This is a genomic window from Cognataquiflexum rubidum (assembly GCF_022538115.1).
GTDB classification, from domain to species: Bacteria; Bacteroidota; Bacteroidia; order Cytophagales; family Cyclobacteriaceae; genus Cognataquiflexum; species Cognataquiflexum rubidum.
The window spans coordinates 1-115,343 of record NZ_JAKZAL010000001.1 but is presented as its reverse complement, the minus strand read 5'-3'; the positions used below and the strand labels follow the sequence as shown (position 1 = coordinate 115,343).

General features: G+C 41.9%; 92 protein-coding genes (1 of these 92 running past the window's edge). 58 read left to right on the top strand and 34 right to left on the bottom strand.

From position 1 onward, the window contains the following. Positions 1-485 carry the 5' end (the start) of a PVC-type heme-binding CxxCH protein gene (locus MMU05_RS00460; RefSeq protein WP_241139719.1) on the bottom strand. Its footprint begins 2,548 nt before the window's first position, so the window shows 485 of its 3,033 coding nt (coding positions 1-485); its start codon is at positions 483-485; the stop codon falls past the left edge of the window. Positions 486-755: 270 nt separating this feature from the next. On the opposite strand from MMU05_RS00460, the gene MMU05_RS00455 reads away from it, so the two are divergent. From MMU05_RS00455 to MMU05_RS00425, 7 genes are all read left to right on the top strand, one after another. After that, complete coding sequence (locus MMU05_RS00455; RefSeq protein ID WP_241139718.1) at positions 756-2,075, top strand: hypothetical protein; 1,320 nt, start codon at positions 756-758, stop codon at positions 2,073-2,075. 36 nt (positions 2,076-2,111) lie between these two features. After that, positions 2,112-3,554 (top strand): sulfatase family protein, encoded by a 1,443-nt coding sequence (locus tag MMU05_RS00450; protein ID WP_241139717.1) that lies wholly within the window; start codon positions 2,112-2,114, stop codon positions 3,552-3,554. Next, the gene (locus MMU05_RS00445; RefSeq protein WP_241139716.1) at positions 3,538-4,725 is read left to right on the top strand and encodes a sialidase family protein; all 1,188 of its coding nucleotides are present in this window, start codon (positions 3,538-3,540) and stop codon (positions 4,723-4,725) included. Before MMU05_RS00450 ends, MMU05_RS00445 begins: the two co-directional genes overlap by 17 nt. A 67-nt stretch (positions 4,726-4,792) precedes the next feature. Next, a complete protein-coding gene (locus MMU05_RS00440) occupies positions 4,793-5,266 on the top strand; it encodes a cupin domain-containing protein (RefSeq protein ID WP_241139715.1) in 474 nt (157 codons plus the stop codon). A 118-nt stretch (positions 5,267-5,384) separates the two neighbouring features. Then, complete coding sequence (locus MMU05_RS00435) at positions 5,385-6,260, top strand: sugar phosphate isomerase/epimerase family protein (RefSeq protein WP_241139714.1); 876 nt, start codon at positions 5,385-5,387, stop codon at positions 6,258-6,260. A 186-nt stretch (positions 6,261-6,446) separates the two neighbouring features. Then, complete coding sequence (locus tag MMU05_RS00430) at positions 6,447-7,913, top strand: Gfo/Idh/MocA family protein (RefSeq protein ID WP_241139713.1); 1,467 nt, start codon at positions 6,447-6,449, stop codon at positions 7,911-7,913. A gap of 54 nt (positions 7,914-7,967) precedes the next feature. Further along, on the top strand, positions 7,968-9,296 hold the full coding sequence (locus MMU05_RS00425) for a GntP family permease (RefSeq protein ID WP_241139712.1): 1,329 nt from the start codon (positions 7,968-7,970) through the stop codon (positions 9,294-9,296). 225 nt (positions 9,297-9,521) lie between these two features. Here MMU05_RS00425 and MMU05_RS00420 read toward each other — a convergent pair whose 3' ends face one another. The 6 genes from MMU05_RS00420 to MMU05_RS00395 all read right to left on the bottom strand — a co-directional run bounded on the left by MMU05_RS00420 (position 9,522) and on the right by MMU05_RS00395 (position 18,054). Then, complete coding sequence (locus MMU05_RS00420; protein WP_241139711.1) at positions 9,522-10,313, bottom strand: SDR family NAD(P)-dependent oxidoreductase; 792 nt, start codon at positions 10,311-10,313, stop codon at positions 9,522-9,524. Positions 10,314-10,355: 42 nt separating this feature from the next. Then, positions 10,356-11,459, bottom strand: coding sequence for a sugar phosphate isomerase/epimerase family protein (locus MMU05_RS00415; RefSeq protein WP_241139710.1), 1,104 nt, complete (start codon positions 11,457-11,459; stop codon positions 10,356-10,358). Positions 11,460-11,476: 17 nt separating this feature from the next. After that, complete coding sequence (locus MMU05_RS00410; RefSeq protein WP_241139709.1) at positions 11,477-14,026, bottom strand: DUF7133 domain-containing protein; 2,550 nt, start codon at positions 14,024-14,026, stop codon at positions 11,477-11,479. A 192-nt stretch (positions 14,027-14,218) separates the two neighbouring features. Next, positions 14,219-15,448: a radical SAM protein gene (locus MMU05_RS00405; protein WP_241139708.1), complete on the bottom strand. Its 1,230-nt coding sequence runs from the start codon at positions 15,446-15,448 to the stop codon at positions 14,219-14,221. Between the two features lie 7 nt (positions 15,449-15,455). Further along, positions 15,456-17,096: a hypothetical protein gene (locus MMU05_RS00400; RefSeq protein WP_241139707.1), complete on the bottom strand. Its 1,641-nt coding sequence runs from the start codon at positions 17,094-17,096 to the stop codon at positions 15,456-15,458. Positions 17,097-17,355: 259 nt separating this feature from the next. Next, positions 17,356-18,054 (bottom strand): 6-phosphogluconolactonase, encoded by a 699-nt coding sequence (locus MMU05_RS00395; RefSeq protein WP_241139706.1) that lies wholly within the window; start codon positions 18,052-18,054, stop codon positions 17,356-17,358. Between the two features lie 396 nt (positions 18,055-18,450). Between MMU05_RS00395 and MMU05_RS00390 the strand changes: the two genes are divergently transcribed. The 4 genes from MMU05_RS00390 to MMU05_RS00375 all read left to right on the top strand — a co-directional run bounded on the left by MMU05_RS00390 (position 18,451) and on the right by MMU05_RS00375 (position 24,664). Next, positions 18,451-20,421, top strand: a complete 1,971-nt coding sequence (locus MMU05_RS00390) for a glycoside hydrolase family 127 protein (RefSeq protein WP_336246813.1) — start codon at positions 18,451-18,453, stop codon at positions 20,419-20,421. Positions 20,422-20,624: 203 nt separating this feature from the next. Then, entirely contained in the window at positions 20,625-21,992 is a 1,368-nt protein-coding gene (locus MMU05_RS00385; RefSeq protein ID WP_241139705.1) for an FAD-binding protein, read from the top strand. A gap of 283 nt (positions 21,993-22,275) precedes the next feature. Further along, the gene (locus tag MMU05_RS00380; RefSeq protein ID WP_241139704.1) at positions 22,276-24,114 is read left to right on the top strand and encodes a M64 family metallopeptidase; all 1,839 of its coding nucleotides are present in this window, start codon (positions 22,276-22,278) and stop codon (positions 24,112-24,114) included. Positions 24,115-24,160: 46 nt separating this feature from the next. Next, a complete protein-coding gene (locus tag MMU05_RS00375) occupies positions 24,161-24,664 on the top strand; it encodes a hypothetical protein (RefSeq protein ID WP_241139703.1) in 504 nt (167 codons plus the stop codon). A gap of 87 nt (positions 24,665-24,751) precedes the next feature. Here MMU05_RS00375 and MMU05_RS00370 read toward each other — a convergent pair whose 3' ends face one another. From MMU05_RS00370 to MMU05_RS00350, 5 genes are all read right to left on the bottom strand, one after another. After that, positions 24,752-25,249, bottom strand: a complete 498-nt coding sequence (locus MMU05_RS00370) for an energy transducer TonB (RefSeq protein ID WP_241139702.1) — start codon at positions 25,247-25,249, stop codon at positions 24,752-24,754. A gap of 68 nt (positions 25,250-25,317) precedes the next feature. After that, complete coding sequence (locus MMU05_RS00365; protein ID WP_241139701.1) at positions 25,318-25,812, bottom strand: energy transducer TonB; 495 nt, start codon at positions 25,810-25,812, stop codon at positions 25,318-25,320. Between the two features lie 62 nt (positions 25,813-25,874). Continuing rightward, on the bottom strand, positions 25,875-27,149 hold the full coding sequence (locus tag MMU05_RS23125; protein ID WP_241139700.1) for a TonB family protein: 1,275 nt from the start codon (positions 27,147-27,149) through the stop codon (positions 25,875-25,877). Further along, entirely contained in the window at positions 27,146-27,520 is a 375-nt protein-coding gene (locus MMU05_RS00355; RefSeq protein ID WP_241139699.1) for a BlaI/MecI/CopY family transcriptional regulator, read from the bottom strand. The genes MMU05_RS23125 and MMU05_RS00355 overlap by 4 nt, the downstream gene beginning before the upstream one ends. A gap of 115 nt (positions 27,521-27,635) precedes the next feature. Then, entirely contained in the window at positions 27,636-28,142 is a 507-nt protein-coding gene (locus MMU05_RS00350; RefSeq protein ID WP_241139698.1) for a hypothetical protein, read from the bottom strand. A 340-nt stretch (positions 28,143-28,482) separates the two neighbouring features. On the opposite strand from MMU05_RS00350, the gene MMU05_RS00345 reads away from it, so the two are divergent. The 3 genes from MMU05_RS00345 to rhuM all read left to right on the top strand — a co-directional run bounded on the left by MMU05_RS00345 (position 28,483) and on the right by rhuM (position 31,520). Further along, positions 28,483-28,977: a DoxX family membrane protein gene (locus MMU05_RS00345; protein ID WP_241139697.1), complete on the top strand. Its 495-nt coding sequence runs from the start codon at positions 28,483-28,485 to the stop codon at positions 28,975-28,977. Positions 28,978-28,982: 5 nt separating this feature from the next. Next, positions 28,983-30,611: a Gfo/Idh/MocA family protein gene (locus MMU05_RS00340; protein ID WP_241139696.1), complete on the top strand. Its 1,629-nt coding sequence runs from the start codon at positions 28,983-28,985 to the stop codon at positions 30,609-30,611. A gap of 357 nt (positions 30,612-30,968) precedes the next feature. Next, positions 30,969-31,520 carry a RhuM family protein gene (rhuM, locus tag MMU05_RS00335; protein ID WP_241139695.1) on the top strand — a complete coding sequence of 184 codons (552 nt, stop codon included), beginning with the start codon at positions 30,969-30,971 and terminating at the stop codon, positions 31,518-31,520. Positions 31,521-31,603: 83 nt separating this feature from the next. Here rhuM and MMU05_RS00330 read toward each other — a convergent pair whose 3' ends face one another. Continuing rightward, positions 31,604-32,869 (bottom strand): M24 family metallopeptidase, encoded by a 1,266-nt coding sequence (locus tag MMU05_RS00330; RefSeq protein WP_241139694.1) that lies wholly within the window; start codon positions 32,867-32,869, stop codon positions 31,604-31,606. Between the two features lie 168 nt (positions 32,870-33,037). On the opposite strand from MMU05_RS00330, the gene MMU05_RS00325 reads away from it, so the two are divergent. The 7 genes from MMU05_RS00325 (at position 33,038) to MMU05_RS00295 (ending at position 42,458) form a co-directional block, all read left to right on the top strand. Further along, a complete protein-coding gene (locus MMU05_RS00325) occupies positions 33,038-34,513 on the top strand; it encodes an acyl-CoA synthetase (protein ID WP_241139693.1) in 1,476 nt (491 codons plus the stop codon). A 9-nt stretch (positions 34,514-34,522) separates the two neighbouring features. Further along, the gene (gene madL, locus MMU05_RS00320; protein ID WP_241139692.1) at positions 34,523-34,885 is read left to right on the top strand and encodes a malonate transporter subunit MadL; all 363 of its coding nucleotides are present in this window, start codon (positions 34,523-34,525) and stop codon (positions 34,883-34,885) included. Between the two features lies 1 nt (position 34,886). Further along, positions 34,887-35,645: a malonate transporter subunit MadM gene (madM, locus tag MMU05_RS00315; RefSeq protein WP_241139691.1), complete on the top strand. Its 759-nt coding sequence runs from the start codon at positions 34,887-34,889 to the stop codon at positions 35,643-35,645. Positions 35,646-35,660: 15 nt separating this feature from the next. Further along, a complete protein-coding gene (locus MMU05_RS00310; RefSeq protein WP_241139690.1) occupies positions 35,661-36,080 on the top strand; it encodes a GNAT family N-acetyltransferase in 420 nt (139 codons plus the stop codon). A gap of 277 nt (positions 36,081-36,357) precedes the next feature. Next, positions 36,358-37,839: an MFS transporter gene (locus MMU05_RS00305; protein ID WP_241139689.1), complete on the top strand. Its 1,482-nt coding sequence runs from the start codon at positions 36,358-36,360 to the stop codon at positions 37,837-37,839. Between the two features lie 51 nt (positions 37,840-37,890). Continuing rightward, a complete protein-coding gene (locus MMU05_RS00300; RefSeq protein ID WP_241139688.1) occupies positions 37,891-39,843 on the top strand; it encodes an amylosucrase in 1,953 nt (650 codons plus the stop codon). Positions 39,844-40,097: 254 nt separating this feature from the next. Next, a complete protein-coding gene (locus MMU05_RS00295) occupies positions 40,098-42,458 on the top strand; it encodes a TonB-dependent receptor (RefSeq protein ID WP_418884454.1) in 2,361 nt (786 codons plus the stop codon). A gap of 1 nt (position 42,459) precedes the next feature. Here the strand turns inward: MMU05_RS00295 and MMU05_RS00290 are convergent, their stop codons facing one another. Continuing rightward, positions 42,460-43,194, bottom strand: a complete 735-nt coding sequence (locus tag MMU05_RS00290) for a hypothetical protein (protein WP_241139687.1) — start codon at positions 43,192-43,194, stop codon at positions 42,460-42,462. A 522-nt stretch (positions 43,195-43,716) separates the two neighbouring features. Here MMU05_RS00290 and MMU05_RS00285 point away from each other — a divergent pair. The 4 genes from MMU05_RS00285 (at position 43,717) to MMU05_RS00270 (ending at position 52,449) form a co-directional block, all read left to right on the top strand. Next, the gene (locus tag MMU05_RS00285; protein ID WP_241139686.1) at positions 43,717-47,865 is read left to right on the top strand and encodes a DUF7507 domain-containing protein; all 4,149 of its coding nucleotides are present in this window, start codon (positions 43,717-43,719) and stop codon (positions 47,863-47,865) included. Between the two features lie 4 nt (positions 47,866-47,869). Continuing rightward, positions 47,870-48,832: a PorP/SprF family type IX secretion system membrane protein gene (locus tag MMU05_RS00280; RefSeq protein ID WP_241139685.1), complete on the top strand. Its 963-nt coding sequence runs from the start codon at positions 47,870-47,872 to the stop codon at positions 48,830-48,832. A gap of 11 nt (positions 48,833-48,843) precedes the next feature. Beyond that, positions 48,844-51,210 (top strand): OmpA family protein, encoded by a 2,367-nt coding sequence (locus MMU05_RS00275; protein WP_241139684.1) that lies wholly within the window; start codon positions 48,844-48,846, stop codon positions 51,208-51,210. Between the two features lie 444 nt (positions 51,211-51,654). After that, positions 51,655-52,449, top strand: a complete 795-nt coding sequence (locus tag MMU05_RS00270; RefSeq protein ID WP_241139683.1) for a hypothetical protein — start codon at positions 51,655-51,657, stop codon at positions 52,447-52,449. Positions 52,450-52,774: 325 nt separating this feature from the next. On the opposite strand, the gene MMU05_RS00265 is transcribed toward MMU05_RS00270, so the two are convergent. Both MMU05_RS00265 and MMU05_RS00260 read right to left on the bottom strand, forming a co-directional pair. Then, on the bottom strand, positions 52,775-54,073 hold the full coding sequence (locus tag MMU05_RS00265; RefSeq protein ID WP_241139682.1) for a serine hydrolase domain-containing protein: 1,299 nt from the start codon (positions 54,071-54,073) through the stop codon (positions 52,775-52,777). A 59-nt stretch (positions 54,074-54,132) separates the two neighbouring features. Then, positions 54,133-55,437 carry a serine hydrolase domain-containing protein gene (locus MMU05_RS00260; protein ID WP_241139681.1) on the bottom strand — a complete coding sequence of 435 codons (1,305 nt, stop codon included), beginning with the start codon at positions 55,435-55,437 and terminating at the stop codon, positions 54,133-54,135. Positions 55,438-55,900: 463 nt separating this feature from the next. On the opposite strand from MMU05_RS00260, the gene MMU05_RS00255 reads away from it, so the two are divergent. Continuing rightward, the gene (locus tag MMU05_RS00255; RefSeq protein ID WP_241139680.1) at positions 55,901-57,691 is read left to right on the top strand and encodes a glycoside hydrolase family 9 protein; all 1,791 of its coding nucleotides are present in this window, start codon (positions 55,901-55,903) and stop codon (positions 57,689-57,691) included. Between the two features lie 292 nt (positions 57,692-57,983). Here MMU05_RS00255 and hemN read toward each other — a convergent pair whose 3' ends face one another. Beyond that, a complete protein-coding gene (gene hemN / locus MMU05_RS00250) occupies positions 57,984-59,345 on the bottom strand; it encodes an oxygen-independent coproporphyrinogen III oxidase (RefSeq protein WP_241139679.1) in 1,362 nt (453 codons plus the stop codon). Positions 59,346-59,785: 440 nt separating this feature from the next. Between hemN and MMU05_RS00245 the strand changes: the two genes are divergently transcribed. Further along, positions 59,786-61,159 carry a Gfo/Idh/MocA family protein gene (locus MMU05_RS00245; RefSeq protein ID WP_241139678.1) on the top strand — a complete coding sequence of 458 codons (1,374 nt, stop codon included), beginning with the start codon at positions 59,786-59,788 and terminating at the stop codon, positions 61,157-61,159. Positions 61,160-61,330: 171 nt separating this feature from the next. Beyond that, positions 61,331-61,792, top strand: coding sequence for an IS200/IS605 family transposase (gene tnpA, locus MMU05_RS00240; protein ID WP_241139677.1), 462 nt, complete (start codon positions 61,331-61,333; stop codon positions 61,790-61,792). A 197-nt stretch (positions 61,793-61,989) separates the two neighbouring features. Here the strand turns inward: tnpA and MMU05_RS00235 are convergent, their stop codons facing one another. Both MMU05_RS00235 and MMU05_RS00230 read right to left on the bottom strand, forming a co-directional pair. Beyond that, positions 61,990-63,114 (bottom strand): Gfo/Idh/MocA family protein, encoded by a 1,125-nt coding sequence (locus tag MMU05_RS00235; RefSeq protein ID WP_241139676.1) that lies wholly within the window; start codon positions 63,112-63,114, stop codon positions 61,990-61,992. A gap of 10 nt (positions 63,115-63,124) precedes the next feature. Further along, positions 63,125-64,159: a galactitol-1-phosphate 5-dehydrogenase gene (locus MMU05_RS00230; RefSeq protein WP_241139675.1), complete on the bottom strand. Its 1,035-nt coding sequence runs from the start codon at positions 64,157-64,159 to the stop codon at positions 63,125-63,127. A 330-nt stretch (positions 64,160-64,489) separates the two neighbouring features. Here MMU05_RS00230 and MMU05_RS00225 point away from each other — a divergent pair, with 330 nt between their 5' ends. Continuing rightward, entirely contained in the window at positions 64,490-65,059 is a 570-nt protein-coding gene (locus tag MMU05_RS00225) for a pentapeptide repeat-containing protein (protein WP_241139674.1), read from the top strand. Between the two features lie 461 nt (positions 65,060-65,520). Here the strand turns inward: MMU05_RS00225 and MMU05_RS00220 are convergent, their stop codons facing one another. Then, positions 65,521-67,164 carry a putative ABC exporter domain-containing protein gene (locus tag MMU05_RS00220; RefSeq protein ID WP_241139673.1) on the bottom strand — a complete coding sequence of 548 codons (1,644 nt, stop codon included), beginning with the start codon at positions 67,162-67,164 and terminating at the stop codon, positions 65,521-65,523. Next, positions 67,157-67,873: an ABC transporter ATP-binding protein gene (locus MMU05_RS00215; protein ID WP_113926198.1), complete on the bottom strand. Its 717-nt coding sequence runs from the start codon at positions 67,871-67,873 to the stop codon at positions 67,157-67,159. The genes MMU05_RS00220 and MMU05_RS00215 overlap by 8 nt, the downstream gene beginning before the upstream one ends. Positions 67,874-68,379: 506 nt before the next feature. Between MMU05_RS00215 and MMU05_RS00210 the strand changes: the two genes are divergently transcribed. Continuing rightward, on the top strand, positions 68,380-68,988 hold the full coding sequence (locus MMU05_RS00210) for an outer membrane beta-barrel protein (protein WP_241139672.1): 609 nt from the start codon (positions 68,380-68,382) through the stop codon (positions 68,986-68,988). A gap of 57 nt (positions 68,989-69,045) precedes the next feature. Here the strand turns inward: MMU05_RS00210 and MMU05_RS00205 are convergent, their stop codons facing one another. The 4 genes from MMU05_RS00205 to MMU05_RS00190 form a co-directional block, all read right to left on the bottom strand. Further along, on the bottom strand, positions 69,046-69,657 hold the full coding sequence (locus tag MMU05_RS00205; RefSeq protein ID WP_241139671.1) for a hypothetical protein: 612 nt from the start codon (positions 69,655-69,657) through the stop codon (positions 69,046-69,048). Between the two features lie 77 nt (positions 69,658-69,734). Next, positions 69,735-71,012 (bottom strand): hypothetical protein, encoded by a 1,278-nt coding sequence (locus tag MMU05_RS00200; RefSeq protein ID WP_241139670.1) that lies wholly within the window; start codon positions 71,010-71,012, stop codon positions 69,735-69,737. 190 nt (positions 71,013-71,202) lie between these two features. Next, positions 71,203-71,619 (bottom strand): nucleotidyltransferase substrate binding protein, encoded by a 417-nt coding sequence (locus MMU05_RS00195; RefSeq protein WP_241139669.1) that lies wholly within the window; start codon positions 71,617-71,619, stop codon positions 71,203-71,205. A 71-nt stretch (positions 71,620-71,690) separates the two neighbouring features. Then, a complete protein-coding gene (locus MMU05_RS00190) occupies positions 71,691-73,136 on the bottom strand; it encodes a S1C family serine protease (protein WP_241140054.1) in 1,446 nt (481 codons plus the stop codon). 197 nt (positions 73,137-73,333) lie between these two features. Between MMU05_RS00190 and MMU05_RS00185 the strand changes: the two genes are divergently transcribed. The 7 genes from MMU05_RS00185 to MMU05_RS00155 all read left to right on the top strand — a co-directional run bounded on the left by MMU05_RS00185 (position 73,334) and on the right by MMU05_RS00155 (position 84,292). Then, complete coding sequence (locus tag MMU05_RS00185) at positions 73,334-74,500, top strand: 1-deoxy-D-xylulose-5-phosphate reductoisomerase (protein WP_241139668.1); 1,167 nt, start codon at positions 73,334-73,336, stop codon at positions 74,498-74,500. Next, a complete protein-coding gene (gene rseP, locus MMU05_RS00180) occupies positions 74,500-75,819 on the top strand; it encodes an RIP metalloprotease RseP (protein ID WP_241139667.1) in 1,320 nt (439 codons plus the stop codon). The genes MMU05_RS00185 and rseP overlap by 1 nt, the downstream gene beginning before the upstream one ends. Before the next feature lie 111 nt (positions 75,820-75,930). Further along, on the top strand, positions 75,931-77,151 hold the full coding sequence (locus MMU05_RS00175; protein ID WP_241139666.1) for a hypothetical protein: 1,221 nt from the start codon (positions 75,931-75,933) through the stop codon (positions 77,149-77,151). A gap of 387 nt (positions 77,152-77,538) precedes the next feature. Next, entirely contained in the window at positions 77,539-79,242 is a 1,704-nt protein-coding gene (locus MMU05_RS00170) for a Kelch repeat-containing protein (protein WP_241139665.1), read from the top strand. A 125-nt stretch (positions 79,243-79,367) separates the two neighbouring features. After that, the gene (gene lon, locus MMU05_RS00165) at positions 79,368-81,857 is read left to right on the top strand and encodes an endopeptidase La (RefSeq protein ID WP_241139664.1); all 2,490 of its coding nucleotides are present in this window, start codon (positions 79,368-79,370) and stop codon (positions 81,855-81,857) included. A 188-nt stretch (positions 81,858-82,045) separates the two neighbouring features. Then, entirely contained in the window at positions 82,046-83,449 is a 1,404-nt protein-coding gene (hslU, locus tag MMU05_RS00160) for an ATP-dependent protease ATPase subunit HslU (protein ID WP_241139663.1), read from the top strand. Positions 83,450-83,554: 105 nt separating this feature from the next. Further along, on the top strand, positions 83,555-84,292 hold the full coding sequence (locus MMU05_RS00155; RefSeq protein WP_241139662.1) for an SDR family NAD(P)-dependent oxidoreductase: 738 nt from the start codon (positions 83,555-83,557) through the stop codon (positions 84,290-84,292). Between the two features lie 28 nt (positions 84,293-84,320). Here MMU05_RS00155 and MMU05_RS00150 read toward each other — a convergent pair whose 3' ends face one another. Continuing rightward, positions 84,321-84,809 carry a SixA phosphatase family protein gene (locus MMU05_RS00150; protein ID WP_241139661.1) on the bottom strand — a complete coding sequence of 163 codons (489 nt, stop codon included), beginning with the start codon at positions 84,807-84,809 and terminating at the stop codon, positions 84,321-84,323. A gap of 89 nt (positions 84,810-84,898) precedes the next feature. Between MMU05_RS00150 and MMU05_RS00145 the strand changes: the two genes are divergently transcribed. Then, complete coding sequence (locus tag MMU05_RS00145) at positions 84,899-85,090, top strand: cold-shock protein (RefSeq protein WP_113926186.1); 192 nt, start codon at positions 84,899-84,901, stop codon at positions 85,088-85,090. A gap of 58 nt (positions 85,091-85,148) precedes the next feature. Here the strand turns inward: MMU05_RS00145 and cdaA are convergent, their stop codons facing one another. Together cdaA and folP are read right to left on the bottom strand one after the other, a co-directional pair. Beyond that, positions 85,149-86,018, bottom strand: a complete 870-nt coding sequence (gene cdaA, locus MMU05_RS00140; protein ID WP_113926185.1) for a diadenylate cyclase CdaA — start codon at positions 86,016-86,018, stop codon at positions 85,149-85,151. Further along, a complete protein-coding gene (gene folP, locus MMU05_RS00135; RefSeq protein WP_241139660.1) occupies positions 86,015-86,899 on the bottom strand; it encodes a dihydropteroate synthase in 885 nt (294 codons plus the stop codon). Before folP ends, cdaA begins: the two co-directional genes overlap by 4 nt. A gap of 16 nt (positions 86,900-86,915) precedes the next feature. Here folP and MMU05_RS00130 point away from each other — a divergent pair, with 16 nt between their 5' ends. Genes MMU05_RS00130 through MMU05_RS00120 form a run of 3 tightly spaced genes read left to right on the top strand, consistent with a single transcriptional unit; the run spans position 86,916 to position 89,081 of the window. Next, entirely contained in the window at positions 86,916-87,461 is a 546-nt protein-coding gene (locus MMU05_RS00130) for a DUF1599 domain-containing protein (RefSeq protein ID WP_241139659.1), read from the top strand. Continuing rightward, a complete protein-coding gene (locus MMU05_RS00125) occupies positions 87,454-88,554 on the top strand; it encodes a BT_3928 family protein (RefSeq protein ID WP_241139658.1) in 1,101 nt (366 codons plus the stop codon). The genes MMU05_RS00130 and MMU05_RS00125 overlap by 8 nt, the downstream gene beginning before the upstream one ends. Further along, positions 88,551-89,081, top strand: coding sequence for a shikimate kinase (locus MMU05_RS00120; RefSeq protein WP_241139657.1), 531 nt, complete (start codon positions 88,551-88,553; stop codon positions 89,079-89,081). Before MMU05_RS00125 ends, MMU05_RS00120 begins: the two co-directional genes overlap by 4 nt. Here MMU05_RS00120 and MMU05_RS00115 read toward each other — a convergent pair. Together MMU05_RS00115 and MMU05_RS00110 are read right to left on the bottom strand one after the other, a co-directional pair. After that, positions 89,071-90,591, bottom strand: a complete 1,521-nt coding sequence (locus tag MMU05_RS00115) for an OmpP1/FadL family transporter (protein WP_241139656.1) — start codon at positions 90,589-90,591, stop codon at positions 89,071-89,073. The two genes, MMU05_RS00120 and MMU05_RS00115, sit on opposite strands and share 11 nt — an antisense overlap. Before the next feature lie 83 nt (positions 90,592-90,674). Further along, positions 90,675-92,042 carry a hypothetical protein gene (locus MMU05_RS00110; protein WP_241139655.1) on the bottom strand — a complete coding sequence of 456 codons (1,368 nt, stop codon included), beginning with the start codon at positions 92,040-92,042 and terminating at the stop codon, positions 90,675-90,677. Between the two features lie 125 nt (positions 92,043-92,167). Between MMU05_RS00110 and proS the strand changes: the two genes are divergently transcribed. The 3 genes from proS to floA all read left to right on the top strand — a co-directional run bounded on the left by proS (position 92,168) and on the right by floA (position 95,249). Next, complete coding sequence (gene proS, locus MMU05_RS00105) at positions 92,168-93,649, top strand: proline--tRNA ligase (RefSeq protein ID WP_241139654.1); 1,482 nt, start codon at positions 92,168-92,170, stop codon at positions 93,647-93,649. A 118-nt stretch (positions 93,650-93,767) separates the two neighbouring features. Beyond that, positions 93,768-94,229 carry an NfeD family protein gene (locus MMU05_RS00100; protein WP_241139653.1) on the top strand — a complete coding sequence of 154 codons (462 nt, stop codon included), beginning with the start codon at positions 93,768-93,770 and terminating at the stop codon, positions 94,227-94,229. A 3-nt stretch (positions 94,230-94,232) separates the two neighbouring features. After that, complete coding sequence (floA, locus tag MMU05_RS00095) at positions 94,233-95,249, top strand: flotillin-like protein FloA (RefSeq protein ID WP_241139652.1); 1,017 nt, start codon at positions 94,233-94,235, stop codon at positions 95,247-95,249. Positions 95,250-95,322: 73 nt separating this feature from the next. Here floA and MMU05_RS00090 read toward each other — a convergent pair whose 3' ends face one another. Together MMU05_RS00090 and hemA are read right to left on the bottom strand one after the other, a co-directional pair. After that, positions 95,323-96,894, bottom strand: coding sequence for a WG repeat-containing protein (locus MMU05_RS00090; RefSeq protein WP_241139651.1), 1,572 nt, complete (start codon positions 96,892-96,894; stop codon positions 95,323-95,325). 68 nt (positions 96,895-96,962) lie between these two features. After that, positions 96,963-98,234, bottom strand: a complete 1,272-nt coding sequence (gene hemA, locus MMU05_RS00085) for a glutamyl-tRNA reductase (protein WP_241139650.1) — start codon at positions 98,232-98,234, stop codon at positions 96,963-96,965. 232 nt (positions 98,235-98,466) lie between these two features. Here hemA and MMU05_RS00080 point away from each other — a divergent pair, with 232 nt between their 5' ends. After that, complete coding sequence (locus MMU05_RS00080) at positions 98,467-99,159, top strand: ComEA family DNA-binding protein (protein ID WP_241139649.1); 693 nt, start codon at positions 98,467-98,469, stop codon at positions 99,157-99,159. A gap of 19 nt (positions 99,160-99,178) precedes the next feature. Here MMU05_RS00080 and MMU05_RS00075 read toward each other — a convergent pair whose 3' ends face one another. After that, on the bottom strand, positions 99,179-100,813 hold the full coding sequence (locus MMU05_RS00075) for an amidohydrolase (RefSeq protein WP_241139648.1): 1,635 nt from the start codon (positions 100,811-100,813) through the stop codon (positions 99,179-99,181). Between the two features lie 51 nt (positions 100,814-100,864). Here MMU05_RS00075 and MMU05_RS00070 point away from each other — a divergent pair, with 51 nt between their 5' ends. The 8 genes from MMU05_RS00070 to MMU05_RS00035 all read left to right on the top strand — a co-directional run bounded on the left by MMU05_RS00070 (position 100,865) and on the right by MMU05_RS00035 (position 109,497). Then, entirely contained in the window at positions 100,865-101,338 is a 474-nt protein-coding gene (locus MMU05_RS00070) for a type I restriction enzyme HsdR N-terminal domain-containing protein (RefSeq protein ID WP_241139647.1), read from the top strand. 72 nt (positions 101,339-101,410) lie between these two features. Then, on the top strand, positions 101,411-102,124 hold the full coding sequence (locus tag MMU05_RS00065; RefSeq protein ID WP_241139646.1) for a Crp/Fnr family transcriptional regulator: 714 nt from the start codon (positions 101,411-101,413) through the stop codon (positions 102,122-102,124). A gap of 132 nt (positions 102,125-102,256) precedes the next feature. Further along, the gene (locus MMU05_RS00060) at positions 102,257-102,772 is read left to right on the top strand and encodes a rhodanese-like domain-containing protein (RefSeq protein WP_336246810.1); all 516 of its coding nucleotides are present in this window, start codon (positions 102,257-102,259) and stop codon (positions 102,770-102,772) included. Positions 102,773-102,870: 98 nt separating this feature from the next. Continuing rightward, complete coding sequence (locus tag MMU05_RS00055) at positions 102,871-104,037, top strand: hypothetical protein (RefSeq protein WP_241139644.1); 1,167 nt, start codon at positions 102,871-102,873, stop codon at positions 104,035-104,037. A 66-nt stretch (positions 104,038-104,103) separates the two neighbouring features. Continuing rightward, a complete protein-coding gene (locus tag MMU05_RS00050; RefSeq protein WP_241139643.1) occupies positions 104,104-105,099 on the top strand; it encodes an adenosine kinase in 996 nt (331 codons plus the stop codon). A 207-nt stretch (positions 105,100-105,306) separates the two neighbouring features. Then, positions 105,307-106,635, top strand: a complete 1,329-nt coding sequence (locus tag MMU05_RS00045) for a M16 family metallopeptidase (RefSeq protein WP_241139642.1) — start codon at positions 105,307-105,309, stop codon at positions 106,633-106,635. Between the two features lie 23 nt (positions 106,636-106,658). Next, positions 106,659-108,701, top strand: a complete 2,043-nt coding sequence (locus tag MMU05_RS00040; RefSeq protein WP_241139641.1) for a M16 family metallopeptidase — start codon at positions 106,659-106,661, stop codon at positions 108,699-108,701. A 64-nt stretch (positions 108,702-108,765) separates the two neighbouring features. Beyond that, on the top strand, positions 108,766-109,497 hold the full coding sequence (locus MMU05_RS00035; RefSeq protein WP_241139640.1) for a LolA-like protein: 732 nt from the start codon (positions 108,766-108,768) through the stop codon (positions 109,495-109,497). Positions 109,498-109,661: 164 nt separating this feature from the next. Here MMU05_RS00035 and MMU05_RS00030 read toward each other — a convergent pair whose 3' ends face one another. After that, positions 109,662-111,317, bottom strand: coding sequence for a M61 family metallopeptidase (locus tag MMU05_RS00030; protein ID WP_241139639.1), 1,656 nt, complete (start codon positions 111,315-111,317; stop codon positions 109,662-109,664). A 139-nt stretch (positions 111,318-111,456) separates the two neighbouring features. Between MMU05_RS00030 and rpmH the strand changes: the two genes are divergently transcribed. From rpmH to MMU05_RS00005, 5 genes are read left to right on the top strand one after another with little or no spacing between them, the layout of a single operon-like run. Continuing rightward, positions 111,457-111,615, top strand: coding sequence for a 50S ribosomal protein L34 (gene rpmH, locus MMU05_RS00025; protein WP_113926163.1), 159 nt, complete (start codon positions 111,457-111,459; stop codon positions 111,613-111,615). 46 nt (positions 111,616-111,661) lie between these two features. Then, a complete protein-coding gene (gene rnpA, locus MMU05_RS00020) occupies positions 111,662-112,051 on the top strand; it encodes a ribonuclease P protein component (RefSeq protein WP_241139638.1) in 390 nt (129 codons plus the stop codon). Next, entirely contained in the window at positions 112,048-113,715 is a 1,668-nt protein-coding gene (locus tag MMU05_RS00015) for a S41 family peptidase (protein WP_241139637.1), read from the top strand. Before rnpA ends, MMU05_RS00015 begins: the two co-directional genes overlap by 4 nt. Positions 113,716-113,727: 12 nt before the next feature. Next, positions 113,728-114,417 carry a tRNA (adenosine(37)-N6)-threonylcarbamoyltransferase complex dimerization subunit type 1 TsaB gene (gene tsaB / locus MMU05_RS00010; protein WP_241139636.1) on the top strand — a complete coding sequence of 230 codons (690 nt, stop codon included), beginning with the start codon at positions 113,728-113,730 and terminating at the stop codon, positions 114,415-114,417. After that, positions 114,414-114,920 (top strand): DUF2480 family protein, encoded by a 507-nt coding sequence (locus MMU05_RS00005; RefSeq protein ID WP_241139635.1) that lies wholly within the window; start codon positions 114,414-114,416, stop codon positions 114,918-114,920. Before tsaB ends, MMU05_RS00005 begins: the two co-directional genes overlap by 4 nt. Positions 114,921-115,343 lie beyond the last annotated feature (423 nt).

Sequence of the window (115,343 nt, the reverse complement as noted above, 5' to 3'; positions counted from 1 at the left end):
TTGTGCTGGGGATTGGAAACCGCAAATCCTGTCAACATTATCTCTTTAATATCAGCTTTTCCATCACCATCGCTGTCCTCGAGATAATAGACATGGGGAGGATCGGTTACGATTACTCCGTTTTTCCATCTCATAATTCCAGTCGGCAGCATCAGACCTTCCGCAAAGACAATGCTTTGGTCCATCATGCCATCTCCGTCCGTGTCAGAAAGTAATTTGATCTTGCCGGTACCACTTTTATCCAAAGGGTAGCCATGCATTTCAACGACATAAAGCCTTCCAAATTCATCAATTTCCATGTCCACCGGATCCGAAATCAAAGGCTCACCGGCGATGAGCTCAATCTGAAATCCATCCTCCAATTCGAAAGTGGAGAGCGCATTTTCCAATGACCTTTCTGCTCCTTGATTTTTTTCGTTGCGACAGGAGGGAAAGGTGATTAGGAGAAGAAAACAAAGGAAAACCGGGAATCTTAATAGGTTCATTCTTGCTGATTTTTTGAGATCCTTACCGGATAGGCTGATCTAACCAATGTAGTAATTGTAATGGTTATTTCAAATGTGAATTACTTGCCCTTCACAAGGCTCTTTTGGGGGGAAGATTAGAGATAGAAATAATTCAAATCTTCAGCTTAAAAAGTTTGGTCCCAATAAATCAAGAGCAAGATTTCAGGCATTTTCTTTTGAAAAAATTTAATTTTTGTATCTTGATGGGGTATGGAAAATGCTTCGAAAATCTCTGCTATGGATCAAATTATGAAACAAATATTCTACTTTATACTGATGGGCGCCATGATATTTTTCATTGGCTGTAATCCCCGAAATCCAACTCAGGAAAGTCTTTCGGAAACACAAGACTTTCGGGTACCCACTTTCAAACTGATAGAAACAGACACTTTCTTCTTCAATAATTTTGTCGACTGCAATATGGCAGAGGTGTGGGTAGGGGACACACTCAGGATTTTTCCCGGCAAATATGGTGAGGACCCTGTTTGGGGATTTGCAGGAGACCTGAAGTTTGCAAGCGGATCCAATGCCGATGAGGTCTTCAGTACACCTGCATCCGAATACATCGCCCCCAAATTGCCTACCAACGCCCCTGTCGGAGAACCCGGACTTCATGGGGCAGTATGGTTTGAGACGGTTTATCAGGATGAAAAAGATCCGAGCGGAAGGACCTTGTACGCTATCTACCACAATGAAAATTATCCTGAAACCCTCCCTTACAATGAAGCAACCGGAGAAGGATATATCGACAAGGACTGGCCCTTGGGTCTGACTGAAAGAATCACGCCTGCTGCGGTATGTAGAATCGGCGTTATGAAATCTACGGACGGCGGATGGAGTTGGGAAAACAAAGGGCTTTTTCTCGAAGACAAGCAGCCCCGAATGATTTTGAAACCACACAATATTTCCAAGACCTTTGCCGGTGGAGTAGGGGATCCTTCTGCCGTGGCTGTTGGCGAATATCTTTACCTTTTTTATGGAGAATATGGCTATCCTGGAGCTTACGATGCTGCTTCCTATGATCCCATCAAAGAATGGAGTGGGCAATGCATCAGTATCGCCCGAATCCGGATCGACGAACTCGACGACCCGCAGGGGAAAGCTAAGAGATGGGATGGACAAGGATTCAATGCGGATTGGGACGGAATCGGCAAACCTGTGGCTTCCCTCCAAATGCCTGTCGAAAACGGTGGGGGTCCGGCCTCCTCTCCAACAGGTGGATTTCATTGGGGACCATCTGTCAGTTGGAATACTTACCTGGAATGTTGGGTAATGATGATGGGAAAAGTGGAGGGCCAATCATGGGTTGGTGATGAGCTGTATATTTCATTCAATCCCCACAAGGAATTGGGAGAGGGGAATAATTCCCAAGCTTGGACAAAACCTCAAAAACTCCTGGAAAAACCCGGACATGTGCTTTGGTACCCTTCGCTGCAACCCCTGAATACCCCTGATGACATTGCCAACAAATACACGAGTTTGCGGCTTGGGAAGCAGGCAAGGTTGTTTTTCAAATATTCTGATTTGGGAAAATACATGTCGGAATATATCGTCGAGTTTGAAAAATAAGCCAAAATGCCATATACCAAATCGAAGATATCTTTTGTGTTAATTTTATTATTAACCACATCAATTGTCGGATATCCTCAATCCAAAAAACCGAATATCCTTTTTTTATTTGCAGATGACCAGCGGGCGGATGCCCTTGGCATTAGTGGCAATTCCTATATCCATACTCCTAACATTGACCAATTGGCAAGGGAAGGAAGTCGATTTACGAACGCCTATGTAATGGGGGGACATCACGGTGCAATCTGCGCCCCAAGCCGGGCGATGCTCTTGAGTGGAAAAAGTCTTTTTCAAGTTTATGACCGGCTCAATGGGGTCAATACCATGCCGATGGATTTTTCAAAAGCAGGCTATTCAACTTTTGGTACAGGCAAATGGCACAATGAAAAAGAGGCCTTTGAGGCGACTTTTCAGCAAGCTAAAAATGTCTATCTAGGAGGCATGGCAGATCATTATGCCATTGCACTTAGGGACTTTGATGAAAATGGGAAACTGGGAGATCCTCAAATAAGAGGATTTTCCACAGAGGTTTTTACAGAGGGAGCCATTGATTTCATCCAAAACCATTCAAAAAACGACGCAGGGAAGCCTTTCTTTTGCTATGTAGCCTTCACAGTCCCGCACGATCCCTATTCGCCCGCCCCGAAATTCATCAACTATTATCCTGACGGAAGCCTGCCACTTCCGGGAAATTATATGGGGCTTCACCCTTTTCAGTTTGATCAATTGAACATTCGTGATGAAAACCTGACTGGCTGGCCAAGAAAGCCCGAAGTGATTCAGATGATTCTCTCTGACTATTATGGATTGATCACCCACTTGGATCAGCAGATCGGGAAAATTATTTCCGTTTTGAAAGAAAATGGGCAATACGATAACACAATCATCGTCTATGCTGCTGACAATGGTCTGGCTGCCGGAAGCCATGGCCTGCTTGGGAAGCAAAACCTGTACGAGCACAGTACCAAAGTTCCCTTGATCATCAAAGGACCCGGCGTGCCCGAAGGAAAGGAATTTGATGCGCTTACGTATCTGTTTGATTTGTATCCAACTTTGTCTCAATTGGCAGGATTACCAAATCCCAAGGAAGTCACAGGCAAAAGTTTGGTTCCGATTCTTCAGGGAAAGGAAACCCAAGTCAGAGGGTCACTTTTTACAGCTTACAGAAATACAGTTCGAGCCATTCGGGAAGGAGATTTGAAGCTGATCCGGTACCCTGAGCGCGATTATACCCAGTTATTTAATTTGAAAAGAGATCCTTTAGAGTTAAATAATTTAGCTTATGAGGATGATTATGTAGAAAAAAGAGAAGCGCTCTTGAAGCTGATGAAACTTTGGCAAAAGGAAACCAATGACACCACTGAGTTAACAGCCAAAGTCATCAAGCCCATGGAATACGATCCTAAATCAATCTTAAGGCAACCTGATCAATGGCAGCCTGATTATACTTTAAAGCGATATTTTGAAAAAAACTATTAAAACTAACCGAACAGGACTATTTGTATCCCTTCTATTTCTTGGGATTTGGAGTCAAGGATTCTCTCAAGAAACCATTGTTTTTGAGGGAGGAAAAGAAGGTCACAAAATCTATAGAATCCCTGCTATCATTGACTTATCCAACGGGGATTTTTTGGCTTTTGCCGAAGGCAGGGTCAATGGTTCTGATGATTTTGGTGATGTCAATTTGGTATTGAAAAGGAGTGAAGATGAAGGAAAGACCTGGTCAGCCATACAAATGCTGGTGGATTATGACAAGTTGCAGGCAGGAAATCCGGCGCCTGTGGTGGATTTGCATGATCCTGCTTATCCTGATGGAGTGGTTTATCTTTTTTACAACACCGGAAACAACCATGAATATGATATCCGCATGAACAGGGGAGTAAGGGAAGTGTGGATGATGAAATCTTTGGATTTGGGAAAAAGTTGGCAAGAACCGGTCAATATCACGCAGCAAGTTCACCGTCCAAACAACCCTGCATTCAATGCCGCCTATGATTCCAAAGAAGATTGGAGGCACTATGCAAATACTCCCGGGCATGCGTTTCAGTTTCAGCAAGGCAAATTCAAAGGAAGGATTTACGTCGCAGCCAACCATTCAGTAGGACCGCCGCAGGAGGATTTTATGGAATACCGGGCACATGGATTTTTCTCGGATGACCATGGCAAGACGTTCCAATTGTCTGAGTCCATAGAAATTCCCGGTTCGAATGAGGCTATTGCCGCGGAACTTTCAGGCGACAGGATGATCATGAGCGTCAGGAATCAACGGGGCGATATCAGAAGCAGAATTTTGGCCTATTCTTCCGATGGAGGCAAAACTTGGGATGAAGCTTATTTCGAAGCAGCGCTTCCCGATCCGGTCTGTCAAGGTTCCATCCTTCCGCTAGGTGAAAGAAATGGAAAAACCATTTTGGCCCATTCCAATGCTTCAGATACCAAAGACAGGAATAACCTTACGCTCAAGATTAGTTTTGACGAAGGGAAAACCTGGGAAAAATCAATAGTAATTGACCGAACCGATGATCCAAATAAGCAAGCTTGGACTGCTTACAGTGATTTGGTCAGAGTGAATGATCAGACTGTAGGAGTACTTTACGAGCAGGATAATTACACAAAGATTATTTTCAAAAAGATCAATTGGAAGGATTGAATTCAAAGTCCTTTTCGGTAAGATTTGGCCTAATTAATAATTGCTATAAATTTTAAAACCCTAAAACATGAATACCCGAATCCAAGAATTGGTAGAAAAGTTACACCTCAAGGCGCATCCTGAGGGAGGCTATTATTCCGAAACATACCGATCAGATTTAGAAGCTGCAGGTGCTGAGCGTTCTTTGGCAACCTGTACTTACTTTTTGATGACGTCGGACAATGTCTCTAAATTCCACAGCATTGCAGGGGATGAGATTTGGTTTTACCATGAAGGCAGTCCGCTAACTGTGCATATCCTTTCTGAAAAAGGCTATGAAAAACTCTTGGTCGGCCCACTAGACCATCAAGGCCACCGACCGCAGCAATTAGTTCCGCCGGGCGTGATTTTCGGATCGACAGTTGAGCAGCCGGATTCCTACTCCCTTGTTTCCTGCATGGTCGCTCCGGGCTTTGATTTTCGGGATTTTAGGTTGTACAGTGCCGACGAACTCCTAGCCAAATGGCCGGAAGCAAAGGAGATTATTGGGAGGTTGACTTGAAAGTTATGTTTCGCTAACATCTTCCTTTTACATAATTTCTTACCGTTTAATTGAAAATCCCCTTTTTTTCAGACAACTTATTATCGCTTTAATTTTTGAGCAGTAAAATAATGAACCTATGAACCAGAAAAACTCCTTCTTCGAATTGAAAGCTTTTTTTGTTGGTATACTGGCAATGGGTTTAAATTTACCTATATCAGGCGCTTTTTCTCAAACCGCCTCTTTTCCCAAAATAGGTGCCTGTGCCGGCTATAAGGATGGAGAAATTTTAGCCAATGCCGGGTTTTCCTTTATCGAAGAAAATGTGCAGTCTTTTCTTGTTCCAACCAAAAGTGAGGAAGAGTTTGACCAAATTTTAGAAGCCTCCAAATCATCTCCTTTGCCTATCGAGGCATTTATTATTTTCCTTCCCGGAAGCTTAAAAAGTGTAGGTCCAAATGCCCTTCATGCAGAAATTCTGAACTATGCGGAGGTTGTTTTTCGCAGGGCACAAAAAGCGGGAGGGAAGTTGGTGGTTTTTGGAAGCAGTGGGTCCAGGTCTGTTCCTGATGGGTTTTCGAAAGAAGAAGCTACCGCTCAAATGATTGCTTTGGGAAAACTCCTCGGACCAATCGCCGCCAAGTATGATATCACCGTGGTGTTGGAATCACTCAATACCAAAGAATGTAATTTTATCAACAGCCTCAGTGAAGCCGGGGAGATCGTCAAAGCTGTCAACCATCCCAATTACAGGTTGCTTGCAGATATTTACCATATGAAAATGGAGGGCGAAGGACCCGAAAGCATCCTGAATTACGGCCATCTCATCAAACATGTCCACGTGGCTGAGAAGGAAGGCAGGGCTGTTCCCGGAACCCACGGAGAGGATTTGAGCCTATATTACCAGGCTTTACAATTGTCAGGTTATGAAGGTTTGGTCTCTTTGGAAAGCCGATGGGAAAACATGGAAAATCAGGCGTCCAAAGCCATTGAAACGATAAAAAAGCAGTGGTAAATAATATAATGTCAAAATTTTAAATGGATTTGTTAGATTAATCATCCGTTTTGAATTTCAGCTTTATTTCCTGGCTTTAAGAAGAAAAACCTATTGCGTGGTTTTATTTCTTTTTGACAAAACTTACCCTATGAAAAAACGCCCATTTAAATTACAACTATACCCGATTCCAAACTTCCAATTAACATGAAAAAACCCAAAAAAGAATCTTCTGACCAATCACGGCGGAATTTTATAAAAAACGCAGCCATAGCTTCTTCCATCTTTATTGTTCCCCGTCACGTCTTGGGAGGCGTTGGATTTACAGCGCCCAGTGACCAATTGAACCTTGCTGCTATCGGTGCCGGTGGAAAAGGAACAAGCGACATTTTCAATGCCTCTGTGAATGGACGCGAAAGGGTCGTTGCTTTGTGTGATGTGGATTTTTCAGGTTCTGCAAAAAAATCTGTGGAGAATTTTCCCAAAGCAAAACTCTATGCGGATTACAGGGAAATGCTGGAAAAAGAAAAAGAAATCGATGCCGTGACCATTTCCACTCCTGACCATGTGCATGGCCCGGCAGCAGCTTTTGCCATGGCAAGGGGAAAACATGTCTATGTGCAAAAGCCAATGACACACAACATCCGGGAAGCAAGAATGCTGACTGAAATGGCAAGGACCAACAAAATTGTCACCCAAATGGGCAATCAGGGTGCCTCCAATCCCCTGCTTGACATGGTCAAAAAATGGGTTGATTCAGGGAAATTAGGAGAAATCTCCAAAGTGCAGATCTGGACCAACAGGCCGGTATGGCCTCAGGGAGGACCTTTTCCTGCCTCTGATCCAAGCTCAAAGCCTAGCGCCCTCAATTGGGATCTTTGGCTGGGTCCTGCACCAGAGATTCCATTCACTCCCAACTTACACCCCTTCAACTGGCGTGGATGGTGGGATTATGGAACTGGAGCTTTGGGAGATGTGGGATGCCATTTGATCGATATTCCGTTCAGAACCCTTGGGCTTCATTATCCAAAAGATGCGGAATGCAGTGTAGGGTCGGTTTTCTCCAAAATGTGGACACCGGATTACAATCCTGAGGGTTGTCCTGCATCCTCTTTTATCACTTTGCATTTTGCTGCTACTGCCAAAAGCCAATCTCCTATCGAAATGACCTGGAGTGACGGTGGCATCAGACCTTCGCACCCTGATATCATTCCTGCAGACCACGATATCGGCGGTGCAAACAGTGCCAACGGCGTCATGATCATCGGGGAGAAGGGAATCATCACCACCAACATCAACGACAGCTCTCCGCTGATGCCAAAGTTGTATATGAACGATGGCACCACAGAATTTGGGCCGGACAGGTTGGGAAATCAGGAACCTGAATATGGCCACCAACGCAAGTGGGTAGATGCGATCAAAGCGGGGTTTGGAAGTGCCGAACACAAGGGTTTGACTTCCTCTTTTGATTATGCAGGACCGATGACCGAGACGGTTCTGATGGGAAATCTTGCCATCCGAAGCTACATGCTGAGAAGGGAAAACAGCAAAGGGCAGATGGAATTTTTTGGCAGAAGGAAATTGCTTTGGGATGGGGAGAACATGAGAATCACCAATCTTGAAGAAGCCAATCAATTTGTAGGCAGAGAGCATAGGGCAGGTTTTGGGATGTAAATCCCAAAACTTTCCCATTCCTTTTTTTCAATCAACCCAACCCAAAACACCACTATGCTGACCCTTTTGACCATTCTATTTGCATTGGCGCTCATCCTGATAGCCATTGTCAAGTATGATATCCATCCGTTTTTAGCCCTGTTTGTAGGCGCAATCCTTTATGGACTATTATCCGGGATGCCTGTGGATCTGATTCTCAAATCCATAACAGATGGGTTTGGGGGAGTTTTGGGAAGTATCGGTTTGCTGATATTGTTGGGCGTGATAATGGGTACTTTCTTGGAAAAAACAGGAGGGGCCTTGGTCATAGCAGAAAAGATACTTTCTTGGATAGGTGAAAAATCCGTGACTGTTGCAATGTTACTAAGTGGATATATCCTTTCTATTCCTGTATTTGGAGACAGTACTTTCATCATGCTGAATCCCATCAGCAAATCCCTTTCGCTCAAAAGCAAAGTTCCCTATGCTGCGACAACCATTGCCGTAGCCTTGGGCGCGACTGCAAGTCATTCTCTTGTGCCGCCCACTCCGGGACCTATAGCAACAGCAGGGATCTTGGAGGCGGACTTGGGCATGATCATATTTTGGGGTTTGATCGTAAGTTTGATTACACTGGTCCCAAGTTACTTTTTTATAAGAAAAGTATGTTTGAAAATCCCCCTTGAACCAAAAGTTGCTGAGGTGGAAGTCGGAAAGACAATCCCAAAACCTCCTACAGCATTTTCTTCATTTTTGCCCGTAATTGTTCCTTTGATTCTGATTATTCTTGCCTCAATAGCCAAATATCCAACTTTGCCTTTTGGGGAAAATATGTTTACTACTGTAATCCTGTTTGTGGGTAGTCCGGTAATCGCTTTGCTGATAGGAGCATTTTTGTCTTTCACTTTACCGGCAAAGTTTGACAGGAAGTTATTATCCTCCTCGGGTTGGATCGGTGAGGCCATGTTGATTGCTGCACCTGTGATATTGATAACCGGTGCAGGAGGGGTTTTTGGCAAAATGCTTCAAAACTCAGGGATCGGGGATATGGTAAGCGCCAATATGAGCAGTGCCAATTGGGGGATTTTCTTACCTTTTTTAATTGCCTTTGCCCTGAAAACCGCTCAAGGTTCATCCACTGTGGCGATGATTACCACAGCATCTATCATTGCGCCGCTGTTGGTGAGTTTGGGTTTGGATTCGGAGACGATGCGTGTTTTTGCGGCTTTGTCCATCGGTGCAGGGGCCATAGCGATTTCCCATGCCAATGATAGTTTCTTTTGGGCAGTCACCCAATTGTCAGGGCTTTCGATCAAGCAGGGAAATCAGACCCACAGTTTGGGAACGCTGATCATGTCGGTGACGGCGATATCGGTGATTTATTTGATTACGCTTTTTGTGTAAAGGACGGAAGACGGAAGACGGATGACCGAAGACCGATGTAATTTCTAGCATCTTTTGTGGTTAATTTTTTTACCGCAAAGGACCCGAAGGTATTGCAAAGGGTCGCAAAGGGATACATTAATATCTCTGAGTTAAACGGATATGATAGGCTCCTCTCACCTTTCACCTCCTACCTCTCAATCCTTACTACATCCTCTCTTTCCATTATAAATTCTTCATTCCAAATTAACGTGCTGTCCAGCCACCGTCCACCGTCAGCATCGAACCAACCATATATGTTCCGGCGTCACTTGCCAACAATAAGGCTGCACCCTGAATTTCTTTCAGGTGGCCCCATCTTCCCAAAGCAGTTGCTCCTACCACAAATTTCTTTCCCTCTTCGGTATCTGCAATAGGTAAATTCATTTCTGTGAGAAATGGGCCGGGGCAGATGGCATTGACCGTGATATTGAAAGGTGCCAATTCCAATGCCAAAGCGCGGGTCATTTGAACGACTGCACCTTTGCTTGAGGCATAGGGTGTCCTGTTAGCAAGTCCTACCAATCCGAGCGTACTTGCCATGTTGATGATGCTGCCTTTGCCGGCCTTTTTCATAAATGGCGTCACAGCCCTGTTGCAAAGCCATGTTCCGGTGACGTTTACATCCATTACTTTTTTGAAATCCTCCTCACTCAATTCGTCAATTGCGCCACGTATATTGATCCCGGCGCTGTTGATCAGGATATCTATCCTGCCAAAAGCATCCATAGCGGCATTGGCCATTGCTTCTGTTTGCTCCTTGGAGGATACATCAGCCGAAAAAGAAATAGCTTTGATGCCATAGGCTTTTTCCAATTCAAAGGCGGACTCCGCTGCGACAGCCCCGTCCCGACTGACCAACATGACATTGGCACCTGCTGAAGCCAAACCTGCGGCCATGGCCAAACCGAGCCCTTTGGACCCTCCGGTGATGATGGCGGCTTTGCCACTCAGGTCAAAAAGCTTGATTCCGGGTAATTCACTGACTGAAGTATTCATATTTTTATCTTAAATGAATGATGATTTTATGTTTTTATTCAACTATAATCCGAGCCCCAATTCGCTCTTGCTGTACCGGAGACTTGCGAGGACATTGACTTCTTCATAATCAAGCCGCTGCTCTGGTTCGAGGTTACGTGTATAAGGCAATTCCCCGGAAAAGGATTTCTCCCTTACCATTTTGAGAATTCCGGCAAGTTCAGGACCCGATATGTTATCAAAGGTGGCCCAATATTCTTCTTCCAGACAGGGGATTTCCAAAGGGTCTCTTGTGATCATTTCCAAGTTGAAGGTAATGTTGGGGTTATATTTCCTGCAAAGTTCAACTCCTTTTTTGAGGTCGACTATCCCTTCTCCAAGCGGAACCTCAGACAGCAAAAAGCCTTTGGAATAGGATTTAACGCCCATATCCTTGATGTGGGTGGAAAATGAATAAGGAGCCAAAAGGCCGATGACATCTTCCGATTTTTCAAGAAGTGAATAATTGTTTCCAAAATCCAGAGTCACCCCGATCCATTCGCTGTCCATTCTTTTGATGATTTCCACCAATTCAGCCGCACGCCAGTCTTTGTGGTTTTCTACTGCCAATTTTATTTTATGCTTCCTTACCACAGGCTCCGCCAACTGAAGCGAAAGAATAGATTTGGCTTTGAAATCATGAAATTCATCCTCAGTTTTGAAATTTTCATACCTCCTACCACTCAGGCAAACAGTCCTCAGGATTGTTGCCCCTGCTTCTTTTGATGCCAAAACTTCTTTCTCAAAATTGTCAATATCATCTTTTGATTTTGGTAAGCCGATGCTTCCTTCCAAGTACATTCCAAGGTTTTCTCTTTGGTCCCTGACTTTTTTAGCAAAATCCGAGGTCCAGTTATTGACGCCAACTTGTACGCCCCCGGCTCCGATCTGATGGCAGTGTTTGATGAGTTGGAGGGCATTTTCGAAACCGGGATATTTTTCACTCGGGACTTTCGAATTCCACCTTGCGCCATAGGAATGGACTACGATACCCATCGAAACCCCTTCAAAATTCATGGAAAAAGAAGGCAATGGAAAAGCCATCGCCAAAGCTGCCAATCCTGTTTTTTGTATGAAATTCCTTCTTTCAGGGGAAAAGGGGGATGTGTAATTATCGGAGGATCTCATATTGGCGGAATGGGTTTTTAGTTAGGTTTGAGGACAGACAAGGAGTCGGTATGCTTGATTAGTTCCGGGGCGGTCCATGGATACACCCTTCCCTGCGAGGTATGCCGGGTAGAGGAAACCGTTCTGCCGCTAATGGCAGGAGCTTGGTTTCCCCATTCATTTCGGATATAGGTCAAGATTGCTGCAATGGAAGCGTCATCCATGGTCGAATGGGCGGGCATGACGGGAAGGATTTCCGGAGCGTCATATTTTTTACCTGATACTTCCAATGGACCTTCCATGCCATGGAGGAGGATGAGGGAAAGCCGGATTTCATCACCGATCACCCATTCCGAAGCAGCCAACGGCGGTCCCATCCTGTTGACTCCAGCGCCGTCCGAACCGTGACAACCGGCACAGGTTACCAGGTATTTTTGCCTGCCCAAAGCAAACTGTTGCATCCCTTTTTCATCAAGAGAATTGGCTGACATTTCTAACAATTTTGGCGTATACCCCGGCCAAGAAAACATGGATTTCAGCATCTCAACCCTTGCAGGTTCGATTTTAAGGTCAGTTCTTTTAAATAATGGAGGTTCTTTTTTCAAAGCCAAAGGCCCTTTTGTTCTACTATTTGCTGCTTGGATGGCCATTCCGGTAAGGACGACCTGATGTTTCCAATCCGAATCCTTAGGAGAATCATCCAATATTGTCAGCAGGCTTTCCAGTTCTTTTGGATCTCTTTTCTTGACAATGGAAACAGTCAGCATTTCCAAAAATATCTCTTTGGCTGGGTCGGAAGTTTTCCAGTTTTCAGATATCCATAACTTATCCAAGAAATCAAATTCTCGGTTACCCAAACTACTCATGACCGCATCCCTGACCAATGCATTTTCCCCAAAGCGGGAAATTATTTTTTCTAATATTATTGAGGCATCCTCTGTATTCAGGGCATAAGCACTCAAAGCCATTTGCAGAGAAACTTCAATGGGAGCATCCATTACTTTGGAGGTCAATAATTGTCCGAGTTTGGTCTGAATGGTTTTATCTTGGAGTGCAAAAATTTCCAAAAGCCTTATTGCGGTATTTTGTAGCAAAATGGATGGATCATCAAGTAAGTCGAAAAGCAAGTCTGTTGCTATCAAACCCATACCTTCCAAAGTCCAAAGTCCGTGGAACCTGCCCAATTCGGATTTTCCGTTTCGGACCAAGTCTTCCAAATCCGATTTTATGGATACATCCTCCCGCTCGACCAAGAGTCTTTGGGCCATGTCCCTGTGCCAGCCATCAGGATGAGAAAGGCGCTTGATTAGGTCCATGGAGCTTTCTTTGGAAAGTTTTGGATTTGGAGAAGGTTCCCAATCTTCCGGAACAATCCGCCAGATTCTGCCCAGATGAACAGGAAACACCAAGTCTCGCTTCAATGTCTGCTCTCTCAAATAGGGGGTCACATAAGATCCATGTTGCACCATTCCCCTATACATGTCAGCAATATACAGTGCGCCATCCGGTCCGATAGTTGAATTAACAGGCCGGAAGCGTTCATCCGTGGAGGCCAAAAATTCCTTTCCGGGATTTGGGTCAAAAGCCTCTAAGAAAATACCATTTTGTTTGACGACGTTCCTTTTTACAAGGTTTCCTGCATTTTCACATACAAAAGCATTACCATAATATTCCTCTGGAAATAATGTGCTCCTGAATACGAGTGGAGAGCATGCTGATGTAAATTCAAGAAGTTTTCCTTCTTCATCCAAAGTACCGGGGATATAACCCCTGTTCACAGCAAGATTTGGTCTTATCGGAAATATCCGTCGGTCTATTGTCAGTCCGTGATCAATGCCCGTGGAAGGGGAATGGTTTTTGTTTCGGGTAAGGTAATTGGCAGGAACGAGATCGGCATGCAATTGGGACCAATTGTAATTGTAAAACAACCTTCCCTGATCGTCATGGCTGACACCCCATTGTCCCCGGGCTTCGGTGCTGTCCCGGACCCATTCTCCGCCTAGGTTTTTGTACCGCAACTTTGACTTCACATTGTAATACCAGTTGTCAATATTCCTCAACAGTCCATTGTCGGAATGCTCGGGAATGCCATTTTGGGAATAAGTAGAGTCCAAAAGTACTTTTGAATCTGCCTTCAGGTCACCATCTATGTCTTTTGTGATCCAAAGGGAATTGTTCTCTGCGACTAGGGCACCACCTTTTATAAGTCCCAAAGCCCTCGGCATGATGAGACTGTCAAGGTAGATGGTGCTTTTGTCCATCACTCCGTCGCCATCTTCGTCCTCCAAAACAGAAATTCTACCGAGAGGTTGCTGCTCTTCAGTACCATCGATGTCGGTCATAAAACCCCTCATTTCGACAACCCAAAGCCTGCCATCTTCATCGAATGTCAGGGCTATCGGATCCTGAACCATGGGTTCAGCTGCTACCAACTGGATTTTGAATCCCTTTTCAATTTCAAAAGTCTCGAGTTCTTCTTGGGGTGATTTTGGCGGAGAGGTATCTGCCGGAATAGGAGCCTTCTTTTCTGAGCAACGGCCCAGAATCAAAAGTGAAAGAAGGAGTAAAAATTTCCGAATAATAGGCATGAAAGGGTTTGTTGCTAATCGGAGCAAAATCTGATTTTCAAGCAATCAAGTCCCTGAAAATCATAATGTAGCTCAAACCCAAATTGCAATTTATTCCCCTGATACACAAGCATCTTTTACAGAGGCGGAAAAAAATCCGATTGGCTGATAATATTCCACCTGAATTAATTTAAACTCGTTTGGATTACAAACCTAAAATGAAGTACAGGCTGTGATTTCCTTTCTTCCAATTTTTGGCATTTCCAACCAATCGGTGATTTTGAAATCATTAGAATGGCAAAAAGGACAAGAATGGACCATTCCCAAAGCATCTACATAAAAGCTAAATTTCCCTCCTGACATACAACCAACTCGTCTTTGATGGTATCCATGATACATGACAGGAGGAAATTGGTTGTTTTTCGGATCGTGATTGAATTCCACAAACAACTCTTCCATAACAGTGATTTGGTCCGGTTGAAGCAGCACTTCTTTGTCGCGGTAATGGCCCTCTGCCCTTGGTTCGAGCCACTGAATAAAGTGAGCCCCCAAACTTTCACACAAAGACGTGTGTTTCGTCAAGAATTCCCTATTTGCATTTTCACGGGTGACACATACAGAGATGGCCAAAGAAAGTCCTGCATTCACTGTTGCTTCTGCTGCTCTGACAGCGTGTCCAAAAGCATCTTTATGTCCCCTGAATTTGTTGTTTATTTCGGCATAATGGTGGTCCAGACTCACGACCACACCTGTTGCCCCGGCATCTTTCAGGCGTTTTGCTTTAGCTTCAGTCAGGTTAAATCCTGAAGTCAAAATCCACCATTCGGTACTTTTTTCTCCTGACCTGATCAGTTCCACCATATCCTCAAACCGCACCATAGGCTCTCCACCACTAAGGGAAATATGGCCTAGCCCATCCTGTTGGAGTTTTTTTGTAATTTCCTGAAGTTGGGCAAGGGTAAAAGCTTCTCGAAGGTTGAGGTTGTCCCATTCGAAGCAATGTTCACAACGCATGGGACATTTGGTCGTAATCGCAAAATTTACCTGTTGATAGGCATTGACAGGAGTGGAATGGGGAACGTAGCGGTTTAACTCTGTCAAGATAAACCTGTCAAAATTTTTGGATGGAAAAGGCGGTACATATAGCCCAAACCAATACTGCTTGTTTTTGACACTGAACTTTCTCCTGCCATTTTTTGCAAATGCTTTCTCTTTGAATTCCTGTAATCCACGCAGCGCGGTTCTTGTTTTCTTAATTGATTTGTAGGCACGGAAGGCGAGGAGGGCCATATGGAGATTGACCCAAATACCTACCCATATCGTAAGGAAGTATCCCGGCACATTCCGCTTTTGCAAGGGAGTGGCTTCGGAAGGGTTAACTTCTACCATGTCCGGAAAGATTAGCCTTTTGACACCCGGAGTTTTGATTACAGTTTCTTCCATTTCCGGATTATTTAGCATTCAAATAAGCTGACTGGGTGACTTCTTGGTATTTGTTTCTGCTAAAATCTGGGAAGGCTCCCGGTTCCAGAAATTTGGTCAAAAACTTTCGGTCTGCAGGTCCTTCATATTCCCGGATCGGTTCATAATATCCTTTGGTATAAAGGAAAGCTGAATATGCCTTTTCCTTAGAATATTCTCTGACGTCATAGGTAAGGTAAGCCCTGTTTCCGATTTGGTGTTGCTCTAGGTAAATCCCGTCTTTTTCGAGTATGGGAGTTAAAATGTCTCGGTCTTTTTCATCTATTGCCTGTGAGGGCTTGAGGATCTGGATGGAGTTATCCGCAACTGCACCCACCTCTGTTAAGGAAACTCTGTCTATTTCCCAAAACATAAAACCTGTAGTGAGAGAGATTTCGATAGGGGCATTTCCCAAGTCAAAATCCTCTAGAGAAATGGCAACTTCCCTGTTCATAAGAGGACCTATCGTTTTTACTTTTTCGACCAATTTCCACCCGTCTTTGGTTTTGACAGCAATAGTCAACGGCATATTCTGTTTTTCCTGCCAAGCAATTAATTCTTGGGCAGGTCGCTTTTTTTGCTCTTCTGTCCAGCTTACATACTTACTGCCAAATCGGCTTGTGAAATCCGCCATCAAAAAGTCCAGCCACATCGAATTTCTCATATCGACCTGCAGACTCAGCTTCTTCCCTTCCCCCGGATTGTCAAATTTGAGTACAAGTTCATTGACTGAAGATGGGTGTGAAAGATCATTGAAAGAACAGGGGATATTGTCTGTAACTCTGACTTGGTCAAGCATGTCAGTTCTGTCATTGAGAACTGCAGAGGTGGGAGCAATATTTTGTTTGACGAGGTGTAATTGACCATTTGGACTGACTGTAATTTGGTCACCGGGCTGATGCTCTACCAAAATCAGGTCAGCCATGTCTGTATATTGTCTTTCTTTCAGTTCATTGCTGATCTGGACTTTTACCTCATTGCCAATCGCCGCAGCAGGTAAAGGGACGAAATCCTCCCGTGCCAAAGAAGGATAAATAGCACCCCCAAAGGTTTCTCCCTGTAGTGCGTAATTTTGTCCATCATATACGCTTACAAAAGGACAAGAACTTTTCGTCAAAACATAAATCGCCGAAATTAAAGCGAGTGTCCCTATGGTGATTCCAATTACTGCCAAAACCGTATTGCCATCACTTCTTCCCTTGTCTCTTTCGATCAACTCAATTTTACTGATGTCAGAGAGAGGAATAACTACATTGGTTCCCACTTCGCCGATTTCGTCCATATCTGTATAGATATGGACTTCATGGAGCACAGCAGGTGCACTGGATTTATACCTGAATTTTCCATCAATATCATTGATGTATGTTTGGTGTTGTGGAGGAACTACATCTAAGGTTGCCTCCAATTCTTGTCTTTCCTTGTTGATCTGCATATTTCGCATCAAAAAAATACCTTGGCTGCTGTGCACGATAAAAGTCTTTTGGTTGAGTGAATCTATTTGACTTGCTTTGGTTTCCGGGGTGGCAGATGCCGATTTGGGGATAGGTTTATAGTAATTGCAGCCAACAGACATCAGAAATCCAAAAATTAAAATGAGGCCTGGGATCCGGTTCAATAGTTTCTCTTTCATAACTATTTATTTTGGGTTAGAATATATTTGGTAAGTCAGAAAAAAAATGGACAAACACGATACTATATTCTAAATCTAACCAAAGTATAGAGGACATTAAAGAGTTTTTTTTGGCAAAAAATGCAAATTCAAATAGGAATTGCTGCCAATTATTCTTTCAACTAAATATTATCAAAATCTATTTGGATACAAAAAAATACTCCCGATTATTCTTTTCAAAAGAAGGAAAAGGAATCCGATGAGGATTCCTGACTTTAACTTACAAGCTATTTTTATCTATCAAACACTCCACATTGGGATGCATCCAAAGGAAAGATGCGGGACATTGTGTTGATATTTTTCTTTCCAAAATCTGTTTGATGGCTTCCTGTTTGCCTTTGCCTGTGATGAGAAATATTATTTTTCTTGTCTCAAGAATATCCTTCATGCCCACACACAATCCATAAGCTGGTTCGGGACCTTGGGATAAGGCCGGGTCATGCTGTATCGTGGATGGAGCCAAAGTGGCTTTGTGAAAATCAGGCTGCAAAAAATCTGCAGGTTCATTGAAAGCAATGTGGGCGTTTTTCCCAAATCCCAAAATACAAATGTCAAAGGGCCCTTGTTCGCTGATAAAGTTTTGCATTCTCGTGCACTCGGCCGCTACCGATTCGGGTGCAGTATCAAATCCAACATACCTTTCAGTCGGGATTTCCATAGGTTCCAACACATGTTTTTTGATGTAGGATTCGCAGGAATCAGGATGGGAGAGCGGAATGATTCCCCACTCGTCCATTTTGACGACGCGCATCCGGTCAAAGAGGGATTTGTTTTTTGCCATTTCGGCGTACATTCCCGTAGGAGAATTTCCCGTAGCGGCACAAAACAACATGTCTCTTTTTAGCTGAACTTCATCCATGACAAGTTTTGCAGCATATTGGCTTAAGGAATCGTAATTTTCAAGATAGGTGATTTTCATAATCCAAATCTATCAAAACCATCAATGAAATCAGAAAATCCAGTCAGGTAATTGCCCATGATGGTTTCCTCTATTTTGATTTAATGAATGTACACAATTATGCCAGTAGATTGGATATCCATTTAAATTTTTGTCTGCAGACTGAAATATCCAGTACATCGGTCTTCCGACTTCCGTCTTCCGTCCCCATGAAGAAGAATATAGGGTTACTGGCAAAGAAGCGTATATCCATTTTTGATTTTCCCATTCAAGTATAAATTCTGGCAAAATTGCTTCAATTGGATATATTTGTATAGATGGTCAAAATCCATTGTCTGATTTGGATTCCTGTTTTTGATCCTCACAGAAATCCGTTCAAGGCCTTGCTTTCTGCTTCAAATCCAACCCCAAAAACCCATGAAAATCAAACTGTTCCTGCTTTCTCTCCTGATGCTTTCTGTTTCGGAAAAAGCCATAAGCCAAACCGGATTGGTCAGGTTGACACCTGTCAGTTACTCGGAAGTGACGATCACAGATGCTTTTTGGAAACCAAAACTGGAGAAAGTAGCTTCCACCGCCTTGCAGGTTTGTATTCAGCAAACTGAAATCGAGACTGGCCGCATTCGGAATTTTGAGAAAGCTGCGAGAAAAACAGGGGAGACCCATGAAGGGATTTATTATGATGACAGTGATGTCTACAAGGCCTTGGAGGCCATTGCCTATTCCCTCAAAAACCAATCTGATCCTGCACTCGAAGCCAAGGCGGACGAATGGATCGATAAGATCGCCGCAGCGCAAGAGGCCGATGGTTATATCAATACTTTTTACACCTTGACAGGCTTGGAAAACAGGTGGAAGGACATGGACAAACACGAAGCGTATTGCGCAGGCCATCTGATCGAGGCGGGTGTGGCTTATTACCAAACTACCGGAAAGAGAAAACTTTTGGATGTCGGTATCAAGATGGCTGACCATATTGATCAGACTTTCAGACAAGCCAACAGGCCTTGGGTAGTTGGCCATCAAGAGATCGAACTGGCTTTGGTCAAATTGTACAAGTTGACCGAAGAGGAAAGGTACCTCGAACTTTCGGATTGGTTTTTGGACCAAAGGGGCCGTGGCCATGGAGTAGGAGGGATCTGGGAAAACAAGCATTGGGGTCCCAAATATGCCCAAGATGACGTGCCTGTCAAGGAACAAAAAGAAATTACAGGACATGCCGTCAGGGCCATGTATCTCTACACCGGTGCTGCAGATGTCGCTGCAGCAAAAAATGACGATGGGTATATGAATGCCATGAAAACCGTGTGGGAAGATGTGGTCTACCGCAACATGTACATCACAGGGGGCATTGGTTCCTCGGGCAGCAATGAGGGTTTTTCTGTCGATTATGACCTACCTAACGAAAGGGCTTACAGTGAAACCTGCGCCTCAGTAGGAATGGTTTTCTGGAATCAGCGCATGAATTCTCTGGAAGGAGATTCCAAATATATCGATGTCCTGGAGAGGAGCCTATACAATGCAGCCTTGGACGGCTTGAGCCTTCAGGGCGACAGGTTTTTTTATGGAAACCCCCTTGCTTCCAATGGGCAACATTCCCGCAGGGCATGGTTCGGAACTGCCTGCTGTCCTTCCAATATTTCCCGCTTGGTGGCTTCGGTGGGGGATTATATCTATGCTACTTCGGAAGACGGTATCTGGGTCAACTTATTTATAGGAAGTCAGACCAATATCCAAATGGGAAAGGTAAATGTCTCGGTCGAAATCAAAACCAATTTCCCGATGGATGGGGTGGTGAACATCGCCATGAATCCTGAGAAAAAAACAACCTATAGCCTCAATTTAAGGTTGCCCGGATGGGCTAAGGAACAGCCGGTACCCGGGGATTTGTATCGATTCGAAGGTACAGCCAAAGAAAAATTCACCGTGACACTCAACGGCAAGCCTGTGGAATACACCCAGGAAAATGGATACATCACGATCTCAAGAAAATGGAGCAAAGGTGACATTGTCCAATATTCATTGCCGATGGAAATCAGGAAAATAAAATCAAGAAATGAGGTAGAAGCCAATCGGGACAGGATTGCTTTGCAAAGAGGACCTTTGGTTTATTGTGTGGAGGGTGCGGATAATGCCGGAAGGGCTTGGAACATTGTGGTTCCGGCGAATACCGAATTTCAGGAAGTGGAATATCAGGTTTTGAATGAAAGGGTGATGGCCATTCAGGCAAATGTGCCGGTGGTGACCGTTTCGGAGGATGGGTCCACTGTAAAAACTGAAACCAAGAGCATCACCGCCATTCCCTATTACACTTGGGCTAACCGTGGAGCAAGTGAAATGCAGGTTTGGCTACCGACCAAAGTGAAAGAACTGAAGGTGAATTATTGAAAAACATTTATTGGTTAGCCAATTTCCTGCCAATAGACAGATTTTTAGTAATGGACGGGACGGAAGACGGAAGACGGAAGTGTCCTGCTTTTTACTACTATTCATGGATTTAATTTTAATCAGCGATTAATGGCATAATTGAGTAGTTGCCTATTATATTCAATAATTTATGGAATCAGTTTTCTACCTCTCCTAAACCCAAAATGAAAAAAAGAACCTTCCTCAAAAACTCTTCTCTCCTCGTAGGAGGGGTTTTGATCCAACCGATACTATCCTGTTCCCCTCAAAAACCTGATGAAACGATGACCTCCGAAACCTTGAAAAACTGGGCTGAAAATTTTGAGTTCGGCACGACCAATGTTCATTATCCCAATACAGTGGAAGAAGTTCAGGCCTTGGTTAAAAAATGTGAGAAACTGAGGGTATTGGGTTCGAGACATTCCTTCAACAGGATTGCTGATAGCAACGATAACCTCATTTCTTTCCAAAACCTGAACAAAATCATTTCCTTGGACAGGGAACAAAATCAGGTTACGGTTGAAGGTGGCATCAAGTATGGGGAACTATGCGCCTACCTCCATCAAAACGGATATGCCCTCCACAACCTCGCTTCTTTGCCACATATCTCCGTTGCCGGAACAATAGCCACAGCAACCCATGGCTCGGGAGTCGAAAACGGCAACCTTTCCACGGGAGTTGCTGCCATCGAGTTTGTCAACGCCAAAGGTGAGTTGGTACAGCTTTCAAAGGAAACAGATCCGGATTTTTTTGGTGCTGTAGTTGGATTGGGAGGATTTGGGCCTGTGACCAAAGTGACTTTGGATCTGGTTCCCACTTTTGAGGTCGCTCAGGTCGTGTATATGGATATGCCGATGGCCACACTGAAAGACAATTTCCAAGCAATCATGGCATCGGGGTATAGTGTGAGTTTGTTTCTTGATTGGAAGAGTGACAATGTCAACGAAGTCTGGGTAAAGAGAAAAGTAGTGCTGGGCGGAGCGTTGGATTTTCCTGAAGAGTTCTTTGGGGCAAAACAGGCTAAAGTGCACATGCATCCGGTACAGGAGATGTCAGCCGAAAGTTGCTCTGAGCAGCTTGCGATTCCGGGTCCTTGGTATGAGCGCTTGCCACATTTCAAGATGGAGTTTCAGCCAAGTGCAGGCAAAGAACTCCAATCAGAATATTTTGTCCCAATGGCAAATGGATACGAAGCACTCATGGCAGTGAAGGAAATGGCAGATCAAATCTCTTCTCACCTTTTCATTTCCGAAATCAGAAGTATCAAAGCGGATGAATTGTGGATGAGCACCTGCTACCAAAGGGATTCCATTGCAGTCCATACCACTTGGAAACAGGAAATTCCAGAAGTCATGGCACTTTTACCTCAGATGGAAGCCAAGTTGGAACCGTTTAATCCAAGACCGCATTGGGCGAAGTTATTTACCATTTCTTCCGAAAAACTCCAAGAGCGGTACCCAAAAATGGGAGAATTCAAATCCCTTCTCGCCAAACACGACCCCGAAGGAAAATTCCGGAATGAATTTATTGATCAAAATATTTTTGGGAAATAGGCGAAGAAAAATAAATATTACGTGCTGTAATAGATTATTTTCGGTAAATTAAACCACCAATTATGATATTATCTCTTTGAAAATGGATTACTTTCTTTTCCTCAATCTGGATCACAGTTAAAATTTATCAAAAATCAAACTGTAGTTGGATTTGGCTCGCTTTTATTCGGGTTTATTTCTTTTCCAAGTTTTTTGAATAGATACTGTGTTGCTGTTTTAGGCTAATCACCTTGATCAGGTAGGGGGCGCAATTGTTTTACAGGATTTTTAAAAAAAGCACGCCATGGAAAAATTTTACATCAAGGATTTCAAAGCTTTTATAGCCCTTCTCTTATTTTTAATTTATAGTCAGTCTCAGGCGCAGTTGATGCCAATGGAGATTATTCATTACAGTGGTTCCCCAAATGAAGTAACCAACATCGTGATAGTGGGAGATGGGTATACAGCATCACAACAGGACAAATTTCTCAGTGATGCCAAAAATGCGACTGCCGGGATGCTTGCCCAACCTCCGTGGAGAAATTATCGAAATGGAATTAATGTATATGCTATCAAAGTAAATTCAAACGTGTCCGGTGCAGCACAGAATCCTAATAACTTGATTGATAACTATTTTGGCAGCTCTTACTGGTCTTTTAATATTGAGCGCTTGTTGGTAGCATGGCGTTCCCAAAAGCTATCATCTGTTTTATTTACCAATACTCCGTTCTTTGATATAGGAGTCCTTGTGGTCAACGATCCCAAATATGGAGGTTCAGGTGGAGCCTTTGCCATTTTCTCAACCCATTCATCTGCAACGGAGATCATGATTCATGAATTGGGTCATTCCTTTGGAGATCTGGCGGATGAATACTGGGCTGGCCCCCAATATGCACGGGAAAGGCATAATATGACCCAAAATACCAATCCACAAACAATTAGATGGAAAGACTTTTTGAATAGAAACGGTATTGGGATCTACCCTCATGCTGAATCGCCCACTTGGCAAAGACCTCATCAAAATTGTAAAATGAGGTTTCTTGGCAGAAGTTTTTGTGATGTTTGTTCCCATCAATTGGAAGGCAGATTGAAGTTTCTATCCACCCCCGATTCACCTTCAAGACCCACCGCTTTATTTGGGGCAAATAAGTTGGAAATCAAGCCGGCAGAGAAGGTTAAATTTATTGACTTGTCAACCAGCAATCCCACATCCTGGGAGTGGACTTTTGAAGGGGGAATACCTGAAGTAAGCAATGAAAAAAATCCTGAGGTTTCTTACCGAACTCAAGGAAAGTATAAGGTTACTTTAAAAGCACGTAATAATTTGGGCGAAAATGTTTTTTCCCGAGAAGAGTTTATCAAAGTTACGGCACCTTTTCCAGACCGTACCCCACCTGTTTTGGTAACAAAAAATATAACAATAGATCTTGATGAAAAGGGAGAGGCCACTGTTTGTGCAGAAGATGTTGACGAGGGTACCTATGATGATGTGGAGCTCGTAAAAATCAGCATTTCAAGGGAAAATTTCACATGTGCGGACATTGGGAAAAATAAGGTAATTTTTAAAGCGAAAGATGCAAGTGGTAATGAATCTCAAAGGGAAGTGATCGTTACGGTAGATGATAAAATCAAACCTACTATCAAAGCAAAGGATTTTGAAATCTTTGTCAATTATGAAGGAACTGCCGTTCTGATTCCTAAAGAGGTAGATAATGGTTCATTTGATAATTGTGAAATTAAAGAAATGACCCTGTCAAAAACCGAATTTACTAGAAATGACGCCGGTGAAAATAAAGTGGTATTTACCATTTATGATTCCTGTGATAATTCAGCCTCTGTCGAAATTACGGTTACTGTAAATATCATTCTCACAGAAGAAGAGGCCCTTTCAAACGGGCTTAAATTATATCCCAATCCTGCTGATGATATAGTCTATATCGAATACCTAAAATTGATTGATCATCAATTAGAATCAATTGAAATCTTGGATATCAACGGCAGAATTTTGAGAAGTATAAGTTCATTTGAAAAAAATGTAAATGTCATACCAATAGACGTCAAGGGATTCCATTTAGGACAATATTACATCATATTGAAATCTCAAAAAACCTTTAAAACCTTAAGGTTTAGCATTGTCAGGTAATGGAGCAGCTAAATTCAGGAAAATCTGAACATTTGATTTAAAATGTATGAAAAATAAGAAACTATTTGCTTTTGTAGTTTTCGGATTAATTTTCTTGGCAGGATGCAAAACGGCAAAAGAACAAGTGAATGATGAAGATGAATCAGAAATATTGACCGTGCAGAATACACCTGAAATCCTTATGGTGAATTTTTCAATGGATTCAAGAGATTCGGTAAAAATCGTCAATTTCTTAAGAAACCCAGGAAAACTGAGAGGGGCAATGGAAGAAATTGGTGAACCCAGAGAGGGAGATTTGATTATTTCGTTTTTGAGTGAGACCAACATGGTATGCTCCAAAACCATAGTAGAAAACCCTTTGAATAAAAGGGTGGAATACTCAGAAACCGATGACTTATCGACCCTAAAGGCCAAAACAATTTCCCTTGACAGTGCTGAGTTTTTTATCAGGGTTCAAATAGACGCCTGTTTTAAGCGCATTATGGTTGAAAAATATGAGAACGAAGTAGTCAAGCGTTTAGGTGTTTATGAAATTTCAGCATACTTTTAAAAATGTAAAGGTGATGAATCAAAATTGGCTTTCTCCATTGCTGAAAAAAAGAGGGATTCCCATCTGAGAATCCCTCTTTTTGATTGTTCAAGATTTATCCTTTTTGCCAAGAGCATATTGAACAGGTAGCCTCATTCGGGATCTGACTAATTTTCCGTCTTTTTTTCCGGGAGTCCAGTTTGGAGAAGCTTTGACTACTCTCAGGGCCTCTTCGTCACAGCCTCCCCCTATTCCTCTCAGAATCTCCGCATCACTCACCGAACCATCTTTATTGATTATAAAAGTGATGTACACCGTCCCTTCAATCCCTTTGTCTTTGGCCAAGGTTGGATACTTGAGATTGTCTTTCATGAAGTTGCCCCAAGCTTCAATCCCGCCCGGGAATTCGGGAACTTCATCCACCACATCAAAGACTTCATCGGATGAACTTTGTGGGGAATTCTCTCCCATCGGAATGTCCATGGTTTTTGAAAAAGCGGAATCTTTGGAGCTTTTGCAGGAGATGACAAATACCATCATGGACAATAGAATGATGACCAACAGAAAATTGTTTGTACTATTTGATTTTGATGCGCTGATGTTCATTTAGGGAAGGTGTTTGATTGCTGAAATTGATTTTACAAAAGGTGATTTATTGAAATGGTTTATGGACTTTAAGCAATTACTTCTTTGTCCCCAAGTTTGAACTTGATCGGAACCCTCATCCTGACATTGACGATATGTCCGTGCTGTTTGCCGGGAGTCCAGTTTGGCGATCTTTGGATGATGCGTAGTGCTTCCTCGTCACAACCGGCTCCGATACCTCTGAGCAACTCGGCATTTTTGATAGAACCATCTTTCCTGATTTCAAAGACGACATACACCGTGCCTTCGATTCCCATTTCTCTGGCTTGTTCAGGATATTTGAGGTTTTTTCCCAAGAATTCTACCCAAGCTTCCATGCCACCTGGAAATTCCGGGGAGTCTTCCACTACATCAAAAATTTCATTGGTTTCTATGGTCTTGCTTGTCACCTCGCCATTTTCCAGTACTACTTTCTCGTCATATCCCTGAAAGTCACAGGATAAAAATACGATCATCAGTCCCATAAGAGGGAGGGCAGTGAGAGGCCTGCTTTTGTAATTTGGGGTTGAATTGTTTGCTTTCATCTTGTGGTTAGTTTATATGGTTGATTTATTTTGAAAATCTGGTTTGTTTTCTTGATTAGGATTTAACCCAATTTGAACCTGATCGGTAACCTCATCCTGACATTGACAAGCCTTCCTTTTTGTTTTCCGGGAATCCATTTTGGAGAAGCTGCTATCACTCGCATCGCTTCCTCATCGCAGCCAGCCCCGATTCCTCTTAACAATTCAATATTGTGCACACTGCCATCGGTTCGGATTTCAAACACGGCGTAGACAGTTCCCTCAATTCCCATACTTCGGGCCTGCTTTGGATATTTGAGGTTCTTTCTCAAGAAATCATTCCATGCTTCCATTCCTCCGGGAAACTCCGGTGACTCTTCCACGACATCGAAAACTTCATCTGCACTTAAAATTTCGACTATTGGATCATCATTTTTTGGTGGGGCAAACTCCATTGTCATGGGGATATCCATGTTTTCGGAAAAGGAATTCTCGGAGGTCTTGTCACAGGCAAAAACAAAAACCATCAATCCCAAAAGCGGCAGTGCAAGCAAAAACCTTCCTTTATGTACCAACCCGGATTTGTTGGCATTCATCATCAGGATTCTTTTTTTGAGCTGAAACTGGTTGAAGTTGTTCACAAACTGCTGTTCTTTTTTGGTAACAGTTAGGTTAAAAAGCAACTGCGCATATTCCTTTTTGGGATGGACATTGGTCACTTTGGTGTCCGCCTGGAATTCATGGACTTCATGGATACTGGATTCAAAGGCTTTGATAAGCGGGTGAAACCAGAAAATCGCTTTGCTTACTTGCACAAAAATCAGATCCAAGGTATGGAGCTTGGAGGCATGTTCCGATTCGTGAAGAATGATCAGTTCTTGTGCTTTATTTCCTGCCTGATATGCCGGCAAAAGGATGTAGCTGAAGAATGAGGAAGGTGGAAATTTTGGGTTTACGACGATAGTCAATCCGTTGTGGCTGAATTTTTCTGAGGACCTGATCAAACTGAAAGTTTTGATAATCCCTGTTGCCAACCGTGCGGCAGTCCAAAGGAATCCGGTGCCATAAAGAAGGATTGCCGTATATATCAGAAGGGATTTTGCCGAAATCCCTTCCTCAGGAGTCAGGGCAAATTCTGGTAAATAAAAGGTAAATGCTTCCGGATTTAATCCTGAAACTGAACTTTGATTGAGTTCAAAAGAAAGTAGAGGAAGTACCAATGCCGATCCCAAGGAACCCAAAAGATATGCCCTGTTCCATCCAAAAAACGTAAGTTTGGAAAGAAACGCAATGTAGAAGGCGTATAGCAAAAGCAGGATAATGCTGCCTTCCAAAAGGTAATTGAATATTGTGGTCATGGCTGAGAGGAGTTACCCATGTTGTCAATCAATTTTTGAAGTTCTTCCATATCTTTTTCAGATAACCCTTTTTCTTTTACCATAAAGGACAAAACATTCTCTACTGAGCCATCAAAATAGTCTTCCACCAATTCATTGAAGGTGTTTTTGCGGTAATCAGATTGGGAAATAGTAGGAAAATACTCAAGTATTTTTCCGTAGGATTTGTGGTCGAGAAATCCTTTTTTTTCCAGCAGCTTGATGTTGGAGGCGAGTGTCGTGTAGGGGGGCTTTGGTTCGGGCAGTTCGTTCAGAACATCCCTTACCAGAGCACGCTTCAGCTTCCAAAATATCCGCATCAGAGTTTCTTCGTATTTTGTCAATGTTTCCATAAAATAAATATAAAAGAAAGATTTTAGACTTCCTACGAAAAATTCGTAATTCTACGAAAAAATTATAATTGGCTAAATCACAGACATTATAAAAAAGTATCCAATAAAGATTTCCTCAATTTTCTTTCTTCATCAGTTCCTTACCCAATCCTGATTCTGCCGACCAAGTTTGTATATGGGTGGGCTTTTCCTGATATCTGAGTATGTATGAATCTCTGTAATAAATCAGGTCAACCAATTCTATGTTGTTTTCAAAAAGCTTTGGCATGGTTTCCCCTTCCATGACAGATACAGCCTCCAATAGAATAGGTTTGTCTGTTCCTCCATAGAACACCTCTGCCTGTGACTTGTCATTGGAAAGAACCACATAAGCCACTTTGGTAGAATCCATGGCACCGGTAGCCGCATCATACGTGACAAAAGGAGTTCCTAATTCAAATATCCTGATGCATTCCTGTCTGGCTTGCGACCATGAATATCCGGCCGAACCAATACATCCATTTGGATCCTTGTCACTGCCCACCAAAGTTTCTTTGCTGGTTTGGTTTTCTTCCTTTGAGTTTTTCGAGCAAGAAAAAAGTGAAAAAAGCAGGATGGAATAATATAATAAGGAAGTCCTCATGTTTTTTGGATTTTGGAGGGTTTGAAATTACCCCGTCCATTATTCCAAAGATCGGAGAAAAAAGGAAATTGAACAATTGGTTATTCTATCTGCCGGGAGAATTACTATTCCTCATTTTCAAAGTCTTTTTCGATAGATGGCTTTTATCGGACATTTATTTTTTAGGCTTCCATACCAAATTTTGATTACTATGTAATAGGTGTGTAGGATTTAAAAAACTACGGGATACTGTTGAATCCCCTGCTAGACAGTGGGATATACATCATGTTTCGGATTGATTTATGTCATGTTTTTTTGGTGTTTGATGTGGTAATATCGTGCATCAATAAACAAAAAACCTATGGATCAAACTTCCAGATTTACCTCATTGCAAACAGGCAGCCTGGTGCTGCTTCGATTGCTGATCGGTTGGCACTTTTTGTACGAAGGTGTCATTAAATTATACAGTCCCTCCTGGACAGCAAAAGGATACTTGCTCAGTGCGAGTTTTATGGAGTCTTTTTTCAGGTGGATGGCAAGTGATGCCATCATTCCTGTTATCGATACGCTCAATATCGGCGCTCTACTCCTCGTAGGATTTAGCCTGATAATCGGTTTCAAGACCAATTGGGCCAGTATCATCGGAATTGGGTTGTTGTTGCTGTACTATTTGGCACATCCACCATTTCCCGGATATCCTCAGGGACCAAGCGAGGGAAGCTATTGGCTGGTCAACAAAAACCTCATTGAAGCCGCGGCGCTCTTTGTGATCTATTTATTCCCTACCCAATATGCCTTCGGTTTGGCTAAGCTTTTTGCCAAGCAGAAGACAGTATCCACTAACCCAATAAACTGAAGCACATGGCAACTGACAAGAATTTATTCAAAGGCTTTTCCCGAAGGGAATGGCTCAAAATACTCGGAGGTATTCCGATTTTTGGTGCAGTATGGACAGCAGGTTTCAGGTCTAATGAAAAGGCATTGAGCGAGCGCAATCTCTTGCTCGAAACCCTTAACATCAAAGCTTCAGCACCACCTGCCTCAGGCCCTATGACCGGGGAACCGCTACGTGTTGGCCTGATTGGGTTTGGGATAAGAGGCGAGCAACTGATGCGGTCTTTGGGTTTTGCCACCACAGAATGGATCGATGACATGGTCAAATCGGCTGCAGAAAATCCTGATGACAAAAGATTGGCTGAATTTCAGGCACAAGAAAGCCTCAACGTCAAACTGACTGCAATCTGCGATATTTTTGACGTGAGGGCAGAAAAAGCGTTGAAATCATTCGATACCAAAGAGAACCCTTGCAAGCGCTACAAGACACATTTGGAATTATTCAACAGCGGTGAGGTGGATGCAGTCATCATTGCGACACCGGACCATTGGCATGCACCTATGGCCATTGCTGCCATTGAAGCAGGCCTGCATGTATACGTTGAAAAACCCATGACCCATACCATTCAGGAGACTTACGACCTGAGGGAGGCATGCCGTAAAAATCCGGATATCAAATTTGCTGTCGGACACCAGCACCGTCAAACCCAGAGTTTTTTGACAGCACAGGATGCCATAGCAAAAAATACCTTAGGGCATGTGTCTTTGGTCGTGACGGCTACCAACAGAAATGACGACAACGGTGCCTGGCAATATGACATCCATCCGGATGCTTCTACCGAGACTATTGATTGGAACGCCTTCTTAGGCACCGCTCCCCAAATCCCATTCAATGCCGAACATTTTTTCCGATGGAGAAAATGGTGGGCTTATGGTTCAGGTTTGTCAGGGGATTTATTGACACATGACTATGATAGGATCAATTGTGTTTTGAAAATGGGAATTCCCAAATACATCACAGGTTCCGGAGGAGTTTACACCCACAGGGACGGAAGAAATGTTCCTGATGTGATGCAGATCAATATGGATTTTCCGGAATTCAGTACCGGTACGAGTCAGACGCCCGGCAAAGAAAAAGGGATGACCTTGGTCTACAGTGCTACTTTGGGTAATCAGTTTGATAGGGGCACGGTATTGATGGGACACGATGCTTCCATGGAGTTGGGTAATATGGTCACGATCTATGCCGATCCAAGGTCCACCAAGTACAAAGACCTGATCAAGGAAAACAGGGTTGATCCATCCGTACCGATATACCAATATGACCCAAGTGCCAATGGCGTAGATGCGGTCACTTCCGCCACAGCCAAATACTTTGCCAACAAGGGTTTGCTTTGGACTTATAGGGATGGCAAAAGAGTGGACTCAACTTTCCTTCACCTCAGAGAGTGGATGAGCTGTATCCGTAACGGCGGCAATCCAAGCTGTGGGATCACTGAGGGATTTGAAGAAGCCATCACAGCGCATATGGGTGGCCTTTCTTACAAAATCGGCAGACGAATAGAATGGGATGCCGAGAATGAACAAATCATCGCTCTTCCCGGAGAAAATCTTGATGAGATCCTTCTCAACAATGACGATGTTTTTATTTCTTGAAAAACGGGATTTTAAAAATTTCCTTTAGAAAAAAGGGGTTGTCCGTAAATGGCAACCCTTTTTTTATGAGCTACCCTTTGATCCAAATAGTATAAAAATTTTAGTTTAAGAAAAATTAGTTTTACTTTAAGCTGGTCTATTCAAATTTTGAATTTTTTTGAATCTTCATTGGATATACTGGAAGTTATAAAGTTTGGTTTTAATGAAGCTTGGGATAAAGTAGGAAATGAGAGTATTCATTGGGATGAAATAGAAGAATTCCCAATAAAATTAGATATCTGAAATTTATAGGATTCGATATGTTTAAAAGGAAGATTCTAGAGGTTTTGAAAAGTTGATAATGATGAAATTAAAATAATGAAAGCTAGAGACTTACTTCTATACCATACAGAAGATCAGAAAGTTAACGTATCTGTTTATTTTCAAAACGGGAGTTTTTGGTTGACGCAAAAGGCCATGGCAGAGTTGTTTGGCGTAAATGTACCTGCCGTGAGCAAGCACCTTAAAAATATATTTGATACAAAAGAATTAGATGTTGATTCAGTTGTTTCCATTTTGGAAATAACTGCCTCAGATAGTAAAACATATTCCACCAAATTTTATCGGCTTGAGGCAATCTTGGCAGTAGGATATCGTGTGAATTCAGTCCAAGCTACCGATTTTCGGAAATGGGCCAACAAACTCTTCCTTCATTTAAGGGTATGGATGAATTGTATCCGGAATGGAGGCAATCCAAGCTGTGGGATCATTGAGGGATTTGAAGAAGCCATCACAGCGCATATGGGCGGCCTATCTTACAAAATCGGCAGACGAATTGAATGGGATGCCGAGAATGAACAAATCATCGCCCTTCCCGGAGAAAACCTCGATGAGATCCTTCTCAACAATGACGATGTTTTCATTTCTTGAAAAACGGGAAAATTTGGATTAAACAAAAAAAGGGTTTCCGTTAGCGGAAACCCTTTTTTTTCTTAAATATTTTAAAATTCAACCTAAGCAAAAGGCTTATCAATCGCCGGACTCGGAGCGCTGAAGAACTTGGGGCCTGAGGCAGACATGTAAAAACAATCTTCCACCCTGACGCCAAACTCACCCACGATATAGATCCCGGGCTCATTACTGAAACACATTCCTTCCTGAAGTGGGGTATTGTTGCCACGCACCAGATTGGTCCATTCGTGGACATCAAGGCCGATCCCGTGCCCAAGCCGGTGGCTGAAATATTTGTAATCAGGTCCAAATCCACCTTTGCTGACAATTCCCCTTGCCACAGCATCCATTTGCTCACAGGTAGTCCCCTGTTGTGCTGCAAGTTCTATCGCTTTTTGCTGAGCCTCTCTTGCGATGTTCCATACCTCCGTGTGTCGGGCTGTTGGTTTGCCAAAAACAATGGTTCGGCTGATGTCTGAGGTATATCCTTCTATTTTGCAGCCGCCGTCGGCCAAGATAAGATCGCCTTCTTTGAGTTTCTGCGGGGTGCTGCTTCCATGTGGGAATGCAGACCATTCCCCAAAATTAGCACCTATGGAGCCTTTTGCTCCCAAAGCCAGATGTGCCTCAGTGGCAACCCTGCTGAAATCCGCTTGGGTCATGCCTTCATAAAGCGAATCAAAAAGTACTTTGTAGGCAGCAATCGTGATGTCATTGGCTTTTTGCATCAGCGCAATTTCAGCTGGGGATTTATACATCCTGCATCCCGCGGTGATAGGATCTGCAAGGACAAAATTCAGCCTTCCACTTTCTTTTTTGATACCGTCATAAAGGAAAAATCTGGAGCGCTCTTCAATTCCGACGGTCTGATTGGGAGTGCCTTTGTCCTTCAAGATTTCCGCAACCACCTGATAGGGGCTTTCATGCTCTTCCCAAGTGCGTATGTCTGAACCGAATTTTACCAATTCTGTTACTTTGTCTTCTTCAAACTTTGGGCAGACATAAGCAATTTCTCCTTTGGCAGGAATCACGGCTGCCACCATCCTCTCGGAGAGAAAAAAGTCGAAATCCAGAAAATACGCCATGCTCGTCCCCGGTTCGAGAAACAGCGCATCTACTTTGTTTGCTATCATCAGGCTTTGTGCTTTGGCTATCCTGCCCAACCTTTCTTCACGACTGATGGGAACAATGTCCGCGGTCATGGGCTTTAACCCTTTCAAAGCCTTTGGAAGGTCTTTTTCCTGACTGTTTGCAAAACTTAAAGAAGGGATAGCCAGGCCGGGGGCCAATGAGGCGAGTTTGAGGAAATTACGTCTGTTGAATGTCATATGGATGAGGCTAATAAATTCTTACTAAAATAGGCTTTGATTGTTGAATATTGCAATCAAGTTGGATCAAATAAATGATCGCCTTTTGGAACTCGGACCATTTTTTAGCTTCGACACCAACAATCGATTGAATTTCGGTTTAATTTAAGCCTTCCAAAAAAACCTATTATGCTTCGACTTATTGAAAATGCCAAAAGGTTTGCAACCAAGTGCGCCATTGTGGACCAATCTGATTCATATTCTTTTCAGGACCTTTTGGACAGGAGTGAAGTGATTGCCTTGCATCTCCTTCAGGGAAAAGAGGACCTTGGCCAAATGCGGATTGCCTTTATGATAGCGCCGGGGTTTGATTATGTGGCGGTGCAATGGGGCATTTGGCGGGCAGGAGGCATAGCGGTACCGCTTTGTGTCACTTATCCTTTGCCTTCCCTCCAATATGTGGTGGAAGACACGGTTTCGGAAATGATCATTTGCGGACCGGAATATGAAGATATCCTGTCTCCTTTTTCTATGATGCCCAACATCCGATTTATCAGGATGTCAGGTTTATCTAAAAATGAATCCGGGAATTTACCTGAAATAGAAAACCAAAGAGGCGCGATGATTCTTTATACCAGCGGGACGACAAGTCTTCCAAAGGGAGTCCTGACCACCCATGCGAATATCGAAGCGCAGGTCAGTACCTTGGTAGATGCCTGGCATTGGAGTTCTTCGGATTACACCCTTTCGATCCTGCCCCTGCACCATGTTCACGGTATTATCAACGTCAATTCCTGTGCGCTATGGTCTGGGGCAACGGTGCAATTTTTACCAAATTTTGATGCCAAAAAGGTTTTTGAAATTTTCATGGAAGGCAAGGTCATTGTTTTTATGGCGGTTCCCACCATCTATTTCAAGTTGATCGCTTACTATGAAAACCTCTCTCAGACTGAGCAAATGAAGGTTACGGAAAAGTTGAAGGAATTCAGGCTGATGGTGTCGGGTTCGGCGGCGTTGCCGGTATCAGTGATGGAGAAGTGGCACGGGATCTCGGGACATTACCTGCTCGAAAGGTACGGCATGACCGAAATCGGCATGGCCATCAGCAATCCCTACGAGGATACACGGCGTGCGGGTTATATCGGAATGCCACTCAAGGGAGTGGAGATCAGATTATGTGATGAGGCCGACAGGGTAATTCCATTAGACCAACCCGGTGAAATCCAGGTCAGGGGCGGCAATGTATTCAAAGAATATTGGGGAAAACCAGAAGCAACAACAAAAGCATTCACATCAGACGGTTGGTTCAAAACAGGAGATATCGCCGTCGTGGATGATGGGTATTTCAAGATCCTCGGAAGGGATTCGGTGGACATCATCAAATCCGGAGGATACAAAATCTCCGCTTTGGAAATCGAGGAAGTCCTTCGGAAATATCCGGGTGTCAAGGATTGTGGGGTCATAGGAATTCTGGATGAGGAATGGGGGGAATTGGTAGCCGCGGCTTTGGTAACAGAAAAGAATATAGATGTCAATGTCCTGAATGCTTGGATAAGAGAAAGGATGCCTGCCTACAAAACTCCAAGAAAGTACCTTTTGGTGGAAGATTTACCACGCAATGCTATGGGGAAAGTCACCAAAAATGAATTGAAAAAGCTGTTTTAATCTGAAATCATGAAAATAATTTACGGAGTCGCCCTTTTGGCACTTTCCTACCTGATCGGGCAGTGGTTGGGTGAGTTTTTTGGAAACCTGCTCGGAATTAATGCCAATGTCGGGGGAGTAGGATTTGCCATGATCATCTTAATGATCCTGAAGGAATGGTTTATCAAAAACAATTGGATGAGTCCGGATATAGATTCCGGCATAGACTTTTGGAACAAAATGTATATCCCTGTGGTCATCGTAATGGCGGCAAGCCTCAATGTTAAATCCGCAGTTTCGACAGGTACTTTGGCCATTGTTGCCGGAGCGGTTCCTGTGGTGGTTTCTTTTTTTGTTTTTCCCATGATTCTCAAAAACTTTCACAAAAACTGAGATGGACATATTCCTGAATTTAGTGGAAAAAAACGGCCTGATTTTTGGCTTTTTGGTGATTGGGATCATTGTGGCCTTTTCTGAGCTTTTTTCCAAAAAAGTATTGAACTCCAAAATTCCGGGATCGGCAATTGCCATTTTCTTAGGCTTGGTTCTCGGGTATGTGGGAGGAGTATTTACGGGGGGAGAAAAAGGGTTGTCAGACATTGCCATTTTCAAGGGAGTCGGGATCTTGGGCGGCGCCATGTTCCGTGACTTTGCGATCGTCGCCACTGCGATCGGAGCTAGTTTTTATTTGGTGCGCAAAGCGGGTTTGTTGGGCATGATTTCGTTGTTTTTTGGTATTGGGCTTTTCTTCTTCATGGGGGTTTTGCTCGCCTATGCATGGGGATACCGGGATGCTGCGAGTCTGTGTACAATTGGGGCGGGAGCTTGTACTTATATCGTGGGCCCGGTGACGGGTGCCGCTGTGGGTGCGAGTTCGGAGGTGATTGCGCTGAGCATTGCTGCAGGCGTGGTCAAGACCATCGCGGTAACCATCATTACGCCAATTGCTGCCAATAAAATAGGCCTGAACAGCCCGGAATCAGCTATGGCATTTGGAGGATTGATGGGAACATCAAGTGGAGTGGCGGCCGGATTAGCGGCAACAGATCCCAAATTGGTGCCCTACGGCGCGGTGACTGCGACTTTCTATACGGGATTGGGTTGCCTGATTTGTCCTTCGCTGTTTTATATTTTGTTGGAAATGATTTTTTGAAAAGAGAATTAAAAGATGATAATCAAAGAAGTTTCTATAGACCAAATCCTCCCCATCCGCCAACAGGTCATGTGGCCTGATAAGCCCATTGATTTTGTACGGGTTCCGGAAGATGAAAACGGGATCCACTTTGGGTTGTTTGTGGAGGAGAATCTGATTTCGGTAGTTTCGGTTTTTATCCACGGGCAGGAAGCCCAATTCAGGAAGTTTGCCACGGTGAAGCAGTTTCAGGGAAAAGGATATGGATCAAAACTCCTTCAGTACATTTTTGATTTTTTGGAAGAAAAAAACATCAGCCGAATCTGGTGCAATGCAAGGATTTCAAAAGCAGGTTTTTATCAAAAATTCGGAATGACCACCACCGATGCCACTTTTGAAAAAGAAGGGATGGAATATGTGGTGATGGAAATGATTTCCGAAAGGCAAGATTTTTGATTTTATCCAAAAAAATTTTCACTGATTTTTGATTTTTTTTACCAAAAAACAGTGGATGTCCATTCATTTTCCGCAACCGTTATAGATCGGTTAAAAAGCGGGATTTGGGTTTGGTACTTCCTCAAAAAACGCTGTCTAAGTGCTGTTTAGCCATTTCATTGCTTTTCATAGGATGAATTTTTAGAAGATTATTTTTCTATTTTAGAATTCCCAAAATGGGGTTTCCCCATTTAAGGATAAAAACTCAAAGTTACCTGACCCAATTAACCTCCCTTGTATGAGTAAACCACGGCTTTCCTTTCAACAGATCATCAATATGAATGTCGGCTTTTTTGGCATTCAATATAGCTTTGGATTGCAGCAGAGTGCAGTCAACCCGATCTATGACATGCTTGGCGCACAACCGCATGAAATTCCCATCCTGAACCTTGCAGGACCGATGACAGGATTGCTCATACAGCCGATCATCGGAGCCTTGAGTGACAGGACATGGAGTCCAAGATTTGGCCGAAGGAAGCCTTTCTTCTTCATAGGCGCAGTTTTTTGCAGCATCTGTCTCTTTCTTTATCCGTTCAGCAGTTCGCTTTGGATGGCAGCAGGCTTGCTTTGGGTCTTGGATGCAGCCAACAATACCGCGATGGAACCTTACCGTGCCTTGATTGCTGACAAACTTCCCGAAGAACAGTATGCCACAGGTTTTCTTTCCCAAAGTTTCTTCACCGGATTGGGGATAACCCTCGCCAATATTTCGCTATTTATCTTTCAGATGTACATTCCGGGAACTGCCGGTTCTCTCCCGGTTTGGGTGTATGCCTCCTTCTTTTTAGGTTCAATCTGTTCGATTACCTCTGTGGGATGGAGTATTTACAAAACCCCCGAGATTCCACCAACAGAGCAGGAATTGCTGGTTTTGAACGAGAAAAACAAAGGACTTCCTCATCCTGCCATCCAGTTTTTCCTCTCCTTGATTACCTCCTTATTGGTGTATATTCTCTTTGCCCTGCTTTTGATTCCTTCGATTTTTGACAGGACTTTGATTCCTCGGTTGATTACTTCGATGGAGAAAAACAAATATTCCCGCATCCTTTTTGGCGAAAACCTGGAAATCATCCACTCCGTCGTCGACATGCCTTCGGTGATGTGGAAACTGGCATTGGTGTACCTTTTCCAATGGTATGCGCTCTTTGTCTATTGGCAGAATGCCGCCAAAAGTATCGCCCAATCAGTATGGAAAACTTCTCCCGCTGAGGATATGAAACTTTTTGAAGAAGCAGTAGGATGGACCGGTCTGGTCAATGGCTGGTATAATGTCGTCACTTTTATGTCTGCTTTCGCCTTGGTTGGCGTAGCCAAAAAATTTGGTCCCCGCAAAGTCCATTTCATCTGTCTGATTCTGGCGGGACTTGGCTTGCTGGCTTTTCCCCATATAGAAAACAAATATGCTTTGCTCGTTCCCATGACCGGATTTGGGATAGCTTGGGCGAGCATGATGGGAATTCCTTACCTGCTTGTGGTCAATGAAATCCCCAAAGAAAGATACGGAGTCTACATGGGCATCATCAACATGATGATTGTAATTCCGATGATCCTGCAGACCTTGAGTTTTGGTTTTATATCCAAATATATCCTCAGCAACAATCCTGGGTTTGCCATCACTTTTGCCGGGGCATTGTTGCTGTTGGCAGCTTTGGCCACCTTGCGGATCAAAGAAACCCATGATATCGATACCGCATCAGCCCCGATGGGAGGCGGACATTGATACAGATACCGTTTTCAATTACTTAATCAAAAAGAAAAAATACCCTTTTCCATGGCCACAGACCATTCCTTGACAGACTTCATCCGTAATATTCTTTCCGCCAACGAGCTTAAATTATCCCTCAAAGACAAAGCTTTTATTGCGCGGCTGAATGCCGGAATGGCTTCCATCACCCACTTATACTATCAGATTTACAGTACCCATCCCAAAAAGGATGAACTCTTTGAGCAATTGATTGCGACGCTAGTGCGTGCCTATCAATCCCGGGAAAAAGACCTTCGCAAAAGGGATGAAGAAAAAGCCAAGAAAGGACATTGGTTTTTGAGCAATGAACTTGTCGGTATGAGTCTCTATGTGGACCGTTTTGCGGGGAATTTGCCGCAGCTTAAAACCAAACTTCCTTACTTGGAAGAATTAGGCGTTAACTTCCTCCACCTGATGCCGCTATTTGAAAGCCCTGAAGGCGAAAGTGATGGTGGATATGCTGTTTCGGATTTCCGAAAGGTGGATAAGAAGTTTGGTACATTGGAAGATTTGATTGGGTTAAGAAAAGAAATGCAGCAAAAGGGGATGTACATGATGCTGGACATTGTCCTCAACCATACTTCCCACAGGCATGAATGGGCCGAAAAAGCCAAATCCGGAGATCCTTATTTTCAGGATTTCTTTTACATGTTTGACAACAGGTGGATTCCTAATCAATATGAGGAGAAGATGCCTGAGATTTTCCCCGAAGCCGCTCCCGGTAATTTTACCTATGTCGAGGAATGTCAAAAATGGGTCATGACGGTCTTCCACAATTACCAATGGGATCTCAATTACATGAATCCTCTGGTCTTTAGGGAAATGTTGGACAACGTCCTGTTTTATGCCAATCTCGGCGTGGATGTGCTACGGGTGGATGCACCGGCATTTATCTGGAAAGAAACAGGAACCACTTCTCAAAATCTCCCTCAGGTACATACACTCCTACAGTTGATCAAGGAATGCGTCCTCGTGGCCGCTCCCGGAATGGCGATATTGGGAGAAGCCATTGTCGCACCAAAGGAAATCATCAAATACTTTGGGACAGGGGATTACACTGCAAAGGAATGTGATTTTGCCTACAACGCCACCCATATGGCGTTGCAATGGGACATGCTTGCCACCGGCGAAACCGATGTGATGCTTGCCGCCCAACATGCGATTTTGGAAAAACCCTTTGGAACCTCCTGGATTTCTTACACCCGATGCCACGATGATATTGGGATGGGTTATGAAGATTATATGATTGAAATGACCGGAAAATCACCCTTCAGGCACCGCAGGTATTTGATGGATTATTATTCCGGAAACCTTTCCGGCACCCCGGCTAGAGGAGCACTATTTTCTTCCAATCCCAAAACCGGCGATGCCAGGATTAGCGGCACCTTGGCTTCTTTGTGTGGGCTTGAAAAATCACTGTATGAAAATGATTCCTACGGGCAAGACATTTCCATCCAAAAAATCATCCTGATGCAGGCGCATTCCCTATTTCTTGGCGGCATGCCGATGCTGTACTACGGAGATGAAATAGGGTATACCAATGATTACAGTTTCAGTGATGATCCCGGAAAAAGCTACGACAACAGGTGGCTGCATCGGCCATTGATCGATTGGGAAAAAGCAAACAAAAGAAAAGAAGAAGGAACTGTCGAAAACAGGATTTTCTCGCAAATGCAGGCCCTGATCAAAATCCGAAAGAACCTGCCTTTGATCGGAGATTACAAAAACCTCACTTGGATATCGCCGCACAACATCCACATCGCGGCTTTTTTAAGGTCTTTTGAAGGAAAGTCATTTTATGGGGTTTTCAATTTCAGCGACAAATACCAAAACCTGACTTGGTATGCATTTAGGGAAAAGGGAGAGTCACCCGAATCACTCTTCGATCATTGGTCTCAAAAAGAAATTCAGGTAGGTCCTGACCATGAATACCTTTGGCTCGAACCGTATCAGTTTTGTTTGTTGGAGCCAAGACAGTAGGCGTAGGATTTTGTGATTTAGGTTTTTGCAATTGTATTTGTTTAAAAGTAGTGAAACAGTGTAAGGGAGTCTGAAAAATTCCACTGATCAAAAATCAATACTTTCGGGTTTTTTAAAATAATATATTGCTTACAAATGATAGGAGAGAATATCTTTCTTATTCATTTCAAGCCTATTTGATAAACCTAATTCCAGACCTTACTTTGAATCCGCACCTGAAGCAACCAAAAACCCGATCCAAGGTTTTGGTTTTCATCATTACCTCGATTTTCCTTTTATTCTTTTCTTCCCTTGAAGCACAGCAGGGAGGCAAGGGGAAAGTGACAGGGAAAATCGCAGATGCCAATTCAGGAAACCCCCTTTCTTTTGCCACAGTAGCCATTTACAAAAGTCCCGAGCAGCTTGTCGAAGGGAATATCACGGATGACAAAGGCGAATTCACCATTGACATTCCTTTTGGGACGTATTATGCTTTGATAGAATTTATGGGTTTTGAGCCTTTCAAAAGTCCTGAATTCCAGGTTTCAAAAGAGCAGCCGGTATACCGTTTTGAGTCTCTGAAGCTCAATCCGACCATGAGCAACTTGTCAGAGGTGGTGGTGGAAGGTGAGAAGGCTTTTATGGAGCTTGCTCTGGACAAAAGGGTATTCAACGTCGGACAGGACCTTGCCAATGCCGGTCGGACGACAGCTGATATTCTGATGAACCTGCCTTCGGTGTCGGTAGATACGGAAGGAAACGTCAGCCTGAGAGGATCCGGAAATGTGCGGATACTGATCGATGGGAAGCCTTCAGGTTTGGTCAGTTTCAAAGGCAGCCGTGGCCTGCAGCAACTTCCTGCGAGTATGGTCGAAAGTGTCGAGGTCATTACCAATCCCTCAGCAAAGTATGAGGCCGAAGGGATGGCGGGCGTGATCAATATCATTCTGAAAAAAGACAACAACCAAGGCTTCAACGGTTCTTTTGAAGCAACTGTGGGCGATCCGCTCAATCTTGGATTGGCTGCCAACCTGAATTACAGGCACAAGAAAATCAATTGGTTTGTCAATTATGGCTTGGCCAAAAGACGACAGCCGCGCAACGGCACCTTATTTCAGGAAGCTTTTGGAGGAGATACCCTTTTCATTTCTGACCAATCCACCACGGGCGTAGTCAATAGCCTCAACAACAATATCCGGGCGGGATTGGATTATTATTTCAATGAAAAAAGCATCCTGACAGGTTCGTATCTGTGGAGGAGAAGTGATGCGCACAGGATCACCGATATCAGGTATGACGATTACATTTTCTCCAAAGACAACCTGCAGAGCTTCAGCAAAAGAAGGCAGGACGAGACCGAAATGGAACCCAATTCGGAGATAATCGTGAGCTACAAGCGCTCCTTTGAGCAGAAAGGTCATGAGTTCGTGGCAGCCTTTACTTATTTGGACTATTGGGAAAATTCCGATCAGTTGTTTACCGAGGACACTTTTTCTCCCGAGGGAGTGATGGACCCAAGCCAATCTTTGGTACAGACTTCCATCAATGATGAGTTTGAAAAGCAATACCTCATACAGATCGATTATACCAAACCTATTGGCACCGGCGGCGGAAAATTTGAAACTGGATTGAGAAGCAGTTTCAGGAATATGGAGAATGATTTTGTTGTGGAAGAGAAAAATGAAAATGGTGATTTTTTCCCGCTTCCGGGTTTGGATAACATTTTTCTCTATGAAGAAAACATCCATGCCATCTACGGCATTCTTGGAAATAAGTCCAACAAATTCAGCTACCAAGGAGGTTTGCGTGCGGAACTGACAGATGTGACGACAATTTTGGTCAAAACCAATGAAGTCAACCCTAGGAATTATGTCAACCTATTCCCAAGTGCACACCTCACTTATAATATTAGCAAAGAGGATGCCATGCAGCTAAGCTACAGCAGGAGGGTTAGAAGGCCGGTTTACAATGATCTGAGTCCGTTTGTGACTTTTTCAGATGCAAGGAATTTCTTCAGTGGAAATCCAGACCTTGAACCCGAATTTACCGATGCTTTTGAATTGGGCCATATCAAGTATTTTGAGAAAGGATCACTCTTCTCGACCGTGTATTATCGTGATACCAAAGATAAAATCGACAGGATCAGGACAGCCGATAACCAAGGAAATGCCATTACCATCACAGAAAACCTCAATTCCGAAAGGGCTTATGGGATTGAATTCACGACCGATTATGCCATTTTCCCTTGGTGGAAGGCAGATATCAATTTCAACTTTTTCCATGCCAAAGTAGACGGGAGCAACATTCAGGACGATTTTGTGGCAACGACATACTCATGGTATGCACGGCAAAATTCCCGGTTTATTTTTGGGAAAGGATATGATATCCAGTTGCGGGCAAATTATCAGGCAAGACAAAAAACAGCACAAGGTGTAAGGAAATCGATCTTTTTTATGGACTTGTCAGGAAGCAAGGATGTGTTGAAAGGGAGGGGAAAACTGATTTTGACCGTTGCAGATATTTTGAATACACGCAGGGACAGGTATATCGTGGAAGGGACGGGTTTTGTTACCACGGGTGATTTCCAGAATGTGGTCAGACAAGTCAATCTTACTTTAAATTACAGAATCAAATAGGTCAAATCTTTCTTGTCCTTTTTTCCAGTTTTCCGATTTTTTCCTGAAACTGAAGCTCCAACTCATTGATAAAAGTCAATGGATTGTCGTAGGTTTTGAGGACGTGGTATAGGTAATTTGCTTCCAGAGATTTAAGCTTCCTAGCCAAACTCTCCTTTTTGGTCTTCAATGCCTCTAACCTGATTTTGGGATTTACCGTAACTGTTTCTGCCAAATTGCTTGTTTCGCCGGAATATCCCTGAATATTGATTTGGTAAAAGTTGAGCAGCTGTTCCAGGTCCCCATTTTTATAAATATTATTGAGTTGGGCGGTAAGGTCAGTGGCTGTTTTGACTGCATCTTCTTCATCGCTTGGTCCAAGTTTGTCGGGGTGTACCTGTACGATAGCTTCTTTGTAGAGGCGCCTCAATTCCTGCTTTTCATCTTCGCTTGATTCGGGAGTAAATTTCTTGGTAGGTTTTGGTGAAAGTACTTGGACAGGTTCCTTATAATTTTTCCCCCGCTTCTTTTGCTCCAGCCTTTTGGCTTTTTTCAATTGCTGCTTTTCCTTCATTTTTTCATTGAGGGACACCAGCCTGGAAATCAGTAAACCAAGCTTTTGGCGGAGGGTATTTTCGAAGGTGGAGATTTCCCCTCCGATGATGCTGATGTTCTCTTCCAGAACGGAAATTTCCGCCAACAATTTTTGGATGGAATCCTTATTTGGAACAGAGTTTTTTTTGGCTAATTCACCCATGCTTTTTTGGAGAGAAATTGTAAAAGTAGCATTTCGTCTTTCGGGAATTTGGTTAATTTTTTAGTAAAAAAATCTGAAACGACTTTAGGTTGAAAAAAAAATTATTTTTTTTCAAAAATTTTTTTTGACCGAAATCTTCAGAAATCAAGAATTTGGAAAAAAGTCCAAAAACTGGTTTTAGCACTTTTTTGGAATTCGTCACAAGTACTTTGTACTTTATGCTCCTACTGCTCAAAAAGGGCATTTTGCCTAAAAATAATTTGAACGATTTCCTTTTTTCGTAGTCCTTTTTTGATAAAATTTCCATAAATAAGATTCTTGTAAAAATATTATTATTTCCAAACTATATATGTACTTTAGCCCAACAAATGATAATCTTGTCATTAATTGGCAAATCACCCGAAGCGCCGATAGTGGGAAATTAGCCTAAAGCCCCTAGTAAAAACTCGACCTAACTCTATCTAAATCGCCTAAAGCGAAGTTTGTTTTTCTTAATTAATTTCTATCTAAAATAGATTGTTCATGAAGCAATTTTGCAAACAATCTGTATTGCTTGTCATCCTGTTTATTTCATGGTTTCAACTGCAAGCATCAGCAGATTTTTTTCATTCTTCCGCAGGGACTTCCGATTTTTCAACAAAATCCGGATCAGGAACCGATGTGCTTTCCGGCACCACAGTACGCAGTGCGGAAAGTAAAGGGAATTTCGATGCAGTAGCAGGACTTGAAGTATTCAAGGTTTCCAATGTTATCATTGTACAGGCTGGTGGAGAAATCTTATACACCGTAAGTGTTTTCAACGGTGGCCCTGATGCGGCTACCAATGTGACCGTGACAGACGTGCTTCCGGTAGGAACTTCTTTTGTGTCTGCTACCAATGGAGGTGTTTTCCAAACAGGGACCGTGACCTGGCAATTCCCAACCATCGCTGCCGGACAGACAGAAGTGCTGACAGTTAGGGTTCTGGTAAATCTTGGAGTGGTAGAAGGAACAAAACTCACCAACGTAGCACAGGCATCAAGCCCTGATGACCCGGCTTCACCAAAGACTTCCAACAATGCTGATGTAACTGTCCTTAAAGGAATTTTACCGATTTTGGGCATCAACAAGATAGCTGATAAATCCCGAGTGAGATTGGGAGATAATATCACTTATACGATTTCGGTTTCTAACACGGGAAATGCCTTTGCTACCGGAGTCAACATTTCGGATGTACTGCCGACGGGAACAACCTTTGTCTCTACCGACAGGGGAGGAACCCATTCCAATGGCACAGTCAATTGGTCCATAGGGCTTCTTTCGCCTGGTCAAACCTTGGTTATTCAGCTTGTAGTCCGGGTGACCGGAAGTTTCGTAGGTGGCGAAGTTATTACCAATACAGCAACTGTTGTCAGTCCTTCTGATCCGGCTACACCAAAAATTTCAACTCCAAGTCAGGTCATTGTCGAAGAAGTCAAACCTGAAATGGCAATCACAAAGAAGGCTAATGCCCCCACCGTGTTTGCTGGAGAATTAATCTCCTATACCATTCAAGTCACCAACTCCGGAACAGCACCTGCCACCAACGTGACCGTGACAGACCAATTGCCGACCGGCACATTTTTTATCTCCGCAGATAATTCTGTAACCCATAATGCCGGCCTTGTGACCTGGACATTGGGAACTATCGATCCGGGGATAACCCGTACATTGAATCTTGTGGTTCAGGTTGGGTTGACCGTACCAAACGGAACAGTCATCATCAATGGTGTGTCGGTACAAAGTCCGAGTATTGCTGCACCGGTGCTAAACGCTCCTGATCCAGATAATGAGGTAACAGTAGTTTCATTGCCGGAACTGACGGTTTCCAAATTGGCGGCGGCTCCCAAAGTCAATCCAGGAAACGATATTACTTATACAATTACTGTTTCTAACCTTGGCACTGCCAATGCCACGAATGTAACCGTGACAGATGTCCTGCCAACGGGGACTACTTTTGTGAGTGCCAGTAATGGAGGTGCCCATGCCAATGGTACAGTAACCTGGACAATTGCCAGTCTACCCATTGGGGAACAGGAAGAATTGTCACTTGTCGTTACTGCTGCCACAAACCTTACCGACGGTACTCAGCTTTCTAATATTGCTTCTGCGGTTAGTACCCAGGATCCAACAAATATTGTCAATTCCCCTCCAAGTATTGTCACGGTAGAAGTCATTGCTCCGGTTCTTGGCATCACCAAACTCCCGGGAGCCTTTACCGCAAATGCAGGGGAAAACATCACCTACACCATCACGATCAATAATACAGGAAATGCTCCGGCAAACAACCTGATCGTTACAGATCCCCTTCCTGCAAATACGACTTTCGTATCAGCGGACAATGGAGGAACATTTGCCTCAAATCTGGTTACATGGAATTTGGGTGCATTGCAGGCAGGAAATTCGATTAACCTTGTATTGGTAGTAAAAGTAGATCCAAGTACACCTGCAGGCACTAGGATTAGAAACATAGCGACAGCCAATAGCCCCGAAAACCTTGCAGGGCCGGTCTTAAGCAGCAATGATCCAACTCTCGAGGTGGTTATTCAGAATTTATCCAATTTAGTAATTTCCAAAGCCGCAGATAGGCCTACTATCCGTTCAGGACAAAACATCATATATACCATTAATGTAACCAACAATGGCCCAAGTGATGCGCTTGCTGTGGTGGTAAACGATGCCCTTCCGGCTGAGACCACTTTTGTCAGTGCTACAAACAGTGGAGTCTTTGCCAATGGAAATGTCAGTTGGTTGATTGGTATCATTAAATCCGGAGAGCAGGTTAGCCTTCAGGTGACCGTCACTTCATCAGCAGCTTTGGTTGATGGGAATGTGATCACCAATGTGGCGACAGTGGTCAGTCCATCTGATCCGGCAAGCCCAAAAACATCGCCACCAAGTTTGGTCACAATAGACAACAGCTCTCCTATCCTTGAAATCAATAAAACACCGAATACTACGGCGGTCAATGCAGGGGAAGAAATAGTATATACCATCAATGTCAGCAATACCGGAAATGCTCCTGCTACCAATGTGGTCGTCACTGACCAATTACCGGCGGGGACTACTTTTGTCGCAACAGGGAATGGGGGTACACATGCGGCAGGAACAGTGACTTGGCCATTGGGGACAATTGCGCCGGGTGACTCCATCACATTGGTATTGGCAGTGAAGGTCGGGGAGGATGTCTTGGCGGGAACTAAAATCAAAAACATCGCCATCGCAGACAGCCCGGATGATTTTAATGATCCGGTAGAAAGCAGTCCAGATCCGAATCTAGAGGTTAACATTTCCACTTTGGCAAATTTAACCATCACCAAGTCGTCTTCTGCCCCCGAAGTATTGGCAGGCGGAGAAATCGTCTATACCATTTCAGTGACCAATAATGGTCCAAGTACCGCCAGAAATGTGGCGGTCACCGATGTGCTGCCTGTTGAAACGACATTCGTCAGTGCTGATAATGGAGGCACCCATGCAGCAGGAACAGTTTCTTGGACTATTCCTACCATTAACTCCGGTCAAAAAACTGATTTAACATTGACAGTAAAAGCGCTTGAAAGTTTGCTTGATGGTCAGGTTATCAGCAATGTCGCTACGGCGACTTCCCCTACAGACCCGGCAGGGCCTAAGGTTTCTGCTCCGAGTCTGGTCACGATAAACAATTCTTTGGAAGATACCGAGGTGGCTGTTACCAAAAGTGCTTCAGTGCCTTCTGCTTCACCGGGAGAAATTATTGAATACTCTATCGTAATTACCAATAATGGTGAATTCGATGCAAAAAATATAGTAGTTACCGATACCTTGCCTGATGGGCTGATCCCGATGGAAGCCTCCAATCTTGGGGTGATTGTAGACAATATCGTTACTTGGAATATTCCGATTATTACTCCGGATCAATCACTCACTTTGACCATCTCCGTGATGGTGACTTTGGAAGAAGGTTCGGTTGTCAATGAAGTATTGGTGTCAGGTACCAACTTTGATGACGTAGAAGCTGCTTCCCCTGCACTCTCAGTGAATCAGGTAGACCTGAAGCTGATCAAAGAAGTTTCATCCAACATTGTCGCCAAGGGAAGTACTTTCAAATACAAACTTACTGTTGAAAACCTGAGTGACACCAAGGCCACTGTGGTCATTCTCAGCGATACTTTGCCTGTAGGAGTCAAATACAAAAGTGCAACAGCCTCGATCGGAGAGGTAAGCTTCGATATTGCAGAAAATGCCGTCATCCTTGAAATCGATGAAATCCTTCCGGGTGAAATCGTCACTTTGGAGATAGAAGTCACTGCGGAGTCCATCGCTGATATCACCAATATCGCCCAGGTCGTTTCCAATGAGAAAGACTCCAATCCTGTGGACAATACCGCCACGGTTTCACACCGACAGATGGAGTTTTCGATTCCAAATGCTTTCTCTCCAAATGGCGATGGCATCAATGAGGAATGGATAGTCAAAGGTCTTTTGGATATATATCCAAACAACAGACTTGTCATCGTCAACCGTTGGGGTGTTGAAATTTTCAGAGCAAGCAATTACCAGAATGATTGGAATGGGCAAGGTGTGGGTGAGGGGACTTACTTCTACCAACTGACCCTAACCACACAAGATGGCAAAGAGGAAGTGTTCACCGGTTATCTGACCGTAATCAAGTAGAATTATGAAAAAATTATCCATTCTATTTTTCTTTGGGCTGCTGCTTTCCCAAGATCTTTTTGGTCAGCAGGTACCTCAGTTTAGCCAATACATGTTCAATCCACTGTTTATCAATCCTGCTTACACAGGATATAAGGAGCAGCTTTACCTTCAGACTTATTATCGAAAGCAATGGACAGGCGTCGAAGGAAGCCCGGAGACATTTGCTATCGGTGCAGATGGTTATCTGCCTGAGTCCAGGATCGGAGTGGGGATTGTCGGTGTTTCGGACAAAATCGGTGCACAGCGTACCAATGCTGTCTATGGTAACATTGCTTACCACCTCCATATTGCACAGTCAAGTTACCTGAGTTTTGGGATGGGAATAGGGTTGATCAATTCAATGATTGACGGATTGGCACTCTCAACAAGCAACCCCAATGACCCCAGCATCCCCGCGGTAAAAAACCAGGTTTCCTATCCGGATCTCAAATTGGGAATGTTCTATTACGATGACAGCAAGTTTTTTGGGATGGCGGTAGACAACATGATTTCTCCTATGAATCAATCTGAAAACACGGATATCTTCATGGATCCAAGAACGCATTTTTACCTTACAGGTGGTGGATTAGTAGAATTATCTCCTGATATTGCGTTCCGCCCAACTTTCATGATGATTGAGGATTTCAATGCACCCGCAAGGCTTGACTTGACTGCATCCATGGTTTACAAGGAAAAGTTGTGGTTCGGTACCACTTACAGGACTGCTTTGGATTACGCCAACAGGGCAACTTCTGACAATTTGAAAAAAGGAACAGCTGTAGTTTTATTATTTGAGTTTTTTGTAAAAAACGGACTCAGGGTAGGCTACGCATATGATCATAATATTTCAGGCTTTGATGTCCGAAACTTCTCCACCCATGATATTTCTATAGGGTACATGCTAGCACCAAACCGTGTCAGGGTGGTCTCTCCCAGACATTTTTAAATACCAATACAATGAATAAACGATACATACACCTCCTATTTTTAGTCCCGATTATGGTTGGGACCTCCTGCTCTTCATACAACAGTAGTATCAAAAGGGCTAACCAACAGCTGGAATTATTCAATTTCAAGGATGCTTCTTATGAATTTGGAGAAGCTTGGGAAAAAAAGGAAGACAGTGAAACCGCCCGCGGTCTTGCCTATTCCAATTACAAAATGAGGGACTTTGGCAAAGCAGCGGCCTGGTACAGGTTTTTGGAAGACAAGGACGAACTGACTACAGAGGATTCCTACCAATATGCCGAATCACTGATCGCCAATTCCAAATTTGACGAGTCTGCCAAGATCCTCGACAAGATGATCCTCAAAGACGGTGAAGTAAGCAAACAACCAAAATGGATGATGCTGCGCAAATCCGCAGGTGAGGCAAAAGAGATTTTGAACACCCCAACAAAATACCAGATCAAACCCCTAAAATCCCTGAATACAACCTATTCGGAATTTGGTCTTACAATAGACGAAGGAGTGATTTTCTTCAGTTCAGATAGGCTGTCTGACAAAAAAGGGGCAGTTGGACTGACTGATAACCAAAGGTATGGCTGGACCGGCAATGGCTTCCTAACAGTATATGAAGCCAATTTGAATAAAACCAATGATGACTTGGAAAATATAGTTTCTTCCAAAGTTTTCCAAAATGAAAACCATATCGGCCCGATCCATAAGTCGGGTAGCATGATGTTTTATACCGTGACCGAAGCGGGAAACGAAACCAACAAGCGGGAAGGAAGGAAGTTTGGATTGACCCTATACCCTGAAATACTATACAAGGAAAAGAAGGCAGACGGAACATTTGGTGAAGCCAAGTCGCTTAGCATTAATTCCAATTTGAAATATGGTGTCGCTGATCCTTTTTGGGATGAAAGCAAAAAGAGATTGTACTTCTCCTCCAATATGCCCGGCGGTTTTGGAGGAAGTGATATTTATTATCAGGATTATTTGGGAAATGACAAATGGACCAACGCCGTCAACCTTGGAAAAGACATCAACACCTTTGGCAATGACAGGTCACCGTTTATTTATGATGACATCTTTTACTTTTCTTCCGAAGGATTGGGAGGATTGGGAGGATTGGATATTTATAAGTCCAATATGGTGGGGACCTCATTTTCTACTCCCGAAAACCTCGGTGTCCCATTCAATTCCAATAAAGATGATTTCTTCTTTTTCAAGGACAAATCCAACAATGGGCAGGTTTTCCTTACCTCCGATAGGAATGGAAGTGTAGGTTTGGATGATATTTATTTTGTAGAACAATTGGAAGATGAGTTCTTTACCGTAACCGGAGTTGTCAAAGACAAAGAAACGGGGACCCCAATCCAAAATACGGTTGTGACCCTTACAGATACTGCCTCAGGTGTGAATACCTCAGTCGTGAGTGATGACGAAGGAAGGTTTACTTTCTTTTTACCACTCAACAATACTTACACCATTGAAACCGTAACTTCAGGCTATTTCAATCAGGTGAAAGAAGGATTTTCGACCAAGCCAAACCAAAACAACAAACTGGATCTGAATGTATTTTCCGAGAAAGTATCCTTCGACAAAGGCATCAGGATTTTTGATATCTATTATGACTACAACAGTGCAGCCATCAGGTCAGATGCTTCCGTAGAGCTGAGGAAAATCATTGAAGTGATGCGTGACAATCCGCAGTTTAGACTTCAGATGTATTCCCACACAGATTCCAGAGGTAAGGCAGAATACAATGTCAAGCTATCAGAAACAAGAGGTCTTTCAGTAATAAATTACCTGAATACTGAAGGGATTGCTTCCCGTAGGGTAAGGTCTGAGGGAATGGGAGAATCAAGGTTGGTCAATGACTGTGTGGATGTAGTGGAATGCGACGAAGAGGAACACCAAAGAAACAGAAGGACGGAATTTGTCATCATGAACCTCGCTTCTTTTGAAAAGAACCTTCCTTATGAATCTTTCAAATTTGAAGATCCGGACCAAAAAGAAAGGATTGAGACCCTGGCCGTTCCTGAACTTCAAGCTGTACCGGTCAATGTAGAAGTGGTCGTTTCTGAAGTGGAAGATGAGGAAATTGATCCTACCATCGAAGGGGCTTATACTGTCGCGCCATCAGGAAGTTATAACCATTATATCATCATCGAAAGCTGGCAGACAGAGTATATGGCAAGTTTGAGAGCCAAGGAACTTTCCGGCACCTACAAAGTCAACGTGGTACCGCCAACAGACGGAACTTCCAATTACAGACTTTCAGTGGCAGTGTATCCAAGCATGGAAGAAGCCGCAAGGAATGTAAACAGGTTCAGAAAAGAATTCAATGACGAGACAATCTGGATTTTGGCTTATTGATGTGAAAATAATTCCATCCTAAGCACCATCTAAAAACACAATTTCCCGCAGTTCCCGGATCTAAAAATTGGATTCGGGAACTGCGGGAATTTTTATTTGAATCACTTTAAGTGAATGCGGAAAAAGCATGATCGTTAACTGATGCTTACTTTTTTAGTAATGTCATAGAAGATAGGTGTTGAATTTTTTGTCCTTAGCAATGATACTTATTACATTCTATTCAATGAAGATTTTAGGGCTAAGTCATTAATGGACAGATGTTTTTATCATGAAGATTGTATTTTGAAATTTTCACCACTATTTTCATTAATAAAAGTATGATCAATGTCATTAAAATACTGAAAAATTCATATTTAAACATTTAATATTTGTTAAATAAAATTTTTTACATTATATTATTTTGAAATTTTTCATTTAACCAAAATAATCTTAAACCAAAATTTTATGAAACAGATTTTGTTAACACTGATTGTAGTAATTATTGTCGGGGTGACTGTCCATGCACAGTCAACGGCTACAGCCACACCTGACCCTGGAATTACGGTTTACATGTATCGCAAGGTACCTGATGACAAACGTGAAGAGTTTATCAAAAGAGAGACTACGTATTGGGCTGAAATGTTGCGCAAAGAAATACCGAAAGGTAATATCACATTCTGGGCACTCCTAGAAAAAGTGGGTGGTTATGATATGGAAAATTCTTCGAATTTTCTTTTTATAAATACGTACAGGAACATAGACGCGATGAACGAAATCTGGGCTAATATCACAACAGCATTTCCGAATGTAACTATGGATAAGATGGAGACCAATTCCATTAGCACTACTACGAGCGTTTTATTTCTTCGGGATGCCGGTTGGCAGGAAGCGACCGGTGTAGTAGCAGACGAAGAGTACAGATTTATTAATATGATCTATCACAATTCGTCGGATCCTAATGCGTTCGTTGATCTGGAAAATAAACATTGGGCACCGTTCATTAAAACAGTCATGGACAAAAAGCAAACCAGCATGCGAGGATGGGGAAATGCTGTTGTTCTTTCTCCTCATTCCAATAAAATGAATTTTAATTCAGTCTCCTATGATCTTTATCCAACATTGAAAGAAGCACTGATACCTACATGGGATTCCCAAGTCGTTGTTCCCGAAAGTCTTAATGAAGGTATGTCTGAAATCAATAAATTGGAAACAGCTCCAAGAAGTCAGGTAATATATCGGATCGTCAAAGTGGTTAATTAATTTTATTTCTCCTGACAGGAAGACTACATTTCCACTGAAGTAGTCTTTGTTATTTAAGAAAGCCCATAAAAAATGGGCTTTCTTTTTTCAGTCAATTTGAATGTTAGAGTTTCACATGCCCTTCAAGTCGGCCTCAGTTCAATTTGTATGAGAGATCAAGAGCCTTTGAAGAATAATCACAGATTTTGACAAAATAAAAAAGCCAGGTTCTCACCTGACTTTCTATTCTTCTTTTTAGAATTTTCAATTTAAACCTCACCAAACAAACTCTGAAATTCAATAGAAACCACAGTGGACAGTCGTCTGTGGACTGTCAAACTATCCCTCAATCATCCACCAAAGTGAATACCATCTGACGGAATTTCCAGCCTGTTTCCTCGCTGATTTGTTGGGTTTGTTTCATGAGGATGCCGATGATTTTTTCCTCCGGATCGGCAAAGTATTGGGTATTGAAATAGCCTCCCCAATCGAATGTTCCCACACTTCCTTCACCTCCTTCTGCGATTCCTTTCTCATTGACCACCCCAAATGCCAACCCGTAATGCTTTCTGCCGCCCCAAAAATTTTCTATTTGGATTTGCATCATTGTTTCGATGGTTGTTCGGCTGAGGATCCTGACACCGTTAAGTTCGCCGCCATTGAGGTACATCTGAAGGAAAGTAGCGTAATCTTTTGCCGTGCTCGAAAGTCCTGCCCCTCCCGAGAAGAATTTTTTTGCACCTGTGATTGGGTAATTGGGGTCATAGAAAGTGGTCGGAAAACCTTCCCATTTGCCATTGGCTTTGCGGTGGATGGTAACCAATCTTGACGATTTTGCCTCAGGTAAGTAAAACCAGGTATCCTGCATGCCCAAAGGCTCAAACAATCGCTCTCTCAAAAACTGATCGAATGGCTTGCCTGACACGATTTCTACCAAATATCCCAATACATCCAATCCTTCGGAATAAGTGAATTTTTCTCCCGGATTGTGGTGGAGTGGCAGTTTGGCCAATTTTTTCACATTGTCCCCGATGCTGATATTTTGGGTGGTGTAGAGGTCAATGATTCCGGCTTTGTTGTAAATCATCCGCACCCTTTCGTCTCCATCAATCACGCCATAACCCAAACCTGAAGTATGGGTCAGCAGGTGGCGGATGGTGATTTCCTTGTTGGCGGCAACAGCCGTGTAGGAAGTGTCGCCATAGCGGAAATTCTGCAAAACCTGCGGATTTTTGAATTCAGGGATAAACTTCGAAATCGGATCGTCCAACCTGAATTTTCCTTCTTCCCACAGCATCATGACCGCGGTGGAGGTGATGGCTTTTGTCTGGGACGCGATCCTGAAAATCGCATCTTTCTGCATGGCTTTGCCGGATTCCACATCTGCAAAACCTTTGGCAGAGTGGTAGACGATTTTACCGTTGCGGACTATGAGCGCTACCAAACCTGGCAATTCTTCATTTTTGACGGACTCTTCCAACATGCCATCCAATTTCTTTAAGCGCTCGGGGGAAATCCCCGCACTTTGGGCTGCTGCCTCAGATAGAGGAGGGGATTTTTTGATGGAAGTGGTTTGGGCGATGCCATGCATGCAGACAAGCGGGAATACAAGAACCAATATGAATTTTTTGAATATCGATGTCATGTTAATTTTGTTTTTAGTGATTGGAAGATTAGCAAGAACCTTGAAACTTAAAATTGAAATTAATCATCAATCAGAGAATAAACCATTTGTTTGAATTTCCATCCTGTGGGTTCATTTCCGCCTAATGTTTGCTTGAGAATGATGCCAATGACATTTTCTTTCGGATCAGCGAAATATTGCGTATTGAAAGCACCGCCCCATTCAAATGTCCCGACACTTCCCATTCCTCCCTTTGCAATGCTCTTCTGTGAACTGACTGCGAATCCCAATCCATGATATTTCCCTTCGTTGCCATCCAAATCAACCATTTGGTACGCCATCATGGTCTCTATCGTATTCCTGCTCAGAATCCGGACTCCATTGTATTCTCCACCATTAAGGTACATCTGCAAAAACTTAGCATAATCCATGGCCGTACTGCTGAGTCCTCCCCCTCCCGAGAAATGGGTTTTTGATCCTGATATCGGAAAGTATGGGTCCCCGCCCATGTTTGGACCAGCTTTGACCCATTTTTCATCGTGGGGGACATGAATTTCCACCAAACGAGGGATTAGGTTTTCAGGTAAATAGTACCAAGTGTCCTTCATCCCCAAGGGTGAAAAAATCCGGTCCTTGAAAAATCTGTCCAATGGCATCCCTGAAACAACTTCCACCAAATACCCCAAAACGTCAATGCTCATAGAATAAATAAATTTCTCGCCCGGATTCTGATGAAGAGGTAGTTTTGCTAATTTCTTAATGTTTACCTCATTCGTCATTCCCTTGGTATCAAAAGCCTCAACGATTCCTGCTTTTTGATAAATCATCCTCATCCGCTCGTCTCCATCGATCATGCCATATCCCAAACCTGAAGTATGGGTCAACAGGTGGCGGATAGTTATTTCCTTATTGGCGGCAACAGTAGTGTAAGAGGTATCGCCGTAGCGGAAATTCTGCAAAACCTGTGGATTTTTGAATTCAGGGATAAACTTCGAAATCGGATCGTCTAACCTGAATTTCCCTTCTTCCCAAAGCATCATGACCGCAGTGGAGGTGATGGCTTTTGTCTGGGACGCGATCCTAAAAATGGCATCTTTCTGCATGGCTTTGCCAGATTCTACATCTGCAAAGCCTTTGGCAGAGTGGTACACGATTTTACCGTTACGGACGATAAGCGCTACCAAACCCGGCAATTCTTCATTTTTGATGGACTCCTCCAACATGGCATCCAATTTCTTTAACCTTTCTGGAGAAATTCCCACACTTTGTGGAGTAGCTTCAGATAAGGGAAGGGATTTTTTAATCGAGGGGGTTTGGGCCAATAAGCTTGAACTGACCAAAAAGCAGAGCAAGAATGGTAAGATTGATCTTGGGTTGATTCTCATAGGGACGGGATTGGAAATGAAGTTTTAAGATAATCAAAAAGTCTATTTTATGCTGTCATTGATATTTGTACGGTGGTTTATTTTGGTTTTTTGTTCTCAATTGCTTTTTTGATAATGGGGACACATTGGAAATCAAAAAAAATGAAAGTAAAAAATGGTTTTTAGAAAGTTTTGTTATCCGCTTTTGTATCATTAGCCAAATATCATTTTTCTTCACCTCGGCAAGCTCGGTGAACGGATATCTAGACCATAGGGGGTAGGGGAAATGCGGCTTTGCCGCATTTCCCCTACCCCCTTAAACATCTGTAATTCCTAGTGGTCGAGCCTGCCGAGACCATTCTGTATGTAATCTGATACTGGTAAGAAGGGATATACATATTAGATGTTCTCTCATTTATACAATCGGTAAAATCCATAGGGTTCGTTTTCTTATTTTTAGATTCAAGAAATCCAAAGCAGGCCTATGTATTTGATCCAATTTATTTTCTTCTTAACCTTCATTTTTAGCGGAAACGAGACTGTCGAACATTCCCAAAACGAAATCCACATCCGCATCAACCAACTCGGTTACCTGCCTTCCGATACAAAAGTTGCGGTTGTTTTCAGTAAGATTCCAGTCAAAGAAAACTTCCAACTTGTCAACCAATCCACCGGAAAAGTAGCTTTGGAAATCAAACCCGAAAGACTCCAAACCAACGAATGGGGAGGCTTCCTGTATTGGGAAGCGGATTTTTCTCAAGTCATCGAACCCGGTGCCTATTTTCTCCAAGGGAAAAAAAGCAAAACCCAATCTTCGGTTTTCCCAATCGGGGAGGGAACCTACACCGGACAACAGGAATCTCTCTTGGAATTTATGCGGCAACAGCGCTGTGGTTACAACCCAACTTTGGACATGGTCTGCCATGCAAAAGACGGACGGACTTTCTTTGGTCCGATGGCAGACAGTACCTATGTGGACCTGAGTGGCGGCTGGCACGATGCCGGCGACCAACTCAAATACCTCATCACTTCCAGCTATGCGACTGCACACATGCTGATGGCGTATGAATTGTATCCCGACAGGTTTGAGGACATGGTAAATGCCTTGGGTCAATCCGGCCCAAACGGAATCGCGGATGTATTGGATGAAGCCAAGTGGGGCCTTGATTGGATTCTCAAAATGCACCCTGCGCCAGACCAACTTTTCCATCAGGTAGCTGACGACAGGGACCACAGGGGTTTTAAGATTCCAAACAAAGACAATGCGGATTATGGTTGGGGTGCCAATTCCTACCGGGCAGCATACTTTGCTACAGGAAAGCCACAGGGCCTAATGAAGTACCAAAGTGAAGCAACCGGAGTGGCAAACCTTGCCGGAAGAAGTGCTGCGGCTTTGGCTTTGGCGGCAAGGATCTGGGAAAAGGATTTGAAAGACCCGGAATTTGCGGGGACATGTCGGAAAGCTGCAATTTCACTCTACCAAATGGGCAGGAAGCAGGAAGGCTACCAACAGGGGAACTCCTACGGTGCGCCTTACCGCTACAATGAAGAAACATGGGCGGATGACATGGAGTGGGCGGCTGCCGAATTGTACAAAACCACCAAGGACAAAACCTACCTGGAACAAGCCAAAAATTATGCTGTGCTGAGCAATACGGCTGACAGTTGGACGGTCAAAGATTCTGCTTCCCATTACCAGTTGTATCCCTTTATCAACATGGGACATTTTGCACTTCATGGCGTGGTGGATGCTGATTTTCAAAAAACCTTGGAGGGATATTACCTTGACGGAATCAAATATACCCTGAAGCGGGCGCAGCAAAACCCTTTTCATGTAGGTGTGCCTTTCATTTGGTGCAGCAATAACCTTTTGACAAGCTTGGCGACTCAGGTGATTTTGTATGAAAAAATGAGCGGGGACAAGCAGTTTGAACCCTTTTTGAAAGCGCAGCGGGATTGGCTTTTTGGTAGAAATCCATGGGGAACATCGATGTTTACCAAAATGCCGGAAGGAGGAGAATATCCTGTGGAAGTGCATACAGCGCCTTATGTGTTGTTGGATATGCAGGTTCCCGGAGGTTTGGTGGATGGACCGGTCTATACTTCGATTTACAATAACCTACTTGGTTTGAGGCTTTTGAAACCGGATGTTTTTGCTCAATTTCAAAATGAACATGTCGTCTACCATGATGATGTGGGCGATTACAGCACCAACGAACCTACGATGGACGGCACCGCCGGATCTATTTTGATGATGACGCATTTTAGTAGGTGAAAAAATGGTTGAAAGTCCATGGTCCACAGTCCATAGTCCACCAACATCAATTCTTTAGAAATCTTGTTTCTAAAGATTAAGCATAAAAAAATGTTTCCCTAGGGTAAAAATTGAAGAAAGAGTAAGAAATAGAAAAAGCCCCAAATCGGGGCTTTTTATATAGTTATACGGGTTTACAAAACGACTAAAGCAATTAAATGATATTAGTGGATATTTGGATAAAATTTGAAATTACTTTGATCAAGCGTGAATATCCAACAATATCAATTTTTGAATATCCATTAATATCTTTTTAAATTGATTTACTGAATCCAAATTTCCTTTCCTCCTTTTCCTGCATCCTGAGGTCAAAAACCATGCATACGTTGCGGATAAATGGAAGCCCTGTAGGCAGGATTTTGATTCCCTTGGCGTCAAATTCGATGATTCCCTCTTCGGCAAATGATTTGAGTTTGTCCCAATTCCTCTTTCCCAAAACGGAATAGTAGCAGAAGTTCCAATCCGCTTCATGGTTGCAGATCAGTTTCAAAATCAGGTTTCTGGTTTCGATATCTTCCTTGGACATCATGTGTCCTTTGCTGATCGCAAAATGTCCCAAGCTGATTTGTTCTTTGTAAAGGTCAATTTCCTTGGTGTTTTGGGCGTAGGCATAATACACATCGGAAATGGAACTGTTGCCCAAGCCAAGCAAAATTTTGGAAGGAGATGTAGTATAACCCATGAAATTACGGTGGAGCGTTTTGTTTTTCTTGGCGAAATAAAGCGGGTCATTTACCAGTGCAAAATGGTCCATCCCAACCTCAAGGTATCCCATCTCTGTGAGGATCTGTTTTCCTTTTTCGTAGAGATTCCTTTTTTCTGATTCCTTGGGGAGAAATTGCTCAAAACTTTTTTGGGCAGGAAATGCCGATGGCAGGTGTGCGTAGCTATAAAAGGCAATGCGGTCCGGTTTGAGTTCGGCGACTTTCTCAAAAGTAGCGCTGATCGTCTCGGCTGTCTGATGCGGCAAGCCATAGATCAAGTCAAAATTCACTGAAGTATAACCGATTTCCCGTGCCACGTCGGTGGCTTCCTTGACCCTTTCAAAAGGTTGGATCCGGTGGATGGCTTTTTGGACTTCTTCATTGAAATCCTGAATGCCGTAACTCACCCTGCGGAAACCCAAATCAAACAAAGTCTGCAAATGTCCACGTGTGGTATTGTTGGGATGTCCCTCAAAACTGAATTCGGCATCGGGCATGACTTCCGAGCTTCCGATGATTATTCCCAACATTTCTTCCAATGACTCAGGGGAAAAAAATGTGGGTGTTCCCCCTCCAAGATGGATTCCGGCAAGTTTGGGTTTTGTGTCCAATATTTTCAAATAAGCATCCCACTCATTCATGATTGAAGTGATGTAGGGCGTTTCTACAGCGTGGTTTTTGGTGATCCGCTTGTTGCAGCCGCAGTAGGTACAGAGGCTTTCGCAGTAAGGAAGATGGATATAAAGGGTGATTCCTTCCGATTCGCCAAAGTCCTCATAGGCCTTTTTGACCAAACTGATCCAACCCCGTTCATTGAGGTCGTCGGCCCAAAGAGGTACTGTCGGATAGGAGGTATAGCGTGGTGCCGGGACGTTATATTTTTGAAGAAGTCGTGGTGAGATTGCTGTCATTGTTCCAAATATTTCCTACAAATTTCACTTTTTAGGTTGCGGATTTTCATGACCAATACTGCAGTAGAAGATGATAAATGTCATGGTTTTATTTTGCAAATGGTTCTTGGAAATTATCCTTCGAATTTGTGTAAAAAGGGACTGACATATTTCACTTTGATATTCTTTAAAAATATGGGAGACATATTTTCACACCAATCCCGAATGGGATTAAATACCATCAGGTTATTTACCCCGGATAAAATCCGGCGGCGGCCCAAATCCTGAAAATGGCCGACAACCCTGATAGGGGTTGAATAAACAGCAATTACAAATTTTAAACCTTACTGAATCTTCCTTTACAATTCTTTTTTTAAAAAAGTAAAAATCCTACCCGAAAGAAAAGGATGGACATTAAAACTTAATTTGATATTTTTAAGATCAACCAACAGTCCAAACCCATGAAAACCCATTCCACTGATTCTTCACGAAGGAAATTTTTAGCAAAATCCGCGACACTCGCAGCAGGTTCTGTTTTTCTCAATGGCATAGCAGAAGCACTCACGCTCCATGACAACCCTGCTGCAAAAATGAAAATTGCACTTGTCGGTTTGGGTGTACGTGGTGCCAATATGTTTGGGAGAGACGTCCAAAATGTCTACAAGGATCAGATCGAGTTTGTGGGTCTTTGCGATATCAATCCCGGTCGCTTGGAATTTGGGAAGAAGTACCTTGGGGTGGATTGTCAGCTGTTTACCGATTTTGACCAAATGCTTGTTGAGCGCAAACCTGACGTAGCCATCGTCACCACAATGGATTCGACCCACCACATCTTTATCATCAAGGCTTTGGAAGCAGGGATCAATGTCATCACTGAAAAACCAATGACTACCGATGAGGACAAGTGTCAGGCTATCCTTGACGCCGAGCGCAAATCCGGCAAGAAAGTAATCGTCACGTTCAATTACCGCTATTCACCCCACCGTCAACGGATCTATGAAATTCTCCGCAATGGTGAAATCGGAGACATCACCTCTGTGGATTTTCATTGGTACCTGAATACTTCCCACGGAGCAGATTATTTCCGCAGGTGGCACGGGTACAAAGCCAAAGGAGGTACACTGCTCGTCCACAAATCCACCCACCACTTTGACCTGCTCAATTGGTGGTTGGACTCGGATCCGGAGGAGGTTTTTGCTTATGGCGCTTTGGAGTTTTATGGAAAGAACGGGCCTTTCCGAAGTACGAATTGCCGACCATGTCCGCACAAGGCCAAATGCGATTTTTATTGGGACATCACAAAAAGCAAGCACATGGTGGATCTCTATGTCAACAATGAACACCATGACGGTTACCTGAGAGACGGCTGTGTATTCAGGGAGGATATTGATATTTATGATAAAATGGCGGTTCAGATCCGGTATATGAATGGGGTGCAAGTCAGTTACTCGCTGACGACATATTCACCCTATGAAGGTTACCGGATTGCCTTTAATGGGACCAAAGGCCGCGTGGAGGCTTGGATCAAAGAAAGCCAACCTTGGGAGGAAAAGGAGGAGGACGAAATCCGCCTGACCAAAAACTTTGGAGAAACAGAATTGATCGTAATTCCACATGGAGGTGGAGGTCATGGAGGCGGAGATACCCGGCTCAAGGACAAACTTTTCCTAGATCCCAACATGGCCGATCCTTACCGACAATCCGCCGGAACCCGTGACGGGGCCATGTCTATCCTAGTCGGCATCGCCGCCCGCAATTCCATCGAATCCGGCAAACCCATCAAAGTCGCCGATCTGACAGATATTGAATTGAAGAAGAGTGGGAGGGGGAGATAGAGGAAAGGGACGGAAGTCAGAAGACGGAAGTAGAGTGGTGTGTAGAATTGGACCGAGAATTCAATTGAGGATTCAATAATTGATTGTCCATTTTGAACCCCGAAGGGGTGATAGTATTATAGATAAAAATTATTGTTTTACCACCAAAACCCCGAAGGGGTGATATGCTATATGCCTGGAACATTTTCCCAAATCTATATCCAATATGTTTTTGCCGTTAAAGGGAGAGAAAACCTCTTGCTAAATCCTTGGAGAGAGGAAGTGTTTAAATACATGGCAGGAATAATTAAAGGCAAAAACCATAAACCTATAATTGTAAATGGTGTAACTGATCACGTACATGTTTTTGTTGGACTCAAACCTGCGATGTCAATATCCGATCTTATTAGAGATGTTAAAAATAATTCTTCCAACTTCATCAATGAAAATAAATTTGTAAAAGGGAAGTTCGAATGGCAGGAAGGATATGGTGCGTTTTCTTATTCCCATTCCCAATTGGATAATGTTTATCAATATATTTTAAACCAAGAAGAGCATCACAGGAAAACATCCTTTAAACAGGAATACATTTCATTTTTGAATAAGTTTGAAATTGAATATGAAGAAAAATATTTGTTCGATTGGATTCATTGAAACATGTCACCCCTTCGGGGTTTTGCGAATTATGATCTTTCTTTTCTATAATCATTTCACCCCTTCGGGGTTTTTGGAAATGTGATATTGGTTTATCCTATAAAAATGACACCCCTTCGGAGTTGATCAAATATTGATTTTTTTCCAAATCCTTCAATATTCTTACACGGTAAAATAAATCTATATCTAATCGGAATTCATTTCACCCCCTTCACCCTCCCATCCATATCCTCCCTATCTTTTTCTGGGAAAAGGGGGAATTTGACAGGTTTGTTGTCGCGGGTAGAGCGGTAGATGGCGGTGAAAAGCTCCACAGTTTTGCGTCCTTCTTCGCCTGTGATCAGGGGTTCTCGTCCTGCTGTCAAGGCATCCAAAAATTCTTCAATCTGCTTTTCGATATAATGGACCGTGGGATCGATGCTGTTGAATATCTCTGTGTCTTCTTTGGTCCATTGCTCGATCAGGTGTTCCTCTCCCGGAACAGTCCATAGGTCATTTACCGGAGGCCCTGCAATGCCGGATACACCTGCGATAAACATGGCGCCGGCTTCAGGGGTGACGCCCACTGAAGCGCCGTTGCTGCCGTGAATCTGTACCTTGGTATGGATTCCCGGTTTTTGGCAATTGCTGAGGAAGATGCTTCCGAGACCGCCGTTCTTGAATTTGACTATCGCTAAAGCTGTGTCTTCCACTTCGATATAAGGATGGGTCATATTGGCCCAAGTGCCATATACTTCATCAATGTCTCCCATCAGCCATACAAGCAAGTCAAGTTGATGCGGTGCCTGATTAACCATCACGCCGCCGCCTTCATGTTCCCATGAACCTCTCCAAGGGTCGGATTTGTAGTATTTCTCATCCCTCCAACTCAGCATATTGATGGTGCCGAGGATGGGTCTGCCGATTTTCCCATCGTCAATCGCTTTTTTTAACCTTATGACCGGTTCATAGAATCTCCTTTGGCTGATCGTCCCAAGTTTCCTGTTGTACTTTTTTCCCGCAGCAATCATCACATCACAGTCCTCCAAGGTTGAAGCCAAGGGTTTTTCGACGATCACATGTGCGCCTGCCGCCATGGCTTCGAGGGTGGGGTCAAGGTGATTTGGATGTGGCGTGCAGACCATGACAAGGTCGAGTTTTTCCTTTTCCACCATCTCCGTGATATTGTCATAGGCATTGACGCCATATTCCGAAGCAAAAGATTTTGCTTTGTCCAAAGTCCTGCTGTAGACTGCCGCAAAATCCGAGGTGGGAAGGTGCTTCAAAGCTTTGGCGTGAAGGTGGGCTACTTTGCCGCAGCCGATGATTCCGGTTCTATACATGTTGGTTAGGTTAGGGTTGAAGGATTACTTTGTTCAGTCCTGGTTCTTTGGCATACAGTCTTCTGAACCAATCTGCACCATCTTCCAATGGGGCTATAGCACTCAGTAAGGAGTCCACATCGACAAGTCCTTTTTCGATCAATTCGAGTACGATGCCATATTCTCCCGCGATGGCACAACTGCCTTGCAGACGGACTTCCCGTGTGACAACAGCCTGAAGCGGGATTTCTACTTTTGGAGAAATATTGCCCACCAAAGTCACCGTCGCTGCTTTTCTTACATTTTCAATGGCCATTTTGATGGTCGCACTGACACCGACAGCTTCGAAAGCTACATTAGCGCCTCGGTTGTGGGTGAGTGCCAAAATGGATTCATGGATATTGGAATCGGTTGCTGAATTGAAAGTATGGTCTGCGCCGAATTTTTTGGCAAGGGCCAATTTTTGGTCATCGATGTCAATGGCGATGATAGTACCTGCATTGGAAAGTTTGAGCAACTGTACCAAAAATAGTCCGATCATGCCTGTGCCCACTACCAAAGCCGTGTCACGGAGATTGATGGGGGTGAGGTCGATCGCATGGGCCGCGACAGCTACTGACTCCACCATGGCCGCCTGTTCAAAAGTCACCGAATCCGGCAAGTGGTAAAGGATGTGCTCAGGGACAACGACATATTCCGCAAAAGCGCCATGCCTTTTATATTCTTTGGGAGAAACGCCAAGCACCATCCTGCTATCACTGAGGTTGTATTTTCCTTTGAGTGTGTACCAATCGTCAAGATCGTAAACCGTGGAGTCGAAGGTGACCCGGTCGCCGACTTTATAGTTTTTGACAGCGGACCCCGCTTCCACGATAACCCCGGATGCCTCGTGTCCCATGATCAGGGGTGGATTTCTCCTCCCCGAGCTCCCGTCAAAACCGTGGATATCACTTCCGCAGATTCCGCAGGCCTTGACCCTGACCAATACCTCATTGGCTTTGTATTCCGGTTCGGGCATGTCTTTATACACCAGATTATTGTAGGATTCCAGTACCAGCGCTTTCATATTCAAGGGTAAAGAGTTTGAAATTAAAAATAAGGGAAATTTTGAAGAAAAGTGAAAGCATATGGTCGAATGGAACAATTAGATGCGGAAAGGATTCCGTTCCATTTCATTTTTCATCTTTGGCTGATCTTCTCAGACCAAATAGCTATGGTCTTACCCGCAATATTTGCATTACCTGATCAATGAAAAATGAACGTTAATAGCTGGAGCAATATCAATAAGTATCCATCCCGATAATTATCGGGATCAATTTGTATCTGATAGTTTTTGTTTTGCCAAGACATTGTACCCAAATTGCAGATAAACCTCAATAACATAGAATTTCAAAATATGCCCTCCTATTTCCAATCCCAAACTTTCACCAGTACTGATTTCGAATCTAAATTTTTCATCAAAGGAGAATATGAGTCATGTACATTCAAGGGTGCCGATCTGGCAAATGCAGACTTATCGGGGTCGGTTTTTATAGAATGTGAATTTTTGGGTTGTAACCTGAGCATGGCAAACCTTTTCAAAACAGCTTTCAGAGAAGTCAAATTCAAAGATTGCAAGTTATTGGGTTTGCGTTTTGACAAATGTGAAATTATAGGTCTGGTCTTGGGATTTGAGAATTGTGTTTTGGACCATTCTTCTTTTTTCAAGACAAAATTGCAGAAGACGGTATTCAAAAATTGCAGGTTGAAGGAAGCTGACTTTTCAGAAGCGGATTTTAGTGCATCCGTTTTTGACGGTTCTGATCTTTCGGGGGTTGTTTTTGACAATACCCTTTTGGAAAAAGCTGATTTCCGGCTTGCTTCCAATTTTAATATTGATCCCGAGAGAAACCGGATCAAAAAAGCAAAGTTTGCCCTTGACGGACTTCCTGGATTATTGGGAAAATATGGGATTGAAATTGGCTAGTTCAAGCATAGTTCAAGTCTTCAGACTTGGACTGATATAATAAAGTCTCCAGACTTTGATTTTCTAACCCAATAGTTCAAGTCTCCAGACTTGGATTCCCAATCTTAAATTTTTTTCGAAATAGCAGTCCGAAGACTGCATTGTTATGGTCCAAGACTAAGTCTTGAACCACGCAGACACACTAGTTCAAGTCTTCAGACTTGGACAACCAATTTCTGATTTTTTTACCGCAATGGACACGAAGGTTTCGCAATGGTCGCAAAAGGGGATTGAAGATAATTTACCACAAAGTGACCAGAGAACTCAGAGATAAGGGGGCATCATTCATAATTCTGAATTCATCATTTATTTTTCTCTCCGTCTTTGCGTGAGCAATAAAAATCACATCAAGTCTTGTTTTTTCGAAATAGCAGTCCGAAGACTGCATTGAGAGGGTCCAAGACCAAGTCTTGAACCAAAAATCACATTTCCTTAAACTCCACTTTGCTGATGATATCCAAGGTCACGTGCAGCATCACTGCCGCCACGATAAATATCCCCATACTGACTCCAACCATGGCATAGATAAATTGACTGGAAATGATGAATCCAAAAAGTCCTGCTGCAAGTGAAGGCAAAATCCCAAATAAAAACACCCCGCCGATAATAACCGGTTTGATGAGTTTGCGGTCCCAACCTTCTTCAAATCCTACCTGCGTTGTGAGCGTAATGGCAAAGCCCGTTAGATAAAACGCCACCATGCAATAAGGAAACAGCAACATCAATCCCCAATTCAGGTCTGCTATCAGCACCGTGGGTATTATCATAATTACTGCAAAAATCAAAGTCTGATAAATGTCCAACTTGATCATGTTCCAAAACTTGGATGACCATGAAGCCGGAATCAAGATAAAAAAGGGTTTTTTCAAATCCCCAATACTCGTCCTGCCCATTCCTGCCATAAAATAGAATCCCACCATCATGATCAAATAGCCATAAATGATCTTGTGCGAAAACCAATCAAAATTGGACAAGATGGCCATAATGATGGCAATGGCTGTAAATCCCAAACCATACAATCCAAAAAGTGGATGGAAATCCTGTCTCGAACTGTGGACGTAATTCCTCCAATACAAAGCCGTAGCGCCGGTTCCAAAGTCTTTCAGTTCCAATTTTTTGTTGACATTGAGGCTTCCGGTAGACTCTGAAGCATTCTGTTTGCCCTTTGCTTTTTCTTTTACCTCCTCATTGGATTGGGTCGAATCGAGGACATCTTCATAATAATACCCGGCATGGGTCAGCACCAACTGCACAATGATCAAAAATGAAAGAAGATAAACGCCGATGAAGCCCATTGAAATCCAAACATTCTCATGGCTTACAAAAGTGATAATCCCTCGGCTCCAACCCACAAGAGGAAAGAAATCAAACCAGGAGGAACCGATCCATCCAAACATTCCCTGCCAAAATTTCTCAGCCATCATACCCGGAATCAAAATCATCAAAAAGAGGATAATGCCAAGTGCAAAAACCCCACTTTTTATATATCCTAAGATATTGTACTTGGTGTTGAGGGTATAGATCAGAAATTTGATTGGGGAAAGAATAAAAAAGAACAGGGTCACGCCGATGGACATTAAAGCCAAATTCCAGAAGTTGAGGTCAAAGACATCATTGAGCTGAGCGGTACTGTAGATGACAAACAGGAATGAACCTCCCAATGAAGGGATAATGGATCGAATCATGTAATACATCAATAATTTCTGGGGTGAAACGGGCGAGGTAAAAAGGAGATTTACATCAGCCATACTGAAAAAACTGATGTTTTTCTTGGTAGCCCGATAAAGCTGAAACATCAGGAATGCCAAAGCCAATAGGGTTATTCCCCCGGCAATATTCTGAACCGCAAAGTCCACCTCTTCAATTTGACCGGCAGCATCCTGAAGGTTTCCGATTTCATCTGTGTTGATTTCTGTCTTTTTACCGGTTCTCCGGAAATAAAAGAAACTGAAATAGCCCAATACAAATACATAAGGCAACAGCCTCAGGGGATTTCTGAGGATCAGCTTGATATTGTTGACCAGAATAAAAAGGTCTTTACGGATTAGAAGTTTGAACTCATTCATCTTTGGTCAATTCTAAAAAGAGGTCTTCTAAACTTGAATCGCCGGCACTGCTAAAGGCTGTCTTGAGATTGGATATGGTATCATTGCCGATGATGTTGCCATCTTTCATGATCATGATCCGATCTGCGATGGTTTCCACACTATCGATGAGGTGTGTACTGACTAAAATAGTTTTTCCCTGGTCTTTGAGTTCCTTGAATATTTTTTTGGTGTTTTTGATGGCTTTTGGATCAAGTCCGATCATAGGTTCATCAAAAAACAGCAACTGTGGATCAGGCAGTAAAGCACAACAGATGGAAACTTTTTGGCGCATACCTTTTGACAAATCGCGGCCAAGCTTGTCCGCTTTGTCAGTCAGGTCATAGATTTCCATCAGTTCGGCTGCTTTGTCTTTCCAATCCTTGATGCCATAAGCCTGGGCGATAAACTGCAGGTGTTCTTTGACAGTAAGAAGGTCATAGACATGGGGTGTTTCGGGGATATAGGAGAAATATTTTTTTGCCGCTACAGAAAGATGGTCATGGCCGGCGATCTGAATTTCACCTGCGGTTTTGCGAAGGAGACCCACGATACATTTCATCGTGGTACTTTTGCCGGCGCCGTTTGGACCTAAAAGCCCTACGACTTCCCCGCCCTGTAATGAAAAGCTGATGTTGTTGACGGCATTTTGTTTGCCGTATTTTTTGATTAATCCCGAAACTTCAAGCATGTTGAGATATATAAAAGAATTAGACTTTCGGCAAATGTAACGCCTTAGATGGATTTTGGTTTAAGACTTGAAGATAAACGTGGATTTTCTTACATTAACCAACATAATTCAAGATCCATGTATTAATCATGCTTCGATTTTGCAAGCTATTTTTCAATATCTTGGAAATGGGCCATTGATCAGACTATACTTTTGTACTAAAATCCGATCTTTAAAAATTCTCTAGGAATTCTTAATCGCTGAATCACCCTCGCATACATGGAGATTGAAATACGATTTGAGTAGGTGTTTTCCTTAATTCCTTCATGTTCCGGTTGGTTTTTGGATATCATTTTTGTAAAGCCTTTTTTTTCGCTTTTTTTCACAAAATATTTACATATAAATTTTTAAGATGATATTAATTCACATTTTTAAGCGAACCTTCCACATTTTTTTTACGTAGGTAACACCTAAAAATCATAAAAATTTTCTTAATTCTTTTCTAAATTATTATTTTAATAAACACTATGAAAAAAGCAATGTTTGTTTTATTCTTACTGGTTTTTTGTTTTATAGGATTGGCGAATGCCCAGGAAAAAGGGAAATTCAGGGTAGGCCTGGATTTAGGATACACCGTTCCAAGTGCAGGTGGGGGCGGGATTTTATATTATTTGGAACCCAAGTACAATATTCAAGAAAATATGAATATTGGGTTGAGGATTGGCGGTGCCACCATGGCAAGAGATGTAGTTTATATCCAATCTACAGATGATGCCACAGGAAAACTTTCTGCCAACGGCATTATTGCCTTGACCTATGATTATTATTTCAAGAAGCCTGGGAGCAATTTTGCACCATTTATTGGAGCTGGGCTTGGTTGGGCACGTTTTGGCAGTTTTGAGGTAGATACAACAATAGATCCAGACGATTATGGGACTTTGTCTACAAATTCAGCTATTGCACCCATGATTAGGGCAGGATTTGAAGCAAGGAAGTTTAGGCTAGGACTAGATTATAATTTTATACCAAAATCTGATTTGGTGAATTTACAGGGGGATGTAATTGGGACAAGTGCCAACAGCTATCTGGGTATCGCCATTGGATTCTATGTGGGTGGTGGTAAATGGAGGAATTAAACAGAAAACAATTAAAATCAGAAAAGGTATTTCCATTTATGAATACCTTTTTTGATTTTAAAATATTAGTCCCCATTTGAAAACCAAGCTATTGAAGACATATTCTTCTTTGCGTATCGAAATGAATCCCGGCGGGATGGAGGCATCTCTGAATGAGGAAAAACCGATTTCTTTTGATCCCTCATAAAAGTTTGCTTCCTGCCTTTTGTATCCAATACTCAAGACAGATGCATGTTTCCCTTTTTTTGATTGGCGTCGGATTCCTATGCTCGGGTTCAAAAACAATCCTCCTTCATACCAGGATTCTGTCCACTCTGTTTCTACTCTTTTTTCCAACATGGCTGAGGCAGCCCCCAAATCCATTCCTGCAAATAAGGTATGTCTTTTCCCTTTGTCCATGAAACCTCTCCAGCCTAAGCCCAATGGCATCAGGGTGAGATTAGGATAGGTATCCACTCCTACCAAAAATCCCGTTGCATGGTATTTATTGATTCTTACTCCGTTCAATGTTTGGAATGAAAAATTGACCCTTGTCGTGTATTCTTCAAAAAGGGTCTTCGCCTGCCCGAACGAAGTGCCAAAATCAGTTTGGCTGAAAAAGGTTTTTTCTTGGGAATAGGTTTTTTCCAAAAATGAAAAAAGGATAAGCATAAGGAAGAGTTTTTTCATTTTCTAAATTTGATGGAGAATAGGTAAGATGGGAATTAAACTCTCCAAGGGTTTTGAACCCTTGGAGAGTTGCTTTATTAAACAATTACAGGATTTTTGACCTGAATGCAGCTTAGCGGTTTGAGTACGGTGGGAGTGGAATAATCAAACTGACATACGCCATCAGGCCCGATGACGATCAGAGATTTTGGACCGGGAATGATGTCCACGGATTTCATGGATTTCAAAAATTCAAGCTGATTTTTATCGATGTTCATCACATCAGCCACATTGAAGCTTTTGAGTCCGTGTTGTCCTTCAGCGATATAGAGGTAATCACCTGCAAGTCCCAACCCATGCGGATTCAGCATGGCATAGGATTTCAGCAGCTTTGGATTGTAAGGGTCTTTGATGTCCAAAACCTGCAATTCATTCACCCCCTGACGGCAAAATTCGCCATTGCGGAGCGTCACAAAGGCATAATTCTCATTGACGACAACAGGATCGCAGGCTGTGAAATGGGAATATTCAGCCATTTTTTTCGGATCGGAAGGCGTACTCGCATCATAGATATGCATGCCGGTGGTTGAACCGATGAAGAGTTTTTCCTGAAAAGGAAAAATGGTTTCGATTCCCCATCCTAACTCAATGTTTTTGATAAATGTGGGCTCGTCTTCTTTGGTGACATCAAATACCCTCAAGCTGTATTGGTCTACTGCGTATAAGTGCGCACTCATCAGGGTGAATCTCGCCATGGAACCACCCTGACCATAACTTTGGCCCCCTCCTTTGCTGCCGGAATCATTGGCAAATGACGAGAACTCCGGTCTTCCCCACCATCCTCCCCAACCCCACATCCTATCGGATTCGCTCGTTAGGACAGTATCTTTCCAAGTGATGATTTGTCCAGTGTCAAAATTGGAATACATGCTTTTGAATACATCTTCTTCCCTTCCTACCATTTTGATGCTCCTCACATCACTGATATCAAAAGACAAGAGGTCCACATAATTGTCGGCATAAAGAATATTGCTGTTGATGGCCAGGTCTACATTGCCCGGGATATTGATAAAATTGAGGTTCTTAGGAGCAGCCGGATCGGAATTGTCCAGTATATGGATTCCCTTTTGGGGTTCATTGATGAATAGGTAATCCTCATAGATGTAGATTTTGCCGGGATTATCCAATTCTTTACCGGGTTCTATGATGATGTCTGCCTCCCTTACAGTACTCATTTGGAGATAGACAGGAATAGTGGTTTTATAAGTGTAGGTGTTGGTGACCTCGTCATGACAGGAAGGCAACACCAAAAACATCATAAAGGCCAATACTAGATGGAGACTTTTACCAATAGTGGGATTAGTGTTATTTTTCATAGCGGTAAAATATTTGGTGTAGGAGAAAAACAGTTTGTCAAAAGTTTGTACCCCCTTGACGGTCCATAGTATAATAGTGCTACAATGGGTATTAAAAAAATTGCAGAAATATTCATTTTCAAAAATAAAGTTCGTGTTCGGACCAATAAACAGATTGATATTTTGCAGCTCACCCTGTCATTTTCCAATCCTAATCCAGCTTTTTACTCAATTTACGCTCAAAATTTTCAAGGAGCTTGATGAACTTTTTGGCAATTTCTTCGGCAAACTCGCTTTGGAAATCTTCTGTATAAAGAGGGTTAAATTTGATTCTTTCGATGATCATATCGAGCCAACCCTTGCCATCGTCGATCAGTTCTTCATTAAAAGCCTCTACGGTAGCGTCTCTTGAACCTGAAAAAGGATGTTGCCGGCCTTGTTTTTTGAAGAATTCCGCAATGGTTTTCAAGGCTAGTTCGTGCGTCAGTTCAAAAGTGCGGATGACCTTTTTTTGCATTTTCGCATCCAAAGGGGCTGTTTTATACAGCCTTACAACTTCTTGCAATTCATCAAGAGCATCCTTGTAGTCGTCAAAGCATTTTTCGCAGGAGGGAGGAGCTATTTTCATAAGTAGTGGTGTCTATTTTGGAGTACAATTCATCTTGTAGATGTGGATTGCAAAACCTTAATTTAGGAAAATTATCTCACATTATAGGACTGCATAAAGGGTTGTCCGCTTGGAGTAATTCCCTCGAGTCTTAACCTTCCGCTGAATTTTTCTAGATAAAGGCCAACTTGCTCCGGATTTTTGGCGGGTTCTCCATTGATCATTGTAATTACAAAACCATTGTTCAAACCAAGATCTCTCAAATATCCACGCGAAATCCCGGTGATTTTTATTCCATAATTGATCCCGAACTTGTCTTTTTCAATGGTATTGACGGACTCTAACCTTGCACCAAGCAAATTGGAAGTGTAATATTCCCTTTTGATGACTCCGGTAGTCCCTTCCAGATTTTGAAGGGTGAGAGTCGCAGTCTTGAGTTCATTTCCCCGCTTGAACTGTACACGCACTTTGTCTCCGGGTTTGTAATAGGAAAGCACTTCCTCAAAGCTTCCTTTTCCTGTAATGTCAATATTTTCAATCCAGGTTACCACATCATTTTTTTGCATGCCGGCTTTTTCTGCGGCACCTTCCCTGACCACATGTGTCACGATGACTCCATCCAAGGATGGTAATTTCATGTCCTCTGCGAGTTCGGGAGTGATTTCAACTACTTCCAATCCGGGGATAGCTTTCTGTACTTCACCGTACTTGATTAGGTCATTGGCGATTTTCATCGCAATATCCACCGGCACTGCAAATCCATAACCTGTGTAAGAACCCGTCCTAGAAAGAATCGCAGTATTGATGCCTACTAATTCACCATTGATATTGACCAAAGCACCGCCTGAATTTCCCGGGTTGATAGGTGCATCTGTTTGGATAAAAGATTCCAAAGGAAATTCACCCCCCAAAATATTGATCTGCCTTTCTTTGGCTGAGACAATACCGGCTGTGACGGTGGAGGTCAGATTGAATGGATTCCCTACAGCAATCACCCATTCTCCGATTTTGAGGGAGCGGCTGCTGCCCATAGATATTGCAGGCAGACTCACCCCTTCGACTTTCAGAACAGCAATGTCTGTGTTCTTATCTGTTCCGATCAATTTGGCAGGATAGGTTCGTTTTTGGTGGACGATTTCGATGGTTTCTGCCCGGTCAATGACATGGTTGTTGGTAATGATATATCCGTCAGCGCTGATGATTACTCCTGAACCTGTACTGACTCGTTGTGTTGGTTCTGTCCCAAAAAAATAGTCGAACATGCTGTAGCGCCTTTGGTCCGTACCGGAAAAGTTTTTGATAAATACCACTGAAGGAGTGCTTTTTTCTGAAGCTTCGACAAAAGAGACAGGTGCATTTGCATATGCAGCCGCCTCGCCCGAATTATTGACTTGATAGGAAGTGCTCTTCGGTATTTCCAAGGCAGTATTTTTGGGAAATTCCTCCCTTGGGCTGAATTCATGAAAAGCCCATGCGCCCATCAGACCTGCTGAAAAGGCCAAAAGAATTGTCTTTGCATTTTTGATCATATTCCCCATAACGGTGTGCTCGGAATTTGGGTTGGTCATGTTTTTCTTCAATTAAAGTTGCTACCGATTTGCATGCCAAATTTAGCCCTTTTCAAAAAGACTGAAAAATTTGGAGGAAAAGTCCATTAACCTTGTAATTTTGTCATGTGTATAAGGGGATTTATCAGACAGATAGACTTTGTCCCTTGCTAATGCAAAATGAATTGATGTCAGGAAAGAAGAATGTAGCCATCCTTGGCTCTACAGGAAGTATAGGAACCCAGACCCTAGAGGTCATCAGATCACACCCCGAAAAATTTCAAGTAGAAGTCCTGACTGCCCAAAACAACGCAGATTTATTGATCCGTCAGGCTATTGATTTTCAGCCCAATTGTGTTGTGATAGCCAATGAGAGTCTCTATGAGAAGGTGCGGGATGTTTTGGTTCCTTTGGGTATCAAAGTTTTTGCGGGAGAAAAAGCATTGTCCGATGTGGTCACTATGGAGACCATCGATATAGTGCTGACTGCTTTAGTCGGATACTCGGGGTTGATCCCCACCATGAAGGCCATCGAGTCAGGAAAAGCCATTGCCCTTGCCAACAAAGAGACCCTGGTGGTCGCAGGTGAGTTGGTAACGAAATTGGCAAGTGAAAAAGGAGTGAACATTTATCCTGTCGATTCCGAACATTCGGCGATTTTTCAGTGTTTGGTTGGTGAATTTCATAATCCAATCGAGAAAATTATCCTCACTGCGTCGGGAGGACCATTTAGAGGAAAAGACAGGTTGTTTTTGGAATCTGTGACCAAAGCCCAAGCTTTAAAACATCCCAATTGGGATATGGGAGCAAAGATCACCATTGATTCTGCTTCTTTGATGAACAAAGGACTTGAGGTAATCGAAGCCAAATGGTTGTTTGGACTTTCCAAAGAGCAGATTGAAGTGGTGGTACACCCACAATCGATCATCCATTCTTTGATACAGTTTGAGGATGGAAGTATCAAAGCACAACTTGGGCTACCGGATATGCGTATCCCTATTCAGTTTGCCTTATCCTACCCTGACAGGTTAAAGGCAGATTTTCCAAGGTTTGATTTTGCCAAATATCCAAACCTGACTTTCGAGCAACCGGATATGGAAACTTTCCGCAATTTAGGTTTGGCTTACGAGGCACTTGCAAAAGGAGGAAACTCACCTTGTATTTTAAATGCTGCCAATGAAATCGTTGTGGCTGCATTTTTGAGGGAGGAAATAGGATTTCTAGAAATGTCAGACATTATCGCCGAAGCAATGGCCAAGGCAGATTTCGTCAGGAACCCGACACTGGAAGATTACATTAATACGGACAAAATGTCCCGTATCATCACTCAAGAATTAATAAAGAGTAAAGTATAATGGATACACTGATCATGGTAGCCCAATTGATATTGGGGTTGTCAATTTTAGTAGGCCTGCATGAGTTGGGCCACTTGCTTACCGCCAAAATGTTTGGCATGAGGGTGGAGAAATTCTCCATTGGATTCCCTCCAAAGATCATCGGATTCAAATGGGGTGAAACGGAATATTCAATAGGGGCAATTCCTTTGGGAGGATTTGTCAAAATCTCCGGGATGGTCGATGAATCTATGGATACAGAGCAGCTTTCCACCGAACCTCAGCCTTGGGAGTTCCGCTCCAAACCTGCTTGGCAGCGTCTTATCGTCATGCTTGGCGGTATCATCGTGAATGTCTTTACAGGAGTTTTGATTTTCGTAGTATTAGTATACCAAAGAGGCGAGACTTATTATTCAAGAGACCAAGTCATACAAAATGGGATTGTTGCTCTGGAGATCGGTCAGCAAATTGGATTTAAGGATGGCGACAAAATATTGGATATCAATGGATTGCCATATGAAAGCATCAATGAATTAAGTGGCGGAGAAGCGTTATTGAGCAGTGGGGGTTTTTATACTGTTGACCGTGGTGGAGAAATCATCAAAATTGAAATCCCAAGAGGTTTTATCAATTCTTTCAACAGTGAGCAGGCTATGTCCAGCTTCATCAATATCAGGGTTCCTTTTGATGTAAGAGAGGTCTCTCCTAACAGCACCGCGGAAAAGATAGGATTGAAAGCAGGTGACAAAATCGTAGGAGTCAATGGCTCACAGATCGCCTATTTCAATGATTTGCAAAGTTCCCTTGCTGATTTGAAAGGAAAAGAGGCTATTTTGTTGGTGGAAAGAAATGGTGAAACATTAGAAAAATCTGCCCAGATTTCTGAGGAAGGAACGATTGGAATTGCTGTAAATCCATTGCTTGAACCTGTTGTCAAAAGATATGGTGTAGGTGAATCCATCACCAAAGGTACACAGCGTGCATTTGGAGTGGTTATTGTCAATGCCAAAGCTTTGGGAAAAATGTTTACCGGAGAAGTTTCTGCCAAAAACGTAAGCGGTCCGATAGGGATGGCAAAAATTTATGGCAACAATTGGGATTGGGTAAAATTCTGGAGTATTACAGGTTTGATATCTATGATCTTGGCATTTATGAACCTTCTTCCCATTCCGGCACTAGATGGTGGACATGTGGTATTTTTGTTATATGAAATGGTGTCAGGTCAGGCCCCTTCCGATAAGTTCTTGGAAAATGCACAGAAAGTAGGGATGGTTCTGCTTCTTGCCCTGATGGTATTTGCCATTGGAAATGATATTCTAAAGCTGTTTACAGGACCATAATTTGGTTTTGTGTATAAATTTTAAAGGGGAAGGAAATTATTTTCTTCCCCTTATTTTTTAATATTACTTTTTTGGGTATCATTGTTCGGTTAATCACCCTAAAGCCCAATTATGAGAATTAATGCTACCCTGATTTTGCATCTGGCACTCTGTCTGATTTCATTTTCCCAAGATTCTTTTGCCCAGTCTGGAGATTTCATCCTTACTCTGGATGGCACCAAAGTATATGGGAAAATTGAGAAAAAATTTGATTATGAATCCTATGATAAAATCCGATTTTCAAAACCCGGGGAAAAGTCTAAAACACTTTTCCCGAGTGATATAGCAGGATTTGGTCTGGATAACGGCTGGCTTTATGTGGTCAAGAAACTGACCGGTGAAAGAGAAGCGGAATTTGTGCAGGTGTTGGTTTCCGGCAAACTTACTTTGATCAGAAGCCGGAATATCTTTTACATTGACAATGGTACCGAACTTTTAGAACTGGTGGCACGCTACGAGCAGGAGGAGATTAAAGGAAGAGAATTTACCGAACTCAAAAAACCCTATATCGGCACCCTGAATATGCTGATGGCGGGAGATTGTACAAATGAATTGTATCAGGACATCTTCAATTTAAAATATGAGGAATACGATTTCATTTCCGTATTGTCCAAATACCATCTTTGTGAAAACCTACCTTACGAACTGCATTTCAAAAAAGAACCATTTACTAGGGTTTCTCCTGTAGTCTCGGCAGGGATTTCCTCAATAGTCCTGACTCCTTCAATCATTACAGGCAATAGAAAGGATGCTTTTGAAACCAGTATTTTTCCCATTTTTCAGATTGGAGTCAAAGCCCATCAGTTTAGAAAATGGCCCCGTTTGTCCATAGATGTTGCAATTGCTTACATGAATCAGGACAATACGGTGAAATCGGAATATGTTTCAACGGAACAATACATGACTGCAACAGAAACATATACTGCCAGAGCAATCATGGTTCCTGTTACCCTCAACTATACTTGGATCAGGGTCGGGAAGGTGGATTCCTATATTGGACTGGGTGTCGTGTCCAATTATAATAAGATCGAAAGCGAATTTTCGATCATTGATCAAACATTGAATTCCAATGGCATTACAACACTCTATGAGGAGCCTTTGACAGATATCAAAAGGAGGTTTGTCAGTCCTGTCGCAAAGCTCGGCAGTGTCATCAATCTGAGTAAAAGCATAGGGTTGGTAGCGGAATTTCAAGTCACCCAAAACGCAGAGGTGATGAGCGTAAGTCTTCCCTTCAATGTGGTTATTTATGACAGATTGGTCAGTTCATTTCTTATCGGATTACGTTTTTAATTTTGCAATAATATGAAAGCAAGAATTTTAGCATTGTTGGTTTTGACGGTTTCATTGATGTATTCCTGTCAAAAGGACGAAGATGTCAAGCCTGCCACTAATCCGAGATTCAGTGTGGCTTTTATCCAGGAATTGGACGGTGATGGAGTTCAGTTCGCCGCCAATGTGTATGATTTCGGTTCCGACGAAATTCTGGAATATGGCTTCGTATATAGTCCGACTCCGGTTCCGAAAGTTGAAAAAGATGATATCGTAAGCCAAACAGGAAAACCTTCTGCTTCTTTTGAGCTTAGGGGGACACACTCAATGAAACTTGGCGAAAAGTATTGGGTCGCTGCATTTATAAAAACCTCCAAAGGAATTGTTTATTCCAAAGTGATTGATTTTGTGAGTAAAGGATCTTTGGGATTTTTGTTTTCGGAAATAGTAGGCCCGGAAACAGTTTTTTTCGGGGATACTCTTGAAGTCAGAGGCAGTAGCTTCAGTAAAATACCCGGGAACTATAGAGTTACAGTTCAAGGAGTGCCCGCAAAAGTTCTTGAGGTGTCGGGATTGGGTTTCAAGTTTGTTTTACCGGATCTGTTTCCAATTGGTGAAAAACAAGTTACACAAGGTTTGTATGCCTTCGAAATATCAGTTGCCGGAAAAGTTTTGGAATTAGAATATCCCTTGGATTTTCGTCAAGCAAATTTTGAAATTGATCCAAACCAAGTTGTCAATTATGAGGATACACTGATAATTGAAGGATCTTACCTTTCTTCAGAATCAATTGAGGTAAAGTATTTTGCGGAAAATGGGAATGAATATAAGCTCCCCGTAGTGGATTTTTCAGCATCTAAAATCAGATTTATGCCCATAGCAAAATTTCAGGAGTCCAATCCAAAAATTCAGATAACTCTTAGAGGAAAAAAATATATTGTATCTAATTCCTTTAAATTGAAAGCGCCTGAAGTTGATTCAGGTCAGGCTTTTTTGAGAAAAACCTTTGAATGGACTACATTAAAAGGGAAAAATTTTAACATTCATTATCCAGAAATGAATAGTTTGAGCTTTGGAGGTTTAGATTTGAATTATGAAATCCAAAATGTAAGCTCGACAAATTTGACCTTCAGGATATGGGCGGGAAATGATCAATTTATCCCTAGAAATATTGAAGTTTATCCCAATAATTCAGGACAGAATTCTATTAATTCTGTCAAGCTAACTTTCACAGACCCTGTTCTTCCTTTTTTTAAAGCCGAAGGAGTCTTCAGAGAAGATTACGGCATTGGTGGAGGAGTTTCTATGGGAGATTATGGCTACTTTTTCAGAGTAAATTCAATATACAAGTTTACTCCATCAGCAAGGAAAATGGAATTGGTGGCAGAAAATAAAAACTCTGACTCATTTTTAGCGAATATATTTACCCTAAAATCTCCAAACGGTAAGATTTATTCTGGCGGACATTCCGAAAATGTTTTTTCAGTCCAGTCTAGTCCTCAAATTTTTGAATTTGACCCAAGCAATAACACCTTGATTAAACTTCCTAAAATACCCTCAGATGTAATTCAACCGCTAAGCGTTTATTCAACTGACAAATATTTGTACTATGAAGGAGGTTTTAAAATCACTCCAGCTGTTGGTTATGTTGAGGTGAATGAAAGATGGAGGTATGAGTTCGCAACAAGGACTTGGAAAAAATTAGCAGGTCAAACTGAGATAAAGGATTATTCATTAAGACTCAAATCTTTTTGGTATAAGGGAAAGCTCTATCAAATCGGAGTGGAAAATAGAGAGGATAATGTTGTCGCGTTACAAAAGTTTGATCAGCTTGAGGAAACTTGGATTACCGTGGCCAGTTTTTCTTTTGGTGATGTGGTTGAATCTGAAGTAATCCCGATAATAGCGAATGAGGCTTTTATATTTACCCCAACTCAAATAGTTAAAATTAATCTTGACACTTATTCTGAGTCAATTGTCCAAAATATAGGTGAAGAAAGTTCAATGTTATGGTTTAGCGCTATGCAAGTAATGGGAATCAATGGGAAGATATATTCGACACTTTATGGATCTGAGGTGGTGGAGCTAGATCCTGATTACTTCACTTATTAACCTGCCAATTTGTACAGAAAATATCCTTGGCATATTCATTGATTTTAATAGAAGAACCTTCTTAATTTGAAGGTTCTTCTTTATTTTATTATTTACTTGACAGCTTGTCTGTCATATTGTCCTTTATGAAGAATTTTGAAAACCAATTATATCAATCGATGATAACAGGTGACTATGCCGGCGAAGGCGACTTGATACAACTGATCGCTGACGATGAAGATGAAAGTCTACAGCAGCCGGAGAATTTTTCCACTGATATCCCGATTCTTTCAGTCCGTAATACAGTCCTTTTCCCCGGGGTTGTCATACCGATTACTGTCGGAAGGCAACGTTCCATAAAGCTCGTCAAAAAAGCCCAAAAAGGGGACAAACTCATTGGGGTCTGTGCCCAGGTCAATGCCCAAAATGATGATCCTTCTTGGGAAGACATTTACCATGTGGGAACTTTAGCCAAGATCATCAAAATGATCATTCTTCCTGATGGAAATACCACTATTATCATCCAAGGCAAAAAGAGATTCCGCATCACGGAAACCGTTACCGAGGATCCATATTTCATGGCCAAAGTGGAATACCTAGAGGAGAATTTTCCTAAAAACAGCAAAAAAATCAAAGCTTTGGAAGAATCCCTGAAGGATTCTGCAGCCAAAATCTTGCACCTCAATCCTGAGATCCCAAGAGAAGCCCAAGTGGCTTTGGACAATATAGACAATACCGCTTTCCTTACCCATTTCCTTTCTTCCAACATCAATGCACCCGTGGAAGCCAAGCAGAAGCTGCTTGAAATCAACGATGGCGTCGAAAGGGCAACGATTTTGTTGGAGTTTATGATGAAAGACATTCAGATGCTCGAACTCAAAAGCGAGATCCAAAAGAAAGTCCATACCGATATCGACCAACAGCAGCGGGATTATTTTCTTCGCCAGCAGATGAAAGTTCTTCAAACCGAATTGGGCGAAGAAGGGCCTGAAAAAGAAGTTGAAGAGCTCCGTGCCAAAGGAATGTTGAAAAAATGGCCAAAAGAAGTTGCCAGACATTTTGAAAAGGAATTGGATAAAATCTTAAGAATCAATCCCTCCGCTGCTGAATACCCTATTGCATTGAATTACGCCGAAACTTTGGTTGAACTCCCTTGGAATGAAACTACAGAAGATAACTTTGACCTCAAAAGAGCCAAAGCCATTCTGGACAAAGACCACCACGGCATTGAAAAAGTCAAGGACAGGATCATCGAATACCTTGCAGTATTAAAACTTAAAAAAGACCTCAAAGGACCGATTCTTTGCTTGTACGGACCTCCCGGAGTAGGAAAAACCTCTTTGGGTAAGTCCATTGCTACAGCTTTGGGAAGAAAATATATCCGGATGTCTCTTGGAGGACTTCATGATGAAGCCGAAATCCGGGGACACAGGAAAACATATGTGGGCGCCATGCCCGGCAAGATTATCCAGAACATGAAGAAAGTCAAATTCTCCAATCCTGTTTATGTATTGGATGAGATTGACAAGCTGAGTTCTGATTTTAGGGGAGATCCTTCTTCTGCGTTTTTGGAAGTTTTAGATCCCGAGCAGAATAGCACTTTCGTTGACAATTATTTGGAAGTCGAGTATGACCTTTCCAAGGTTCTGTTTATTGCCACCGCTAACTCATTGGATACCATACAGCCTGCACTCAGGGACAGAATGGAGATTATTGAAGTGACAGGTTATACCTTGGAAGAAAAAATTGAGATAGCCAAAAAGCACCTCATTCCCAAGCAAAGACAGGAACATGGTCTAAAAGCGAAGGATATTTCGTTTGACCGGGCCGCAATTGCCAAAATCATCGAGGACTATACAAGAGAATCCGGCGTAAGGAATCTTGAACGAGCAATCGGGAAAGTGGTCAGAAATCTTGCGAAATCCATCGCGATGGAAGAAGAATATGATAAAAAAATCACTATCGATATGGTGAGAAAAATTTTGGGAGGAGAGGTTTTTGATAAGGAAATGTACCAAGACAACAGCACGGCAGGTGTGGTGACTGGCTTGGCTTGGACTTCTGTGGGAGGTGAAATTCTCTTTGTTGAGACTTCTTTGAGTAAAGGAAAAGGCAAATTGACGCTTTCAGGCCAATTGGGTGAAGTGATGAAAGAATCTGCCATCACTGCGCTTTCCTACCTTAAATCCAAATCAGATAAATTGGGAATTGACGACAGGCTTTTCGATTATTACGACCTGCATATCCACGTGCCTGCCGGGGCAGTTCCGAAAGACGGCCCTTCAGCCGGAATCACGATGCTGACTGCGATCGCTTCGATATTTACCCAAAGGAAAGTAAAGGCCAAGGTGGCTATGACAGGGGAGATCACCCTCCGTGGCAAAGTGATGCCTGTAGGTGGAATCAAGGAAAAAATACTGGCTGCCAAAAGAGCAGGGATTAAAGAAATTATTCTTTGCAAAAATAACAAAAGAGACATCGATGAGATCGACAAGGAATATATCAAAGGCGTGGAATTCCACTTTGTAGACAAAGTGGAGGAAGTGCTGGAAATAGCCCTGATGAAATCAAAAGTAGATGATCCGATGGTCTTTTCTTTTCCAAAAGAATCAGAAAACAGCAGGCAAATAGCCTAAATAAATTCCTATCATAGGCAACTTAGCAATATTGAATAAATACCTTTTTGGTCGATATTCATCATGTCAATCGCCAAAAGTCAAGCGTTCTTCCCATTTCAGAATGTTTTATGGTATATAGGGTGGATCAAAGATTTTGAAAATATCCACCTCAATAAATGAATGGAGAACGTTTTAACGTCAACAATATGAGAAACGATTTTAGTGATTTGACCCCAAAACAGATTGTCGCGGAGCTTGATAAATATATCATCGGTCAGCACGATGCCAAAAGAAATGTAGCAATAGCCCTGCGCAACAGGATCAGAAGAATGAATGTTAAAGGCGATATCCAAAAAGATATTGTACCAAACAATATACTTCTTATTGGATCTACAGGGGTTGGCAAGACAGAAATTGCAAGAAGGTTGGCGAAAATTGCCAATGCTCCATTTGCCAAAGTGGAGGCTTCCAAGTTTACCGAGGTGGGATATGTGGGAAGAGATGTGGAAAGTATGGTCCGTGACCTTGTGGAGCAATCAGTGCATTTGGTAAAGGAAAAGAAAAATGAAGAAGTCAAAGGTAAAGCCGCTGACGCAGTGGATGAAGCTATCTTGGACATCCTGATTCCACCCGTGAAAACAGCGGGATTTGCTCGTCCGGCAGTTTCAGGTTCGATAGATTTTAACTCCGAACAGGCACCTGACGATGAGTTGAATGAAAGAACCCGTGACAGATTCAGAGAGAAACTGAAGAATGGGGAGTTAGAAGATCGCAAGGTGGAGATCAATGTCAAGCAAAGTCCCCCGGTAGGAATTGGAATGATCGGTAACGGCATGATGGATGATGCCAGTATGGCGGGAATTCAGGATATGATCAGCGGGATGATGCCGAAAAAAACCAAAAAAAGAAAGGTTACCATTGCCGAAGCACGAAAGATACTGATGGAAGAGGAAACCTCTAAGTTGGTGGATTTTGACGAAGTGAAGGAGGAAGCCCTTCGATTGGCTGAAAATAATGGGATTATCTTCATTGATGAAATCGATAAAATAGCCTCAAAAAGCGGTAAAGGCGGATCCGGACCGGATGTGAGTAGAGAAGGTGTTCAGCGGGATTTACTACCCATAGTAGAAGGAAGTGCTGTCAATACCAAATATGGAGTCATTAATACCGACCATGTTTTGTTCATCGCCGCAGGAGCTTTTCATGTCGCAAAACCATCGGATTTGATCCCCGAACTTCAAGGAAGGTTTCCGATTAGAGTGGAACTGAACAGCCTGACAGAGGATGATTTCTACAGGATCTTGAAAGAGCCTAAGAATGCCCTGACCAAACAATATCAGGCGTTATTTGAGTCAGAAGAGGTCTATCTTGACTTCAATGATGATGCCATTCGAGAGATCGCCAAGTTGGCTTTTCAGATCAATGAAGATGTGGAAAATATTGGTGCCAGAAGGCTACATACAGTCATGAGTCACCTGCTCAACGATTTCCTATTCGAAGTGCCTGATACCATAGAAGCAAATTCCAAAATCATGATCACCCAACAAATGGTGCAGGAGAGATTGACGTCTTTGGTAAAAAACAGGGATCTTTCTCAATACATTTTGTAATCGGGATTTAGCTATTCCTGATTTTAGATCCAGACTTCAGCGGGATAAAGCCTTGAAGTCTGGATTTTTGTTTAATGGGCTTTTAATAATATTTAAATTTGACACATGAAAGCAACATCACTTTTTATCATCACAGGCACAAGCAAGGGAATTGGCCAGGCTTTGGTTCGGCTGGCACTTCAGGAAAATCAAAATAGGGTGATTGGAATTTCGAGATCAAAAGCAGAAGTGATTCATCCAAATTACCTTCACTTAGCCTGTGACTTGGGAAAAATAGAAGAGATCGAAAACAAGCTGAATGAAATTTTTCCGGAAGGAGAATTTGAACGGATTGTGTTGATAAACAATGCAGGAGTGATCGGGGAAGTCGCACATTTGGGTAAGTTATCCAATCAAAGCATCGGTCAGGTATTTGCGATCAATACCATTGCACCTGCCATTTTGATGAATGCTTTCGTAAAAAAGTATGCACAATCTAAGGAAGCGGAAAAAATTGTCGTGAATATTAGCTCTGGGGCAGCCACCAAAGCAATAGATGGTTGGTCGGGCTATTCTGCTTCCAAGGCAGCACTGAACATGCTTACCCAAGCAGCACAAGTGGAATCGGATCTGAATCTAAGCAGCATAAGATTTTTTGCAGTGGCGCCTGGCGTGGTGGATACAGCAATGCAGCAAGAAATCAGGAATTCCTCCTCCGAAGATTTTTCTTCTTTGGGAAAATTTATCGGTCTAAAGGAAAATAATCAATTGAGTAGTCCTGAATATGCAGCAGAAAAAATAATGTATTTAATAGGAAAAGAAGCAAAATTTAAGGAGGTAATCCAAGATGTGAGGAAATTTTAATTTGAAAATTTATCCCAATTGTCCTGTTTCAGTCTTTTTTGGGGTAATCGAAAAACCAGATCTTGGCATTTTTGGGACTTATTTCCTCCCATTTTTTCACATCAAATTTAAACCCAAACTGGCCGGCAGTTGGAAGATTGTCTATTTCACCCCCAAGCTTCCAGATCAGGTCATTCAATCCCGGATTGTGGCCGAATAAGAATAAAGTTTTGACACTTTCATCGGTTTTTTTGATTTCAGATAAGATTTGTGCTACTGATCCGTGGTACAGTTCCTTGTTAAATTGAATCTTTTTAGGTGGAAAATCAATCACTTCAGCCATGATGATTGCGGTGGCTTTTGCCCTTTCAGCATCAGAGGAGAGGATGGCATCAGGAAAGATATTTTCTTTTTTCAACCGCTTTGCCATCTTGGGCGCATCTTTTAAACCTCTCTCAGCAAGTGGTCTTTCATGGTCGTTTAAGAAGGGTTCATCCCAAGAAGATTTGGCATGCCTGATAATTACAAGCTTTTTCATAAGGGCAATTTAGCAAAATAAATTTTTGTTTTGTCAACTAGTATATTTACATTTAAAGGACATTTATCCACAAAATCTTAAAATTTATCATGCTTACCGGAACAGTAAAATTCTACAACGATGCAAAAGGATTCGGTTTTATCGTTGATGACGAGTCTCAGAATGACGTTTTTGTCCATGCCACAGGATTGGTGGACAAAGTAGCCCAAAATGACAAAGTAACCTATGATGTTAAGGACGGTAAAAAAGGACTTAATGCTATTAATGTAAAAAAGTTATAGTAGTAGCTTTGCTTTGAAGTGTAAAAAAAGGTCCGAAACTTCAGTTTCGGACCTTTTTTTATGCGCTTGTCGGAGTGACCTTTTTGAGTTTTGTCCTTTCGAATACGGATATGGATTCAAATTTCTCATCGATATCCACTCCTGACAGGTAATCATTGATCAATTCACGCAATTCTTGAAAAGAAAGGTTGTGAAGGATTTTTCCGTTTTTGGCAAGGGATACCTGACCGGTTTCTTCGGATATTATCAAAACCAAAGTATCTGTAGCCTCAGACATACCTATCCCTGCTCTGTGTCTCAGACCAAACTGGGCAGGAACTTCACGTTCGGTCACGGGAAGAATGCACCTCGCGGCTTTTACTTTTCCATTGTAAATGATCACAGCCCCGTCATGTAGCGGACTGTATTTATTAAAAATGGAGATCAGCAATCTTTTTGAAATCTGCGCATCAAGGATGTCACCGCTTTCTGCATAAAATTTCAATTCCGTATTGCTTGATAAGACCATCAAGGCACCAGTATTTGTACCGGAGAGACTTTTGGAAGCTTCGATTATTGGGTTGATATTAAAGGCATTACTTTCCCGTTTTTTCCAAAAAAGCAATTCCTGAAAGAAATTTTCATTGGATAAGAAAGAGGAACGGCCGATAATGAGAAGGAATTTCCGGATCTCGGGAGCGAAGATAATGATCGCTGCAATGACACCGACCCCCATGAATTGGCCAAGGATAATAGAAAGGAGCTCCATTCTCAAAGCACTTACCATGAGGTAAATCAAATAAATGGAAAGGAATCCAAGAAAAATTTTGATGGCAACACTGCCTCTCAACAATTTATAAACTTGATAAATAAGGATACTCACCAAGGTGATATCGATGATATTCACGATGGATATTTCTAAAAATCCTATTTTGAAAAGTAATGTCAAGGGTAAATTTCTTTATATAATTTTATCGTTTCTTTTGCCTCTTTCACGTCATGTACTCTCAAAATGTTTGCACCGTTAATAAGCGCGGCCATGTGGAGTGCGGTGGTCCCGTTCAATGATTCCTCGGCGGTGACTCCGAGTTTTTTGTGAATCATGGACTTTCTCGAGACACCCACAAGAATTGGAGCTTGGATTGTTTTAAAATAAGCCAAATTTTTGAGAATCCAATAGTTTTGTTCCAAAGTTTTAGAAAATCCAAATCCAGGATCAATCATTACATCTTTAATGCCAGCTTTCAGGCATAGGTTCAGTTTTTTAGAAAAATAATGCATAATTTCTGTTAAAATATTTTGGTATCCTGAATTTTGCTGCATCGTCTTTGGAGTGCCCTTCATGTGCATGGCGATATAGGGTACGTTTAGCTTCCCAACTTTTTCTATCATCAAAGGATCAAGTTCTCCGGCGGAAATATCGTTGACAAAATCAGCTCCCGCTGCCACAGCCTCCTCTGCCACTTTGGACCTGAAAGTATCAATCGATATCAGGATGTCAGGAAATTCACTTTTGATTTTTTCAATCGTAGAAATGGTCCTCGCCAACTCTTCATCAATTGAAATATCCTCAGCCATTGGCCTGCTTGAATAGCCTCCGATATCCAAAATGTCCACCTCTTCGAGGACCATTTTTTCCGAAACTTTTAAAAAAACCTCTTTTGAAGAAAGAAGCCTGCTTTTTTCAAAAAAAGAATCAGGTGTGAGATTTAAGATTCCCATTATCCAAGGTCTATCCAAAACCAATAGCTTTCCTTTGGAACAGAATGTTATTTTTGTAGGAAATAATATATCTTCGAAAGTCGAAGTTGGGGGGATACCGGAAATCATTAAAATTGTAAATACATTGAAAACGCAAACAGTCAGCGAATATAATCAAGTTATCGCCCATTGTAAAGAACTCTTTAAGAAGAAAACCCAGGATTATGGGACAGCGTGGAGAATCCTCAGACTTCCTTCTATTACAGATCAGATTTTCATCAAAGCGCAACGGATAAGATCCATTCAAGAAAAAGGCAACCAAAAAGTCAACGATCCGATTGTTGATGAGTTTGTAGGTATTATCAATTATTGTCTCATTGCTTTGATTCAGATCTCATACCAAAACGATTCTAGATTGGAAATTCCCTACTCCGAGTTTGAGCCATTATATGATAAATGGGCAGAGGATACAAGAAGCCTGTTGGAAAACAAGAACCATGATTATGGAGAGGCTTGGAGAGATATGCGGGTATCTTCCATGACAGATATCATCTTGATGAAACTTTACCGTGTGAAGCAAATTGAAGACAATCAAGGAATGACGGTGGTATCCGAAGGGATTGAAGCCAATTACCAGGATATGATCAATTATGCTGTTTTCTGTTTGATAAAATTGAATTACCATGTTTAAGCAAACCATGTTATATATCGTCAGGCTTTTGGTTGGAGGTCTGTTTATTTTTTCCGGTCTGATCAAAGTAAATGATCCTGTAGGTACGGCTATTAAACTGGAAGAATATTTCGATGTTTTTTCAAATGACATCGCTTCATTCTTTTATTTATTCAAAGATTATGCATTGCCGATTGGTGTGTTTCTGGTTGTGTCAGAAGTCGTATTGGGGGTGATGTTGATTTTGGGAGTAAGGCTAAGGTTTACGGTTTGGGCATTGGGAATCATGATTTTATTTTTCACTTTCCTTACTTTTTATTCGGCATATTTCAATAAAGTCACTGATTGCGGTTGTTTTGGTGACGCGATCAAATTGACACCTTGGGAGTCATTTACCAAAGATGTGATCTTGTTGGTTTTGATAGGCGTTCTTTTTCTTTTCAAAAAAGACCTTTCCAATGACGGTCCATCATGGGCCAAATGGACAGTTCGTGGCAGCTTGGTCCTTTCAGTGTTATTGGCGATAACGGCCATCCGGAACTTGCCATTTATCGATTTTAGAGCCTATAAAGAGGGGGTAAATATTACAACAGCGATGAAGCCTTCGGCACCTTTGCAATATAATTATATCATGAAGAAGGATGGTCAGGAAGTGGTATTGGACCAATATCCTACAGACGAATCCTACGAATTTGTGGATATGGTTTTGATCAATGAAGATGCCCTCCCCAAGATTTCTGATTTTGCGGTATGGAACGACGAAGGTGATTTTACGGAAGGAATTTTGACCGGGAATAAGGCTGTGATTTTTGTGACTTATATGGGAAAAATGAACACAACTCACCTCGAAACAATTGATGCCATGGTTCAGGGGCTTCAAGGGAGTGAGATATCGCCCATCCTTGTGGCGGCGTCTTCAGTGGATGAAATCGATGCTTTGATTTCTGACAGAAAATGGGACATAGAGGGGTATCAGGGTGATGCCACTGTTATTAAAACCATCATGCGTTCAAACCCCGGCATTATGCTGATCCAAGACGGAGTGGTCTTAAAGAAATACCATTACCGGAATACACCAAGTCCGGAGGAAGTGAAATCACTTTTTGCACGATGAAATCCCCTTTGAAGATTGTTTTGGTAGGAATGCCCGGATCCGGAAAATCTACTTTCGGAAGGCAGATAGCCAAAGAACTCAATTTTGTATTCATTGATTTGGATCATTTGATTGAAAGAGAGACGGGGAAAAAAATCAAAGACATTTTCAGTTCCGAGGGTGAAGGTAAATTCAGGGAGTTAGAAACCTTCTACCTTGAAAAAACGCTCGATGGTCTAGATGGTTTTGTTTTATCTACCGGTGGAGGCACCCCTTGTTTCAACAACAACATGGAGTTGATCAATCAAAAAGGAGTATCTGTATATCTAGACGTTTCCTTGGAGGAAATCAATAAAAGATTGATGAAAGACCAAACGGGGAAAAGGCCGATGTTTGCAGGTTTGGAGGTAGGTGAAATCACATTAAAATTAAAAAACCTTCTTTTGCAACGTGAATATTTTTATCTCCAGTCAAAAATAAAACTCAGTGGAGAGGATATATCCACTGAGCATTTGATGTCGGCATTGATGGGGTTTTTTAGAAATTAAAACCGAATGTCATCGTTCCGGTAGTGATGTTGTTACGTATCTCGGTAAATGGTCCAATGTTAAAACCACCTTCCTCCACAGGGAATGAATTGTAAAGCTGTCTAAAATTGGTCGAAGACAATGCAAAATCAAAGTACATCGCTTTTAACCTTACCCCAAAACCTCCTGAGAATTGTTGTGTTTTTCTGTCAAAATCACTGTTGACAAATGGGTCTCCGTACAATCCATAGCCTCCTCTCAATCTCCATATATCAAATCTGAATTCGCCACCGACTCTATAATTTATTGTTTGGCCGAATAAAGACCGAATTTGTTGGTTGTCAGCCCCTGCATTAAAATCCCGTGAATTGATGCGGCTCTTGCTGTAATCTAAGTAATCGATGTCCGCAGAGATAAAACCACTTTTTCCAATGAATAAAGTTGCTCCTCCACTCAATCTCAAAGGGGTGTTGAGGTTATAATTCCCTATCGTAATTGGCGTTTGTGCTTCTTCTGTTCCAAGGGTAATATTTTCTTCTTCAAAGAAAAAGTTGTCAAAGTTGTTAACCATTCTGGCTTCGTATTCTTCATTAAAGGTATACCAAGTAGGGGATTGGAAGTTTACACCAAGGTTCAATTGATCCACTGGTTTGAAGATTACACCTAGATTAATATTGGCTCCAAAACCACTCATGGAAAGTCGTTCATTTATCGTAGAGTTCAATAAAGGTTCATCAAAAAATTCTTCTCTATAATTTTTTCTTTGGTTATAAATTACCGAAGACAAACCCAATCCCGCACCCACAAAGAATTTGTTAAGGAAGTTAGCTCCGTAAGAAACTGAAGTTTGGCTTATTCTTCCTTCTGAGGTTACCGTCTCATCTTGAAAAGGAAAACCGAGTACGAAGGAATCATATTGGGTAGGATTGCTGATTGGGTTTCCGTTTTGATCCCTGGTAATGGGATTAATCAAGAATGTCTGGTAAGCCAAACCTGTCAGACCAAAGTTTTCTATCTGACTTTCGGGAATACCATTTGCCTGCTGTAGGAAAAAATCAATGATAGAAACGTCCCCTTCAATGTCTGAGAAATAACCAAATTGAGTGTTAAAGTGGTTCATTCTGTTAAAACTGATACCAAACGATCCACCTTTGAATGCACTCGTATTTAAGGCTCCCTGCCTTGGATTGCTGATTACCAAACTTAGATTAGGTATGGAAAAGTTTCCTGTCCTGTCATCCTGGATTTGGCCCAGATAATTCGCCTCTGTATTCCAAGTCCCGAATGAGGGTGAAAAACTAAATTCAGACCTTCTGAAAAACCCAAGTCCGGCAGGATTGGTATGGATATTCGAAATATCGCCACCCAATGACATTTGGGCACCGCCTAATCCAATTATTCTCGCAGACCCGGTTGATCTAAACTGGCTAAACCTTAATGCATCTTCATAATATCCAAACTGAGCAAATACTGACGAAGAGCCAAAAAAAATCAAAAAAAATCCAAGCAATGAATGTTTTGTCGAAATCATATAAGAAATATAGAAATTTGACTTATAGTTTTTAAGAAAGAGGATAAATTTTCAATAACAAAGTCTCTATAAAAAAAGGGGAATTACCTTCCCCCTCTTCCTCCTCTAGATCCTCCGGAGCTCATACCACCTCCACGGCTTGCCCCTCCCATACTTCCTCCGCTGCTCCTACTTGGAGAACTAAAAGAAGGTGAAGAACTTCTGCTTGGTGCTGACATGCTTCCGCCCCTTGATGGGGTAGACATGCTACCACCTCTTGATGGTGTAGATGTCCTGTTATTATTCATTGTGTTTCCCCCTCTGTTGTATGAAGGATTTGCACCTCTGTTTGTATTGGTAGTGCCTCTGTTGTTGAAACTAGGAGAGGTTGAAGTGCCTCTGTTTACAGTTCCATTTGATACACCTGAATTTCCTCTTGAATTATAAGTTGGACGGGCATTGTCAATGCCGGTTCTGTTGGTAGGTCTTGTTGCTGCTGCTGACCCAACATTTCTGTTACCTGCTGCAGCTGAATTTGCAACCCTACTTCTTGAGCTGTTATAATAATCATTTTGTGATCTGCTGAAATCTCTCCCTGCTGTTCTGTTGTTTGCACCAACTGATCTGTCAGGGCTCACAGCATCTCTCCTTGCTGATCTTGCGGTGGACGGATAATTTGTTCCCGGTCTATTTCCACCTGAAGCCATTCCTGAATCTCTACCTGGTCTTCCGCCTCTTACAACCTGACGACCATTATCACCACCCCATCCTGGAGCACCCCATCCTGGCATACCCCAACCTGGTCTTCCCCAACCCCACATTCCGCCACCCATCCAAGGGTTCATCCATGGATTCATCCAAGGGTTCATCCATGGGTTACCCCACATTCCACCCATTCCCCAGCCCATACCCATACCCATTCCCATATTCCAACCCCACATAGAATTCCATCCTATTCCCATTCCCCACATTGGCATACCCCAGCCCATTCCCATCATTGGCATTCCCCAGCCCATACCCATCATTGGCGCTCCGAAACCCATGCCGAAACCTACGTTTACATTCATTCCACTATTGAAACCTGCACCGTTTACGCCGGCACCGGAACCATAGAAGTTGTTGTAAACATTCACATTTGGATTGGATTCTTGCGCTTCGTTATCATCGAAATAAACCTCACCCGTGCTAGGGGTTGCAGCTTGAGATTGATATTTGGCTATGTATTCCGGGTTAACGTTCCTTGCAGAAAAATTTTCCTGTTCAAATTCAGCTGGATTAACCGTATTCAACTGATTGAAATTTTGGGGATTGTTATTTGATACTGCAAACTGAGTGGCGACCTTGACATCAGAAGCCATAAAGTAAAGATCGTCGGTTTCCCTACCTCTTGTAGCGGTCTGACTTGTGCTGCAAGAAGAGAGCATAAGTACTGTACCTGCTCCAAGGATCAATATTTTGTTAAAGTTTTTCATTTGTTTGGTTTTACTATTTACCGTTATATACGAGTCATATAAGAGAGGGTTATCATTTTTTGGATTATATTTGCCCCCTACAGTAATTAGCGAAGATAATTAGATTTTTGAAATCAAAAAACACTATGAGTAAAGGATTACCAAAAAGGAGTGAAGACTATTCTTTGTGGTACAATGAATTGGTAAAGCGAGCTGACCTGGCCGAAAATTCTCCAGTAAGGGGTTGTATGGTGATCAAGCCATATGGCTATTCGATCTGGGAAAAAATGCAGGCGGAACTTGATAGGATGTTTAAGGAAACAGGGCATGTGAATGCATATTTTCCACTTTTTATCCCAAAATCCTACCTTTCCAAAGAAGCCAGCCACATTGAAGGATTCGCTAAAGAATGTGCGGTAGTGACCCATTACCGACTCAAAAATTCTGAAGACGGAAAAAGTGTGATAGTCGATCCTGAAGCGAAGCTTGAAGAGGAATTGATTGTCAGGCCCACTTCCGAAACTGTCATTTGGAGTACATATAAAAACTGGATCCAATCTTACCGTGATCTGCCTCTTCTTGTTAACCAGTGGGCGAATGTCGTCCGGTGGGAGATGAGAACTCGTTTGTTTTTAAGGACAACTGAGTTTTTGTGGCAAGAAGGACATACTGCCCATGCTACCAAGCAAGAGGCCATCGATGAAACTGTTCAAATGATGAACGTGTATGCTGAATTTGCAGAAAATTTTATGGCACTCCCTGTAGTTAAAGGGATTAAAAGCGCCAACGAAAGATTTGCAGGCGCTGAAGACACGTATTGCATTGAAGCGTTGATGCAGGATGGAAAGGCTCTTCAAGCCGGAACCTCCCATTTTCTCGGACAGAATTTTGCAAAAGCTTTTGATGTCAAATTCGCCACCAAAGAAGGTGGTCTGGAATATGTATGGGGGACTTCTTGGGGTGCCAGTACCCGATTGATGGGGGCATTGATCATGGCACATTCTGATGACAATGGCTTGGTGCTTCCTCCAAAGCTCGCACCAAATCAAGTAGTTATCGTACCGATTTATAAAGGAGAAGAAGAACTTATCAGGATTTCTGTAAAGGCAAAAGAAATTATAGCCAAGCTGAAAAAGAAAGGGATTTCTGTACATTTTGATAACAGGGATACCCATAAGCCTGGGTGGAAATTTGCTGAGTATGAACTCAAAGGTGTTCCATTAAGGATAGCTATGGGTCCAAGGGATCTGGAAAACAATACCATTGAACTGGCTAGGAGAGATACGCTGACCAAAGAAACCGTCAACCTTGGAGAAATAATCCTGGAAGATCATATCAGCAACCTACTTGACGAAATTCAGGAAAGCATTTATAAAAAAGCCTTCAATTTCAGAGAAGAAATGACCACAGAGGTCAATTCATGGACCGATTTTGAAGAATTATTGGAGTCTAAAGGGGGTTTTCTTTCTGCGCATTGGGATGGTACTCCTGAAACAGAAGAGAAAATCAAAGAACTTACCAAGGCAACAATCAGGTGTATTCCAATTGACAGGAAAGAAGAGGAAGGGAAATGTATACTTACCGGCAATCCTTCGAAAGGCCGCGTTTACTTCGCAAGAGCTTATTAAATTCTCATTTACTATTCAAATGCCTTCTCTATTTTGGGAAGGCATTTTTTTGACTTAATTATTATGTTCAGTTTTTTCCCAAACAAAAAACTGACTAATTTCATGAAAAATAAATAAAATGGTCTGGTTTATCTTGAGTACCCTTCTTATTATTGGATTGATCTTGGTGATCGCAGAGATCCTCTTTGTTCCGGGTACTACCATTGTCGGAATTATCGGTGTTTTGGTGACAGCAGTCGGAATCTATTATGCCTTTGTGACTTTTGAAAAGCAAGTTGCCGGAATGGTTTTAGTAGCAGCACTTGTTTTGAATTTTGGCGCCCTTCTTTATGGATTCAGGACGGGAGCATGGAAGAAATTTGCCTTAAAAAGCGCCATCAAAAGCCGTGCGTTCGATGACCGGCTCAAAGGATTAGTTGTCGGAATGCAGGGAATGACCGTTTCTGATGTCAAGCCATTTGGGAAAGCAGAAATAGGCGAGGGGATTTATGAGGTAAAATCCGAATCGGGATTTATTTCTGTCGGCACTACTGTTTTTATTACTAAATTGGAAAATAATACCATCATAATTAAATCATAGTTTATGGACATGTCTAATTCGGCTATTGTTTTGTTTACAGCCTTTGCCGCGCTGATTTTACTCTTTGTGTTTTTATATTTTATTCCTGTCAATCTTTGGATTACTGCCATCTTTTCAAATGTAAAGGTCGGAATCGGAGAATTGATAGGAATGAGAATCAGGAAAGTGCCACCGGGAGTGATCGTCAACTCCCTGATCACAGCTACCAAAGCTGGACTTGACCTGACAACCAATGATCTGGAAACCCATTATCTTGCTGGTGGAAATGTTCCAAACGTTATACGGGCATTGATTTCGGCAGACAAAGCAAATATTACCTTGAGTTTCAAGCAGGCCACCGCCATAGACTTGGCGGGTAGAGACGTTTTCGAAGCGGTTCAGATTTCTGTCAATCCCAAGGTGATCAACACGCCAAATGTTGCAGCCGTGGCTGCTGATGGCATTCAGTTGATTGCTAAAGCAAGAGTGACTGTTAGAGCAAATATTGCCCAGTTGGTGGGTGGTGCAGGTGAAGAAACTATTTTAGCTAGGGTGGGGGAAGGAATTGTAACCTCGATTGGTTCATCTCTGAATCATAAGAGTGTGTTGGAAAATCCTGACAAAATCTCAAAATTGGTACTTCAAAGAGGTCTTGATGCCGGTACAGCATTTGAAATTCTATCAATAGATATTGCTGATATCGATGTAGGAACCAACATCGGTGCCAAGCTTCAAATTGATCAGGCATCCGCCGATCTTAAGGTAGCAGAAGCCAAGGCGGAAGAAAGAAGGGCCATGGCTGTTGCTCTTGAGCAGGAAATGAAAGCTAGGACAGTCGAAATGAGAGCTCTTGTAATAGCTGCTGAGGCGGAAATCCCTAAAGCTATTTCAGAAGCATTCAGAAGTGGAAATCTAGGCGTCATGGATTATTATAAAATGGAAAATATCAAGTCCGATACGGAAATGAGGGCCTCCATAGCCGGCACAGATGTCGCAAGTGGTACCGAAGGAGGTAGAGGGAAACAAGGAGATAAGAAATAAATCCAAGTACAAAAAAAGACTGACTTGATTTAAAATCAGGTCAGTCTTTTTTTTATGCTTATTGATAAAGGAATCAGGCGCCTTTCTTCTTTTTTATATTTATGTTTTCGATAGGATCGACCGGTGCAAACTGATAGTCATCTTCAGCCAGGATTTGATTATTGCCGCTATCAAATACTATACTTTTGTAATAGACCGGCAATACATAATCTCCATTCTCATCCAAGATGCCATACTTATTGCCTAGTCTGACAAGAATTTTATTCAAATCCTCTCTTCTCAATTCTTGGAATTTGGGTTCTACAATTTCTTTACCTTCAGGTGAGATCAAACCAAATTTGTCCTCATTTTCGGAGATGTAATAATTGTCGGCAGCCAAAGAAATCCGGTCATAAGTTTTTTCCAGGATTGGTTTTCCATCCTTCCCAATCAGTAAGTGCTTTCCTTCCTGTTTAACAATTGCCTTGCCTTTGTGGAAAAAAGAGACTTGCTCATAATCAGCTCCTGTGATTTCTGTCCCTTGGTTGTTGATAAATCCCCATTTTTCATCCTGTCTAAAGGCTGCAATACCCTCCTTGAATGTTCCAACCTCTTCATATTGGTTTCCAATTATCCAATTCCCGGAATTATCGATAAACCCAAATTTTCCGGATTTTTTGGCAGGAAATAAACCTTCACTCCCGGGAAGAATCAAATCGACCTCAAGTACTGGCTGCACTTCCCAACCTTTCTGTCCAAGCAATCCTGTTTTATTATCTCTCAAAAAAACATTGTAATGCTTATCTCCGACATGGGTTACTTTTTCCATCCCGACTTGATCCAAAAGAATCCCTTCATTATCCATCACCCTGCGCAATTTTCCATGAATATACTCAAGGAGCATTCCGTCTTCAAGAGTAATTTTATGGTAGGATGTATATTTGATATCTGCTCGCTCCTCTAAGCATCTGACCAACATGTATTGATTTCCATCGAGTGCATAAAAGTAGTCTCCCTCGAGGTAAACCATATGGTCGATGATGGGTTCTAAGATGTAATCTCCCTGCCTGTTGATCAACCCATATCCCGAACTTTCTTTTGATATCAGGAAATTCCCATTCACTTCTTGAAGCTCGTCATATATTTTTTGGGGGTTGTCCGATAGTGGAAGATAATACCCATCAGGATTTTTCGCGATCACCTGCCCGTTTAAAGCAAGTTTGGCTTCCTGAAACGTTCCTATTGCCGTTGTCTTTCGGGTCGAATGGTCATATACCCAAAACTGATTTCCTTTTCTGGCTAGAAGTCTGGTATAAAAAACCTCAATTTGGTCGTATTCAGGTGCAAAAATCTCCTCCCCATATTCATGGAAAGCGCCTTTCCCTTGCGGACCCTGGACTACTATCCACGGCTGGTCGTAGTTGTGTACCGTTAGTGCTTTGAGATCGACAAATGGTTTATATTCTTTGCTCAACAGCTTAAGTTCATTGTTGGCTGAACTGATTCTGACCGTTTCTCCCAAAATACTGATGTGGTCAAATTCGATTCTGGATTTTAACCTGAGATTATGGTCATAAACCTCATACGTTTGAGAATTTGCCGGTATAGCTGGGAGTATTGTAAAAGTCAAATAGAGGGGAAATATCCAATAAATTTTAATCTTCATAAATTTTGAAATTGACGAAGGTAAAATAAAGGGATTGAATCCGTAATTCAAGTAGAAGAGGGATTATTCTACGCCTTTTTTTCTGAATCCTTTTCAAGATCAAAAAGGTCAGATAGGATGTCAATCATTTTATCCGCATCATCCCTTTGGCAGGCGGCACGAAGTTGGACCACAGGGACTTTGAGGATTTTTTGCATCATGCTTTTCGTGATTTTGTCAATGATGGCTACCTGTGCTTCATCAGCATTTTTCAAAAACCTCTCCATCTCCTCTTGACGGATTTGCTCCAATGCATTTTTAAGCTTATTGATGGTCGGGGAAACCATCATTTCTTTCTTCCAGTTAAAAAAGTCTTCAATACTTTCATTGATTATTCTTTCAACCTGCGGAATAGACGCAAGTCTTTTTTCAAGGGTTTCGGTGGCCTTGCTTCGAATATTATCCACATTATAAAGCATGACTCCCGGGATTTCCTCCAGGTTTGTTTCTATACTTCGGGGTACAGAAAGGTCAACAAAAAGCTTATAGCTATGGATTTCCATTTTGGACACCAATGATTTGGTGATAAATGGCTCAGATTTCATGATGGAAGAGACGATAACATCTGCTTCTTTCATCGCTTCAAAGCAATTTTCGAAAGGAATAACCTCAAATCCCATCTCATCTGCCAAACCCTTGGCTCTTTCAAAAGTCCTGTTTGTGATAGTAACTTTTGCATCAGGGATATGCACCATGTTTTTGGCTACATCTTCTCCTATTTCACCTACTCCTATGAGCAAAACCCTGGGCTGGTATGTGTTGGAGGTAAGTTCTTCGATAAGCTCAACCGCTGCATAGGAAACAGAAGCCGCACCGTCTCTAAATGCAGTTTCCTGAACAAGTCTTTTGCTGGTAAAAAAAATCATGTGCATCAATCTATGCAGGAATGGTCCGGCCATATCCAAGTCTGCTGAAGCCTGATAGGCTCTTTTCACTTGATTGGATATCTGCATGTCACCCACTACTTGGGCCTCAAGTCCCATAGATACCCTAAACAAATGCTCAATGGCATCTCTGTCATCATTATGGATTTTGAAGTAGTCCATATATTCAACCACATTGGTCAAGCCTTTTTCAAGTCCAATGAGCTTGATAATTTCTTCATTTAAGTCGATTTCGTGTGAGTAATAAACTTCGGTCCTGTTGCAGGTAGAAAGAATGAGCGTGTCGGTAATGCTGAAAAAATCTTTCAGTTTCAATAAAAGAGAATGTATGGAGCCCTCATCAAGTGCGATGACCTCCCGTATTTCGACAGGGGCACTTTTATGGGATAAACTGATGGCTCTAAACGTTTTTTGCATTTTAGATACTTTTCTGACACAAATTTAATTCAGATTAGATAGCAAAGGATAATTTCTCTTTACTTCCGTTTAATTTAAATTCGGTCTAAATAAAATAAGTAAAAATTAAAATTTTGGTTTTCATTTTCAAATTTCGTAATAATTGTAAAATAATTCCAATCGTATTATTTTATCGGAGATAGATACGATTTATCGGTTGCGATTGGGTTATGGTTTTTAATAATAATTCCTGATGGCTAAAATTTATTTTTTTCTGAAATCGTATTTTGGATTCTCCAAAAGGGAATCTAGAGGTTTTGTTTTGGTGATACCGGCTCTTATTGTTCTTTATTTGATACCGTTGGGCTATGATTGGCTGGTTCGAAAGAAAAACGAAGAGCATTATTCAGCTTATTCCCATAAGATTGACAGTTTGGTCCAGGCCGGTTGGAAACCTTCTCAAAATAACTATCAAAGTCAATCAATAGGTTCCAAATCAGATACGGTCAAAAGAGCAAACGCTTATCAAAAACCCAAAAGTCCGCAGCTGAATAAAATGTCATTTTCTGATGCTGACTCTGTTGTACTTCAAATTGTTCCGGGGATAGGGCAGACCATGGCCGGAAGAGTAGTAAAGTTCCGGGATAATATCGGAGGTTTGCATAGCAAGGACCAACTATTGGAGGTTTACGGCATGACTCCTGAGGTTTTGGAAAGAGTCTTTGATTATTTTGATTTTGAACCTGGTGTCAAAAACAAAATCCCCATCAATCAAGCTGATGTCAACACTCTGGCTAAACATCCCTATATCAACTATGGATCAGCTAAGGTCATTGTGGCCTTCAGGGATCAGCACGGTCCCTATCAAACTTCGGATGATTTGCTAAAAATCAAAATCTTCAATGCTGAATGGGTGGATAGGCTCAAACCTTATCTGGAATTTTGACGATATTTGATCTCATAAGTTAAAAGACTTTTTTCCCACCAACAAAGGTTCCTGAGATTTTGATCTCACGGAGTTCGTTTTCGGGAGCTGTCATGATGTCTTTTTCCAAAACCACAAAGTCAGCAAGTTTTCCCGGTTCAATACTTCCTTTTAGGTTTTCCTCAAAGTTTGCAAATGCTGCCCAAATGGTCATACCCTTAAGTGCATGTTCCCGGGTGATTTTGTTTTCAGGTTGAAATCCGTCATCGGGCCAGTTTTTGGCGTCTTTTCTGACAACACCCGAATGAAAGCCAAACAGAGGATTGATATGTTCTACAGGGAAATCACTACCTAGTGCCAGCATGCCATTTTGGTCCAGGAGGTCTTTGTATGCATATGCTGTTTTGATCCGGAAAGGGCCAAGCCTTTGGCCGGCCCAATACATATCAGAAGTAGCGTGGGTAGGCTGGACAGAAGGAATGATGCTATACTGGGCAAATTTCGGCATGTCTTCCTTGCTCACTACCTGGGCATGCTCGATTCTCCACCTGAGGTCGTTTTTGCCTTTGAGATATTTGGCATAGATGTCCAAGAGTGTCCTATTTGCAGAATCACCAATACAATGGGTATTCATTTGGAAGCCGTTTTCGTACATTTTTTTAGCCAACTCATCAAATTCCTCAGGGTTTTTGAGAAGAAATCCATAATTGTCAGCGTGGTCATGGTAAGGTTTTAGGAGAGCGGCACCCCTTGAACCCAAAGCCCCATCTCCATATATTTTAAAACTCCTGACTGTGAGGTTGTCGTCTTGATAAATCCCCGTTTTGAAATAATGGGCCATATTGGCTTCTGTAGGATTTACCATGGCATATACCCGCATTTTTAATGTATTGTCTTTTTGCATTTCAGAGATGAGGTCGATTGTTTCCTTCTCTAGACCCGCATCTACTACTGTCGTCAGACCGACTGCAAAACAATTTTCCTGAGCCCCGAGTAATGCAATCCAGGATTCCTCCTTACTCGCATTAGGAACCTTGGATGAAACCAGATCAATCGCATTGTCAATCAAAACCCCTGAAGGCTTGTTTCCTATAAGTATAACTTTTCCTCCGATCATGGATGTTTGGGCAGTAACGCCTCCCAGATCCAAAGCCTTTTGGTTGACCAGGGCAGCATGTCCGTCAATCCGGGTAAGAAGGACTGGCTTGTCAGGGAATAGGGAATCCAATTTGGCTTTGGTTGGAAATTCTTTTGACTCCCAAAGATTCTGATCCCAACCTCTTCCCAATATCCACGCCGCATCAGGATTTTTTTCAGCATGAATCCTAACCCTTTCCACCAGTTCTGCTTCTGATTCGGCTCCAAGCAGATCAGCCACTTGCAATCCTAATCCATACCTGTAAAAATGCGAATGGGAATCTATGAACCCAGGATATACTGGTTTGCCTTGCAAGTCAATAACTTCTTCGGATTCATATTTCGAAAATATGGCGTTTTCATTGCCCACTGCCACAAAACGGTTATCCTTAATTGCAAATGCATTTGCTATCGAAAAACCTTCATCAACAGTATAGATGGTACCGTTATGTACGATGAGGTCAACTTTCTCCTTTGTGGTGCAGGAAAAGAAGAAAATGGTTGAAAACAGAAGTGAAAAGAAAATAAATTTCTTCATTTTAGACGTTTTGGTTGATGTTTCTAACAAGAAAGCGGACATATTTGCGAAATGATGGCGGATAGGTATGGATTTATGCAGTTTTCCCTCAATTTTCCTGAATTTGAATTCAAAATTCAGGAGTCAGAGGGTAAATTAAGCATTTTCGATTCCCTTCGAAAGAAATATTTGATATTGACCCCTGAAGAATGGGTCAGACAGCATATGGTTTCTTTTTTGGTCCATCACCGTAACTATCCAAAAGGACTTTTCTCTTTGGAGAAAGAAGTGATTTATAATTCCCTTCAGAAAAGATTTGATATTTTGGTTTTGGACAGAGTCGGAAATCCATTCCTTTTGATCGAATGCAAAGCCCCTGAAGTAAGATTGTCTAAAAAAACAGTCGAACAGGTAGCAGTCTATAATAAAACCATAGGTGCTTCCTACATGGGAATCAGCAACGGCAGACAGCATTTATTCTTGAAATATAATTCTGATGTTAAAAATTATGATCAAATATCCGATTTGCCTCAATTTCAACCTTGATTAATGTGATATTTGTCATGTTATCTGTTATATTTATGAAATAAGTTTGTTCAGCGGTCTTAACCTTTTGATATGAAAACTATAGAAAAAAGCACTCCATGTGAGCTTTGCATGAGTAGGAAATTTTCACTCTTTTCTAATCTCACCGAGCCCCATTTATGCCATTTATCTGATCACAAAAACTTTATTACCCATAAAAAAGGTCAGATATTATTTTATGAAGGAACCAAGCCTCTTGGAGTTTTCTGCATCAATGATGGAGTTGTCAAGGTTTTCAAAACTGCATCCAATGGAAAAGAGCAGATTATCAGACTTGCTAAAAAAGGTGATTTTTTAGGATATGCTTCCCTCTTGGGTGAAGAATCGTATTCCAATTCAGCTACCATTGTGGAAGATGCCAAAATATGTTTTGTCCCTAGAGAATCATTTTTAAAGGTGTTGGCAGAAGACACGGAATTCCATAGGAGGGTTACCAAAGCACTTTGCCATGACCTCGGTATTATGGAAGACAAACTCACGGATGCCACACAAAAATCAATCAGGGAAAGGCTTGCCTTTACTTTGCTAAAACTCAGTGAAACTTATGGAATAGACGGAAAAGAAGGAGAGAAGATTGACATCGTCCTGACAAGGGAGGAAATCGCAGGTTTGGTTGGAACTGCTACAGAAACAGTAATCAGACTTCTTTCGGAATTCAAAAAGGACGAGTTGATTGATTTTGAAGGAAAGAAAATCCTTGTTCTCGACAAAAGAGGATTGGCCAGGCTGTCTGACTTCTATGGCTGAAATTCCTTTTTCTCAGTAAAAAATAATCCAACGGAACAATTCAAATTGAAAAATTGATTTTTTTTGAGGCCAAACAATCATTTCTGAGTATTTTTTGTTTGAGAGATTGTACCTCCCTGAACAATACGAATTATGTTCATTAATAAGCCCAAATTCATGCTAATCCGTATTCCTTTTATTTTCCTCCTGTTATTTTTGATACCATCACCTACTTTCAGCCAAAGTTTGGCTTATAAAACCATGCTAAGCGGGATATATGAAAAGGATTTTCCTTTGGTGTATTTAGACCAAGGTGAAATTCTTGGCAAGTCTGTTTTACTCGATACCAGAGAAAAAGAAGAGTATGAAGTGAGCCATATCAAAGGCGCGAGATGGGTTGGTTTTGATACTTTTTCAATGGAAAGCGTCAGGGATATCCCAAAAGACCAGCCCATAGTGGTTTACTGTTCTGTCGGTGCAAGAAGTCAGGATATAGGAAAAAAACTCAAATCCGCAGGATACAAGAAGGTATACAACCTTTATGGAGGGATTTTTCATTGGGTGAATGAAGAGCAGCCGGTTTACAAAGACCAAAAGACAACAAACAGAATCCATACCTACAACAGAGCGTGGAGTATTTGGGTAAATAAAGGAGAAAAGGTGTTCTGATGTCCTCTTTTGACCCTGTTGGGATATAAGTAAGAAAAGACCCTTTCCTACTTTAAAATTATCTCCCTATTTTTATCCGCTTAATTAAAATCACGACTATGAAAATTCTGGAAGTTAACAGTCCAGCACTTGAAAAAGAATTTTTGGAAATGGCCGTGAGGCTATATAAAAATGAGGAAAACTGGATTAGGCCTCTAGATAAAGACATACAGGGTTTGTTTGAACCCGAAACAAACAAGCTGTTTAAGCAAGGAGGAAAGGCCAAGCGTTGGTTGGTACAGGATCAAAAAGGAAAATCTGTTGGAAGGATTGCAGCTTTTATCCATCCCAAATGGAAAGAAAAACAACCTACAGGCGGAGTCGGCTTCTTTGAGTCCATAGATGATAGCAAAGTTGCTTTCCTGTTATTTGACACTGCAAAATCCTGGCTCCAGAAAGAAGGGGTCGAAGCCATGGATGGACCGGTCAATTTTGGTGAAAGGGATAAATGGTGGGGCTTATTGGTGAAGGGTTTTTCCCCTCCCAATTACAACATGCCTTGGAACTTTCCCTATTATCAGAAATTCTTCGAAGATTATGGTTTTCAGCTGTATTTCAGGCAATACACCTACATGCGGCCTGTTCAGGGTGGAAACTTTGACTCCAAAATGGTGGAAAGAGCCAACAAAGTTTTGGCTGATCCTGATTTTTCATTTCGGTATATGAAAGGAAAAGAGCTTTCAGAGAAGGCCCCGCAATACTTCATGGAAGTGTATAATAGAGCTTGGGCAAAGCATATGGGAAAAAGCCTTACCATCAGGGAGACCCAATTGATGTTTGCTAAATTAAAACCGATACGTGACCCAAGGTTGCTATACTTTGGTTTTTATAAAGGAGAACCTGTTTCATTTTTTATTAATATTCCCGAGATCAACCAAATATTCAAATATGTAAACGGGAAGTTGGATCTGATTGGCAAGCTCAAATTCCTTTGGTACAAAACCTTTCATCCACCCAATAAAATGTTGGGTTTGGTCTTTGGTGTTGTGCCGGAGTTTCAGGGAAAAGGTGTAGACAGCGCCATGATTATGGCATATAATGAAATATTTGCCCGCCACGATTCTTTTCCCTACAAAACCATCGAAATGAATTGGATCGGAGATTTTAATCCTAAAATGATGCGTGTCTGCGAACAGCTCAATGCAGAAATATACAAAACCCATCATACCTACAGGTATCTGTTTGACAGATCCATACCTTTTGAGAGGCATAAAATTTTTGAATGACCTGATGGTCTTCCAGGTGGAAGACATTTTATTTACTGAACAAAACATCTAATTGATAAAAAAAACATGAAAAAGTACGATGTAACGGGCATCGGTAATGCCCTCGTAGATATAGAATTCAGGGTTTCTGACCAGTTTTTCTTAGACAACCATGTTGAAAAAGGCCTGATGACGTTGGTTGACGAAGACCGTCAAAACTCCCTGATGCAAGTCATCAATACAGAAGAAGCGAAAAAACAATGCGGCGGTTCTGCCGCAAATACAGTTATCGCTGTAAGCCAATTTGGGGGAAATGCTTTCTATTGTTGTAAAGTGGCCAATGACGAACTTGGACATTTTTACCTTGAGGATTTGAAAAACTCCGGTGTGGACAACAGCTTGGAAGGAAAAGTCCCTGAGGACGGAATTACCGGCAAATGTCTCGTCATGGTCACCGAAGACTCCGAAAGGACGATGAATACATTTTTGGGAATCACCCAGAATTTTTCAGTCCAAGACCTGAATGAATGGGCTATCAAAGATTCCAAATACTTATTTATAGAAGGGTATCTTGTGACTTCTCCGAATGGGAAAGAAGCCATGGTAAAAGCAAAGAAAATCGCAGAAGGTGCCGGCACAAAAGTAGCATTGACATTTTCAGATCCGGCTATGGTGAAGTATTTCAAGTCCGGATTTGATGATGTCATCGGACCAAGTGTTGACTTGTTATTTGCCAATGAAGAAGAGGCAATGTTGTTTACTGCTAAAGATACCCTTGCAGAAGCCAGGGAGGAATTGAAAAAGGCAGCAAAGCATTTTGTAATCACCCAGGGAAAAAACGGCGCGATGATTTGGGATGGGGACACCTTTATAGACATTGAGCCTTATAAGACCGTGGCCATTGACAGCAATGGGGCAGGAGATATGTTTGCCGGAGCATTTATGTATGGCATTACCAATGGTCACAGCTATGCTTCGAGTGGAAAATTAGCATCTATGGCAAGTTCCAAAATCGTCAGTCAGTTTGGACCAAGGTTGAAATGGCATGAAGCCAAGGAAATACTCAGCAGGCTGACTCCTTGATTCCAACATATGATTTACAGATTTCAATATTTAACTGAAAATAATTAGTTATAGATTTGTTCAGTTATTCGCTTTGTTATATTTTTCGCAGATATAACTTAACAATTTCCTCACCGGTATCCAATTTTATTCTTTTATCCATTTTCGATAAACAAATTTGATTTAAAAAAGTAAAACTTACATGAACCAAAAACTAAATCCAAGTATATGAGAAAGTTTACCCTTACGCTGTTGATGGGAGTCTTTTTGACACTTTCAGCAATAGCCCAAAACAAAATCGATTTCAAGGAATTTACCTTGGACAATGGTTTGCATGTGATCCTCCACAGGGATGTAAGTACACCAATTATTGCGAATACTGTATTTTACCATGTAGGATCCAAGAATGAAGATCCCCAAAAAACAGGATTCGCTCATTTCTTCGAACATTTGATGTTTGAAGGTTCTCCAAATATTGAAAGGGGAAAGTTTTTTGAAATAATTGAATCAGCTGGTGGAACATTGAATGCAGGAACATCCCAGGATTATACATTTTATTATGAAATTTTGCCCTCAAATCAATTGGAATTGGCGTTGTACTTGGAGAGTGAGCGTATGCTTCAGGCCAAAGTAGATCAGATAGGAGTAGATACTCAAAGGGAGGTGATCAAGCAGGAAATGAAGCAGGTGATGGAAGAGAGGCCTTATGGCAGTTTTCAGAGAGAACTTCCTTTGAGATTATACCCGAACCATCCATACAAATCCCCAATCATTGGATCTGCTGCACACTTGGATTCAGCCAAATTAGAGGATTTCAAAGATTTTTATGAGACTTTCTATGTTCCAAATAATGCGACTTTGTCCATTGCCGGAGATATTGATTATGTAAAAACAGAGGAATTGGTAAGGAAATATTTTGGTGAAATCCCAAAAGGAACCGTTACTCCTTACAGGCCAAATATTGAAATAGAAAAACTCGGAGCAGCAGTTAATGATACTATTTTTGATAACATTCAACTTCCTGCTGTATTCCAGGGATACTTAATGCCCAAAAAAGGCCATCCGGATGCTTACGCCCTTGACTTATTAAGTACTTATTTGCTTTCTGGCAAGAGTTCTTTGCTTTATAGGGAGTTGGTGGATGGAAGCCAAAAAGCAATTCAGGCAGTGGCATTCCCCAATGACCTAGAGGATGGAGGTATGTTTTTGATTCTTGCTATAGCCAATATGGGAGTAGATATCAATGAGCTAAACTTGTCGATTGATAAAATTCTGGAAAGTGTGAAAACCAATGGAATTGATGACGAAGAATTCCAAAAACTTATAAATATAAAGGAAAGTAGTCTGGTAAATGAATTGGGAAGTGTGGCTAATATTTCGCTTTCTCTTGCCCAAGGGCATGTTTTCTTCGGCGGAGCCAGTTCTATAAATTCTAAGTTGGATTTATATAGGAAAGTAACCCCTGAAGATATCCAACGTGTTGCTAAGAAATATTTAGATCCCAAAAGTAGAGTTGTATTAACTTATTTGCCCAAATCAGCTCAAACAACCGAGTGATTTATCCCCCAAAAAATATCGATATGAAAAATATAATTTTATACCTCTTTTTATCTCTTTTCGCCACCTCAGCAATCTCACAGGTGGACAGGACTGTCATTCCTGGTCCGGGGCCGGCACCTGAAATCAAATTTGGAAATGCGGAATCATTTACTTTAAAAAATGGATTGAAAGTTTTTGTAATACAAAACAACAAATTGCCTAGGGTAAGTTATTCATTAATCCTTAACAGGGATCCCATTTTGGAAGGTGATAAAGCAGGAATGCTCAATTTTGTCGGAGAAATGATGACAGCTGGAACCACGAATTTGTCGAAGGATGAATTCAATGGAGAAGTTGATTTTTTAGGAGCAAGTATTTCAGCTTCTGCAACCTCCATTTATGCTTCTACATTAGTAAGAAATCAGGAAAGAGTCTTGGAACTAATGGCGGATGTTTTGTTTAACCCTTTATTTCCTGAGGAAGAACTTGCAAAATTAAAGACCCAAACAAAATCAGGATTGGCTTATGCAAAAGATGACCCAAATTCAATTTCGGGATATCTTTCTTCTAAATTGGTATTTGGGACCGATCATCCTTATGGTGAATTTGAAACTGAAGCCACAGTGGACAATATTACTGTCGAGGACATCAAAAAATATTACCAGACTTATTTTAAACCCAATATTGCGTATTTGGCGATTGTTGGGGATGTGGATTTGGGCGAAGCCGAAAAGCTCGTCAATAAATACTTCGCAAAGTGGGAAAGTGGTGCGATCCCTAGTTTCAAATATCCAATGCCTAAGGCACCTCTCAAAAACACCATAGCAATGGTGGATAGATCTTCCTCCCAGCAATCAGTTATAAATATTACCTATCCTTTGGAAAACAGTCTTGCATCTCAGGATTATCTGTCAAGCAGGTTGGTGGGATTTGTACTTGGCGGAGGAACTTCTTCAAGACTTTTTATGAACTTGCGGGAAGATAAAAAATTCACCTATGGAGCAAATGCCGACATCGGTGCAGACAGGCTAGTGGCAACTTTCAGTGCCGGAGCAAGTGTACGAGGTTCAGCAACTGATTCTGCTGTCCAGGAAATCATATATGAGATTAGAAACCTGCGTGAAAAGGGTATTAATTCAGAAGAATTGGAATCTGCAAAAGCAAACCTTAGTGGATCTTTCGCCCGTTCATTAGAAAATCCTGCGACGATTGCAAACTTTGCTATCAACATGGAGCGATACAATCTCCCAAAAGATTTTTATTTGACATACCTGCAAAGATTGAATGCACTATCAGTTGAAGAGGTAAATGCCGCCGCAAAAAGATTGTTAAGACCTGACAATTTGTACATTACTGTTGTAGGAAATGCTGCTGAAATCGAAAAAGGATTATTGGCTTTGGGAGAAGTAAAAAGATTTACCAATATGGGAGATCCCGAGAAGCAAATTGTTATGAGCGCTGAAATGACAGCTGATCAAGTCATTAAAAACTACATTTCAGCAATAGGTGGCGAAAGCAATGCGAGAGCCATCAAGACCTCCAAAATGGAATCTGTTGCAGAAATTCAGGGAATGAAACTGAACTTTGTCGCAGTCTATGATGAGCCTAAAGGGGCATTTGCACAAAGAGTGATGATGATGGGAAATGTGGCTTCCAATACAGTAATCAAAGACGGAAAAGGTTCGGTCTCTGCCATGGGACAATCCAACCAATTGACAGACGAACAGTATGAAGCTGCCAAAATGAGTATGTATATTTTCCCTGAATTGCATTACGAAGAATTAGGTTATTCATTGGTTTTGGAAGGAATCAAAGATGTAGAAGGGGAGAATGCGTACAAAGTCATCGTCTCCAACCCAACCGGTTCCAAGCAGATCAACTATTATAGTGTGGAGACAGGTCTGAAAATCAAAACAGAAAGTGCCGAGGCCGGCGACATGTTTTACAGTGGTTACGAAGAAGTAAAAGGTGTCAAATATCCTATGATGATGTTGTTGAAATCTCCGATGATTCCAATGCCTTTGGAAACCAAAATTGAAAAAATCGAATTCAATGTTTCAATCTCGGAAGACGATATGAAATAAAGTAAAAAGAGGGATTGAGTCCCTCTTTTTTTTGTTTAAATTTCAAAAATTAAAACCATAAATAATGAAAAAAATATTTGTTGCAGCACTCGCATTGGGGATCATTTTGACAGGATTCAATGCCAAGGCATATATGGCTGATAAAGCAGTATTGGCAGCCACCACTCTTGTTGAAAACGATCCTACAACTATCATTGATAATTATATCAAAGCGGTAGGAGGAAAAGCCAATGTGTCGAAAATCAAGAATTCGGTTTTAGTGATGGAAGCTGATTTTCAGGGAAATGCCATTGTTATCCGCGGGATTTCCGACCAGGAAAATGGAAGGATGCTACAGGAAACATCTGTAATGGGTAATGTTGCCCAAAAAACAGTACTTGCCAACGGAAAAGGAAAAATGTCAGGTATGGGACAGGAACAGGAACTCACTGAGGAAATGGTATCTGTATTGAAATCCCAGACTTATGTGTTTCCTGAGATGCATTACATAGATTTAGGGTATGTTTTGGAAGCACAGGGAACTGAAAAAATCGATGAAGAAGATGCCTACAAATTGATCATTACTGCGCCAAACGGGATGAAGACAGTAGAGTATTATTCAGTTTCCTCGGGGTTGAAATTGAGAACAAGTTCGGATGCTACAGGTGAAATTTCCTACTTGGATTATACGGAGATCGAAGGCGTAAAAGTCCCTACCAAGCTTGCAATCAAAAATCCAATGCTGCCCGTTACCCTTGAAGCAAAGATGGTTTCGATGAAATTCAACCAAGTGCTTTCTGACGAAGATTTCAAATAAATCCAGAAAGGCGTATATACCAAAAAGGGCTTCCAAATTTCAGGAAGCCCTTTTTTTTTTAGTGACCTATCTCTTATTCCATTTCATTTTTTTGGAAAATTAACCAGATGGAAGTCCAAAATATGAGCAAGAATAAAAAATGCTTACTCAATCCATAAAGACCGTCATTCCCCAATAAGTCCACGGAGACTCGATCTGTGGTCTCCCTTTGCCTGCAGTATAAATTTTGGGAAATACATTTTCTGACACTTTGGGAGTGTTATAGGAAAGGTTCTTCCAAACCTTTCAATTTTGAGATGGACTTGGTTACCGCTTGTATTGATAGTATCATGATCCAGAATCCGGTCATTTTTCATAAGAATGTTGTATGCCTCAGTATTCGGATGAAGTTGGGTGATGATGCCCGATTCTTCTTTTCGGATTCCAAAGAAATGGAGCAGGTCATTGTTTTCGAAATTTTCTAGGAGTTCGATATTTATAGTAGTCAACAAGGATTTCAAAAAGGGAAGCAAGTCGTTTTTACCCCAAACAAAATCCCGTAAGAAGTCTGTCATCGATTCTTTTTCTTTTGTATGAGACACCACCAATTTTTCAAAATCCACAAGTCCATAACCGATCTGAGTATTTCCGAATTTTTCCCACATAGCTTTCATTACTTTGGCAAGCGAAGAACCTGACTTCCGCAACATCAGATCCATACAAAGTGAAAGCAAAGCGCCGCGGTTGTAAATACTGACTTTTTTTTCAGGGATTCCACCTTTATAGCCATCTAGCCACAGGTCAAAACTTGATTCAACAATGGATTGATTTTGCCATCCGAAGCTGTCAAACTCACGTTGAATCTGTTTTTGAAGAAACTGTAGGTATTCTTCCAATTTCAAATATCCTGATTTAAGCAAATAATAATCTCCCATATAGGTAGTGACTCCTTCCATGACCAAGCCTTCCTCCAAATACACTTCCTTTGAAAGATCATAGGGAAGAATGCCTTTTGGCCTTATCCGGCAGACATTCCAAAAGTGGTAGAGTTCATGGGAACATACCCCGATAAGTTCGTCTAATTCGGATTTTTCTGATAATGCGTGGGCAGGTCCAAAGGTAATGACTGAAGAATAGGCGTGTTCGACACCGTGATAGTGCGTATAAGGCAACAGCTGAATAATAAAATGGTAATCATCAGCTGGAAATTCTCCAAAATCTTCGATTTGCTTTTCAGAAAAGGAATGAAATACAGCAATCAGGTTTTCAATTTGAAAATGAATTTCCCCTTGAATCCAAATATGGAATGTCGAACCTTTTACGGAATAGGAAAAATGTTTTAATTCTGCACTTGCCAATAAAGGACTGTCCATCAAATGTTGAAAAGACTCGGATTCCCATTTATTTATACCCGTTTTTTTAAGGGCAGTTGCAACTTTATAATCACTTGGTAATTCGATTGAAATGCTTATTTCTTCATTTTTCCTCTGTAAAACCTCAAAAATGAAATTACTGAAATTGAGATATAATTGTTGGTCATCAGACCAACAGCCACCTGCGTCCATCTGATTACAATAAAACTCATAATTGATGAAATATTGTCCGGACCCTGTAGCTGTAAATTCCCAAAGGTCTTTGCCCGTTTTTTTCCAAGCAATTTCCGATGCGTTGGCACGTACTTCAAAAGCCCTTATTTTTTGCGCATAGTTGGCCAATTCATACCTTCCGGGCCTCCAAGATGGCAATTGGAGACAGATTGTTTCCATTTCTTGGCAGGAAATTTCCAGTTGGATTTGTATAAATTGGGAAGTGAGTGAATTCCTCACAATCGAATAATGCATTGGCCAAATTCTTTGGATTCAAAACAAAAGTAAATCTACGGTTTGTAAATAAAAAAAGGTTATCTATCTTTGCAGTCCTTTAAAGGGAAACCTTCAGGAATTCAACAAGCAAAGCACAAAATATTAAATAGATAGCGTCATGAAAAGAACATTTCAGCCTTCTCGAAGAAAAAGAAGAAACAAGCATGGATTCAAACTTAGAATGTCCACTGCTAACGGTAGGAGAGTATTGAAATCCAGAAGAGCAAAAGGAAGACACAAACTTACAGTATCTTCTGAAAAGACTTTGAAGAAGTAATTTTGAGCATTTAGTTTCGTATGTTTAATACGTAAATCAAAATGCAATGAATTCCGAACTTCACAAGAATGAAAGATTGCATTCTAAAAAGTTAATAAAGGAACTTTTTGACAAAGGTTCCTCTTTTTTTTTATATCCCTTTAAGGTAATGGTTTTGGAAATCAATTTTGATATTCCAGAAACCAATCAGGTATTGTTTTCCGTTTCAAAGAAGAAGCTCAAAAAAGCTGTCGATAGGAACCTGATCAAACGTAGGATGAGAGAGGCCTATAGACTTAACAAGCAAATTCTTGGGGAAATGGCTGAGGGCAAAAAAATAATCGGCCTTATTTACGTTTCTTCAGAAATCGTTACATTTCAGGTCATCGAGACCAAAATCAAAAAAATACTCACCACTATTAAGGAAAAGCCACTTTCCGACAAAAACCATCCATGAACAGAAATTTCAAAAAACCTGTAATCCTTATTCTCTCAGCAGTTCTTACAGTAGGATTGCTGTTTTCATTTGTCAACAAAAATGACAAGTTATTTGCCATAGCAAAAAACCTGGACATTTTCGCATCCCTGATTAGGGAATTGGATTCCTATTATGTCGATGAAATCAATGCGGAGGAGTTGGTAACAATCGGAATCAACGCTATGCTCGAAGAGTTGGACCCATATACTGAATTCATTCCGGAAGAGAACTCAGATGATTTCAGACTGATGACCACAGGTGAATATGCCGGAGTAGGTGCATTGATCGGAAACAGGACTGGAGCCAACATGATTTTGATGCCTTACAAAGGTTTTCCTGCACAGTCGGCAGGATTGAGGATCGGGGATGAGATTTTGAAAGTGGATACAGTCGATGTTGTCAATAGTCTGACTTCTGATATTTCTAAATTATTGAAAGGTCCTGCCAATACCAATGTCTTTGTTCAGGTAAAAAGAGGCACGGACACCATTTCAGTAAATTTGACAAGAAAGAAAATTGTCATCAGTAACGTTCCGTTTTATGGCAAGCTCGATGACCAGACAGGATATATCAAACTTTCTGACTTCACTACCAATGCTGCCTCGGATGTCAGAAATGCATTGGTTGATCTAAAATCCCAAGGAATTACCCGTCTTGTTTTGGATGTGAGAGACAATCCCGGAGGAATTTTGAAAGAAGCGGTGGATATAGTCAATCTATTTATCCCCAAAGGAAAAGAGGTGGTAAGGACAATTGGAAAATTGGAAAATGTAAACTCTGTTTATAAAACCACCAAACCTCCAGTTGACAAGGATATCCCGATGGTGGTTTTGATAAATGAAAGGAGTGCATCGGCTGCGGAAATTGTAGCAGGAGCTCTTCAGGATTACGATAGAGCAGTATTGATAGGAAGAAGAACCTTTGGTAAAGGTTTGGTGCAGACTACTGTTCCCCTTTCATACAACTCCCAAGTAAAAATTACAACTGCGAAGTACTATATTCCAAGCGGCAGATGTATTCAGGCCATTGATTATAGCCAAGAAAACAGGGATGAGAATGGGAATTCCATTTCAATTCCTGATTCCCTTAGGAAAGAATTTAGAACCAAAAATGGGCGAATAGTACTTGATGGAGCTGGTATCGAACCTGATGAGAAAACAGAAACCAAGTCGTTTGCCCCTATTACATACAGTTTGGTGGCGAGGAACCTTGTTTTTGAATTTGGAAACAAGTTTTTTTTAGAAAATGAGATGATTTCCAATCCCAGGGATTTTGTGGTTACAGACGAAATCTATGCTGACTTTGTAGCTTCTTTGGAAGGGAAAGATTACGATTACACCACCTACGTAGAAAAAACACTTGAAGATCTGGAAAAGTACGCCTTGAGGGAGAAATTTTTTGATGATATCAAGCCAACGATAGATGACCTTAAGAGAAAAGTAAGCCATAATAAAGAACAGGATTTAGTGACTTTCAAATTCGAGATCAAAGAAGCTTTGAGAGAGGAGTTGGTGTCAAGATACTATTTTCAGCAGGGCATAGTGGAAGCCTCCTTGGTAAACGATGATGATGTCAAAGCTGCCTTAAAAATTCTATCCAATACAAATGAAATTAACAGGGTTCTATCAGCCTCAGCAAAATAATTTAGCTCTCGTATGGCATTGATCCTTTCGATAGAATCCGCAACCTCCATTTGTTCTGTGGCATTACATGGAGAGGGGAAGTTGCTGATGTTATCTGAGGTTGACCAAGAAAACGCCCATGCCAGGCAATTGATGCTTTTGATTGAAGACTTGTTTTTGCAGTCAGGGGTGAAAACATCAGATCTTGCAGCGGTAGCAGTTTCATCAGGCCCCGGTTCTTATACAGGTTTGCGCATTGGTGTGTCAGTAGCAAAGGGTTTGGCCTTTGCAAATGATTTGCCATTGATTGCGGTAGATACATTGTCAGCATTGGCTTATCCGGCTTTTGGCTTATGTGGGGAAAATGATTTTGTGATTCCATTGTTGGATGCCAGAAGAATGGAAGTTTACACCAGTGTGTTTGGGGCTACGGGGAAAATGATTGAACCATCACATCCTCTTGAAATAGATGTAAATCCTTTTTTTAAGTATTTGGAAAGAGGAAAAGTTTTTTTTCTTGGAGATGGATTAGAAAAACTGAAAGGTGTACTTGTTCATGCTAATGCTGTTTATCTTTCCAACTTAAATTCTGCAGATCCAGTAGGTCAATTGGCTTACCAAAAGTACCTTGATAAGGCATTTGAAGACATTGCCTATTTTGAGCCGAACTACTTAAAAGAATTCCGAGTTTTAGCTTCAAAAAAGAACCCACTTCTAATATGAGCGAAATTGTCAACAGAGTAGCATCAAGTCCTATCATTACCATAGACCTTGAGACCTTTTACAGAGAGGAAGAAAGAGTAGGTTTTGACCTCAAAGAATTTCTGTTTCAGGAATTGGTTTTGAGGGAAAAGGAATTTCGGGCAGATCTGAATAAAATAGATTGGGATCAGTATAAAGGTAAATTGGTGGCTATATTCTGTTCAGCAGATGCCATTGTGCCAAATTGGGCATTTATGTTGGTTGGGACTTATCTATCTAAAGCCGGGGTTGAATTTGTGATTGGAGGAATGGATGATTTGGAACAATACCTTTTTGAAAAAGCAATTTCACAAGTCAATCCTAGGGACTATGAAAATAGACCTGTCGTCATCAAGGGTTGTAGCAAATACCCTGTGCCATTATATGCCTACGGGAGAATTCAGTCTATAATTCAACCTTACGCAAAATCCATTATGTATGGAGAACCTTGCAGTACGGTACCTTTATACAAGGCCCCCAAGTAAAAACATTCTTCTTGTATACAGATACTTAGGTTACATATGCAGTTTTTTTAACATCACAGTTTGGTAATATTCGATCAGTCTGCTAAGTTTGCAATCCGATTACGCCGAAGATCAACCAAAAGAGGTTTACGTAAGGTGTACAAATGGATAAGCAATAAATAGTCAAAAATAAATTTGGTCTTTTTTTGATTAGAGTTTTGCAAGTTCAAATTTATATCCCGATATTTGCACTCGCTTTTAAGACAAGGGTCTTACACTACTGCCAAAAAGGGCAGTAAAAGTTCATTGAAGTACTGGAGAAATAACACAAAAAACTATTTGTATGATTCATACAGATAGAAACAATAGGGCTAGGAAACGAGCCGCAGCGATGCGGCAAAAAAAACTATACAATGGAGAGTTTGATCCTGGCTCAGGATGAAC

Coding starts and splice junctions, on each gene's coding strand:
- MMU05_RS00150 (WP_241139661.1), bottom strand. CDS start 84,809: ATGAAAAAGCTTGTAATTATCAGGCATGCCAAATCTTCTTGGGATGAA.
- MMU05_RS00045 (WP_241139642.1), top strand. CDS start 105,307: ATGAGAAAGTTTACCCTTACGCTGTTGATGGGAGTCTTTTTGACACTT.
- MMU05_RS23125 (WP_241139700.1), bottom strand. CDS start 27,149: ATGACCACAATATTCAATTACCTTTTGGAAGGCAGCATTATCCTGCTT.
- MMU05_RS00275 (WP_241139684.1), top strand. CDS start 48,844: ATGAATAAACGATACATACACCTCCTATTTTTAGTCCCGATTATGGTT.
- MMU05_RS00145 (WP_113926186.1), top strand. CDS start 84,899: ATGCTTACCGGAACAGTAAAATTCTACAACGATGCAAAAGGATTCGGT.
- MMU05_RS00225 (WP_241139674.1), top strand. CDS start 64,490: ATGCCCTCCTATTTCCAATCCCAAACTTTCACCAGTACTGATTTCGAA.
- rpmH (WP_113926163.1), top strand. CDS start 111,457: ATGAAAAGAACATTTCAGCCTTCTCGAAGAAAAAGAAGAAACAAGCAT.
- tsaB (WP_241139636.1), top strand. CDS start 113,728: ATGGCATTGATCCTTTCGATAGAATCCGCAACCTCCATTTGTTCTGTG.
- MMU05_RS00300 (WP_241139688.1), top strand. CDS start 37,891: ATGGCCACAGACCATTCCTTGACAGACTTCATCCGTAATATTCTTTCC.
- MMU05_RS00260 (WP_241139681.1), bottom strand. CDS start 55,437: ATGAGAATCAACCCAAGATCAATCTTACCATTCTTGCTCTGCTTTTTG.
- MMU05_RS00355 (WP_241139699.1), bottom strand. CDS start 27,520: ATGGAAACATTGACAAAATACGAAGAAACTCTGATGCGGATATTTTGG.
- MMU05_RS00190 (WP_241140054.1), bottom strand. CDS start 73,136: ATGGGGAATATGATCAAAAATGCAAAGACAATTCTTTTGGCCTTTTCA.
- MMU05_RS00155 (WP_241139662.1), top strand. CDS start 83,555: ATGAAAGCAACATCACTTTTTATCATCACAGGCACAAGCAAGGGAATT.
- MMU05_RS00415 (WP_241139710.1), bottom strand. CDS start 11,459: ATGAGATCCTCCGATAATTACACATCCCCCTTTTCCCCTGAAAGAAGG.
- lon (WP_241139664.1), top strand. CDS start 79,368: ATGAAGAATTTTGAAAACCAATTATATCAATCGATGATAACAGGTGAC.
- MMU05_RS00430 (WP_241139713.1), top strand. CDS start 6,447: ATGAAAAAACCCAAAAAAGAATCTTCTGACCAATCACGGCGGAATTTT.
- MMU05_RS00290 (WP_241139687.1), bottom strand. CDS start 43,194: ATGGGTGAATTAGCCAAAAAAAACTCTGTTCCAAATAAGGATTCCATC.
- MMU05_RS00365 (WP_241139701.1), bottom strand. CDS start 25,812: ATGAAAGCAAACAATTCAACCCCAAATTACAAAAGCAGGCCTCTCACT.
- MMU05_RS00350 (WP_241139698.1), bottom strand. CDS start 28,142: ATGAGGACTTCCTTATTATATTATTCCATCCTGCTTTTTTCACTTTTT.
- MMU05_RS00395 (WP_241139706.1), bottom strand. CDS start 18,054: ATGAAAATCACCTATCTTGAAAATTACGATTCCTTAAGCCAATATGCT.
- MMU05_RS00035 (WP_241139640.1), top strand. CDS start 108,766: ATGAAAAAAATATTTGTTGCAGCACTCGCATTGGGGATCATTTTGACA.
- MMU05_RS00040 (WP_241139641.1), top strand. CDS start 106,659: ATGAAAAATATAATTTTATACCTCTTTTTATCTCTTTTCGCCACCTCA.
- MMU05_RS00280 (WP_241139685.1), top strand. CDS start 47,870: ATGAAAAAATTATCCATTCTATTTTTCTTTGGGCTGCTGCTTTCCCAA.
- MMU05_RS00425 (WP_241139712.1), top strand. CDS start 7,968: ATGCTGACCCTTTTGACCATTCTATTTGCATTGGCGCTCATCCTGATA.
- MMU05_RS00205 (WP_241139671.1), bottom strand. CDS start 69,657: ATGAAAAAACTCTTCCTTATGCTTATCCTTTTTTCATTTTTGGAAAAA.
- MMU05_RS00435 (WP_241139714.1), top strand. CDS start 5,385: ATGAACCAGAAAAACTCCTTCTTCGAATTGAAAGCTTTTTTTGTTGGT.
- MMU05_RS00345 (WP_241139697.1), top strand. CDS start 28,483: ATGGATCAAACTTCCAGATTTACCTCATTGCAAACAGGCAGCCTGGTG.
- MMU05_RS00235 (WP_241139676.1), bottom strand. CDS start 63,114: ATGTATAGAACCGGAATCATCGGCTGCGGCAAAGTAGCCCACCTTCAC.
- madL (WP_241139692.1), top strand. CDS start 34,523: ATGAAAATAATTTACGGAGTCGCCCTTTTGGCACTTTCCTACCTGATC.
- MMU05_RS00070 (WP_241139647.1), top strand. CDS start 100,865: ATGATGGCGGATAGGTATGGATTTATGCAGTTTTCCCTCAATTTTCCT.
- MMU05_RS00310 (WP_241139690.1), top strand. CDS start 35,661: ATGATAATCAAAGAAGTTTCTATAGACCAAATCCTCCCCATCCGCCAA.
- MMU05_RS00080 (WP_241139649.1), top strand. CDS start 98,467: ATGGCTAAAATTTATTTTTTTCTGAAATCGTATTTTGGATTCTCCAAA.
- rnpA (WP_241139638.1), top strand. CDS start 111,662: ATGAATTCCGAACTTCACAAGAATGAAAGATTGCATTCTAAAAAGTTA.
- MMU05_RS00385 (WP_241139705.1), top strand. CDS start 20,625: ATGAAAAAAAGAACCTTCCTCAAAAACTCTTCTCTCCTCGTAGGAGGG.
- tnpA (WP_241139677.1), top strand. CDS start 61,331: ATGCCTGGAACATTTTCCCAAATCTATATCCAATATGTTTTTGCCGTT.
- MMU05_RS00195 (WP_241139669.1), bottom strand. CDS start 71,619: ATGAAAATAGCTCCTCCCTCCTGCGAAAAATGCTTTGACGACTACAAG.
- MMU05_RS00330 (WP_241139694.1), bottom strand. CDS start 32,869: ATGACATTCAACAGACGTAATTTCCTCAAACTCGCCTCATTGGCCCCC.
- MMU05_RS00215 (WP_113926198.1), bottom strand. CDS start 67,873: ATGCTTGAAGTTTCGGGATTAATCAAAAAATACGGCAAACAAAATGCC.
- MMU05_RS00440 (WP_241139715.1), top strand. CDS start 4,793: ATGAATACCCGAATCCAAGAATTGGTAGAAAAGTTACACCTCAAGGCG.
- MMU05_RS00265 (WP_241139682.1), bottom strand. CDS start 54,073: ATGACATCGATATTCAAAAAATTCATATTGGTTCTTGTATTCCCGCTT.
- MMU05_RS00120 (WP_241139657.1), top strand. CDS start 88,551: ATGAAATCCCCTTTGAAGATTGTTTTGGTAGGAATGCCCGGATCCGGA.
- MMU05_RS00305 (WP_241139689.1), top strand. CDS start 36,358: ATGAGTAAACCACGGCTTTCCTTTCAACAGATCATCAATATGAATGTC.
- MMU05_RS00230 (WP_241139675.1), bottom strand. CDS start 64,159: ATGAAAGCGCTGGTACTGGAATCCTACAATAATCTGGTGTATAAAGAC.
- MMU05_RS00175 (WP_241139666.1), top strand. CDS start 75,931: ATGAGAATTAATGCTACCCTGATTTTGCATCTGGCACTCTGTCTGATT.
- hemA (WP_241139650.1), bottom strand. CDS start 98,234: ATGCAAAAAACGTTTAGAGCCATCAGTTTATCCCATAAAAGTGCCCCT.
- MMU05_RS00340 (WP_241139696.1), top strand. CDS start 28,983: ATGGCAACTGACAAGAATTTATTCAAAGGCTTTTCCCGAAGGGAATGG.
- madM (WP_241139691.1), top strand. CDS start 34,887: ATGGACATATTCCTGAATTTAGTGGAAAAAAACGGCCTGATTTTTGGC.
- MMU05_RS00400 (WP_241139707.1), bottom strand. CDS start 17,096: ATGAAAGAGAAACTATTGAACCGGATCCCAGGCCTCATTTTAATTTTT.
- MMU05_RS00200 (WP_241139670.1), bottom strand. CDS start 71,012: ATGAAAAATAACACTAATCCCACTATTGGTAAAAGTCTCCATCTAGTA.
- proS (WP_241139654.1), top strand. CDS start 92,168: ATGAGTAAAGGATTACCAAAAAGGAGTGAAGACTATTCTTTGTGGTAC.
- MMU05_RS00420 (WP_241139711.1), bottom strand. CDS start 10,313: ATGAATACTTCAGTCAGTGAATTACCCGGAATCAAGCTTTTTGACCTG.
- MMU05_RS00405 (WP_241139708.1), bottom strand. CDS start 15,448: ATGGAAGAAACTGTAATCAAAACTCCGGGTGTCAAAAGGCTAATCTTT.
- MMU05_RS00220 (WP_241139673.1), bottom strand. CDS start 67,164: ATGAATGAGTTCAAACTTCTAATCCGTAAAGACCTTTTTATTCTGGTC.
- MMU05_RS00065 (WP_241139646.1), top strand. CDS start 101,411: ATGAAAACTATAGAAAAAAGCACTCCATGTGAGCTTTGCATGAGTAGG.
- MMU05_RS00110 (WP_241139655.1), bottom strand. CDS start 92,042: ATGAAAAACTTTAACAAAATATTGATCCTTGGAGCAGGTACAGTACTT.
- MMU05_RS00005 (WP_241139635.1), top strand. CDS start 114,414: ATGAGCGAAATTGTCAACAGAGTAGCATCAAGTCCTATCATTACCATA.
- MMU05_RS00410 (WP_241139709.1), bottom strand. CDS start 14,026: ATGCCTATTATTCGGAAATTTTTACTCCTTCTTTCACTTTTGATTCTG.
- MMU05_RS00455 (WP_241139718.1), top strand. CDS start 756: ATGAAACAAATATTCTACTTTATACTGATGGGCGCCATGATATTTTTC.
- hslU (WP_241139663.1), top strand. CDS start 82,046: ATGAGAAACGATTTTAGTGATTTGACCCCAAAACAGATTGTCGCGGAG.
- folP (WP_241139660.1), bottom strand. CDS start 86,899: ATGATTTCCGGTATCCCCCCAACTTCGACTTTCGAAGATATATTATTT.
- MMU05_RS00390 (WP_336246813.1), top strand. CDS start 18,451: ATGAAAATCAAACTGTTCCTGCTTTCTCTCCTGATGCTTTCTGTTTCG.
- MMU05_RS00285 (WP_241139686.1), top strand. CDS start 43,717: ATGAAGCAATTTTGCAAACAATCTGTATTGCTTGTCATCCTGTTTATT.
- MMU05_RS00325 (WP_241139693.1), top strand. CDS start 33,038: ATGCTTCGACTTATTGAAAATGCCAAAAGGTTTGCAACCAAGTGCGCC.
- MMU05_RS00030 (WP_241139639.1), bottom strand. CDS start 111,317: ATGCATTATTCGATTGTGAGGAATTCACTCACTTCCCAATTTATACAA.
- MMU05_RS00100 (WP_241139653.1), top strand. CDS start 93,768: ATGGTCTGGTTTATCTTGAGTACCCTTCTTATTATTGGATTGATCTTG.
- floA (WP_241139652.1), top strand. CDS start 94,233: ATGGACATGTCTAATTCGGCTATTGTTTTGTTTACAGCCTTTGCCGCG.
- hemN (WP_241139679.1), bottom strand. CDS start 59,345: ATGACAGCAATCTCACCACGACTTCTTCAAAAATATAACGTCCCGGCA.
- MMU05_RS00055 (WP_241139644.1), top strand. CDS start 102,871: ATGAAAATTCTGGAAGTTAACAGTCCAGCACTTGAAAAAGAATTTTTG.
- MMU05_RS00245 (WP_241139678.1), top strand. CDS start 59,786: ATGAAAACCCATTCCACTGATTCTTCACGAAGGAAATTTTTAGCAAAA.
- MMU05_RS00060 (WP_336246810.1), top strand. CDS start 102,257: ATGTTCATTAATAAGCCCAAATTCATGCTAATCCGTATTCCTTTTATT.
- rseP (WP_241139667.1), top strand. CDS start 74,500: ATGGATACACTGATCATGGTAGCCCAATTGATATTGGGGTTGTCAATT.
- MMU05_RS00255 (WP_241139680.1), top strand. CDS start 55,901: ATGTATTTGATCCAATTTATTTTCTTCTTAACCTTCATTTTTAGCGGA.
- MMU05_RS00115 (WP_241139656.1), bottom strand. CDS start 90,591: ATGATTTCGACAAAACATTCATTGCTTGGATTTTTTTTGATTTTTTTT.
- MMU05_RS00185 (WP_241139668.1), top strand. CDS start 73,334: ATGTCAGGAAAGAAGAATGTAGCCATCCTTGGCTCTACAGGAAGTATA.
- MMU05_RS00375 (WP_241139703.1), top strand. CDS start 24,161: ATGAAAAATAAGAAACTATTTGCTTTTGTAGTTTTCGGATTAATTTTC.
- rhuM (WP_241139695.1), top strand. CDS start 30,969: ATGAAAGCTAGAGACTTACTTCTATACCATACAGAAGATCAGAAAGTT.
- MMU05_RS00380 (WP_241139704.1), top strand. CDS start 22,276: ATGGAAAAATTTTACATCAAGGATTTCAAAGCTTTTATAGCCCTTCTC.
- MMU05_RS00270 (WP_241139683.1), top strand. CDS start 51,655: ATGAAACAGATTTTGTTAACACTGATTGTAGTAATTATTGTCGGGGTG.
- MMU05_RS00075 (WP_241139648.1), bottom strand. CDS start 100,813: ATGAAGAAATTTATTTTCTTTTCACTTCTGTTTTCAACCATTTTCTTC.
- MMU05_RS00050 (WP_241139643.1), top strand. CDS start 104,104: ATGAAAAAGTACGATGTAACGGGCATCGGTAATGCCCTCGTAGATATA.
- MMU05_RS00090 (WP_241139651.1), bottom strand. CDS start 96,894: ATGAAGATTAAAATTTATTGGATATTTCCCCTCTATTTGACTTTTACA.
- MMU05_RS00370 (WP_241139702.1), bottom strand. CDS start 25,249: ATGAACATCAGCGCATCAAAATCAAATAGTACAAACAATTTTCTGTTG.
- MMU05_RS00210 (WP_241139672.1), top strand. CDS start 68,380: ATGAAAAAAGCAATGTTTGTTTTATTCTTACTGGTTTTTTGTTTTATA.
- MMU05_RS00015 (WP_241139637.1), top strand. CDS start 112,048: ATGAACAGAAATTTCAAAAAACCTGTAATCCTTATTCTCTCAGCAGTT.
- MMU05_RS00125 (WP_241139658.1), top strand. CDS start 87,454: ATGTTTAAGCAAACCATGTTATATATCGTCAGGCTTTTGGTTGGAGGT.